The organism is Bradyrhizobium macuxiense, from assembly GCF_007993935.1.
Lineage (GTDB): Bacteria > Pseudomonadota > Alphaproteobacteria > Rhizobiales > Xanthobacteraceae > Bradyrhizobium > Bradyrhizobium macuxiense_A.
The window spans coordinates 55,232-170,574 of the sequence record NZ_VITY01000018.1 but is presented as its reverse complement, the minus strand read 5'-3'; the positions used below and the strand labels follow the sequence as shown (position 1 = coordinate 170,574).

Sequence of the window (115,343 nt, the reverse complement as noted above, 5' to 3'; positions counted from 1 at the left end):
ATCAATCAGCCCAACTAAGGGGGCAGATGTTGGCAGAGCTCGATTGCTTAACGAGTGAGAACAAACTCCTCGCCTGGGCTCAAGTCGGACTACCTAAGAAGAACAGCCTCTTGGTGGCAGATGCCCGCATCATTGAAGCTGCCTACCTTGAGAAGTTGGCGGCCTTGCCGCAGGCGCTTCCTGACAAAAGCGATAGCTTGAAACCGGCTGCGTCCGTCGCGGACATCCCAAGCGACGCGACGGCTAAGCTTGCATTTCCCAAAGAGCCCGTGCGCAAACGCAGCAAGGCCCACCTGCTGTTTGTCCGCGAACAGCCTTGCCTCGTTTGCCAGCAAAGTCCGTGCGATGCCCACCATTTGAAGTTCGCCCAACCCAAGGCTCTCGGCCGCAAGGCCAGCGACGAGTACACCGTTCCGTTGTGCCGCGCCCATCACCATGAGTTGCATCGACACGGAAACGAAAGAGCCTGGTGGGCGAATCTGACGATCGAGCCATTACGATTGGCGCATGACTTGTGGATAGCTAGTCCGATCCACAGCCCCCTGTCCCCCGCTCCCTCGCGCCTAGGCTCGGAGGCTTCGCCACAATGAACGGCCCTTCCAAACCGCGGACTGACCGCAACAATCGTGCCGGTCGAGTTTGAAGGTTCGGCGCCATCTCCCCTCCCCTGTTGCTCCCCGTGGACGCCTTGACCACTAATACATGCTACGCTAGGCGATCTTCGGCGATTTGGCGCCGCGGCCTGCCATCGAATAGCTGCTCGCGATCGAAGTCACCGAACTCTGCTAGGTAATCCAGCGCTACTGCCTTTTTACGCCATCGCTTGCTAGTGCCCCATCAAAAAAGGCGATTGAGGACGCCTAGCGCCGGATCGATATCGCGAGCATCGCGCCTGAGTTCGTAGACGAGGCCGAGCACCACACACGCCAAAACGCACTAACTCGGTCCTTCTGACGCGACGGAAATCGAGGCGCATCTTGCGTCGTACGGTTTCGATCAGCGTTCCATCAACATGGACACTTACGTCCAGGCCCGCGCGGTTTCCGTCTTGTTCGAGGGCCTGCTCAATGCCGCACAGACAAGACGACTGTTGCTCATCAGGGATGATCAAGAGACATCGGCTCTAAGATTGAACTACGCTCCGACGCAATTTTTCGGAGAAACCTGAACCCATCCCAAGAAGACCAGGCGAAGAGCGCTCCGACCGCTCGCGGGCCAAGTTGTACAAATCAGTTCGAAGCTCACCTAGCGGACTATAACGGACAGCATACCGGTCCTAACGGCCACAATTGTACACCCGTAAAATCACGGCTTGCGCCCGCCCGAAAGCTAAGAAAAAATGAGGCATTTCAACCTCAGGGGGACAAATGCTCCCGTCATTTCTTACCGATAGTGCGGTTGGGCGCACGGCTGGCTACGCGGCCTTATACTTGGGAATTTACTATTGCACTCGCCTTTTGGAGAAAAGGTGGCCCATTGCAGATATTCCCCGCTCCGAGTTTCGTGATGATTGGCTGGCAGTCATTGTGAGCGTCGGGCTGGAAAATATGCTGGCTCCGGTGGCTGCAATATGCGCTGCCACGATTGTGGCCCATACCGGGTTTGGGTGGATCGAGTTACCGACCGAAGGTTATTGGTGGTACGCCTCCCTCGCATTCGTCGTGGTTGCGGTGGATCTCTACAAATACGCATTCCATCGACTGCAACACGCGATTCCGATCCTTTGGTCGATGCATTCGTTTCATCACAGCGCGAATGCCGTCACATTCATCACCGGCGGCCGACACTATTGGCTCGAGCGGGTGCTGTCTGACGCCTTTCTCCCAATCATCGTCATCTTGTTTCGGGTCCCGGCGGACATGGCACTAGCCGTGGGTGTTGTCATCTTCATCCCCGATACGTGTTCTCACCTAAACGTCCGCATGCCGTTCGGTCGGTTTGCGACATGGATCAACAACCCGCAATGGCACCGAATCCATCACTCGGCGCGGCTGGAGCATCGAGACAAGAACTTCGCCGCCGTTTTTCCGTTCTGGGACATTCTGTTCGGCACGGCGTGGGTGCCGCGAGCGGATGAGTATCCTGCTACGGGGCTTGTGCCCGCTGAGCGAGTGGACATCATCAATAGTGTGATCTGGCCAATCCGGCATCTCCGGCATCGCCCGGCTCAGAACGAATTAGCTGAGCCATCCCGGATGCCCGACGCCAAGCGCAGTTCTAACTAAGCGAGATCATCGAGCTGTTCTGGACCAGGTTCAGATAACGAATAAAGCGCTGCAATTGGCTGTGTTGCCGGAATCGTCGGTCGCGTCTCGCTCATTTCGGCCTTCTCGCGATCGCCGCCGCCGCCCTACCGGAAACCATCGCTCACAGCTTTGAGGCTGCGCCGCAACACGGGCTCAAGCTCCGGGGCGCCGACACTGTTTGCCGATAGATCGGCTTGCCGTTTGTCAGGCTCGTCACGACGGCCTTCCCGTCGCAGAGGGCATGATTAGAACGAAACCGCCGTTCCAGCGAGACGCCACCTCTGCTACGGCTGATTGTTCGGCGGCCGCTCGATGAACTTCCGGCTGCCGTTGAGAAGCTCGAGGTTGTTGGCGATGACCGGATTGCCCGGATCGAGCGCATACGCCTTCTCGAACTTGCGCCGCGCGCCATTCAAGTTACCGCGCAGCATGAGCGAATAGCCCTGGTCGTTGAGGATCTGGACGGTCTCGCCGCCGATCCGGATCGCCTGCGCATAGGCCTGATCGGCAAGATCGAAACGGCGGATCTTGTCATAGCTCGCCGCAAGCCCGACCCAGGCGGTCACGTCCTTCGGCGATTTCTCGACCGCGTCCTTGAAATAGCGCTGCGCTATACCGTAATTGCCGCGGTTGTAGTGCTCGAGGCCCATCCGCACCGGCTCATCGGAGGGATAGTATTTGACGTCGGTGGGCTCTTGCACGGGGTCGCCGCCCGGTGGATCCACGGGCGAGACGATCGCCGCCTCGCGCGTGGTGTAGTCACAGGCTCCAAGACCGGTCGCCAGGCAGCAACAGATCAACGCCGATACGAGGCGATGCAATCCTCGCCCCGTTCCCCAAGTCCAGCGCATCTCTTGCCCCATTCGAAATATCATCGCGAAACTACCTACGAAAGACAGACGGCACGACCGAAACACTGAGGCTCGTGCCAGAAGCGGGCCAGGCCCTTCAGCTACCTGCTACCTGACGCCCCCTACCCCGACGGCCACCGACCCTCCGGTCCCCGCTCCCAATCCAGTTGTGTTGACATCCTGAATGGTGTGCACGGGCGGCGGCTGGCCCATCGCCTTGGTCGGATCGCCCATGTCGGGAAGCTGATCCACCGGCCGGGCCGTGGTGCCGTAGCGTTTCACAGCCTCACCCGTCCGCCGCGCGTCGTAGGCGATCCGGCGGTCGCCGACATAGGCCGGCCACGGGTGGATCGTATGCGTGACCGCGTTGACGTCCTTGGCATTGCCGGCACTCATCGTGATGGTGTCGGAACGCTGCACGTAGCGGTCCATCTCGTCATGCCCGTAAACGCCGTAGCAGCCGCCGAGCAGGAAGGGGGCGAGCAGTGCCAGATATCGGATGGTCATCTCCCGCCTCCTCTAGTTCAGCGTCTTCACGACCGGCTGGTCGACAACCACCGCCGGCGGCGGAGCGCGCACGACCGCATCGGGCGCGATGATGTGGCCGTAGGGCCCCTTCACGTCGCCGCCGGAATTGACATAGTCGTTGTAGCGTTTGCGGACTTCCATCTGGCCGTTGAGGAAGAAATCGACGTCATTGGCCGGCAGGCGGGAGTCGAGCGGCGATGCCAGTTGCTGGCCGGGTGCGGCCGGAGCAACGAGGCGCGGCGTCACGATGATGACGAGGTCGGTTTCCTGCTGCTGGTACGACTTACTGCTGAACAGGGATCCAAGCACCGGCACCGAGCCGATCCAGGGCAGTTGCGAGACGTCCTGCTGGTTGCGGGTTTGCAGCAGGCCGGCGATGGCAAAGCTCTGGCCGTCGCGCAACTCGACCGTGGTGCGCGCGTCGCGCCGGGTCAGCGCCGGGATCGTGGTGCCGGCGATGGTCACCGCGTTGGAGAAATCGAGTTCGCTGACCGAGGGCTCGACGCGGAGGTTGATCACCCCGCGCGAAAGCACAGTCGGCACGAAAGCCAGCTCGACGCCGAACTTCTTGTAGTCGATGGTTACGGTCGGCAGTGAGCCCGCGACCTGCGTCGAGGCGACGGGCACCGGGAATTCGCCGCCGGCCAGAAAGCGCGCGGCATCACCCGACAGCGTGGTCAAATTCGGCTCCGCCAGCCGGCGGGCCAGTCCCTTGGTTTCCAGTGCGGTAATCAGCAGGTCCACGGAGCTGCCGTTGCTGGTCCTCAAGATACTGGTCAGCAGGCTTCCGAACGGAGGCGCTGCCACGCCGCCGGCGGTGGTGGCGAGCGTTCCGAGCGTTCCGAGCACGGGAAGGCTCCCGGTCGGAAAAGCACCGACGTTATTGGTACTCGTCGTGGTCGTGTCGGTGACTGATGGATTGGTCCCAGTAACAGTCACGTTTCGATTGCTGTTTATTGAATTCCCGCCGATCGCCACGCGCCCCGCGTTCGTAACTCCGCCAAGCCCTGAGTTCCCGACGTTGGTGCCATTGGCGTTCGCGGCATACAGGTTCACGCCGAGGTCGCGTCCCGCTGCCCGATTGACCTCGAGGAAGCGCACCTCGAGCATCACCTGCTGCGGCGCAGCAACGCTCATGGCGTTGACCACGATGCCGCCCTGCGGCACGCTGCCCTGGGCAATCGTCATCGCGCGCTCTGCGGAGACCGCATCGGCGGCCACTCCGCTCAGCACCACCTGGCCTTCGGACGCGGACACCTTGATGCCGCGGGTACCGGTACCATTCTGGATGTTCTGCTGCAGGTTGCCGATATCCAGTGTCACCTCGACATCCAGGATGCCGATCTGCTTCATCCCGCTGTCGAACAGGATGACGTTGGTGGTGCCGGTTTTCTTGCCCTGGACATAGATCAGATGGTCGCTAAGCGACTTGACGTCGGCGATATCAGGCGAACCAGCCACGATCGTCGAAAATGCCGTGTCGACCCTGAAGGTACGTGACTTGTTGACCGTCACCCTGACGCGCTGGACGTCGCTCATCTCGCTGACGAAGACGCCGGAGGAGGCGGATGGCGCACGCCGGTCCGCGGCAGCTGCGGGATCGATGCAGTGAAACAGGGCAATTGCAGCGCCAAACGCCATCGCGCTCAAGGCAACCAGCCCAAGTCCCGCATCAACTGAAACGCGACTTCCCATCATGCCATCCCCTTCGCCGCGTCTCCGCGACGACCCCCGTAAATCTACGACCTCGGCCCGATCACTCCCGTTCGTGCATCACGCCGTAGAGCTTACAGTTTGTCCGACTACAAATAGTTACTTGCGAATTCTCATTCCCCGGCACGCGGAGCGAAAGCAAAACGAGCTCGCTCTGGTTGCCCCACGCCAGGCCGCTAACGGCGGCCCGGAGATCATCCCCCGCCACGCACCCCGATTGCAAGGAAAGAGCCCTTCGGCACCGCGGTGACCCCTGAGAAAACTCGGCGATGTTGCCAGTGCGCACCACTTCCGTAGCCCGCCTGGGCTATTTGCGGCCTGCCCGACGGCAAGAGGACAGCGCGCTGGCTGCCGGCCCCGGACAGCCGGCGAACCCAGCCAACGAATCGACGCCCTCAAAACGGAATCTTGGTCGTCACGCTCGGCGCGTTAAGCTTGGCGCCCCAGATCGGCATCAGCATGGTGAAATTCGGTGAAGACGCCGTCACGACGATCGGGCTGCTCGCCGTCGCTGGGACGCTTAGTGTCGGCGTCAGACCGCCGGCATAGAGAAATGGAGCGACCATCTGTTTCGCCGAAGTCGACAGCGGATCGCCGCTGCAGCTGGACGGAGAATTCTTCTGGATCACTGCGTTCGAATAGCAGTTGATCATAATGGAACGGGCGCCAGCATTCGCGAGCGCCTGCAACGACTGCAAGGTGAGCGCATAACGTCCGAGATCGAAGATCGCGAAGATCAACGTGAAGAGCGGCACCGCGATCAGGCAAAACTCCAACGCCGCGACGCCGCGCTGATCGAGCCTCCTCATCACTGCACCAACTGGACGTACTGCGGCGGGCTCTTCACCTGCACTTGGCTCGGGCAACCAGAGCTGTCGAGCGTAGCATTGCCATTGAACGCGACCGACGCGGCGATCAACTGGCCGCAGCTTGTTCCATTGCCCATGTTGATGGTCGGATTACCCTGAAATGTCACGGCCGCGTTTGGCGCGTAAATGGTTCCTGTGAGATTGATGTTGGTATTACCGCCAAATTGCACAGGCGCCGCTGAAGCGTCGTACATGGACATGTACTGGAATAAGCTGGCAGAAGACTGAAGTGCCGCAGGAAGCGACGAAGGGGCAGTCGATGGCCCCGCAATGTTGATGACCGCGTTCCCCTGGTTGTTGATTGTCGCCCCTGGCAGCAGAATGAAGGTCGCCGTACCGGAAATCGTGGGGGTTCCTGTGATCTTCAAAGTACCTGAGATGAAGTATACGCAGAAGGATGTCGTGGGAGTGCAGGTAGAGGCTGCTCCGTTCAGAGATATGGCACCATTGGACGTGATGTGGAGGTTATCATTCGTGCATGGGGTGGAAGCCGTGTAAGCGACAAGCCCCAATCCTGTGCAGACTGGGAGGCCGCACTTGGTCGGGAGGGCCGGACTGGATCCACACAACGTGGTCAGGGCGCCATCGAGGGCGGCGTAGGGATTTTGAACCGGCAGCTGATAAAGGAAAGCCTTATTGCACCAAGTTGTAGTCCCCGTGCAACCGCCCGCAGCAGACAATGGGCCGGTGAGAGTCATGCCGCCGCCCGTGAAGTCTAAAGCGCTGTTGGTCGTACTGTCCGAAAACATGCCGCAATTCTGCGCATTGATGTTGGGGCTCCCTTGGAAACTCAGAGAGCCTGACAAGGCAAGAACGCACGGTGGATTTGCCGCCAACCTGTTAACTTTGGCGACGGCGATCGCGCCGATCGTGACGGTGGAAAGGCCGAGCACCTTCGCTAGATAGGCCGGCTGCGTCTGGCTGACAGTGGCTTTGACGTAGCTCCCGGCCGTCCCGCCATACGTCGTGAGAGAAGCGATCTGGACGTTCTGCGAGATGCCGCTCGGTAGGCTCGTCGAACATTTCGAGCCTGGATAGGACGTATCGCCGGAATTGCAAAACGTGTTCTGCGCGGCAAATTGCTTGCCGCTATAGTCGACCGTAGTCGCCGACGCGGTGCATGTGGCCCCGGAATCGATGCAGGCCTTCTGCAACCCGCCCGAATAGGCGGCCGCATCGGCAGCGTTCTGCGCGCGCTGCTGGGTGACGTACCAGGAGCCGGCCTCGCCGCCGAGCGCGAGCACGCCGATCAGCGGGATCAGCGCGACCACGGTCGCGAATGCGGCCGATCCTCTGCGGCAACGGAGCAGGTTACGCATGGGACCCTCCTATTGAAACCGTTCGGTATAAGGCAGCGTGAATGCGCAGGAATTGCTGTTGCCGCTGGTGCACAGCACCGATTTCAGCACCATCGGGTTCAAGGTAACGGTTGTGCTGTACGAATAGTACATTGGCGACACGGTGTTTCCGCCCGCGCACGCGGCAGTGCCGCAAATCACCTGAAAGCCTTGAATTGGGTAGCGGCTATCAGCCTTGGCGATTGCTGCCGATGCCCAGCTCGAGGTGCTCGTCACATCGGGCGGCGGTGAGTACTGGATGGACTGCCCGAACGCACGCAACGCGTCCCACGCTGATGCATATTGGTAGCCGGCGACAGCAAGATCGGCGAGCGGAACAAGAAGCGTCAAGATAAGGAAAGAGAAGACGAACAGCATCTCGAACGCGACGGCGCCGCGCTTATCCCGGATCAGGGAACGTTTGCATCTCACAGGGTTTTGCCGGCTGTGCATAGCCACTCACCAGACATAGGGGATCAGTCTCCAGCGCGACGCCTCGTAACTGGAATATTCGGGAAGCGTACGTCGAAGCACGTCTTCCTCGTAATGAATTCGCCAAACCTGTATGCCGACGTGCAGGACAAGCAACGCGACCGTCATCCAGCTTAGATGCTGCAGCACGACGCCCAGGAACACGATCTCTTCCGACAGATAGAGCGGATGCTTGATCCAGCGGTACGGTCCGCTCTGCACCACCGAACGCGCTTGCGGCACCAGGCTGAACGACCGCCCCAGATGCCGCACGGTGACCAGCATCATGATCAACCCGGCCAGCACAAAAAACGTCGACGCCAGATTCGGTAACGTCGCCTCGGTCTTGGGAAAAAACGTGATGGTCCACGGCCAATACGAGCCGACGAATGCCGCCACCCTCGGCAACACCCCCCCCGCCTGCGCCTTTGCAGGCGCCCGGGTCAGCACCATCAGTGCAAGCAACAGATAAAACACCACAACAAGCGAGCTCGAGAGCAGCGACGGCAAAGGCTCGTGAGCCGTCACGAGCTTGCTCATCACGATAAGTCCCAAAAGAAGGAACCAAGCGCTGCCCAGGAATCGGGTCAATCGATCGTAAGCCAGGCTCGTTGTCGGCGGGGTCATTGCATTAGCACTCATGGCTTACTTACCGATGCTGGAGAATGTACGCACGAGATGAAGGAACGGGCTCGCGCCCAGAATAACGAACATTGCGGGGAGCAAGAACAACACCATGGGGACGGTAAGCTTGGCGCCCAATTTGTGCGCCCGCTCTTCCAGCTTGGTGATGCGCTCCCGGCGCAAATCGACGGCGATGCTGCGCAGAGCCTGACTGAGCGGTGTGCCGTACTGCAGGCTTTGACTGACCATGGTGCCAAAGCGACGGAGCCCCTCCGACGTGGACGCAAGCTTTTCGAATGCTTCAGCGCGGGTCGGCAGGACTCGGAGATCATCGAGAAGGCCGCGCAGCGCCTGCGCAATCGCAGGATTGGTCTCCCGCATTTCAGCCCCCACGCGTTCGAGCGCGCTCTCCAGGCCCATGCCGGCTTCACTGCAAACGACGAGCAGGTCGATCATATCGGGCGTGCCCAACCGAATAGCTGCGTCGAACCGCCGCTTCAGCACCAGCAAGATCAGGCGCGGGATCATGATTCCGAACGCCAGACCGAGCAACGTGAAGATCATCACGTCATTGAACGGCCTTCCGAGAAGCTGGGCGATGGAAAACGCCGCGATCGGGAATGCAAACGAGCTGACCGTCTTAAAGCCGATCCAGATCGGCAGCATGCGATAATGATTGAAGCCCGCCGCCTGCAGCACCAAGCGCAGCTGATCGAGGTTCTCCTGGGCATAGAAGCGCCGGTAGCGCGAACCGACCGACGAGAGCCAGCCGATCAGGTCCTTCGACGAGCTTGATCGGTCGGGAATGCCCAGCACCGCGTTGGAGACACGGGTGTCCAGGGCACGGAGATGGATTTCGCGAATGATCAGCAAGAAGGTCGCCGTTGCGACTGCGACGGCAAGGGTGGCAAAGCCGAGAACACCCGTCATAGCGAAGTTTCCCTTCGGACCATCCAGCGGATCACGAAATGCCCCATCAGAACCGAACACACCACGTAAGCGAGCAGCACGCGACCTTGTGGGTCATAAAGAAGCATATCGATCGACTCCGGATTGATCAGGTACAGCAGCCCGCCGACGACGACCGGCGCGAAGGTGAGCGCGCGCGAGGAAAAGATCACCTCTCCTGCCAGCGCTTTCGCTCGAGCTGCAAGAGCAACTCGCTGACTCACAGTCTCAGCAAGCGTCTGCAGTGTCTCCGCAAGGCTGCCGCCGGTTTTCAGTTGAACCGCGAGCGTAACCGCAAACATCGCGTATTCCGGGACTCGCGTGCGCTGATAGACGGCTTCCACCGCCTCCTCCGGTGACCTTCCGAAGTTCAGCTCGCTGCAAACGACGGCAAACTGCGCGGCGGTCGGTTCCGGCATTTCGCGCGCGATCGTGCGGAATGCCTCGTTGACGGGCAGGCCGGATCGAACTGTGCTCGTCACCAACTGAATCGTGTCGGGCAGCTGACGGAAAAGCTGATTAGCGAAACGGCGCCGCTGCCATGCGAACAGGCCGCGGACGACCATGAAGGCCATAACTCCGGCTACGATTGATACATAGAGGCCAGGAAACTTCAGCACAGTATTGGCATAGAGAATTCCCACCGCCGCCATCCCCGCAGCAAGCAGCACATAGGGCGGCCGCACCAGGTAAACGACATCAGGGCTGTAATTGAAGAGGCCGTGGATCAAATCCCAGCGCGAGATCCTAGCCGCTCGACGGATAGAAGGCGGAGCCAAAGCATCAGATGTCGGCAACGCGATCTCGAGCTGGCGATCCATTCGCCGCTGCCGGCGGTCGAGCCACAGCGTATTGACCGTCGCGCACAGCAGAAGCACCAGGACGATCATCAAAGCTGTCGACATCAGATCTGCCTCATCGCCTCGGCCCAAGCCTTATCAAGCCCGTAATAGACGAGGCGGCTCTTGAATTTCGGGACCGCGTTGGTCGACCTGTACGTGCCCGATATCCGCCCGTGAATGTCCTCGTCCTTGTACTCGAACAGCGCAATGTCGTTGGTGGTGATCACTTCGCCTTCGAGGCCGATCACCTCGCTGACCTGGACGATGCGCCGTTGACCGTCGCGCATGCGCTCGACCTGCACGATGATGTCCAGCGCGGCGACGATCTGGGAGCGAATGGCGCGCGACGGCAGATTGACCTGCCCCATCTGCACCATGTTTTCCACGCGGGTCAGGGCATCGCGCGTGCTGTTGGCATGCACCGTGGAGATCGAGCCGTCATGACCGGTGTTCATCGCCTGCAGCATGTCGAATGCCTCGGCGCCGCGGACTTCGCCCACCACGATGCGGTCCGGCCGCATACGCAACGCGTTCCACAACAGATCGCGCTGATTGACCTGTCCCGTGCCTTCGAGGCTCGGCGGCCGCGTCTCCAGGCTGATCACATGCGGCTGCTGCAGCTGGAGCTCGGCCGCGTCCTCGATCGTGACGATGCGCTCGCTGTGGTCGATGAACTGGCTCAAGGCGTTCAGGAGGGTCGTCTTGCCCGAACCGGTGCCGCCGGAGACCAGAACGTTGAGCCGGCAGCGGGATGCGATCTCCAGCAACTGCCCGATGGCTGAATTCATAGTTCCGTTTTCGATCATCCCGGCGATATTGTAGCGCCGGCTCGGAAACTTTCGGATCGAGATACAGGGACTGTGGATTGCCAGCGGCGGCAGGATGATGTTGACGCGGCTGCCGTCAGGCAGACGACAGTCCACCATCGGGCTGGACTCGTCGACGCGGCGGCCGACCTGCGAGGCGATCTTCTGCGCGACGGAGGCGATGTGGTCATTGTCGCGAAACCGGACCGCGACCCGCTCCAGCTTGCCGGCCCGCTCGACATAGACGTTGCTCGGCCCGTTGATCATGATGTCGTTGATCGTCTCGTCCAGCAGCAGCGGACGAAGCGGCCCGTAGCCGGTCATGTCGTCGGCGATTTCCTCCGCCAGGAAGAGTTGCTCGCGGCCCGACAGCTCGAGCCGCTCCTGGTTGGCGATGCCGTGGATGATTTCCTCGATCTGCCGGCGGAGGACGTCGCGGGACACGGTCGTGGCCACCGACGGCTCGATCTGCTCGATGACCCGCTCGCGCAGCGACGCCGGCATCACCGGGTGTTGCGAAGGCCCGTCGTGCTTCGGCGCGGACGCAAACAGGCTGCCGGTCGCCACCGGCGCCACGCTGGGCTCCGCCGCCGGCAAAGGTGGCGGGACCGGCTGCACGCTTGCTGCCGGGGGCGGCGCGACAAGCACCGCACCGGGCATCCGCACCGGCATTTCGTCTGCGCGCCTGCCGAACTTTTTCATAGCCCAAGCCACCTCTTCCACCCGGCCTTCTTGTTGGCGCCGACGCCGGTGATCTCCCGTACGATCGGAGCCAGGTGACGCCGCAAACCGGATACGTGCTTGAGCGCGGGAACGCCGAGATTGACCGCCTGGGTCATTCCCTTGCCGAGATCGGGGATCACCATGTCGGGCTCGGCACCAAGCGCCTTGACGATCGTCGCCCTGGGCAGGCCGCCGGGCCGGCCGGAACGGTTGAGCAACGTGAAGACCCGGTCCTTGCCCGCGATGTTGGTGACGGCGTTGCGGAGCGCGTGGGCGTTGCGCAAGCCGGTCACCTCGGCTTCCAGCAGCACGAGCACGTGACGCGACATCTGGATCACCGGATAGATCGATGCCGGGAACGGCACCGGTACGTCGACCACGACGTAGTTGAACCGCTGGCGCAGCAAGCCCAGCACGTGCCGCACGCCCGCCTCGGTGATGTCGAGCTTGGCGTCGAGGTCCTCGTCGCCAGCAATCAGGCAAACCCGATCGTTCACCTCGATTGCCGTCCGCTCCAGAAACAGCGTGTCTGCCCGCATCGGATTTTCGAGCGCTATGCGCAAACCAGGTCCCGGACGGACACCCAGCATCACCGCGGTTTCGCCATTCTGCAAATGGAGATCGAGCAGCGCCACCTTGGCCTTGGTGGTCTCTGCCAGTTGTATCGCGAGGTTGATCGCAATGCTCGTCGCGCCTGCGCCGCCCTGCGCGCCACAGATCGACACCACATGCCCGCCGCGGTCATTATGAACGGGCGCGACGTCGCCAAGCAGCTTCGGACGCAGCTGGTCCAGTACCATATCGCGCGTGATCGGCGTCGGAAGGTACTCGGTAAGGCCGATCTCCATCAGTTCGCGATAGAAGGTGATTTCCCGGTTCTCGCCGATCAGGCACACCCGGACATCGGGCGGGCAGACGCTCGCCAGACGCTCCAGCTCAGTGAATGGATCATCGATGCCGCTGATGTCAGTCACCAGCGCGAAGAGGTCGGTGTCGGTCTCTAGCATACGCGTAGCATGGCGAATGGTGCCACGCCGGATCACCAGATTGCTGCCCTCGAGGCCTTTGCGTAGCGCCGCAGCGCTCAGCTCGTCGTTGACGAAGCAAACGATACGGTTGCGCGCAACAAGGGACGCCGTGTCTTCGGGTTGTTCCACAACTGCCATGTTCACACTCATCACCGCTTCTCCGCCGCTTTGCCAGTGTCACTGGCCGCCGCTGTCGTCTGAGCCTCGAGCGGGGACGGCCCGTCACAACCTGCACGGTAGTCGTCGTCCGCATCCTGCTTCCTGACCGAGTATTGCTTCATGCCGCTGGCGGAATAGATCGCCACCGTGGTGCTCTGGCCCGCAACCGCACTCTGGCGCGCCAGCTCGGGCGAGACGTCGCAACTCGATGTCACACCGGTGTCGGCCTTATCCCACTGCTCGGCCGCAGCCCGGACGACGAGGGAAAGCGTTCCAAGCTGCTTTGCGACGGCGACCTTCTTGACCTGATCCGGCTTAAGCTCGAGCGATACAGTTTGCGCTGTCTTGCCTGGGACAGCGTTGGTGATGGGACGACCGCCCTGCGCAATCTCCTGGTCGATCGCGATGACGCGCACATTGGATAGAACGGTTTCGCTGACGGCGCGCTTCACCGGGTCCGCCTTCTCGAACACCTGAGTCAAGACCACGTCGACGTTGTCGCCCGGCCTGATCAAGCCGGAGACGCCAGTCTCCTCGTCGACCTTGATGCTGATCGCGCGGCTGTCCGGCGCCAGAACGCTGGCGAGGAAGCCCCGATCCTTCGGACGCAGGATGTCATCCAGGGTGATGGCGCTGCCGGCGTCGACGAACTTGCGAACCAGAGACCCGGGAAGCCCGGCCTTGCTGTCGGGCGTTTCGAGGATCGCGCCTGCCGGGACACGGTTCGGCGCCGCCTGGCGCACGGAGAAATCCTCGTCCCGCGCCAGCGTCCCCTTCGACAACGGACGTGTCGCGACGAAGTAGCCGACGGTCGCGGACGCGGGCGCGGGCTGAGCAGCCGGCTTCTCCGCGATCGCCTGCGCAACGACCGGGTCCTTCGGCTGGTTCAGGCCGAAGGCAATGATCCCAAGTGCCGTTGCTGCAAGCAACAGCACCATGATGATGGAGACGCGCAATGCGGACGACATGTCAAAATCCTTTGCTCAAAATGATCCAGATACCGCCGCATGCGATGGCGACCCCGTAAGGCAGCGGCGCATGTCGTAAATGCCGCCAGCGCTCGACTGCATAGACCCGGCGCACAAGTGACGACCCGCCGGGCGCCAGACGCGGAGTTGGGAGGCGGCGCATGATCAGGTGCAACGCGGCCAGAACGCCGCCGGCCAATGCAGTCGCCGTCAGCAACTCGATCACACCGGTCAGCGGAAGACCGATCGCAAGGGCAACCAGCAACTTGACATCGCCGCCGCCGATCGCTCCCCGCTGATAGATCACGAAGAGCACCAGAAACAGAATTGCGGCGACGATCAGCGACTGGCCGATCTGCATCGGACTGGCCAATTGACTGACGATCCCAAGGAATGCCAGAGCCAGACAAATTTCGTTTCGGATCAGCCGTGTCGCGATATCGATCGTTGCGACATAGAACAACAATACGATTTCCAGACACGAGGTCGTGGACGCAATCCAATTCATGAAAAAATCGCCTCAGAAGAAGGCGGGGGACACGAAATAATGCCCCCCTCCGTAGAGCCGCCTCTAGACTTAGGCGGCAGGCGTAACCGCGGTGCTGACGGCGGTGCCGATGTTGGTGATGGCCGTATTCAGCACCGAAGTGATCCCGGCAGTGTTGGCCGCGCCGAACGCCGCAGAAACGGCGGCGACGATACAAGCCGCGACGATGACGTACTCGAACGACACAACGCCGCCCTGGTCCGTGCACAGTTGCTTCAACCGTTCCGTGATCTTGATGTAAGACTGCAGCATAGAAGACACTCCTCTCAAGCCTGCACACATCAATCCCGCTAGTTGACAGCTGTTGGCAGAACAACCTGCCAACAGCGCCCAACCTGGAATTACGCGGCCGGAGTGACTGCGGAGCTGACGGCGCTGCCGATGTTGGTGATCGCCGTCTTCAGCACGGACGAAATGCCGGAGGTATTGGCGGCACCAAACGCGGCGGAAACCGCGGCGACGATGCAGGCGGCGACGATCACGTACTCGAACGACACAACGCCGTCCTTGTCCGAGGCGAGACGCTTGAAGGCTTCGGTGGTCTGGATGTAGAGCTTCAGCATAGGAAAATATCCCTTTTACATGAAATTTGCGCAATGTGTTGGCAGGGCAAAATCCAAGGCCAACTAGGAATTTCTTATAATGCGTCGCGAGAAAGCTGTCACTTGGTAATCGTTTATTAACCCTACCGGCGTAGCGGCTGGCGCCCTCTTCGGGTATCCCGCTCCAAAGTCATGCGCACGAAACCTCTTAAATTATAGGCATTTCGGCATTTCGCGACATTTGAGCCTAACCGCTCCGTGCGAATACGGTGACGGCGTCCAAAGCGCGAAATCGAGCGGGAGACGGGTAAGCGACGTCAGGTGACCACGAGCAGCTGCGAATGAAGCTTCTGCATCTGGATGTTTCGCGCGAGGAGGGACATCGCTCTTGCTTGAACCTGCTCTGCCAATGCCTGCGCAGGGCGTTCTCCCGATCGGGCAGCCCGGAAACGGCAACAGCGGCCATACCAGTTCCTTGATGACGCAGGCCGTTCGCGCCACCGCTTGCGTGATCTGATCAGGATAGGCATTTCCCTTTGAACCAGAATCAGCAGACAGTGCGGTGCGGCTAACAGATCTCCCCTACGAGAGCCTAGCTCAAACGCGCCTTTGGCCATGAGGTGCGGATCCAGCAGGCCGCCTGGTTTCCGGCGCTCGCGGTGGCTCACCTCACGTGTTCGAGAGCTCGGAGCCGGCGCTACGCTGGTATTCGGATCACCAATTGCACAGGGAATACCTGGTTGGTCTGCACCAGCGCCAGCGGTGACAACGGTTGGCTCCGCTCAACTGACGCGGCGATAACCGAGGCCGAAAGAGCTCTGGCGCAGTCACAAGGCGTCCGCGCGCATAAGCGGTGATCCGTTCTGGCACGGGAGTTAACATTGATCCGCAAAAATACGAATTTGACTCCTTTAGCCCGAAACCGGCTGACGAGTTCGGCCTGCAGCCGTGGCGCGCGCAGCCTAGTAGGTTGCCGCCCGCTGCGCTGCGGTCGGACTACCGCCAAAGACCCAAATGACTTGAGGCCTTTCTTGGGGTGGAGTAGAATCCGCGCATTGGCTAAGTCCTTCTAAAAAACTGTGTAACCGCTTCGAATAGGCGTCTTTTACATGCGCCGCGCGATCGACACCGCTCCAAAGGATGGGACATTCGTCATTCTTGAGGATGACGTAAGCGCAAGCTTCGAATCTGCTCAGTGGTCGGCTGAGGGGCGTGGGTGGGTTCGGAAAAATGGCGAGCCAAGCGAGATCAGGCCGACGCATTTGCAAACAATGCATCTTCCAGAGGAAGGTGACGAATTTATTCTGCAAGATGAACTTATCCCGCCAAAGGTAACTGGATCGATCGCCTCCCCGGCATCGCCAGGGCCCCGCACCTTTTGCTTTCCCTCGGGCCTAGCCGAACGTGCGAGGGTGAGGGAATTAACTCGTCTGGTTGCGAACGCGGACCCTGTCGCTGGCGTCCGGGTTGAAGCGCAGGCCCCGCAGAGCAAACAGGCGCGCGGACCGACAGCGCGGCGCTGGTTTGCCATCTCCTCGATTGCCGCAGTGATGGTCGGGGCGCCGTTCATCGGCTGGTATTTCCACGCCGAGGTCGTCGCCTACGTGACGCGATACATTGGTGAGCAGGATAACGTCAGGCCTAGCACAGCACATGTGGAGGCCGTCAAGCAAGAGACGCTGGTCCCAAGCCAAGACAAGCAAAAGGCCGGTTCATCGGCGCGGGATCCGGCCCTTCATCAGCAGGCCGACCGGGCGATCTCACAGGCACCGCGGGATATTGCGCAAGGCAAGCAAGGTGTGGGGGCAATGCAGCCGGAAGCGCAACAATCTTCTGAAAAGGAGCGGCACCGCGCAGAGGCTCTAGCAAGTGAACTGGCGAAGGCGCAGCAGATCATTGAGATGCAGGTAGCGCAGGCGAACAGAGCGCGCGATCAGGCGACGCAGCTCAGTCAGGCCGCCGAGAGCGGGATGTTGGACCTGCGACAGTCTCTGCAGAAGGAACACGACAGGGCCGAGACGCTGACCGGCGAGCTTGCGAGAGCGCGACGCGACCTCGAGACCCAACTGGCACTGTCAAGCAAGGCAGGTAACGAGACTGTGCAGGCAAAGAAGGCAGCCGAGAGCGCCATGGCCGAGCTGCAACAGTCCTTGAAGACGGAGCACGACAGGGCCGAGGCGCTGACTGGCACGCTTGCGAGGGCTCGGCGAGACCTCGAGACCCAGCTGGCGCTGTCAAGCAAGGCCGGCGAAGCGATGCGGGTGAAGAAGGCCGCCAAGAGCGCGACGGCAGAGCTGCGACAGTCTCTGAAGAAGGAGCGCGACCGGGCCGATGCGCCGGCACCGGGCCGCGAATCCACGCTGACTGAAGCTGCGGAGGCGGCCGCGACAGAGCAGCCAGCGGTCGCTGAGGCGCAAGGCGGTCCCGAGGCGGCCAGGTTGCTGGCACGCGCCACCGCCCTGCTCGGCCAAGGAGATATTGGCGCAGCGCGGATCGTGCTCGAACTCGCTGCCGAGACGGGTAGCGCACAGGCGAGCTTCATGCTCGCGGAGACATATGATCCCCTCGTTCTTTCCGCGTGGAAGACCTACGGAACGCGCGGTGACGTGACGAAGGCGCGCGAGCTATATGCGAAGGCGCTTGCCGGCGGCGTCCAGCAGGCAAAGGATCGATCTGTCGCGTTGCATTAGGTGAATGATGTTCAACGTCACGAGAACTGAATTCCTCCTCCATGTCATCGCCCTACTGACCATTGCAGTGCTCATCGCTTGGGACAACCCGTGGATCATGGGACGAATATGAAAGTATTCTTGAGAGACCGGCACGCGATGCAATCCGCGGCCTTGCGGGATAAGCTCGCTTCGCAATAGAAATGCACACGGGTAAACCGGCTCGCGATCCGTTCAGCGGACCGGCGCATGCAAGTCACCAAAGCGTCGACTTTCGGAAAGAGCGAAGCTCTCCTTCCGAGCCAGTTTCGGCGATCGCGCTGTGTTTTTCAGCTTCGCGACGTCGATCCCGACAAAGCATCCACTATCTGCCACGGCTCATCGTCCTGTGAAAGGATCGGCACGGACCGCCCAGGTTCCCTTCGGACGCACAAGGTTAGCGAGCCACTTCGCGGAAAGAGGCCGGACACAGCCTTTCGCTCAATAACAGCTCCCCGAATCGCCTCCGAGCCGGCCACACCCCTCCGGGTTGGATTGTCGCCATTGCGTGACCGCCGCCGGCGGCTTGCTCGCGTCGGCCGGCGCCGGCGGCAGCCTGCTGTGCTCTTCGTCGAGCAGTTGCGCATGGAGCTTCTGGATCTGGACGTTTCGCTCGAGCAGGGACATTGTCCTTGCTTGCACCTGCTCGGCCAGCGCCTTGCGCAGCGCGTTCTCCCGATCGAGCAGTTCAGGAAACGGCAGCAGCGGCCGGACAAGATCGGTCGCCTTGATCACGCATGATGTCCGCGCCACCGCCTGTGCGATCTGATCCGGAAACGCGCTGCGGCATTCCGCGAGCGCGCCGTTGAGGTTGACGGTTTCCGCAACCTTGGCCGCTGCGGGCGCGGTTGCCGTGTCCGGCGTCGGCTCCGTTGCGCTCGCCGTCGCCGGATCCGCCTCCCCTTCGACAGCCTGGCGAGCCGCACCGCAACAGGACAGCAGAATGCAGAGCGAGAGAACGGCCAGGCGTCTGGCGCGCTTTCGCCACGTCTCGCCGCGCCGCTCCTCGACCGCAGCTCTCGCTTGCGCGTCGGTCACTGCAAGCCTGCCAGTGCGAGCCGCCTCCGCGCCGGTCGAGCCGCGCGCGCAGCGTGATGCCTGCGCCGCTGGCGCCTGCTGCTGTTGATGGTGCTCCAAACCGAGCGATCCGAAACTCGTATCGATAAAAAATCGTATCTGCAAAAAAGTGGTATCTCGAAATACCGCATCGGCGCGAAACAGCGTCGGTACATTGCAATCATTTTAGATGTAGTTTCGTTGGCGGCGCAATGATCACCTTGCGGGCGGCTGCTCGTCAGTGCGATTGCGCCGCACCATTGCCTGATGCCGGCACGCGCCCCGACGACGCAGGCATCGCCGGCGCGCGGATGGCAGCATTCTTGCGCGGCTACGACCGCTAGGGCCGCAAGGCGAGGTTCGGTCCGGTCGCTCGACCGGCGCCTTATCAATACGCGCACGATCAGGTTGGCCCCGCTATGAAAATCGGCCCGCGTCGCTCCGGCCCGCTATCGGATCAGCAACTGCCGGATGAGAGAAGCGCATCGGCGATGTTGAAACTTTCCGCTTCTTCCCTGCGGGTTCCATGTTCTAGGATTAGCCATTTCAATGAGGGCGCTCCCCCACCCGGCGCTCGAGGAATTTCAGAACCAAAGCGTACAGCAACTGATCCGGGGCTCATGGGGACTTGAGATGACCGATCGTATTGCACTCTTCATCGACGGTGCGAATCTGCACACCACCGTCAAGAGTCTCGGTTTCGAGGTCGACTTCCGGCGACTGCTCGCGGAGTTCGGTAAACATGGGCAAATCGTCCGTGCATATTTCTACACGGTGGTGAGGGACGACGACGAGTTCAGCAGCCTCCGGCCGCTGGTGGATTGGCTCGATTACAACGGGTATGCGGTCAGGAGAAAGGCCGCCAAACAGCACGACGACGGCGATGGACGGCGGCGCATGAAGCGCAGCATCGGTATCGAGCTCGCGGTCGACGCCTTGGAAATCGCGCACCGCATCGACCATGCGTTCCTGTTCTCGGGCGATGGCGACTTGCGCGCCGTTGTCGAAGCCGTCAGGCGGATGGGCGTGCGCGTCACCGTCGTGTCCAGCATTCGAACGAAGCCTCCGATGATCGCCGATGAGCTGCGCCGGCACGCTGACGTGTTCGTCGAGCTCGACAACCTCAGGCCATCGATCGAGCGTCCGGCGCATCCGATCGCGCCGGAGTGACGGCTCGTCTTCCGACGTCCCATCGCGATCACCTGGAAACGGGCGCGCAGCCTACCCGGCCATGTCCGTACATCACCGAGTTGCGCGGGCCGGGCCGAGCCACCAGTATGATTCCAACCAACGCAACTGCAGAGGGGAAAACCAATGTGGAGGTCGGTCGGCTGCGTCTTGTTGTTGCTGGCGACGACAAGCGCAGCGATAGCTCAGCCTTCAAGGTTCACCTGTGACACGCCGCGAGGCAAGCGGGTCGAGGCTGGGCCCTCGGGCAAGGCCGGCGACGTTCAGTGGATCGACGACGATCTGGATACGATCCGGCCATCGGTGGTGATCGATGGCGAAACCTTCTCGGTCACCTGGGGGACCTCTGTGGCGACGGAAGGCAAAGGAGCCAAGCTCACCACCTATGTCTTTGCGGCCGCCCACCGCACGGCTGCGTCGGTCTTTGCGACCCGCGTGGACGAGTCCACAGCCGAGATCTTCCGGTTCTATTTTGCCAGCAAGTCGCTCTACAAGCTGACCAGCCAATTGGCCGCCCCCTCGCCGGACGCCAAGGCGACGCCCTTGGTTGCAACCTACCTGGCGACCTGCCGTGAGCAGTAGGCGGCTGCTCGCCGCGCGTTAACACGACCTTAACTGACCTCTCCGGTTCCGATCGCCGGTGTTGCCGGCGGGCACCAGCTCCAACGGTCACGGAACACCAGTCAAAACATTGAATTTTAATAAAAATCTCAATTTCTTTGTCCGCCAGCGCACGATCCATCGAGCCCACTTAGAGCCGCTGTGTGGCGGAAATGTCATAGGTTGCGGAACCGTCCGCTGTTAGCCTTCGCCAGATTCTACGTAATATTATTTGTGAGTAGGGGCGGGGATAATGAGATCGGCATACACGGTAATTGCGTGCCTCTGCCTGGCGGCAACGTCAGCGCGTGCCGAGGTTTTTTCCATTAACGATGCGTTGCGCCAGGCAATGCAGACGAACCCCGGCGTGGGTGAAGCTTCCGCGAATCGGCGCGCGACGGAAAGCGAGCTGAGACAGACGCAGAGCACGCTGCTGCCGCAGGTGCGCATCGATGCCAGCTATGGACCGGAAAAATTCGATCAACCTCCGGGCGTTATCAATACCGTGCAGACACCGACGGTTGGCTCAGGACCCTGGCGCAATGGCAGCCAGGAATCGGTGGTTGTGCGTCAGCTGCTGTGGGACGGTTTCTCCTCGATCTATGACGTTTGGCGCCAGACCGCGCGCGTGAATGCTGCGGCCTCCCGCGTCAAGGAACGTACCGAGCTGCTGGCCCTCGACGCAGCCGAAGGCTACATGGACGTCGTGCGCTACATCCGGCTGGTGAGCCTCGCGCAACAGAACGTCGCCAACCACGAAAAGATCTTTGCGAACGTGAACTCCCGCTTCTCGGGCGGCCGCGCCGGCGAAGGCGACCTGGAGCAAGCTCGTGAGCGTGTCGAGAGCGCGCGCGCGGCACTTGCCGAATTCCAGCGCAGCCTCGATGACGCCAGGGCGAAGTATCGCAAGGTTGTCGGCCTCGAGCCGATCAATGTCCGCTTCCCTGCCCCGCTCGGCGGACTGCCGCACAGCCGCGACGAAGCGCTGGCGACCACGCTGCGGTTCAATTCGACGATTGCGGCGGCCCAGTCCGACGCCGACGCCGCCAAACATGCGTTCAAGGCGACCGACGGCACGTTCGGCCCCAAGTTCTATCTCGAAGGACGGGCGACCCACTATGACAACTCCTTCCCGTACGTGACCGCACCGGGAAATCCCGCCGTGACCCACGAGGATTACAGCGGCAAAGTGGTGATGTCTTGGGACATCTTCCGCGGCGGCCAGGACGCCTGGAACAGGTCGGAGAAGGCCGAGCGCTATACCGAAGCCACCATGCGCCACGCGCGCTTGCAGCGTGACGCCTATGAATCGATCGACAAGGCGTGGAATGCCCGTACGATTACGGCAACGCGCATCGCGGCGCTGACGCGTCAGCTGGAAGCCGACCGCAAGACCATCGCGGCCTTCCAGAAGGAATACGAGCTTGGTCAGCGCTCCCTGATCGACCTGCTCAACGCGCAGAACCAGTTCTTCAACGCATCGGTCTCGCTCACCTCCGCCCGCAGCGTCGTCGTTTTCGCCGACTACCAGCTGCTGGCCGCGATGGGCACCCTGATCGAATATCTGAAGGCTCCTCCGCCGGTCGACGCCGCGCCCACCGACATGCTGTCGATCGGCCTGCCGCGCTACTCCTTCCCCACCCTTCGCGTGAACCTGCCGCAAACCGGCTCCGAGCCGCTGCACGTCGCCGTTCCGGGCCCGACTGCCACGGTCCGCCCGGCCAAGGGCTACAAGGGGGGCTATGCGTCGGCCCAGCCGGCGAAGGATGTCGGGTTTGCCGACCGGTTCACCGGCTCGACCGCGACCGCTTCGGTGCCCGGCTCCGCCGAATGGATGCAGCAGCAGAAGAGCGCTGCGGACGGCCCGAACGTGATCTACGCGGATCCGTCGGTCACGGCGAATGCGAGTTCTTATGCCTCGACGAAGCCTCACTGGCTGCTGTCGGCCTTCCCGAGTTCCGCTCAATAGCGGCCGCCAACCAGAATCAGGACTTCCGGAAGGGCCCCAAATGGGGCCCTTTCGATTCCCGTATTAATACTTAAAGCAAGTTTCGCTGATTTTGTTCGCCGTTTGTTGTAGCCTGCCCGAAATCATCGAATGCGATTTCTGCATTTCCATTTTGGTTGTCGAGGTTTCAGTTGTTGTTTCGAACCCCCAGCGCGGCGGCTGACGCCGTTCGCACTTCGCCGGATGATGCAACTTCGAAGCCTGCCGCGCCCGCTCGGCCGCGCGCACTCGGCGACGATCCCCTTACCGCATCGCTGACTTTTCTCGCGGCACATCACGGCCGCGCCGTCAGCCGCGAAGCGCTGCTCGGCGGACTTCCGATCACGGACGGGCGGCTGTCCGTTTCGCTCTACGATCGCGCGGCAAGGCGCGCGGGTCTGGAGACCGAGGCGATCAAGCGCGATATTTCGAACATTCCCGCGCTGGTCTTGCCGGCCGTCCTGATCATGAAGAACGGCTCTGCGCTCATCCTGCTCGGCACGGACACAGCGAGCAAGACGGTCAAGATCGTCGATCCGGCCGCGCCGAATGCCCCGCGCGTCGCCGACATCGCTTCGCTTGCCTCGGACTATACCGGCTACGCGTTCCTGGTGAGAAGCGCCGCGCAGGCCGACGCACGCACCGTCGCCGCAGGGGACATTCCCAACAACCACTGGTTCTGGTCGGTGGTGAAGACGCACTGGCGCAGCTACGGACACATCGCGATCGCCGCCTTCCTGACCAACATCCTCGCGCTGGCGACGCCGCTGTTCACGATGAGCGTCTACGACCGCGTCATCCCCAACGGCGCGATCCCCTCCCTGATCGCGCTCTCGATCGGCATGGGGCTCGGCATCGTCTTCGATTTCATCTTCCGCATGGTCCGCAGTCGCATGATCGACGTGACCGGCAAGACCATCGACGTCGTGCTCGCCGCCAACATCTTCGAGCACGTGATGTCGGTGAAGATGGCGCAGCGGCCGACCTCGGTCGGCATCATCGCCAACCAGCTCCGCGACTTCGACTCGGTGCGCGAATTCTTCACGTCCGGAAGCGTGGTTTCGGCGACCGACCTGCTGTTCGCGATCCTGTTCGTCGGCGTGCTGTTCATGATCGCCGGGCCGCTGGCCTGGATCCCGCTGGTCATGCTCCCGCTGGTCATGCTGATCGGCTTCCTGCTGCAGCGCCCGCTCGATCGCGCGATGAAGCGCCTGCAGGCCGAATCCGCCGCCCGGCACGGCGTGCTCGTCGAGTCCCTGTCCAGCCTCGAAACCGTCCGCGCGACCGGCGCCGAGGCGCGGATGCAGACCCTGTGGGAACGCTCGGTCGCGGCGACCGCCCGATCCGGTGAAGACGTTCACTTCTGGTCGTCGATGTCGCTGACCAGCGCGAGCACCGCCCAGCAGATCACGAGCCTGCTCCTCGTCGTCGTCGGCATTTTCCTGATCCTCGACGGCAAGCTGAGCGTCGGCGCGCTGGTCGCCGCAAACATGCTCGCCGGCCGCATCCTGGCGCCGATCGCGGGCATCGCCTCCGTCATCACCAAGGGAACGCAGACGCTGTCATCCCTCAAGGCAATCGACCGCATCATGTCGATCGAGCGCGAACGCTCGCCGACCCGATCCTATGTCGCAAGACGGATCGACGACGGCAAGATCGCCTTCGAGAACGTGTCGTTTGCCTACCCCAACGCGCCGGGCAACGCGCTCGAGAAAGTCAGCTTCAGGATCGAGGGCGGAGAAAAGGTCGGCATCATCGGCCGGGTCGGATCCGGCAAGACCACGGTCGGCCGGTTGCTGCTCGGATTCTACGAGCCGAAGGAAGGCCGCATCCTGGTCGACGGCGTCGACTCCAGGCAATACGATCCCTCGGACCTGCGCGCCGGCATCGGCTTTGCGATGCAGGATACCGACCTGTTCTACGGCAAGCTGCGCGACAATATCGCCCTCGGCAAGCCGGAGGCGACCGACGAGGAAATCCTGCTTGCCGCGCGGCTCTCGGGCGTCGAGAGCTTCATCGCCGGCCACCCGATGGGCTATGACATGCCCATCTCGGAGGGCGGCCGCAGCCTGTCGGGCGGCCAGAAGCAGGCGATCGGACTGGCGCGCGTCCTGATCCGCAAGCCGCGCGTGCTCTTCCTCGACGAACCGACCGCGCATTTCGATATTCGCAGCGAGCAGGAATTCCTCGAGCGGCTCAAGGGGCTGCGCGACGACCGCATGACCATCATCATTTCGACCCATCGTCTGTCATTGCTGAACATGGTCGATCGCCTGCTGCTGTTCGACAACGGCCGCCTGGTGGCCGACGGCCCGCGCGACAAGGTGCTCGCCCTGCTCCAGGGCAAGCCTGCATCCGCGGCGCCTGCGCCCGAGAATACGATCCAGCCGAAATCTGCATAACGAGCGAATATTATGGCGTCTTCCGATTTTGCGTTTGCAAACGACATCCGGTCCGCGGCGCTGCTGCGCACGCCCCGCACTTCCCGCATGCTGTTGTGGACGTCCTGCGCGCTGCTGGCGACGTTTGTGGTCTGGGCGCATTTTGCCGTGCTGGACGAGGTCAAGCGCGGCAGCGGCCGCGTCGTGCCGTCGCGGCAGATGCAGGTGGTGCAATCGCTCGAAGGCGGCATCGTCGGCGACATCCTGGTGCGCGAAGGCGACATCGTTCAGCAGGGCCAGTCCCTGATGCGCATCGACGATACCAAGTTCGCCTCCGAGTTCGGCGAGATCCGCGAGCGCCGCGCGGCGATGGCGGCGCGGGTGGCCCGCCTCGACGCCGAGGCACGTGGACGAAGCGAGATCACTTTCCCGGACGATCTCGACAAGATGGTTCCCGCAGCGGTAGCGACCGAGTCCAGCGTGTTCAAGATGCGGGGTCAGAAGGTCGCGCAGGATATCGACGTGCTCAATCAGCAGGTCACCCGCCTCACCGGCTCGCTGAAGCTTCTGGAACGCGAGCAGACCCTGACCCGCAAGCTCTATGAGCAGAAGGTGGTGCCCGAGATCGAAATGCTGCGGCTTGACCGGCAGGCCACCGAGATGAAGGGCCAGCTCGCCGAGGCGCAGTCGAAGATCGCAAACATCACGGCGTCGTTCCGTTCGCAGGCCGATGAGGATCTCGCCAAATCGCGTGCCGACCTCGCCGTTCTCGACGAGAACATCAAATCAGCCCAGGACCGGGTGCGGCGTACCGATCTGAAGGCGCCGGTCCACGGCATCGTCAATAAATTGAACATCAGCACCATTGGTGCCGTCGTGCAGCCCGGCGCCAACCTCATGGATATCGTGCCGCTCGACGACACCCTGCTGGTCGAGGGCCGGATCCGTCCCCAGGATATCGCCTTCATCCGTCCGAACCAGGACGCGGTGGTGAAGATCAGCGCTTATGACTCCTCGGTCTACGGATCGCTCAAGGGCAAGGTCGAGCGCATCAGCGCCGACACGATCGTCGACGACAAGGCGGAGAGGACCGAGCGTCAGGAAACCTTCTATCGGGTGATGGTGCGCACCGATAAGAACCATCTCGGCACCGAGCAGCATCCGCTGCCGATCATTCCCGGCATGGTGACCACGGTCGAAGTCCTGACCGGCGAGAAATCCGTGCTGGACTACATCGTGAAGCCCGCCCGCCTGCTGCGTGACGAGGCGCTGCGCGAGCGCTGATCCGGCCCACGGACTCCGTGGTTAACCGACATGACTTCAAGTCGTTCAATTTCGAACGAACCAGCAAACCCTGGATTGACCGCCTTCTCGACAATCCAGGGTACGGCCCCCTCCACTTAACCCGGCTTAAGCGGCCAAGGCGCCAGTCTGCGTCCCGATAACAGCGGGGACGCAGATCGACGCACAGACGTTGACGGTCCCCGGCATTGGGGACGTCATATGAAGTCGCTGAAGTTTGCTTCGTCGGCCGTCATGGCCGTGACTGCATTTTCAATAAGTCTTTGCGTTGCGCCGTCCGCGTTTGCCGCGGACGAACTCTCTTTCGGCGCTCCCGCCGGCGAGCTTGCGCCGGCGTCGGATGCCGCCTCGAACCGCCCGCCTGCCACCTTCTTCACCATCACCGACGTCCTGGCCAAGCTCGACCGCCAGCGCGGCCGCGGTCCGAACGCCATTCGCACCGCCTTGCTGACGCCGCCGAATACGGCGACCGATGCGTTGCCGGCGGCCAAGCCGCTTCCGCCCGAAGGCACCGAGCCGTTCGGCCTGTTCACCTTTCGCGCGCCGGAGAACGGCCTGTGGCGCAAATGGCGCGGCCTCGAATCCGATCTCGCCAGGGAGCGGACCGTCCTCGAGCAGTGCCGCGAGAACGCGACCGGCTGCCCACCCAATGCCGCGCAGTTCCTTCGCCTGATCAATGCGGTCAAGGCCAAGACCGGACGCGACCGGCTCGATGAGGCCAACCGCGCCGTCAACCAGGCGATCCGCTATGTGAGCGACTTCGCCCAATACGGCGAGGCCGACCGCTGGACCGCGCCGCTCGCCACCTTCGCCACCGGCAAGGGCGATTGCGAGGATTACGCGATCGCAAAATACATCGCGCTCAGCGAAGCCGGCTTCCCGCCCGGGGAGCTGCGCCTGGTGCTGGGCCGCGATCGCGCCATCCGCCAGGATCATGCCGTGCTGGCGGCGCGGCTGGATGGCCATTGGCTGATCCTGGACAGCCGCCGCTCCGAGCTGATCGACGACGGCGACCTCGCCAACTTCACGCCGATGTTTGCGATCAACGAGCGCGGCGTGCAGCTGCTTGCGGCGCCCTACGCCAGGCGGCTGCCGCTTGGCGACGAGCTCGACGCCGCGCCGGCCGCCGCCAATGCCGCAGACTCCGAATGGACCGGCGTGGAACCGCTCGAGGCAGCGAGCCCTCTTCCAGGCTTCCTGCCTGTGCTGATGTAGCACTGCGCGAGCAAGGCCAGATCGAATAAAAAAATCCGCGGAGTCGCCTCCGCGGATTTTCGTTTTTGCCGCAAGCCTGGCCTAGTAAATATGAATGTTCGCGGCCGCCGGCACGCCGGTGCTCAGATGGGCGAGGTCCACCTTGTCGGAGCCGGTGCCATTTGCCGAGTACCAGAGCTCATGCGTCGTATTATTGAAGAAGAACTTGTTGGTGCTGGCGCTTTCGTTCCAGGCAGACGCGGCGTTCTGGTCTGCACCAGTCGCGGCCGATGACGTGAACTGGTTCGCCGGGAGCGGATTTGAAGTTCCTGCCGGGAGGCTTAGACCGGGCACGTCGAGAAGGACCAAGTCGCCGCTGTTGAAATCACTGATGGTAAAGTGGGCGGAGAGATTGAGGACGAACTTGTCGTTCCCACCATTACCAGTCAGCGTTTCAGCGCTTGCTCCGGCGACGATGACGTCATTTCCAGCAGTGCCCGTAAGGGTCGTTGCGCCATTGACGTTGACATCAAACGAGCCCGAAGTCGTGTCTCCGTCGCCGTCCTTTACACCCACGGTAAAGGGGACGTCAGTTTGACCATTGTTGACGAGCTCCGTAATTCCGGACAACAGGATCTTTGACTTGCCGGAAAGCTCATACAATTCCACGTAGTCGATATTTCCGTGTCCGTTGGCCGTAAGAGTGGTTCCATTGACCGACGAATCATAGACGCCGTGGGTCACCGTGCCGTCGAGGCTGTGCACGACATAGTCGATGATTGCCGTACCACCGATGGGGTTGACGGTGAATGTGATCTGATTTCCCGTTGCAACGGAAACAGCACCAGGCGCTGCGCCGTAAGTCCAATGATCGAGGTTGCTGTTATCGCCGACAGCCCCAAAATCAAACCGCATGAAATCGCCGGTATTGAAGTTGTTGCTGCTGACGCCTTCGCCCGACGCACTTGCGTTGACGAAATCCTGGGTCACCTGGAGAGACGTCAGCGTGTCGTGGGTCTCGTTGAGCCAGCTATTGACATTGAACAATCCGGTTGTGTGGTAGCCCGTCAAATTGGTTACGGGATTGCCGGTGGTGTCTGCCAATGTGGCATACACAACCGGTCCGGAACCACCCAGATTGGCCGGATTGACGGACAGCGACGTATACGCATCGAGGGTATGCAAGAGATCGAACGAGTAGGTCGATGTTGCCGAATTGAGGGTTACGGTAAAGACGTCCGCCCCATTGGCAACGCCATGCAGGACGCCGCTTGCATCGACATATTCCGAAACCGCAAATCCACCCGCCTGGATCGTCGTTGCTGTCGGATGTAGCGGATCCAGGGATACGCCCGTGAAGTACAGGGACGCAAGACCGTCCGCGCCCGTTATATATTGCAGATCTCCCGTGACGCTGAAGCCTGCCTGATTGGCAAGCACGCCGTGTTCTGCCGACGTCCAGGACGGACCGTCGTCGTGGAACGTGACATGCGTGCTGAGGTCGAGGTTCTGGCTGGCGCTGTCGCCGTCCTTGTCGGTGACCGTCGCTGTCAGCGTCACCAGACCACCGGTCAGGCTGATGCCTTCGCCGGTATCCGGGCTCGACGCGGTGTTCTCATGCACCGCGCGGTCCTGTGTCAGCGTCACGTTGCCCGTCGCCGGGTCGACCGCGAGCGTGAACACCAGCCACGCCGCCTGGTTGTCATGGCCGGCCACATAGCCGGACACCGTGTTGCCGGTCTGGTCGAGCACGACGCCAAGACCGGACGCGCTGTCGATCAGGTTGGTCGCGATACCGTTGTTCGCGATGCTCAGCGCATAGGCCGTGGTCGCGCCGTCGGCACCGGTCACCACCGTGAACGCGCCCGCGAAGCTCTCCTTGTCGAGCGTATGGCCCTGGGTCGGCGCCGCGTCCGGCGTCGAGCCGTTGATGCCGGCATTGGTCGCAGCCGAGAGGTACGCTTCGTAGGTGTTCAGCGACGCAACCGTCCCGCTCAGCTTGATCGACGGACCGTCGTCGTGGAACGTGATGTGGCTGCTCAGATCAAGGTTCTGGGCGGCGCTGTCGCCGTCCTTGTCGGTGACCGTCGCGGTCAGCGTCACCAGGCCACCAGTCAGGCTGATGCCTTCGCCGGTATCCGGGCTCGACGCCGTGTTCTCGTGCACCGCGCGATCCTGCGTCAGCGTCACACTGCCGGTCGCGGTGTTGACCGACAGCGTGAACACCAGCCAGGCGGCCTGATTTTCATGGCCGGCCACATAGCCGGAGATCGTGTTGCCGGTCTGATCGAGCACGACACCAAGACCGGAGGCGCTGTCGATCAGGTTGGTCGCGACCCCGTTGCCCGAGATGCCCAGCGTGTACGCCGTGATTGCGCCATCGGCGCCGGTCACCACCGTGAACGCGCCGGCGAAGCTCTCGGTGTCGAGAGCGTGCCCCTGCGTCGGCACCGCATCCGGCGTGGAGCCGTTGATGCCGGCATTGGTCGCAGCCGACAGATAGGCCTCAAAGGTGTTCAGGGAGTTGACGTTGCCGCTCAGCGAGATCGACGGGCCATCATCGTGGAACGTGACGTGCGTGCTCAGGTCGAGGTTCTGGGCGGCGCTGTCGCCGTCCTTGTCGGTCACCGTCGCCGTCAGCGTCACCAGGCCGCCGGTCAGGCTGATGCCTTCGCCGGTGTCCGGGCTGGAGGCGGTGAGCTCGTGGACCGCGCGGTCCTGTGTCAGCGTCACACTGCCGGTCGCCGTGTTGACCGTCAGCGTGAACACCAGCCACGCCGCCTGGCCCTCATGGCCGGCCACATAGCCGGACACCGTATTGCCGGTCTGGTCGAGCACCACGCCGAGACCGGAGGCGCTGTCGATCAGATTGGTCGCGACCCCGTTGCCCGAGATGCCCAGCGTGTACGCCGTGGTTGCGCCATCGGCGCCGGTCACCACCGAGAACGCACCGGCGAAGCTCTCGGTATCGAGCGCATGCCCTTGCGTCGGCACCGCATCCGGCGTCGAGCCGTTGATGCCGGCATTGGTCGCAGCCGACAGATAGGCTTCGAAGGTGTTCAGCGAGTTGACGTTGCCGCTCAGCGAAATCGACGGACCATCATCATGGAACGTGACGTGGGTGCTGAGGTCGAGGTTCTGCGCGGCGCTGTCACCGTCCTTATCGGTCACCGTCGCCGTCAGCGTCACCAGGCCGCCGGTCAGGCTGATGCCCTCGCCGGTGTCCGGGCTCGAGGCAGTGAGCTCGTGCACCGCGCGATCCTGCGTCAGCGTCACGTCACCGGTCGCGGTGTTGACCGCCAGCGTGAACACCAGCCACGCCGCGTCACCTTCATGGCCGGTCACATAGCCGGAGACCGTGTTGCCGCTCTGGTCGAGCACCACGGCAAGGCCGGAGGCGCTGTCGATCAGGTTGGTCGCGACCCCGTTGCCCGAGATGCTCAACGCATAGGCCGTGGTCGCATTGTCGGCGCCGGTCACCACCGTGAACGCGCCGGCAAAGCTCTCCTTGTCCAGCGCATGCCCCTGGGTCGGCACCGCATCCGGCGTCGAGCCGTTGACGCCGGCATTGGTCGAAGCCGACAGATAGGCTTCGAAGGTGTTCAGCGAGTTGACGTTGCCGCTCAGCGAGATCGACGGGCCGTCGTCGTGGAACGTGACGTGCGTGCTCAGATCAAGGTTCTGGCTGGCGCTGTCGCCGTCCTTGTCGGTGACCGTCGCGGTCAGCGTCACCAGACCGCCGGTCAGGCTGATGCCTTCGCCGGTGTCCGGGCTGGAGGCGGTGAGTTCGTGCACCGCACGATCCTGCGTCAAGGTCACGTCACCGGTCGCAGTGTTGACCGTCAAGGTGAACACCAGCCACGCCGCATCGTTGTCATGGCCGGTCACATAGCCGGACACCGTGTTGCCGCTCTGGTCGAGCACGACCGCGAGGCCGGAGGCACTGTCGATCAGGTTGGTCGGGGTGCCATTGGCCGCGATGCTCAGCGCATAGGCCGTGGTCGCATTATCGGCGCCGGTCACCACCGTGAACGCGCCGGCGAAGCTCTCCTTGTCGAGCGTATGACCCTGGGTCGGCACCGCGTCCGGCGTCGAACCGTTGACGCCCGCATTGGTCGAAGCCGACAGATAGGCTTCAAAGGTGTTCAGCGAACCGACGCGTCCGCTCAGCGAGATCGACGGACCGTCGTCGTGGAACGTGACATGCGAGCTGAGGTCGAGGTTCTGGGCGGCGCTGTCACCGTCCTTGTCAGTCACAGTCGCGGTCAGCGTCACCAGGCCGCCGGTCAGGCTGATGCCCTCGCCGGTATCCGGGCTCGACGCGGTGAGTTCGTGCACCGCACGATCCTGCGTCAAGGTCACGTCGCCGGTTGCGGTGTTGACTGCCAGCGTGAACACCAGCCACGCCGCGTCATTTTCATGACCGGTCACATAGCCGGAGATCGTGTTGCCGGTCTGATCCAGCACGACCGCGAGGCCGGATGCACTGTCGATCAGGTTGGTCGGGGTGCCATTGGCCGAGATGCTCAGCGCATAGGCCGTCGTCGCATTGTCGGCGCCGGTCACCACCGTGAACGCGCCGGCGAAGCTCTCCTTGTCGAGCGTATGCCCTTGCGTCGGCACCGCATCCGGCGTCGAGCCATTGATGCCGGCGTTGGTCGCAGCCGACAGATAGGCCTCAAAGGTGTTCAGGGAGTTGACGTTCCCGCTCAGCGAGATCGACGGACCGTCGTCGTGGAACGTGACGTGGCTGCTGAGATCGAGCTTCTGGGCGGCGCTGTCGCCGTCCTTGTCGGTCACCGTCGCGGTCAGCGTCACCAGGCCGCCGGTCAGGCTGATGCCCTCGCCGGTGTCCGGGCTCGAGGCGGTGAGCTCATGCACCGCGCGATCCTGCGTCAAGGTCACGTCACCGGTCGCGGTGTTCACCGCCAGCGTGAATACCAGCCAGGCGGCGTCGCCCTCATGACCGGTCACATAGCCGGAGATCGTGTTGCCGGTCTGGTCGAGCACGACGGCAAGACCAGAGGCGCTGTCGATCAGGTTGGTCGGGGTGCCATTGGCCGCGATGCTCAGCGCATAGGCCGTGGTCGCATTGTCGGCACCGGTCACAACCGTGAACGCGCCGGCAAAGCTCTCGGTATCGAGCGCATGGCCCTGGGTCGGCACTGCGTCCGGCGTCGAGCCATTGATGCCGGCATTGGTCGCAGCCGAGAGGTATGCCTCGTAGGTGTTCAGGGAGTTGACATTGCCGCTCAGCGAGATCGACGGGCCGTCGTCATGGAACGTGACGTGGCTGCTGAGGTCGAGATTCTGGGCGGCGCTGTCGCCGTCCTTGTCGGTCACCGTCGCGGTCAGCGTCACCAGGCCGCCGGTCAGGCTGATGCCTTCGCCGGTATCCGGGCTCGAGGCGGTGAGCTCATGCACCGCGCGGTCCTGCGTCAAGGTCACATCGCCGGTTGCGGTGTTGACGGACAGCGTGAACACCAGCCACGCCGCGTCATTTTCATGACCGGTCACATAGCCGGAGATCGTGTTGCCGGTCTGATCGAGCACGACGGCAAGGCCGGAGGCGCTGTCGATCAGATTGGTCGGGACCCCGTTGGCCGAGATGCTCAGCGCATAGGCCGTCGTCGCATTGTCGGCGCCGGTCACCACCGTGAACGCACCGGCGAAGCTCTCGGTGTCGAGCGCATGGCCCTGGGTCGGCACTGCGTCCGGCGTCGAACCGTTGATGCCGGCATTGGTCGCAGCCGACAGATAGGCCTCATAGGTGTTCAGGGAGTTGACATTCCCGCTCAGCGAGATCGACGGACCGTCGTCGTGGAACGTGACGTGGCTGCTGAGGTCGAGGTTCTGCGCGGCGCTGTCGCCGTCCTTGTCGGTGACCGTCGCGGTCAGCGTCACCAGGCCGCCGGTCAGGCTGATGCCCTCGCCGGTGTCCGGGCTCGAGGCGGTGAGCTCGTGCACCGCGCGGTCCTGCGTCAAGGTCACGTCGCCGGTCGCGGTGTTCACCGACAGTGTGAACACCAGCCAGGCGGCGTCATTTTCATGACCGGTCACATAGCCGGAGATCGTGTTGCCGGTCTGATCGAGCACGACGGCAAGGCCGGAGGCGCTGTCGATCAGATTGGTCGGGACCCCGTTGGCCGAGATGCTCAGCGCATAGGCCGTCGTCGCATTGTCGGCGCCGGTCACCACCGTGAACGCACCGGCGAAGCTCTCGGTGTCGAGCGCATGCCCTTGCGTCGGCACCGCATCCGGCGTCGAGCCGTTGATGCCGGCGTTGGTCGAGGCCGAGAGGTATGCCTCAAAGGTGTTCAGCGAACCAACTCGGCCGCTCAATCCAATTGACGGGCCGTCGTCATGGAACGTGACGTGGCTGCTGAGGTCGAGGTTCTGGGCGGCGCTGTCGCCATCCTTGTCGGTGACCGTCGCGGTCAGCGTCACCAGGCCGCCGGTCAGGCTGATGCCTTCGCCGGTGTCCGGGCTCGAGGCGGTGAGCTCATGCACCGCGCGGTCCTGGGTCAGCGTCACGTCGCCGGTTGCGGTGTTGACGGACAGCGTGAACACCAGCCACGCCGCGTCATTTTCATGACCGGTCACATAGCCGGAGATCGTGTTGCCGGTCTGATCGAGCACGACGGCAAGGCCGGAGGCGCTGTCGATCAGATTGGTCGGGACCCCGTTGGCCGAGATGCTCAGCGCATAGGCCGTCGTCGCATTGTCGGCGCCGGTGACCACCGTGAACGCACCGGCGAAGCTTTCGGTGTCGAGCGCATGGCCCTGGGTCGGCACTGCATCCGGCGTCGAGCCGTTGATGCCCGCGTTGGTCGCGGCCGACAGATAGGCCTCGAAGGTGTTCAGCGAGTTGACGTTGCCGCTCAGCGTCACCGACGGACCATCGTCGTGGAACGTGACATGCGAGCTGAGGTCGAGGTTCTGCGCGGCGCTGTCGCCGTCCTTGTCGGTGACCGTCGCGGTCAGCGTCACCAGGCCATTGGACAGGCTGATGCCTTCGGCCGTGTCCGGGCTGGAGGCGGTGAGCTCGTGGACCGCGCGATCCTGCGTCAGCGTCACGTCGCCGGTCGCGGTGTTCACCGCCAGCGTGAACACCAGCCAGGCGGCGTCGCCTTCATGGCCGGTCACATAGCCGGAGATCGTGTTGCCGGTCTGGTCCAGCACGACGCCAAGACCGGAGGCGCTGTCGATCAGGTTGGTTGCCGTGCCGTTGCCGGCAATGCTCAGCGTGTATGCCGTGGTCGCATTGTCGGCGCCCGTCACAACCGTGAATGCACCGGCGAAGCTCTCGGTATCGAGCGCATGGCCCTGGGTCGGCACCGCATCCGGCGTCGAGCCGTCGATGCCGGCATTGGTCGCAGCCGACAGATAGGCTTCAAAGGTGTTCAGCGAGTTGACGTTGCCGCTCAGCGTGATCGACGGACCATCGTCGTGGAATGTGACATGCGAGCTGAGGTCGAGGTTCTGGGCGGCGCTGTCACCGTCCTTGTCGGTGACCGTCGCGGTCAGCGTCACCAGGCCACCAGTCAGGCTGATGCCCTCGCCGGTGTCCGGGCTCGAGGCAGTGAGCTCGTGGACCGCGCGGTCCTGCGTCAAGGTCACGTCGCCGGTCGCGGTGTTCACCGCCAGCGTGAACACCAGCCACGCCGCGTCACCTTCATGACCGGTCACGTAGCCGGACACGGTGTTGCCGGTCTGATCCAGCACCACGCCGAGACCGGAGGCACTGTCGATCAGATTGGTCGCCGTGCCGTTGCCGGCAATGCTCAGCGTGTACGCCGTGGTCGCGCCGTCGGCGCCAGTCACCACCGTGAACGCGCCGGCGAAGCTCTCGGTATCAAGCGCATGGCCCTGGGTCGGCACCGCATCCGGCGTCGAGCCGTCAACGCCCGCGTTGGTCGCCGCCGACAGATAGGCCTCGAAGGTGTTCAGCGAATTGACGTTCCCGCTCAGCGTGATCGACGGACCATCGTCATGGAACGTCACATGCGAGCTGAGGTCGAGCTTCTGGCTCGCGCTGTCGCCGTCGTTGTCGGTCACGGTCGCGGTCAGCGTCACCAGGCCGCCGGTCAGGCTGACGCCTTCGCCGGTGTCCGGGCTGGATGCGGTGAGCTCGTGGACCGCGCGATCCTGCGTCAGCGTCACGTCACCCGTCGCGGTGTTGACCGCCAGTGTGAACACCAGCCAGGCGGCGTCACCTTCATGGCCGGTCACATAGCCGGAGACCGTGTTGCCGCTCTGGTCGAGCACGACGGCAAGGCCGGAGGCGCTGTCGATCAGATTGGTCGCGGTGCCGTTGGCCGCGATGCTCAGCGCATAGGCGGTGGTCGCATTGTCGGCGCCGGTCACCACCGTGAACGCGCCGGCAAAGCTCTCGGTGTCGAGCGCATGCCCCTGGGTCGGCACCGCATCCGGCGTCGAACCGTCGACGCCCGCGTTGGTCGCCGCCGACAGATACGCCTCAAAGGTGTTCAGCGAGCCAATTTTTCCGGTCAGCGCGATCGACGGGCCATCATCGTGGAAGGTGACATGCGAGCTGAGGTCGAGCTTCTGGGCGGCGCTGTCGCCGTCCTTGTCGGTGACCGTCGCCGTCAGCGTCACCAGACCTTCGTTCAGGCCGATGCCTTCGCCGGTATCCGGGCTCGACGCCGTGTTCTCGTGCACCGCGCGATCCTGCGTCAAGGTCACGTCGCCGGTCGCCGTGTTCACCGTCAGTGTGAACACCAGCCAGGCGGCGTCACCTTCATGCCCGGTCACATAACCAGAGATCGTGTTGCCGGTCTGGTCGAGCACAACGCCGAGACCAGAGTTGCTGTCGATCAGGTTGGTCGCCGTACCGTTGCCGGCAATGCTCAGCGTGTACGCCGTGGTCGCGTTGTCAGCGCCGGTCACAACCGTGAACGCACCGGCGAAGCTTTCGGTATCCAGCGCATGGCCCTGAGTCGGCACTGCGTCCGGCGTCGAGCCGTTGACACCCGCATTGGTCGCGGCCGACAGATAGGCCTCGAAGGTGTTCAGCGAACCAACCGTCCCGCTCAGCGAGATCGACGGACCATCGTCATGGAACGTGACATGGGTGCTCAGGTCGAGCTTCTGGCTCGCGCTGTCGCCGTCATTGTCGGTCACGGTCGCCGTCAGCGTCACCAGGCCGCCGGTCAGGCTGATGCCTTCACCGGTGTCCGGGCTCGAGGCGATGTTCTCGTGCACCGCGCGATCCTGCGTCAGCGTCACGTCGCCGGTTGCGGTGTTCACCGACAGCGTGAACACCAGCCAGGCCGCCTGGCCCTCATGGCCGGCGACATAGCCGGAAATCGTGTTGCCGCTCTGGTCGAGCACCACGCCGAGACCGGAGGCGCTGTCGATCAGATTGGTCGCGGTGCCGTTGGCTGCGATGCCCAGCGCATAGGCCGTGGTGGCGCCGTCGGCGCCGGTCACGATCGTGAACGCATGGGCAAAGCTCTCGGTGTCGAGCGCATGCCCCTGCGTCGGCGACGCATCCGGCGTCGAGCCGTTGATGCCGGCATTGGTCGCGGCCGACAGATAGGCCTCGAAAGTGTTCAGCGAGCTCGCCGTCCCGCTCAGCGAGATCGCCGGGCCGTCGTCGAGGAAGGTCAGATGCGGACCGACATCGGCGGTCGCGGTGCCCGTCTGGTTGAAGACGTCGGTCACCGTCGCCGTCAGCGTCACCATCCCGGCCGGCAGATGCACGCCTTCATTGATGTCACCGCCAACCTCGCCGGTGCCCTCGTGCATCGAGCGAAGATCGGTCAGCGTGATGTGGCCGGTGGCATCAACCGAGATCGTGAAGTCAGCGAGGCCATTCTGGCCGCCTTCCCGGCCGACGATCTGTCCGTTCTCCTGGAACAGGAACACGTGATTGCCGGTCTGCGAATCGATCAGGCCGGAGTCAACGCCTTGCGCGCTGATCGACAGCGCGAACGCCACCGACTTCTCGCCACCGGGCGCCGTGATGGTGAACGGCATCAGCCCGGTCGCCACGGTCGCACCTGCCGGTCCAAGCCCGGAGCCGGCGATGCCGTTGGTCGCAACAGTCAGGAAGCTCTCATCCACCGCGAGGTCCGGCGCGACGCCGAGCGAGATGGTGGGTTTGGCAGGTGTCGAGCCCTGCGGAAGCGTGGTACCGGTCGGGCCCGTGTCATTAGAACCCGGCAGTCCCTCCGGTCCAGCCAGCACGTTGGTGGGCACGGGATCCAGCGGATCAACCGCGAACGGACTGAAATTCGCGCCGCTCGCCTGCGCGTTGCCGTTCGAGTTGCCGCCGTTGTCGGCCGCCGGCAACACGGAGCCATCCGTGCCGATCGGAAACAGGCTTGCAAATTCCTGCACCGAGACGTCGCGACCAGGCGCCATCTCGATGGTGATGCCGTCCGCACGGGAGTCGAAGAACGGCTCAACCGTGACGGTCGACTGGTTGTCGAACAGGATGATCAGCTTTTCGCCGATATGAACCAGCGTGATCTTTTCGTTGGCGATCGACGAAAAGTCGACCTTCGCCTTCTGGTCGTATCCGAGATTGACGACCACTGCCTGATCGGTCAGCGGCTTGGTCAGCTTGTAAACTCGTACGGGAGCTGAATTGGTGGAAGAATTGCCGGTGCCGGTAGCCTGAGCGACCTGAAACGAACCCTGCATTATCAACTCCGCAAAATGCGATTAGAGGAAAAGTTGTAGAAAAATTTAGTTTTAGGCTATTGTTAACCCTCCCCCCGGTCAAGGAATGTATTTGGTTAATCAATGCTTTCCGTGGAAGTGTGGTAAAGATCGGACAGGTCGGGGCTGCAAGAACAACGGCTTAGCCCGTTTAACTTGGTCGAAAGGCAGTATTTGCCCGGCCCTGCTCGTCCTGATCGGCGATTTGGAGCGGTCGATGCGTGTGATTCTTCAGGCGTGTGCCGCCGTTTTGATTTGCGGCTCTTTCGGTGCGGCGGCCGCGCAAGCCCCACAACAACCAGTCCCCTCCGAGACCACGGTCGAACGCCAGTATCGGGCGCTCGCCAACCGGGACACCCAAATCGGCATTTACCTCAACGTATTGCCTGATTGCACGTCGGGGCCGCTGCCGACCATCCGGCTGGTCAGTCCACCTACTGCCGGCAAGGTTGTGGTGAAGTCAGCGAAGGCCAAAGCGACCAATTACAAGGCCTGCCTGGCGCTCGAGGTGCCCGCCTATGTCGCCTTCTACAAGGCGCCGCCCGAATTCCTCGGCGACGATGTCTTGACCATCGAGGTCAAGTACCAGGGCGGCCGCACCGAGATTCAGAAGATCACCGTCAAGGTCAGCGGGCCCGGCGGCCAGCAGAAGATCTGACGGCGCCGCAGGCGATCTTGGCCCCGCCGATTTAACGGGTGCATCGGCACAAAGCCGCGCCGGGCCTGAACGCCGCCCTAGAGCGGCTCGCCCTCGGCCGTCTCCTGCTCCAGATCATGCGAGGCCTCGGTCGGTGCGGCGGCCGGCTGGCCAAGCTGTGCCCGCTCCTCGTGACAATCGCTGATCCGGCGAGCGACCACCCGGTCCGTCCGCGGCGCCTGGCCATGGACTTCATTGACCTCGGTATAGGCCTCGTCGCTCAGCACCGTGATGACGGTGCTGACCGGCCCCATGTAGTCGCAGCGGTTGGAGAAGACGTACCTGTTATTCACCTTCTCCGGCCTTGAGGAATGGCAGTTTCCGATCGACGGCGACGAGAACGTCGCCTTCATCGCCTGGGTCGGGTCGACACAGCGCAGCATCTCGCGCTCAAGCAGCTTTTGCCGGACATTCGTGGGCGACACGAGCTCCAGCGTCCGCACGAACCGCCACATCCCTTTCCGGAAGGTCGGCCCGCTGAAGCTCTCCTCGGCCACGGCGCCGTGGGAAGCGAGCAAGGACACGGAAAGCGCGATCACGGCGCCAAGCGCGCAGGCGAAGACCCTCGACTGCCCGAAGCCCTCACGCGAAGTCATTTGATGAATCCTTATCGGCTGCACGATGCGCATCGCGTGACTTCACTTGAAGCACGCCAAACCTCACTTCATTCCAGAACACTTCGCGTTAAGGTCGAGTAAATACTGGCCCTTTTTGGTTGAGGTTCTCGGCTGTCGGATCGAAGCCCCACGAAAGAGCCTGGTCCGGGCCCGCCGCGAATCGCGGCCCATTCCTCAGCGCCCCAGGAGCTGATCCTGGCAAGCTCGCCGACTAGCCTTTCTGGCTGATCGCCAACCTAGTGCTGCAAACGCGCCGGAGCTGACTTTTCGGAGTTGGCGGCACCCCCGTCGTCGCAGTCGCCGATCCTGGTCGCGACGACCGTGTCGGTCCTCGGATTCTCTCCGGTGCTGACCTCGTTGAGCTCGGTATAGGCCTCGTCGCTGCGTACCGTGATGACGGTGCTGACCGTGCCCATGTAATCGCACCGATGCCCGAAGGTGTAGCGATTGCCGACCTTTTCCGGCTTGTCCGAGACGCAGCTTCCGATCGGTTCTGGCGAGAAGGTGGCCTTCATGGCGAAGGTCGGGTCGACGCAGCGCGTCGTCTCCGCGTTGACCACCCGATACTTGAAATTCTTGTTCGCAGTCCTGACGACGTCGAGCGTTCGGATGAAGCGCCACAGGCCCTTGCGAAAGCTGGGACCAGAGAAGGAATGAGTGTCCTGAGCGGGCTGAGCCGCCGTGTCCCGGCCGCTCGCCGGTTGAGGAAATGGTGCCTGTGCATGCGCCGTCAGCGACGACGCGGAGACAATCATCAAGGTCAGCAGCGAACCTGCAATGGCACCACGGAAGTTCATTCCCACCCCCGACGTTCGTCCGAACCCGTTCGCGTTGCGATCCGGTCAGGCTCTCGAAGCAGTCCCACGAAACGACTCAAGCACCCCTCACCACTTGCAGGCCAATTGTGGCCAGTAAAGGCACGTTGTCGCAGCAGGACTGCCGTCAACCTAATTCCGTTCCACTGCAGCAAACTTGCAACACCCGGCGCTCGAACCCTGTGTCTACCTCTGCCGCAGGTTTGACCTTGGAGCCTTTTTTTGCTCATTTAGCGCGAGTTATTTTTCCTCAATTACTTAGCCTATCGCTGCACGAGGGGGCACTGATGCGTATTCGAATTGGCTACATGGTCGCCGGCATTTTGGCTTTGGGTGCAGCACTCTCGGGCACTTCCGGGACGGCGGCGGCCGCGGATCTCGGCCTGGTCACGAAGGCACCGGTCGGCACCTGCACCGAGATCGTGTTCACCTGCGAGAACGGCCATCAGTATCCGCTGTGCCCGCGCGCCGTGTCGGTCGAGGGCGAGGTGGTCACGGCCTCCCTGCTCACCGGCCGTGGCGGCATCCATGTGCGGCACGTTCCGATGGGCGTCGGCTATCGCTACGCGGGCCGCGGCATCTGGCTGGACGGCTTCCGGGAAAACGCGCTGCTCAACTTCGGCAAGCACCATCAGGTGGCCTGCACCATCGCGCACTCATGAGTGCGCGCTCTGCGTCGATCCAATCGGCGTGACGCAGAGCAGCTAAGCCGCTGGGCTGCTCCTCACCCCTTGGTGCGGAGCACGACGCGCGACGATCGCGAGAACATATACGCCTTCGGATGGACATAGACCGGGCAGTAATCCTGCCACTGGTACAGCTGCCAATTCCATTTCCAGCAGCCCGATTCAATCTGCGGCTCCTGCACGTAGTCCAGCCGGTACGGCGGATCGCCAAACGGATAGATCTCGCCGGATCGCGCGGCCGTCGACGACAGGACGACGATGGAAGCGGCCGCCGCAATGATCACAGAAAATGACTTGTTCATAACGCCCCTCGATCGAATGACGTGACGGCGCGAGAGTGCCAAATCCACCTGGCCTGATCAAGGTGCCGGCGGCCACACTCCGACACCAATCGACCGCTCCAGAGCGTTTTCGAGCGAAGTGGATCCCGGTTCGCGTCAAGAAAACGCGTCAGAAAAAATCTAGAGCCGCGTTCCGTTTTAATCGGAACGCGGCTCTAGACCGCGCGATTCTGCGTCGGCGAGCGGCCACCGCCGTCCGCGACCAGCACCGCCCCCGTCACGAACGACGCTTCGTCGGAGGCCAGGAACAGGCAGCATGCCGCGATCTCGGCAGGCTCAGCCATCCGTCCCAAAGCGATCCGCCGTTCGACGCCGCGAAACTCGGTCTCGGCGGTGGTGCCGTTCTGGTCCGCGAGCAGCTGCATTTCATAGGCGCTCATCGGCGTCCGCACCCAGCCGGGCGCGACGGCATTGACTCTGACGCCATCGGCGCCGTGGGCGTAGGCCAGCGAACGCGTATAGGCGACGACGGCCGCCTTGCTGGCGGCGTAGCTTGCGCTGTCCGGGCTGGCGTTGAACGCGGCCACCGAGGCGATGTTGACGATCGCGCCGCCGCGCTGCCGCAGCAGCGGCAACGATGCCCGGCAGACCCGCATGGTCCCCGTCAAGTTCACATCGAGCGTTTTGGCCCAGACCTCGTCGGAGACGCTGGCGGGCTGATCCGGCACGATCAGGCCGGCGGCGTTGACGACGATGTCGAGCCACGCGCCGCACGCAGCGACGGCTTTGGCAATGTCGTCCGGACACGTGACGTCGCCATGGACCGCCTGCCCGCCGCACTCCGCAGCGGCGACCTGAAGCTCGGCATCACCCAAGCCAAACAGCACGACCCGCGCGCCGCTCAACGCCAGCAGCACAGCGGTGGCCTGGCCGATCCCGGTGGCTGCGCCGGTCACCAGCGCGGTCTTTCCGTCCAGCCGCGGCATCAGAGCATGATCCGGAAAAGTGGAAACCGGTTTTCCGAAGAGATCATGCCCATTTAGACTCCCCACTGCCGTTCGACGGCGAACCCGGTCTCCGGCAAGGTCGAGCCGCCGTCGACGACGATGGTCTGCCCGGTGACGTATCTGGCCTCAGCGGACGCGAGATAGAGCATCGCGCAGGCGATGTCGTCGGCGCTCCCCATGTGTCCCATCGGAATGAAGCGTTCGAGCCTCGCCTTGTTCTCCGGCGCGCTCATGGTGCCGCGGCCCGGCTTCTCGATGAAGCCGGCCTCGACGCCGTTGACCGTGATGCCGTCGCGAGCGAGCTCGAAGGCGGCACCGCGGATGAACGCGTTCGCGCCGGCCTTGGCCGCCGAGTAATGCGCACCGCCGCCCATCGCAACGCGCGCGGACACCGAGGACGTCACGAGGATGCGTCCGAACTTGTTGGCGCGCATATGCGGAATCGCCGCCTGTGCAAGCCAGATACTGGCGTTCAGGTTCAGCGCCAACGTCTCGTCGAGCTTGGCTTCGTCGAGTTCTTCCAGTGGGGCCCACGGACAACCGCCGGCATTGTGCACGACGATATCGAGCCGGCCGCATCTGGCGGCGATATCGTCAACCATTGCACGCAAGCTGCCACGATCGAGCTTGTCGAACGGGACGCAATGTGCCGTCCATCCATCCGCCGCCAATTCGCGCGCCAGCGCCTCGGCCACATCAGGCGTGCGGTTGGCGATCACCACGGTCGCGCCGGCCTGCGCGAGCCGCCTCACGATCGCGGCGCCGATCCCCCTGCCGCCGCCGGTGACGATCGCGACCCTGCCGTCAAGATTGAACGGAGGCGCCGGCATCAGATTGCTCCCGCTCCGCGCAGCAGATCGATGAACTGCGCGAACACCGCGGTGTGCTTGTCGACGTCCCGCGCCGAGGTCGCCGGACACATCAGCAGCATGGTATGGAATGGCGTCACCAGAATGCCCTCGTTCATGTAGAACGCGTGCAGCAAGATCTCGAGATCGGGTTGACGGCCTGCAATCACGTCGGCGCCGCTGCGCGGCGCCTGCGGCATGAACATGATCTCGGCGCGCGCGCCGATCTGCGTGACGTGCCAGGGCAGACCGGCCGCCGCGATCAGCCGGCGCGCCTCCTGCGCGAGCGAGGTCGCGGTGCCGATCATCCGCTGGTAATTCGCTGAGGTCAGGACTTGCTCCAGCACCGCGCGCATGGTGGCGACCGTCAGCGCGTTGCCGGCGAGCGTGCCGCCGAAGCCAAGATGCGCGGACTGCCGCTCGCGCGGATTGACGTGCGGGACGAGCTTCCACAGCCGCTCGGCGATCTCCTCGCTGAGGCCGAATACGCCCGCCGGAATGCCGCCCGCGATCGCCTTGCCCGCGACGAAGATGTCAGGCTCGAGCCCGTGGCTCGCCGTGTAGCCGCCCGGTCCGCAGGACAGCGTGTGGGTCTCGTCGATGATCAGCACGGTGCCGGCGCGCCGGGTCAGGTCGCGCAGAGCCTTGTGAAAACCGGGATCGACCGGGATCATGCCGAAATTCGTCATCAGCGGCTCGGTCAGCACGCAGGCGACGTCGCCCTGCGCCAGCGCCGCTTCAAGTGCCGCGACATCGTTGAATTCGACCACCCGGCTCACGGCGTCATGGTCGATGCCGTTGGGATGGATCATGTTGCGCAGGCCGACCCGGCCGTCGCGGATCTCGACATGCGCCTCCTCGACGCCGCCATGATAGCAGCCGGAGAACACCAGCACCTTGCGCCGGCCGGTGATCATGCGCGAGATGCGGATCGCTGCGCGGTTGGCATCGGTCGCCGACGTCGTCAGTGTCCAGTATTTCGGACCAAAGCGGCGCGACAGCTCGGCGCCGACCCAGATGCTGTCCTCGGTCGGCAGCATCATGGTCGCGCCGCGCTTGAGCTGTGCCAGCGCGGCTTCCGTCACCGCCTCGGGCGCGTGCCCGCACATTCCGCCGGTATCGCCGAGGCAGAAATCGATATAGTCGCGCCCGTCGATATCCCGGATATGCGCGCCCTGCGCTTCCTCGGCATAGATCGGAAAACCGCCGGCCCAGCGCCGCATCCAGTGCGACGGACCGCCATAGAGATAGTGCTGCCGGCCTTCCTGCCACGCCGCAGCCGATCGCGGATGCAGGGTACGAAAGCGTTCCTGCTCGGCATCGAGCAATCGGTTCAGCACGCCGGTGCGTGCGGCAGCCAAAGATGTCATAGCGCGATCCAGGCGGTCTTGAGGTCGGTATAGGCGTCGAGGGCGTGGAGCGACCTGTCGCGTCCGAAGCCTGATTGCTTGAAGCCGCCGAGCGGCACCGTGATGTCGGCGCCGCCATAGGCGTTGACGTGCACAACGCCGGCCTTGATGGCGCGCACCATGCGGTGCGCTGTCGACAGGCTTCCGGTCCACACCGCCGATGCAAGTCCGTACGGCGTTGCATTCGCGAGCGCAGTCGCATCGTCCTCGCCGTCGAACCGCGTGACTGCCAGCACCGGGCCGAACACCTCCTCGCGCCAGACCTCCATCGACGGCGTCACCTCGGCGAGGATCGCAGGCGCCATGAAGTTGCCGCCGCTCCCGGCGCGAAGCTGCTCGCCGCCGATCAGCCGCTTCGCACCCTGCGCTTCCGCGCGGGCAACCGCGTCCAGGTTCTTGCGCAGCTGCACTTGGCTCGAAATCGCGCCGACATCGGAAGTCAGGTCGAGGGGATCACCAACCCTGAGCTTGGCGGTGGCATCGAGCAGTTCGGCCATGAAGCGATCATAGACCTGCGACTGCACCAGCAGCCGCGAGCCGGCGACGCAGACCTGGCCCGAGTTGCGGAAGATGCCGTTCGCAGAGACCTTGGCCGCATGCTTGATGTCGGGCACATCGGCGAACACGATGTTGGGCGACTTGCCGCCGAGCTCGAGATGAACCCGCTTCAGGTTCGACCGCGCCGAGCATTCCAGCAGGCGGCGACCGACCGCGCCCGAGCCGGTGAAGGCGAGCACATCGACATCCATATGCAGCGCGAGCGCCTCGCCGGCCGATGCGCCTCGGCCGGTGACGACGTTGAGCACGCCGTCCGGCAGCCCCGCCTCGCTCGCAAGCTCGGCAAGCCGCAGCAGCGTGAGCGACGCCAGCTCCGGCGGCTTGACCACGACCGAGTTGCCGGCGGCAAGCGCAGGAGCGATCTTCCAGGCGCCGATCATCAGCGGGAAATTCCACGGAACGATGACGCCGACGACGCCGAGCGGCTCGCGATGCACCAGCCCGAGCACATCACCCGAGGTCGGCGCGATCTCGCCATACACCTTGTCGATCGCCTCGGCGTAATAGCGGACAGTGCCCGCCGCCGACAGCGGCTCGGCCTTGTAGGCCATACCGATCTCGGTGCCGTTGTCGCGTACGCCGAGCACCGCGATCTCGAGCGCGTGCTGCTCGATGAGATCGGCGAACCGCAGCAGCACCTTCTTGCGGAGCGCGGGCGCCGCGCGCGACCAGCTGCCCTGCTCGAAGGCCTGCCGCGCCTGTTTCACCGCACGGTCGACATCGGCCGCATCGCCATCTGCGATGGTCGTCAGCACCTGGCCGTCGATCGGCGATACCACATCAAGCCGCGCTTCACTGACCGCCCGCGCAGGCCGGCCGCCGATGAAGAGCTGCTGGGCCGGAATTGCGGCGGATCGGTACAGATCGATCTGGGCTTGCTGCATGCGGGATCATTGTGACGGTGACGAAAGCTAATCCCGAGTAAGGATCGCTGGCATGGCGCAATCCTCGCCAAATCAATGCCTTGGCAGCAATCAACCGATAGGTGGATGTCACGGCGGCTACTCCCCTCATAGCGTGATCGCACGATGGCCGAACGCTCTGCACGCTCGGTGCAAACCAGTCGCCCACGATCATTCACGCCTGCCGGCGAGCACTGACAAGGTCATGCCTGAGATTACGCAGCCCCGCATTCTCCTGATCGGAACGGGAGACACCAAGGCCGACGAACTGCTGTTCATGAGCGAGTGCATCGCGCGCGCCGGCGGCACAACCATCATGATGGACATCAGCGTGCTCGGCGATCCGCCGTACCAGGTGGCGCATGACAAGCACGCGGTGGCGGCTGCCGCGCAAACCACGATCGCGGCGATTGCATCGAGCGGCGACGAGAACTCCGCGATGTCGCTGATGGCGATTGGCGCCGCAAATCTGGCGCGCGAGCTCGCGGCGCGCGAAGCCATCGACGGCGTGATCGCGATCGGCGGCACGATGGGCACCGACCTCGCGCTCGACGTCGCGCAGGCGCTGCCGCTCGGCCTGCCGAAGCTGATCGTCTCGACCGTCGCATTCTCGCATCTGATCCCGCCCGAGCGCGTCGCCGCCGACCTGATGATGATCCTGTGGGCCGGCGGCCTCTACGGCCTCAACGGCACCTGCACCGCGGTGCTGTCGCAAGCCTGCGGCGCGATCGTCGGCGCGGCACGGAGCGCGATCAAGCCTCGCAAGGACCGGCCGGTGGTTGCGATCACCTCGCTCGGCAAGAGCTGCCTGCGCTACATGGTCGAGCTGAAGCCTCAGCTCGAGCGGCGCGGCTACGAGGTGGTCGTCTTCCACACCACCGGCATGGGCGGCCGCGCGATGGAGTCGATCGCCGCGCAAGGCGGCTTCGCCGCCGTGCTCGATCTCAGCCTGCAGGAAGTCGCCAATCAGCTCACCGGCTCGGTGGTCAATTCCGGCGCCGATCGGCTGGAGAATGCAGGCAAAGCAGGCATTCCGCAGATCGTCGCTCCCGGCGCGATCGACATGGTGGACTTCCCGGCGTGGCTTGGGATTCCCAGCGAATTGTCGGATCGTCCGTTCCACGCGCACAACCGGCTGCTCGCGTCGGCGACGTCGGGGGCAGCCGATCGCCGCAGGATCGCAGGCGCGATTGCCGAGAAACTGGCCCGCGCCAGTGCGCCGGTCGCCTTCGTACTGCCCGGCGGCGGCATCCAGCAATGGGACCGCGAGGGTGAAGCGCTGCACGACCCCGACGCCCTCACAGCCTTCGTCGACGCGATGCGATCGGCGATCCAGCCGCCGGTCGAACTGCACGAGATCAAGGACCACATCAACAGCACGACGTTCAATGAAACCGTGCTCGGCATCTTCGACCGCTGGGTCGCCGCCGGCATCATCCGTCCCGGCCGCGCGACGGTCGCCGCATGACGAGACCGCTCGCCAAGGCGCTGGTGCTCGACTTCGGCGGCGTGATCTCGAAGACCCTGTTCGAGACCCATGATTTGACCGAGCGCGCGCTCGGGCTCGCACCGTGCACGCTGAAATGGCTCGGACCGTTCGCGACCGACAGCGATCCACTGTGGGCGGCGATGCAGCGCGGCGAGATTTCCGAACGCGACTACTGGCTGACCCGCAGCCGCGAGGTCGGGCGCATGGTCGGCGAGGACTGGCGCGACATGGAAACCTTCGTGAAACGCGCGCGCGGCGCCGATCCCGAAACCGTGATCCGCCCCGAGGCGGCGCGCGCGATCACCCTCGCCGCCGACGCCGGATTCCGGCTCGCCATCCTCTCGAACGAGCTCGACCTGTTCTATGGCGCGGATTTCCGCAGCCGGCTGTCCATCCTCAAGCGCTTCGATACCATCGTCGATGCGACCCATACCGGGATCCTGAAACCCGACCCGCGCGCCTATCAAAGCGTGCTGGACGAACTGGCGCTGGAGGCAGACAATTGCGTCTTCGTCGACGACCAGCGCCGCAACATCACGGGCGCCGCCGCATGCAACATGCGCACGGTGCTGTTTGACGTGCGCAACCCGGCCGCGTCTTACAGCGAGGCGCTGCGGCATTTCGGGCTGCAATTCGAGTAACGCGTTTTCGAGCGAAGTGGATACCGGTTCGCGTGAAGAAAGCGCGCCAAAACCAGAAGCTGGAACCCCGTTCCGATTCCATCGGAACGGAAAAGGCTCCAGCCGGACAGAGAGCGATCATGCGCGACAGAAACTTCCTGGTTGAGAACAACGCCAAGCCGATCTGGCACCCGATGGCCCACCCCGCCGAGATGCGGGCGCAGCCGCCGCGGATCGTGATGAAGGGCGAAGGCGTTCATGTCACCGACATCGACGGCAAGACCGTGATCGATGCGGTCGGCGGCCTGTGGAACGTCAACCTCGGCTACAGCTGCGATCCGATCAAGCAGGCGATCGCAGACCAGCTCAGTGCGCTGCCGTATTATTCGGGGTTCCGCGGCACCTCATCCGGTCCCTCGATCGAGCTCGCCTACGAGCTCACCGAATGGTTCAAGCCGGAGGGCATGGTGCGCGCCTTCTTCACCTCGGGCGGATCGGACTCGGTCGAGACCGCGCTGCGGCTGGCGCGGCAATACTGGAAGATCAAGGGCCAGGCCGACCGCACCAAATTCCTGGCGCTGAAGAAGGGCTATCACGGCACCCATTTCGGCGGCGCCTCCGTCAACGGCAACGCCAATTTCCGCCGCAACTATGAGCCGATGCTGCCCGGCGTGTTCCATATCCCGGCGCCGTCGACCTATCGTAATCCCTTCAACGAGACCGATCCCGCAAAGCTCGCACAGCTCTGCGCGGCTGCGATGGAGGAAGAGATCGCCTTCCAGGGCGGCGACACCATCGCCGCCTTCATCATGGAGCCGGTGCTGGGCGCCGGCGGCGTGATCGTGCCGCCGGACAGCTTCATGACACTCGTGCGCGAAATCTGCGACCGCCACGGCATCCTGATGATCGCGGACGAGGTCGTCACCGGCTTCGGGCGCACCGGCGCGTGGTCGGGCTCGCGGCTGTGGGGCGTGAAGCCCGACATGATGACGATGGCCAAGGCGATCACCTCGGGCTATTTCCCACTCGGCGCGACGCTGATCGGCGAGCAGGTCGCGGAAGCCTTCGAGGCTGATGCGACGACGTTCGGCTCGATCGGCCATGGCTACACCTATTCGGGCCATCCGGTCGGCTGCGCCGCGGGCATTGCGGCGCTCGCCGAGACCCGCCGCCTCAAGCTCGACGAGAATGCCGCCGCACGCGGCAAAGACCTTGCGCAGGCGCTGGCTGCGCTCAAGGCCAAGCATCTGCTGGTCGGCGACGTCAGGGGCAAAGGTTTGATGGCCGCGCTCGAGCTGGTGGCCGATCGCGACAGCAAGAAGCCCGCCGACAAGAAGACCATGGCGAAGGTCGCAGATAGCGCCTACGAGGCCGGCGTGATGCTGCGCGTCTCCGGCAACAACCTCATCCTGTCCCCGCCCCTCATCCTCACCTCACTGGATGTGAAGGCGATCGCCGAAGGGATCGACGCCGGCCTCTCGGCGGCCGGCTGATACGCGCTGAAGCGACGATGCAATCCATGCCTCCCACAAGCGGCCCGATGGATTGCTTCGCGTCGCTCGCTATGACGGGGATAGGGCTACGCAAAGATCATCGCGCGCTGACGCACGCGATGGCGCGCTCAAATGGCGCGCCGTCCGCCTTATCGTGATCAAGGCAATCGGCCAGCGATGCCGCAGACATCCTTTGATCGGTGCAGAATATCCGCATGAAGTCCTCAGCAAGTGCGACCTTGCGCGGCGCGGATTGGCGCTCCCAATCGCTGCTGCTCAGATACAGCAAGGATGCATCGTCAGCGCTGCTGTCGGGCGAAATGGCCGCGGCGGGCGCCGCCGCCAACAGCGCCAGCAGCGCGCCGGCCATCGCGCCCAGGCGATGCGCGCGACCACTCATTTGCTCTCCCTGGCATTCACCATCGGCGGCACGTCGAGCGCGGGATTGCGATCGAAGAAGTTGAACGGCCGCAGCCGGAAGCCATGCCACAGGCCGGGCATGACAGGCCAATCCTCGGCGCGCGGCACGTGGCGGAAGCCGACCGTGTACCACAGCACGAGGTCGCGGTCCTCGATCGGCCGCTTCGCCGCGGTCCATTTCGGCAGGCCGTCGACGTCGGGGTTTTCGTTCGGATACATGCCCGCGGCGTAGCGCTCATCCCTGGCGTAGGCCGAGGTCCAGAGCGTGTAGGCGCTGAAGCCTGCGCGTAGCTGAATCGGATCGTCCTTGGCGAGCAGCGAGACGTCGGAATGGCCCGGCATGATCTGATAGCTCGTCCGATAGCCCTGCTTGTTGGTCTTGCCCGTACTCTCGATCCTGAACTGCGCGGCGCTCAGCGGCGTGGTGACCGGGCCTTCGGTGGCGACCGGCTTGGTGTCGACCTGCCACAGGCTCTTGCGCTGGCCCTGCTCTAGCTGCCGGACGCTGAAGCGATCCTCGACCAGCCGGTTCGAGGTACCGTCGACGTCCATATCGATCCGGAACGTCATGTAGTGATCGTGATTGACCGCGAGCAGCCGCTCGTCGACCAGCGTCCCATAGGCCGTATCCTGCGCGGCGGTCGGGTCGCTCAACGTCTTGCTCGCCACGCCCTTGGTCGCGTCAATGCCGTAGGCGCCGAGCCGGACGTCGATATTGCCGGCACGGTCGAACACATAGTCCACGAGGTAGTCGTAATTGCCGACCACCGGGGCCATCCGCACCACCAGCTCGTTGTTCGGCCGCACCTCGGCGGTGTTGTTGATCAGCTCGCTGTGGCGCCAGATCGGATCGCCGGTCGGACGCTCGAAGATGCAGACCGCGCCCTTGGCGACGACCGGATTGCCCTTGGTGTCCGAGATCGTCAGGTCGAGGAAATGCGCCCCTTCAGGACAGTCGATGCCACGCTGCAATTCGCTGGAGAGCACGCCAAAACCGTATTCGCCGATATCCATATAGGCGCGGAACGACCAGGTCGGCGCCGGATCCATATAGGGCACGAACATCTCGCTCGCAGAGATCTGATAGGCGATGTCGCGGAACGTGCCGTGGTCGTCGTAGCGGATCAGCGACAGCACCGCGCCGACGCGCGGCTCGAGGCGGACATGGAACGACCAATTGTCCCAGCGGACCTGGCCGCCCTCCACTTTCACGTTGCTGCCCTCGGGCGCCGTGATCTCGATCGGCTTCGGCGGCTTGCGGTATTTTCCGGAGTCGGCATAGGCGTGCGAGGGCGACTGCGGCGGTGGCGGCACCACGCCGAGATCGGTCACCGACAGCACCGTCTTGCTCTTGAGATCGACCTGGGCCACCAAATTCTCGATCGGCTTGCCCCAGAGATTGTTGGCAGCGCCCGTGGTGTCAACACAGGGCACGTTGAGCAGGCGGCGGCCTTTCATGGCCGGGTCGCTCACCGGCCCGACCGTCAGCGGTAGGCACATGACGTTGCGGAAATCGGTGATGCCGCGCTTGGCCATCGCGGCGATCCAGCGCGGGTCCTGCTTCGGCAGGTCGCCTGCAGACATCAATTCGTCGATGGTCAGCGCGGCTTCATGATCGCTGACCTCGTCCCAGCCGACCAGGCTGCGCGCGGCGAGATCGATGTGGGCTTCGTAGAGATGCCCGCCGCTCAGCAGCGTCGCGTTCGCCCGGCGTGCGAAGGGCTGTCCGGACTTCCACGCCCGCACCTCGTCCTTGGGATCCTCCTCGACAGTCATCGAGACGACGCGCGCGGCATCGTCGAGCTTGCCGGCGCCACGGAGGATTTCGGAGACCGAACGGATCTCGTCGGTGGTCAACCCATCCATCGGGTGCGTCGCGGCCGCCTGCGGCCACATCCTGCGCTCGGCCTGCGCCGGCAACGGCGCCGCCATCGTCGCCGCAACCAGGCCCGCCACCGCCCATCCGTATCCCCGAAATATCAGAGCCATCACGCCCTCCACTCAAAGCCAGAACTATCAGAATACAAGCAATGGTGACGGCGTGAAGGCCTGCTTCATCCGGTAACCCGTTCCGACGCGTCCGGCAGGATGATCTCCGTGGCCGGACGCGGTGCGGCACGGTGGACATCGAGCAGCCGCACGCCGAGGCGATCGCGCAGCGCCGGCCAGATGCCGCGCGGCGCCACGATCATCACAACGACGGCAATGATGCCGAGCCCGACCAGATACCAGCCGCCGGACAGGCCGAGCGGCCCGGTCATCAATTCGCGCAGACCGAAGAAGATGATGACGCCGAGGATCGGGCCTTCCAGCGTCCCGATGCCGCCGATGATCACGATGAACATCATGTAGACCGACCAGTTGACATCGAATGCCGCGAGCGGCGCGATGAACAGATTGCCCATGAAGCTGAGCGCACCGGCCAGCCCGCATCCCGCCGCCGAGAGCACGAAGGCGATGAAGCGATTATGCCGGACGTCGACGCCGACGCTCATCGCGGCAAGATCGTTGTCGCGCACGCTCATCAGCCCGAGCCCGAAGCTCGATGTCATCATCTTGTACAGCGCCGCGATGGTGACGAGCGTCAGGCCGCCGGCGAGCCAGAACATCGTCGGCTCGAACCAGTCGAAATCGATCAGCTTGCTTGTCGCCAGCGGCATGCCCGAGGTGCCGCCGACCTCCTGCGACTTCATCGTGAACGCGCCGATGATCTCGGCAAACACCCACATCGCGATCGAGAAATAGGCGTCGCGCAAACGAAACAGCGGAAACGCGATGATCGCGGCGACTGCGCCGGCCACCAGCGGCGCGACCGGCAGCACCCAGATCGGCGTGACCTCGAGCCAGCCCGAGGTCAGGAACAGCGCATAGGCGCCGAAGGCGATGAAGACCTGGTGACCGAGCGACACCAGCCCGGCGTAGCCCGCCAGCAGGTTCCACATCTGCGCCATGGTCAGCAGCAGCAGGCATTCGGTCGCGAGCCGCAGGAAACCCTCGTTCAGCACGAAGGGTGCACCGGCGATCACCGCGATGAGTACGATCGCGCAGGCCATCAGAAATGTCCGCGTCGGCATCGGCGTCACACCCTGCTCGACACGAGACCCGACGGGCGGATCAACAGCATGATGAAGAACAAGAGGTGCGCATAGAGCAGTCCCGCATTCGGATCGATCTTGAGCCCGATCAATTGCGCCATGCCGAGCGCGATGCCGCCGAGCAGCGCGCCCCAGAACGAGCCGAGCCCGCCGAGCACCACAACCTCGAACGCGATCAGGAGCCGCTCGGCGCCCGAGAACGGCGTGAAGCTCGACCGCACCGCGAGCAGCACGCCGCCGATCGCGCCGAGCGCCAGCGACAGGCCCATCACGTAATTATAGACCCGGTCCGGCTTGACCCCGGACAGCCGGACGATGTCGCGGCGGTCGGCGGTGGCGCGCACGATCCGGCCGAACTCGGTGCGGCGCAGCACGAGCTGCAGCGCCATGAACAGCAATGCGGCGAGCACCAGCGTCAGCAGCGGCATGATGCCGATGTTGAGGCCCGCGATCTCTAGGCTGGCGCGCGACAGCTCGCCGACCTGGAGGCTGCGCACGTCGGCGCCGAAGATCTCGACCATGACGTTGCGCAGGACCACCGAGACGCCGAAGGTCAGGAGCAGCGGCGACAGCGGATCAGGCGACGTCACGACGCGGTTGACGATGACGGCCTGGTAGAGCCAACCGACCGCAAAGGACAGCGCGATCACCGGGATCAGCATCAGCAGCGGCGACACCTGCGGAAACAGGTTGGACAGCAGCACGGCGCAGAACGCGCTCAGCACCATGAATTCGCCATGCGCGATGTTGACGACGCGCATCACGCCAAACACCAGCGCGAGCCCGATGCCGAGCAGCGCGTAGAGCCCGCCCAGCAGGGCTCCGTTGATCAATGTCTCAACCCAGATCATGTTCGTTGCCAATCCTGGCTAGTTACCGAAATAGGCATGCGTCAGCTGCTCCGGCTGCAACCCTTGCGCCGGGCCGGTCAGCGACACCCGCCCCTTCAACAGGCAATAAATCCGTTCCGAGGTCGCGAGCGCGCGCTTGACGTCCTGCTCGACCAGCACGACGGCGGTGCCCTCGCGGCGGATGTCGGCAAAGGAGCGGTAGATCTGCTCGACCACGACGGGCGCGAGCCCGAGCGAAATCTCGTCGCACAGCAAGAGCCGTGGGTTCGACATCAGCGCGCGACCGATCGCCGCCATCTGCTGCTGGCCGCCGGAGAGTTGGCCGGGAAACATCCGCCGCCGCTCTTCCAGGATCGGGAACAGGTCGAATACCCGCCGCAAGGTCCAGCTGCCCTTGCGCCGGTTGACGCTGCCCATCAGCAGGTTTTCCTCAATGGTCAGCGAGTCGAACAGCAGCCGGCCCTCAGGCACCATGATGAGGCCGAGCCGCGACACCTGTTCGGCCGGCATCTGCAAGATGTCGATGCCGTCGAAAAGCACCGCCCCGCGCCGCCCCTCGTTCAGCCCGACCAGCGCCTTCAGGAATGTGGATTTGCCGGCGCCGTTGGCGCCGACCAGCGCCACCGCCTCGCCGTCCGCGACGGTGAAGTTCATGTCGAACACGGCCTGGAGATCGCCGTAGAAGATCTGCAGGCCGTTCACATCAAGCAACGCCATCGGCCTTCAATCCCATATAGATCTCGCGCACCACGGCGCTGTCCATCACGTCGGCCGGCGGCCCCTCCAGCACCTTGCGGCCGAAATCGAGCACCAGGATACGATCCGACACCGCGCGCAACGCGTGCGGAATGTGCTCGATCCAGATCATGGCGTGATCGGCCTTGACCGATTTGATGATCGCGACGAGGCGCTCGACCTCGGGCTCGGTGAGCCCAGCGGCGATCTCGTCGAGCAGGATCAGCTTCGGCTTCGAGGCCAGCGCCTTGGCGAATTCCAGCCGCTTGCGGTCGATCAGCGGCAACGCGCCGGCGAGCTTGTCCGCCTTGGCGTCGAGCCCGGTCCGCTGCAACACCTCCATGGTCCAGGTCGACGCCGCCTCGCCGTACAGGCCCGCACCGTAGGACGCCGCCACCAGCGCGTTCTCGTAGACCGACAGATGCGGAAACGGCTGCGGGATCTGGAACGCCCGTCCAAGCCCCATCCGCGCCCGGCGGTGCGGCGGCAGTCCCGTGATCTCCTTGTCGTCGAGCATGATCGACCCGCCATCGGCCGTGAGCAGGCCGACGATCAAGTTCAGCAGCGAGCTCTTGCCGGCGCCGTTCGGGCCGATCACGCCGAGGCATTCGCCGCGCGCCAGCTCGAAGCTGACCTTGTCGGCGACCACGATCTCGCCGAAGCGCTTGGAGAGCCCGCTGACGCGCAGAAGCGGTGCCATCTCAGGCCAGCTTGGAGAGCAGCTGGAGATCGGCCTGCTTCGGAATGAACGGCGCCGTGCCGTTGTGCACGATCAGGAGCTCGTATTTCGACTTGCCGCCCTTGCTCTTGCGCCATTGCCCGCCGGACAGCGAGGTCACCGCGACGTTCTTGATCGGCGTTCCCTTGAATTTCACCGGCCCGACCACAGTCTCCATGTCGAGACCCGCGATGGCATCGCGCAGCGAGTTCTTGTCCTTTGGATCGCTGTTCTGCAACGCGGCGAGCGCAACCTCCCACAAGGCATGGGCGTAACCGATCGGCTGAGTCCATTGCTTGCCCGTCGTCTTCTCCCATTCCGCGGCGAGTTCGGCGGCGGTCTGGCCGGTCAGCGACGACTTGAACGGATAGGCCGGCGTCCACCACACTTCGGTGGACATGCCGTCGCCCCGATCGCCGAGCGCGTTCACCGCACTTGGAAACAGGAACGCCGCCGCGACGGTGCAGATCTGCGGCTTGAAACCGGCCTGCGCCGCCTGGTTCCACAGCGTCACCCAGTGATTGCCGTAGGTGAAACCGGAGACAATGTCGACGCCGTTGTTCTTGAACGACGACACCTGATTGGTGAAGTCGTCGGTCGCAATCTGGAATTTTCCGGCAGAGAATTCCTGATAGCCCGCCTGCGTAATGCCGCCGGGCAACCCGACCTTCGGGTCGGAGAACGCCTGGCCGGCTGGATTGTCGATATAGAGCGTGCCGACCTTCTTGTTGGTCTCGACCGACTGCCACATGCCGAGGAAGTTCTTCACGACATCATCGGCGCCCCAGAAGAAGTGATAGCTGTAAGGGAAGCCCTTGTCGGGAGTGGACTTGCGCGGAAACATCCAGCCCTGCCACGGCACCATGGTCGAGATCGAGGGAATGCCGCGGGCATCGGCGAGCTCCTGCACCGGCGCCTGCGCGTCGCCGTCCTCGATCAGGATCAGGTCGCATTTCTCCCGCAGCACCAGCTCGCTCGCCACCACCGACGAGCGGTTCGGATCGGACTGATTGTCCTTGAAGACAAACTCGACCTGCCAGGTCTTGCCGCCGATTTTCAGGCCATCCTTGAGGCGAGCCTTGATGCGTTCATGAATCCAGGTGTCGGGTTCGGCAAACGGCGCGCGGACGCCGGAGAGGCAACCGACCCAGCCGATCTTGATGGTGTTGCCGGCGGCGCGTGCGATATTGACCAGCGGCACGTTCATCGCCGATGCGAGACCGGTTGCGCCAGCGGCTTTCAGCAGCGTGCGTCGGTTGAGCCGGCCGATGGACGAGTTGGTCTTCGAATTCTCCGTCATGTCCCTCTCCCCTGAAACAATTGTCTGAACCAAATTCCGCCTAGGCCGCGGATCGCTGGATCGCCGCACGGCTCACCGCGGCAAATTTGCACAAGGTGTTCTCGACGATCTGGCGCGGGATGCCGCGCACGATGAAGACGAGCCGCGAGCGGCGGTCCGCCGACGGCCAGCCGGCAAGCGTGATCGGTGGATGGAACACGTGCTGCACGCCGTGCACCACGATGGGCGTATCGGGCTGCTCGGCGACATGCACAATCGCCTTGAAGCGCAGCAGGTCTTCGCCCCTCAGCGCCGCGACATAGTCGAGCCAGCGCGCAAACGCGTCGCGCTGGATCGGCTCGTCGATGATCAGGCTGTAGGACGATACATCAGTGTCGTGCGCGTGGTGACTGTGGTGGTCGCACGCCTCGCCATGGCAATCGTGTTCCGCATGGTCGTGCGGCGCATTTGCCGCCTGCGCTGCCCGATCGAACCAGCGCACGACATCGGCCGATCGGGCCGACGGATCGAACAGCCCGGCATCGAGAACCTTGGTCGGATCGACCATTCCATTCCCGACGCGATGACGAGCTGCGACCGGATTGATCGCCGCAAGCTGGGCATCGAGCCGGGACAATTCATCATCGGCGGCCAGATCGATCTTGGTCACCAGCAGCCGGTCCGCTACCGCGACCTGCCTGACGGCTTCGTCATGCGCCGCAAGCGTGTGCGCGCCATTGACGGCATCGACGGTCGCAACCACGCCGTCGATCCGGTATCGACCGACGACATCTGGGGCGGTCATCAGTGTGTGCAGCACCGGCACGGGATCGGCGAGCCCGGTGGTCTCGACCAGCACGCGATGAAACGGCGGGATCGTGCCGGCGGCGCGGCGAGCCGCGAGATCGGCCAGCGTCTCGATCAGATCCTCGCGCACCGAGCAGCAGATGCAGCCATTGTCGAGCAGCGCCAGACGGTCCTCGCTGCTCTCGACCAAAAGATGATCCAGCGCCACCTCGCCGAACTCGTTGATGATGGCGACGACGCCATTGAGCTCCTTCTGGCGCAGCAGATGGTTCAGCACCGTGGTCTTGCCGCTGCCGAGGAAGCCGGTCAGCACCGTGACCGGGATCTGGTCCGCTGCCGCCATCACTTGCCCCGCTCGTAGACCTTGCGGCCCTCGAAGAAGGTCATCTCGACCCGCGTATCGGCCAGTTGATCCGGCGGGATGTCGAAGATCATCTGGTCGAGCACGATCAAATCGGCCGATTTGCCGACCTCGATCGAGCCGATCGACTGGCCAAGCCCGGCCGCACGCGCTGCGTCGATGGTGTAAATGTCGACCACGGTCGCAAGATCGAGCGCCTGCTCGGCCCACAGCGACTTGCCGGGAAAATCGCCGGTCGGATTTTGCCGCGTCACCATGCCTTCGATGCCCTGCCAGGGATCGGGGATCGGGATGACAGGCCAATCGGAGCCGCCAGCCATCAGCGCGCCGGCCGCCTTCAAATCCCGGTTCGGCCAGAAGCGCTGCGCGCGCTCCTCGCCCATCGCGGCCTTGTGCGCCTCGAGGAAGATGGTCGGATACCAGATGATCGGCGACAGGTCGGCGGCGACGCCGAGCTCGGCGAAGCGCCTGATGTCGTCGGGCGCGATGTAGCTCGCATGCGCGATCTGGTGGATCAAATGGGTCGGACCGTTGAAGCTGCGCACCACGTCGATGGCGTCGAGCGCCTGCGTCACCGCGGCATCTCCCGCGCAATGGATCTTGGCGGCAAGGCCGAGCTTCTCGCAGCGCCCGAGCCAGCGGATCAGGTCCGGCACGGTCAGCATGGTCGCGCCACGGAAGCAGCAGCCGCGTACGGGATCGGCCACGTAAGGCTCGTGGAAGGCCGCGGTCTTGGCGCCCGGCACGCCGTCGAGGAACACCTTCACATAATCAGGCTTCACATGCGCGCCGCGATACTGCTCGCGCAACGCAAACAGCTCCTCGCCGGCCTTGCCGAACATGAAGCCGGGCTCGACCACCGGCATCGCGCAGACCGCCCAGGCGGTGAGCTCGCCGCGGTCGTCGAGCCCTTTCAGCGCCGCCATGATCGGCTGCATGCTGGCGGCGTCGATGAAGGCCGTGACGCCATAGGTATTGAGCACCGAGATCGAGCGCGCGACCGCCGCACGGTCCATCTCGGCCGTATAGTGACCGGAGGCGGCGAGCGCCCGCTCGACCAGGCCGGAGGCGGCCTCGATCATGATCCCGGTCAGCGTCCCGGTCTTGAGGTCGCGGCCGATCTCGCCATCGGTCGGATCAGGGGTGTCGGCCTGTACGCCGGCGAGCCGCAGCGCCGCCGAGCTTGCCCAGCGATTGTGATAGGTGTCGTCGCGCAGCACGACGGGATGCCCGAGACATGCGGCATCCAGCAGCGCGCAGGACTCCGCGGTGTTCATCTCGTTCAGCAGATTGTTGCCGAACTGCCCGCCGACGATCCAGGCCCCGGGCGCAGCCGCCGACGCCGCCTTGTGCAGGGTCTCGGCGATCCGTGGAATGCTGTCGGCGTTGGAGAAGCGCAGCTCGTAGAGATCGGCCTGCCCGCCCATCATGATGTGGTTGTGGATGTCGACGATCCCCGGCATCGCCATCCGCCCGCCGAGATCGACGGTTGCAGTCCCCTCGCCGATCAGCGACGCGACGTCGCGCTCTTCGCCGACCGCGATGAACCGGCCGGCCTTGACCGCCGCGCATGCCGCCCAGGGCTGCCCTGGGTTCGACGTGTAGATCCGGCCGTTGCGGAAGACCGTGTCGGCAAATGTCCTGTTCATGCGGATCAACTTCTCGATTGGGAAAGCCAGGAGCGCCCACCGTGCGGTGCACAGCGGCCGAACCGCGCACGACACCAGCGTGACGCCAAACGTTCGGCATGTCGGCATTTGGAACAATCCACCGTCCGGTGGATGCTCCGCCGCCTCCCGCAATGCGGCTAAGCGGCAGCAGTTTAGAACCCCAGCGCCAGACCGTCCTTGCGGTGGTCGGAGGCGCCGAACAGAACGCCCCTGGCATGGTCGATGCGGATCGCCTGACAGCCGCCGATCGGCTCTTCGGAGAAGCGGGCCTCGTGACCGCGAGCGCGCAGCTCGTCGCGGATATCAGGCGATACCGTCGTCTCCAGCGACAACGCGCCATCGAAGGCAAACGAGCGCGGTGCCTCGGCCGCGGCCTGGATGTCCATCTTCAAGTCGAAGATGTTCGAGATCAGATTGGCATGGCCCGCGGCCTGGTAGTGCCCGCCCATCACCCCGAACGACATCACGGTCCTGCCGTCCTTGCGCACGAGGCCCGGGATGATGGTGTGCATCGGCCGTTTGCGCGGTCCGAGCGAGTTGAGGTGTCCGGGCTTGGCGCGAAAGCTCCAGCCGCGGTTGTGCAGCAGGATGCCGGATTTCGGCGCATAGATGCCGCTGCCGAATGGATAGAACAGCGAGTTGATCAGCGAGACCGCGTTGAGGTCGCGGTCGACCACCGTGACATAGACGGTGTCGCGGTGCTCGATATCGTCCCAGGTCGCGGGCGCGGACGCGCTGTTCATGTCGATCTTGCTGCGGATCCTTCCGATGTAATCTTCGGCAAGGAATGCAGCCGGATCGACCTTGCTGGTCGCGGGATCGCAGAAGAAAGCGTCGCGCGCGCGATAGGCGGCCTTGGTCGCTTCGGCGAGCAGATGGATGCGATCGGCCTGCGCGAGCGAACCGACATCGTAGCCGGCAAGCGTGCGCAGGATCATCAGCGCGGCCAGGCCCTGCCCGTTCGGCGGACACTCGACCACGTCGTGATCATGGTAGCGCGCCGAGATCGGCTGCACATAATCCGAGCTGTGTGCGGCGAAATCGTCGGTGCTGTGGGCGCCGCCCAGCCCCCGCAAGATGCCCGTCATCTCGTTGGCGGCCTCGCCCGCGTAGAACGCCTCGCGCCCGTGCTGCGCGATCCGGCGCAGGGTGCGGCCGAGCGCAGGTTGGGCGCGGATATCGCCAACCTCAGGCACCTTGCCGCCGGGAAGGAACTGGGCCGCCGCGTTGGCGTCGATCTCGATCCGCGCCTGGAAGCGGCGCCAGTCCTCGGCAACGCGCGGCGTGACGCAAAACCCCTGCTCAGCAGCTAGGATCGCCGGCCGGAAGATCTCCTCCAGCGATTTGCTGCCGTGATCGGCGACCAGCCGGCACCACGCGTCGATCGCGCCGGGCACGGTCACCGCCTCGGGTGCGGTCGGCGGAATGTCGCGCGTGCCGGTTGCGGCATATTTCTCGGCATTGGTAGCGGCCGGCGTGCGGCCCGAGCCGTTCAGCGCGATCGGCTCCCCGGCCTTTGGCGAATATAGCGCAAAGCAGTCGCCGCCGATCCCGGTCATCTGCGGCTCGACCACACCCTGCACCGCGACCGCCGTCACCGCGGCATCGACGGCATTGCCGCCGGCCTTCAGCATCTCGACCGCGGCAAGCGTCGCCTGCGGATGCGAGGTCGCGGCCATGCCGCGCTCCGCAACCGCCACCGAGCGGCCGATGGCCATGAAATCACGCATGTCGCTTCCTCTGATGTTGCGAGCGGCAGCCGCTCGCCAACATTGTCGAATACGACACCGGTCCTTCGGGGAACTTTCGGCCGGCAGCACGATAAGCGGCAATCCACCGTAAGGTGGATCAAGCGGACAAATCATGTCGCGAGAATATGGACGTATGACTCAGAGGCCGCCCCGCTCACTCGGTGTCGTCCTGGCGAAAGCCAGGACCCATTACCCCAAATGGCAATTGCTGTGCGACGCTGAAGCCACAACCCCGCTCACAATCAACGGCGGTGGTTATGGGTCCTGGCTTTCGCCAGGACGACGCCTGAAAGGCAGCTAGCGCAACACCCGCGCCCTAATGCGGACGCGACATCATCGCCACCACCGCCGACCGCGTCTCGACGCCGAGCTTCTCGAAGATGTGGATCAGATGCGTCTTCACTGTCGCGAGCCCGATGTTCAGGCACTCGCCGATCTCGCGGTTGGTGCGGCCGCAGCACAACAGCTCGACCACCTCCATCTCGCGCGAGGTCAGGCCGTAGCGCGCCGGCTCGTCGGGATTCGGCGACAGGCGGCTGGTCAGGTTGAACTCGAGATAGTCGTGGATCTTCTCGGCGATGTGCATGCTGCCTTCGGGGATCGCGCAGCCCGGCGCCCAGAGCACGCTCATGCCGGCGACGATCCGGTCGTTGCGGCGGAAGAAGAACTCGATCATGTCGGCGACGCCGCATTGGCCGGCGAAGGCGCGATAGGTCGCCGCCTCCTGGGACGCGCATTGGGCGAGCGCCGTGCTCAGCCGGGCAATCGACCGGTTGCTCGCGGAGCGCGGATGCAGCGGATCGAGCCGATTCATGCCGGCAAGATACTGGTCGTGGAAACTCGGCGGAACGTTGCTGGAGAGCACGAAGCGGCTGAGGGTCAGATTGCCGTCGACCTCGTAGAACGCGGTCGCGGAACCCTCGAGAATCCCGCGCGCGAACTGAATGGCCTGCGTGGTTGCCGGATCCGGTCGGCCCAGAAGCGCGATCATGACCTACCTCCCGATGTTTCCCGATGGCGAACGTCTACGCGTCGCATGGCTGGCACGCTGGGGCAGACGCAGGGCGTAGTCAAGCAATTTGCGGGCCAAGCGCACATCCTGGAAACGGTTACGACGGAGTAACCTCAGGCCCCTCTCCACCATCCGGTTGATTGCGGACGGCGCGACCCATGCGGAACTTTCGCACCTCCCCATGTCATCATTGGATCAAGAATGAATTCGCGTCGCATCATGGCCGCCTTCCCGTCGGCGGCCGACGAACAAGTCACGCTCGCCAACTGGCGTCAGCATCCCTATAACGAGTGGGCATTCCGCAATGTCCGCGAACTGCTGCCGACCGCAAACATCGCACGCGCCCCGACGCCGGCGCCGCTATCCTTTGCGCCGCGCTATCTCGACGACGTCAGCTTCGCCGATCCGCGCGGCGAGACGGTCGGCGTCGGCCAGGCGCTGCGCGCCAGCCACACCGACGGCATCGTGGTGTCGCATCGCGGCCAGGTCGCGTTCGAATGGTATGCCCATGGTATGGCACCGGATACGCCACACCTGATCTTCTCCGTCAGCAAGTCGGTCGCCGGAACGCTTGGTGGCATCCTGGCCGATCACGGCAAGCTCGATCCCGACGCGCCGGTGACGCGCTACATCCCGGAAATGGAGGGGTCGGTCTATGGCGGCAGCTGCACGGTGCGGCATCTGCTCGACATGAGCGTCGGCATCCGCTTCGACGAAGACTACATGGCGCGCGACGGCGACATCATGAACTACCGCCGCTCGACCGGCTGGGAGCCGCCGGATCCGGCGATTCCGCCGAGCAATCTGCGTGACTATCTGCGCACGCTGCGGCCGAACGGCGCGCCGCATGGCGAGACCTTCCACTATGTCTCGACCAACACCGACGTGCTCGGCTGGGTCTATGAGCGCGCCTGCGGCATGTCCTATGCGAAGATCCTCTCGCAATATCTGTGGCAGCCGATGGGCGCCGAGCACGACGCCTACATCACCGTCGATTCGCGCGGCGCGGCGCGCGTCGCCGGCGGCGTCTGCGCGACGCTGCGCGACCTCGCCCGCTTCGGCGAGATGATGCGCAATCACGGCATCAGCAATGGGCGGCAGGTGGTGCCCGGCTGGTGGGTCGACGACATCAGGCAGAACGGCAATGCCGAGGCCTGGTCGCGCGGGGACCTGACCAAGGTGTTTCCAAACGGCAATTACCGCAACAAGTGGTACACGCTCGACCGCGGCGAAACGCCGTTCGCGGCCGTCGGCATCCACGGCCAGTGGATCTACATCGATCCGGCCAATGAGACCGTGATCGCCCGCGTGTCCTCGCAGCCGCTGCCGATGGATCTCGATCTCGACCACATGTGGATGCGCGGCTACCGCGCGATCGCAGCCAGGCTTGCCGGCAAGGCCTGACCGATCGACGGTGACCTCATTCGACAGGAGGCCGCCGCGTATGCCAGTCCGTCACCGACTGGAACGCGGCGCCGGCGTGGACCAGCACGTCCTCGGACAGATGCGGGCCGACCAGCTGCATGCTGAGCGGCATCTGGTCCGAGGCCATGCCCATCGGCAGCGTGATGGTCGGGCTGCCCGAGAAGTCGAACACCGCGGTGAAGCGCAGGATGCTCAAGAGCACGTTGGGGTCGGCGCCGTACTCGCTCATCTTGGTCAGGGTCGGGATCGGCACCGGCATGGTCGGGATCAGCAGCAGGTCGATATCCTCGAACATCGCAGCAAGGCTGCCGCTGAACTTCAGCCGCTCGTGATGGATCGCGGCAATGTCGACGCCGCTCGTCGCCCTGCCCTGCTCGATCAGCTGGGCGAGGTCCGGCCCGTATTCCGACTTCCGCGACGGGTAAGTGTCCAGATGCGCCTCCGCCGTCTCCACCGAACACATCGCAATCCACTGGCTGACGAGCTTCTGATAAGGCGGGACATGCACCTCGCGGATGTCGGCACCGAGATCGGCGAGCGTGCGCTCCGCTTGCACCAGGGCGGTCACGACCTGCCGGTCGATACCCTCCTGGGTATACCTGCGATCAACGCCGATCCGCAGGCCCCTGATGCCCTCTCCTGCCTCGGCCAGATAGTTCGGCACCGGCGCCCGCAGCGCGGTCGGATCGTTGGCGTCAGCGCCGGCGATGACGCCGAGCATCGCCGCGGCGTCGGCAGCGCTGCGGCACATCGGCCCGACGTGATCGAGCGAGTCCGCCAGCGGGAAGATGCCGTGCCGGCTGACGCGGCCCCAGGTCGGCTTGATCCCGGTCAAGCCGCAGGTCGCCGACGGAAACCTGATCGAGCCGCCGGTGTCGCTGCCGATCGAGCCGTAGCAGAGGCCGGCCGACGTCGCGACGCCCGATCCGCTCGACGAGGAGCCGACCCAATAGTTCACGTTCCACGGATTGAGCGGGGCCTCGACGGCCGGATGGTGGCTGGTGTAAGCGCCCTCCGTCATCTTGAGCTTGCCGAGCGTCACCGCGCCGGCGACTTCGAGCCGGTCCACGATCGTGGCGTTGAAAGACGGCACGAACTTGGCGTGGATCGTGGTGCCGCCCGTGGTCGGCGCAAACGTCGTATAGCAGAGGTCCTTCAACCCGATCGGAACGCCGTGCAGCGGGCCGCGCCAGATGCCCCTGGCGATCTCCGCATCGTGCTGTTTCGCCTGCGCCATGGCGCGCTCCGCAAGGACGTGCGCGTAGCCGTGAAACTGCCCATCCAGTTTCGCGACCCGGCCAAGGATCGCCTCCGTGATCTCCGAAGACTTCACCTCGCCGCGGCGGATGAGCCCGGAGATCTCGGTGATCGACTTGTAGTGCAATGGATCCGCTGACATCTGACGTCCTGCTGTTTTCGGAAAATGCCTGCCCGGACCGCCGCTCCGGGCGGCGGTTCATCACTGTGCTGACGGCGTGTCGCGCCTAGAACTGCACGCCGCGCGTCAACGCGCCGTCCACGACGAGGTTGGTCCCCGTGATGAAGCTCGCCGCCTTGCTCGCAAGGAACACCGCGGCATTCGCCATCTCCTGCGGCGTGCCCATGCGGCCGGTCGGGTTGAGCGCCAGCGCCGACTTGTACAGTTCGGGATTGCCGTCCTTGATCATGTTCCAGACGCCGCCCTCGAAATAAGTATTGCCCGGCGACACCGAATTGGCCCGGATGCCCTTGGCGGCGAGCTGGTAGGCGAGCCCCTGCGTGTAGTGGATGATCGCGGCCTTGAACGTCCCGTAAGGACCGCTGGCAAAATCGACCTCGCGGCCCGAAACGCTGGAGATGGTGACGATCGCTGCCGCCGCGCTCTTCTCGAGATGCGGCATCGCGGCGTTGACCAGCCGCACCGTTCCCATCATGTCGGTGGAGAATTCCTTCTCCCAGCTCTCCTCGTCCTGCCCGATCGAAAGCGCGCTGACATTGGCGACCACGACATCGATGCCGCCAAGCTTGGACGCCATGTCGGCGACCCAGGCCTTCAGTGCCGGTCCGTTCGCGACGTCGACCGCACTGCCGAACGCCGCAACGCCCTTGGCCTTGATCGCGGCGACCGCGGCATCGACATCCGCCTGGTTGCGCGCGCAGATGCCGACATTGGCGCCTTCGGCGGCAAACGTGTCGGCGATCGCCCTGCCGATGCCCTTGGTGCTGCCGGTGACGAGAACCCTTGCTCCCTTGAGTCCCAGATCCATGTCCATTCCCTCCGTTATTATCGATTATGGAAACCGCACTTCACCACATGGCGCAGCCGATCAGAGCAACAGCTGCGCGCGAACATTGTCTTCGTTGACCTCCTCACCGGCCAGCGATCGCGTGATCTTGCCCTTCTCCATGATGTAGCAGCGCTGGGCGACGGCAAGAATCGTGTCGAGGTTCTGCTCGACGATGACGATCGTCGTCCCGAGTTCGGAGCGGAACGACTGCAGTGCTTCGCAGATATGCTGCACGATCGAGGGTTGGATGCCTTCGGACGGCTCGTCGAGGATCATCAAGGAAGGGTTGCCGATCAGCGCGCGGCCGATCGCAAGCTGCTGCTGCTCACCGCCCGACATGGTGCCGGCGAGCTGCCGCCGGCGCTCCTTCAGGCGCGGAAAATACGCGTAGACCAGTTCCGGGAGCTTCTTTCCGTCGGGGCCGCCGATCAGCTCGCCGACCTGAAGATTCTCCTCGACGGTCATTTGCGGGAAGACGTCGCGGCCCTGCGGGATGTAGCCGAAGCCGGCGCGCGCCCGCGCGTCGGCCTCGAGCTGCGTGACGTCCTGATCCATGAAGGTGATGGTGCCGCGCCAACTCTGCAGCAGGCCGATCAGGCAGCGCATCAGCGTCGACTTGCCGACGCCGTTGCGGCCGATCACGCCGACGATCTCGCCGCGCGAGACCTGCATGCTGACGCCCTGCAGGATCGGCGTCGCGCCGTAGCCCGCCCAAAGTCCCGAGACGTCCAGAATGCGATCAGTGGGCATGGGTCTTACCCAGATAGATTTCGGCGACCTTCTCGTCCTCCAGGATAGCCTGGAGGCTGCCGCGCGCGAAGATCTTGCCGAGATGCAGCACTGTGACCCGCTGCGCGACCTGCCGGACGAACGCCATGTCGTGCTCGACGACCAAAACGGTCATGCCCCCGGCGTTGAACGACTTGATCAGCTCGCCGGTTTTGTGGGTCTCCTCCGGCGACATGCCGGCGGTCGGCTCGTCCAGCAACAGCAGCTGCGGCTGCAACGCCAGCGCCATCCCGATCTCCAGCCATTGCTGCTGGCCATGCGACAGGGCACCGGCGAGCTTGCTGCTGTCCTCGGCCAAATTCAGCAACGTAAGCAGCCGCTCCTCCTCAGCTTCGCGTTCGGCGCCCGAAAGGCGTTCCTGCAGCGCGACCTGGATGTTCTGCCGCACCGGCAGTTCCTTGAACACGCTCGGCGCCTGCATCTTGATGCTCATGCCACGCTGCACCCGCGCGTAAGGACGCTCGGCGGTGATGTCGACGGAGTCGAAGAAGATGCTGCCCGTGGTCGGCGGATAGAGGCCGACGATCAGCTTGAACAGCGTGCTCTTGCCGGCGCCGTTCGGCCCGATCAGGCAGTGGACCTCGCCGGCATTGACCGTCAGGTCAACGCCAGAGACCGCGGTCAATCCACCGAAACGCTTGGAGACGCCCTTCACATCGACCAGTGCCATGAATCAAGTCTCATCCGATTGCAGACGGGCCGTATCGGCAAGCGCAGGAGCCTCGTCGCGCCGCCGGCGCCTGCTCCACCAGTCGACCACGAGCTTGCCCATACCAAGCACAAACCCCTGCGGCGCCAGCATCACGGTGGCGAGCAGCAACACCCCCATCAGCACCAGCGCGGCCTGCTGGCTGTAGACGGTGATGGTCTGGAAGCCGAACAGCAGCAGGAACGAGCCGACCAGGGTCGCGGTCAGATCGTTACGCCCGGAGAACGCGACCCACACGATCGGCATCGCCGCCGCCGGCAGGCCGATGCTGGACGGCGTAATGAACTGCCCCCAGGACGTGTACAGCGCGCCGCTGAGGCCCGCGAGGCCACTGCCGATCACGAATGTCAGGAGCTGGTATTTGCGGACGTCGTAACCGAGCATCTCGGCGCGCTGCGGATTCTCTCGCGTCGCCACGATCACGTTGCCGACGCTCGAGTTCACCAGCATGCGCAACGCGATGTAGACGACCACGATCAGCGCGATCATCAGATAATAGAGTGCCGATCCCTCGATATCGAAGCTGCCGACGGTGAGCGGGTCCATCCCCTTCATGCCGTTGAAGCCGTTCAACCGCGCCGCACCGATATGCCATTCGGGTCCGGCCGTCTGCCCAAGGAAGAAGGCAAGGACGAGCGTCGTCGACAGCGTCACGATGCCGAAGAAGATGCCGCTGATGCCGCCCCAGATCATGAAATAGCCGAGGATTCCGGCCGCAATCATCGCGACGACAACCGAGAGGACAAGCGCCGCGATCGTCGTCGTTCCGCCGCCCATGTTGATGGCGAGCACGCCATAGCCGTAGCCGGCGATACCGAAGAAGAAGGTCTGGCCGAACGACAGCATGCCGCCATAGCCCCACATCAGGCAGAGCCCAAGCGCCATGAAGATCCAGATCAGGAAGTAGGCAAAGTTGCCGACATCGTAGGAGTCGGCGAACAGCGGATAGATCAGCGCACACGCCAGCACGGCAAGGAAGCAGGACCAGAAGATCCTTCCACGTCCGAGCGTCTGCGGACCGTCGAGCAGCTTCAACATCACAAATTCCCGTCTAGCGCCCACGACGCACCAGCACGCTGGATAATCCTTCAGGCAGCACCCGTATGATCAGGATGACGGCAAACAGCATGCCGATCTGGCCGATGATCTGGCCGTAGCTTGCATTCAGCGCCATCCGGATCATCGCCAGGAACACCGCGGCCGGCGCGGTTCCGAGCAGCACATTGGCGCCGCCGATCACGACGGTGACAAAGCTCTCGACCACGAAGGTCGCGCCCATGGTCGGGATCAGCGTCATGGTCGGCGCGTAGAGTGCGCCGCAGAGCCCCGCGAGCGCCGTGCCGATTCCGAAGCTGATGGAGTAGATGCGCCCGGTACGCGCGCCGAGCGCCTTCGCCATCGCGGCGTTCTGCATCGTCGCCCGCGCGATCACGCCGAAGCGCGTCTTCATGAAGATGATGTAGAGACCGGCCAGCACCGCCACCGCTGCGCCGAACAGCACCAGGCGGTAGGTCGAGAACGTATAGCCGCCGATCGCGAAGCTTCCTTCCGGCGTGCCAATGCCGCGCACCGCGGAGCCGACGATCAGCAACATCGACTGCGTCACGATCAGGCTGAGCCCCCAGGTGGCGAGCAGCGAATCGAGCGGACGCTTGTAGAAGCGGCGCACGATCAAAAGCTCGACGATCATGCCGATAATCCCCGCCGTCAACGCCGCCAGGATCTGGGCGATCGGCAGCGGCACGCCGAGATTCACGAGCCCGACGGTGACATAGGCGCCGCACATGATGAACTCACCATGCGCCATGTTGATGACGCCCATCATGCCGAACACGATGGCAAGGCCCGCCGCAGACAGGATCAGGAACGCGAAGACGTCGGCGAACTGATAGAATACCGAGAAGAGTTCAGCCGACATTCCGGTCTCCGTGATCACGGCGCCGCATCAAAGCGGCGCCGGTTCGCTTGGAAGTCATGACGCACAACACGAGCAAGATTTGTGCCCGCGCATCACGATTTGCTGGGAAGATGACTCGGCGTGTACTGGTCCTTGTCGTTCTTCTTGGTGAGATCGCAGCCGATCTCGCCGAGCCAGTACGGCTGGATCGTCCCGTAGTCCTTCTCGACGGTCACCTCATGCTTGGGCCCGACCGAGATCAGGCGCATGCGGTGCGACGTGTGCTGGCTCTTCGGATCGATGCAGACCTTGCCCTCGGGCGCGTCGATGCAGGCATCGCCTGACGCGATCACCTTGCGCATGTCCTCGAGCTTGGTCGACTTCGCCTTCTCGACCAGCGCCTTGTACATATAGAGCGCGTTATAGGCGTTGTAGCCCATGTCGTTGATGTAGAGCTCGTCCGGGAACTTGGCGTGCCAGCGCTTCTTGAAGTCGTTGGCTTCGGGCGTATCGATCTCCTCGAACCAGTTCGCGGTCGCGTGCATGTTGTTGAGCGCTGGCGGCTTGAACCGCTTGTGCTCGAAGCCGAGCATGATCTTGATCGAGGACCCCATCGGCAGATTGAGATTGGCCGCGGCGGCCTGCTCGAAGAACGAGTCCTGTGCGGCGCCGACATTGATCGTCAGCAGCCAGTCCGGCTTCGCCTTCTGGATGTTCTGGATGGTCTGCGCGAATTGCGAGACGCCGAGCGGGATGAATTCCTCGCCCACGACCTCGCCGCCGAGGTCCTTCATGATCTTCCGATTCCACTCCGCCGAGATCTGCCCGAAATTGTAGTCGGCGGCGATGACGTAGACCTTCTTGCCGAACTTCTGGACCATCCAGGGGATCAGGGTCGAGAACTGCTGCTCCGGCACTGCGCCCATGCTGACCATGCTGGCATCGCAGACGCCGCCTTCATACTGGTTCGTATAGAAATACGGCGTGGTGGTGCGATCGACGATCGGACGCAACGCCTCGCGCGAGGCCGAGGTGATGCCGCCGATCAGCACATCGACCTTGTCGCGATTAAGCAGCCGCCGGCCGAACTCCTGATAGCGGGCGTTGTCGCCCTGCGGATCAAGATGGATCAGCTCGATCTGGCGTCCGAGGATGCCGCCGCTCTTGTTGATCTCCTCGACCGCGAGCTGCGAGCCGTGCAGCTTCGGCATGCCCATGAAGGCAAGGTCGCCGGAGACGTCCTCCAGCAGGCCGACCTTCAGCGGCGGTTCTGCCGCCTGCGCGCTATCTATTGCCGCGATTCCAAGCATTGCACCAAGCAAAGCCATTCCAACTATTCGCCCCGAATTCATCGCGATGTTCCCTGTCGTTGAATGATGGTTGGAAGTTCACGCCTTGAGGTAATTCTTCAGGATCGACGCCCCCATCGTGTATTTGGGGTCGACCATGTTGCCGAGCCGCATCCGGCCGGCCTGGCTGAGCAGCATGTAGGCGTCGATCTCATCGAAGCCGTAATCGGCACTCATCCAGCGCACCAGTTCGCGATAGGCGATCCGCGCCGCGTCCTCGAGCGGACGTGCGCTGCCGATCGTCATGATGAAGTCGCGCGTCTCGAGCCGCGGCCAGGCGAAGCTCCAGTTCTTGATCAGATCGATCTGCAGCGTCACGGTGGCGCGCTGTTCGAGCGCGACGCCCGAGAGCTCACCATCGCCCTGCGTGGCGTGGCAGTCGCCGACATAGAGCAACCCGCCTTCGGCATGCACCGGCAGGTAGATGATCGCACCAGGTGCGACGTCGGGCAGGTCCATGTTGCCGCCGTGATAATCAGGCTGCAGCGAGGAGATCGCCTCGATCTCGGGCGACACGCCGATCGTGCCGATGAACGGCTCATAGGGCAGCGTGATCTTGTCGTTCCAGCGGACGCCGTTGCGGTCGACATGCAGCTTCTTGACGCGCTCCGGCAGCGGCGGATTGAGCAGCGCCGTCGATGCGGTCCCGACCAGGCCGCCGAACTCCGGAATGATGCAGGTGGTCCCGGCCGGCTGCGCGCCGCGGGTCTCAACGTCGCGGATATAGACGGCAAGACAATCGCCCTTTTTGGCGCCCTTCACCGCGATCGGCCCGCATTGCGGGTTCAGGTAAGGGAAGTTCAGCTTCGCCGTGGGGCTGTCGCTCTCGCTGGTGAGCACTCCGCCGAAGGCATCCTCGGTCTCGACGACGACCACCCCGCCGGGATCGATCGACAGCGTCGGCTTGGCATAGGGTCCGTAGACGTAGTGGAAGCCACCCTGCTGCTCGATCGTCAGATTATGGGTCGTGCCCGTCGCGCCCTTGGCGACTGCACGCTTGGCCATGATGGAACTCTTCAACCAATCTTCGGACATGCGAGCGGCTCCTCAATTCAGATCGCGGGATGGCGCTTGTGCCAGTCGGTGACGCGCTGGAAGGCATCGCCTGCACGGACGAGACTTGCTTCATCGAAGTGACGGCCGACAAACTGGAAGGCGACCGGGCCGCCGTTCGGCGCGAAGCCGCCGGGAAGCGTCACGGTCGGGCTGCCTGTCATGTCGAACGGACAGGTGAAACGCAGCAACCCGGTGATCAGCGACGGGTCCTCGCCAAGCGCCGCCATCTTGGCCAATGTCGGCGCAGCGAACGCCTGGGCCGGAACGGCAATCAGATCGACCGTCTCGAACAGCAGCCGCACCGCGCCGCGAAACGCTTCGCGCCGCAGCACGATCTTCTGATAGTCCATGCCGGATTGCGCCCGGCCGAGATCGAGCAGGCCCGCAAGTGCCGGACCGTATTCGTCCTTGCGCGCGGGATAGGTCTCCTCGTGCGCAACGGCCACCTCGATGCCGCACAGCGGGAACCAATCTTCGATGACGGCCTTGGGATCGGGGAATGTGATGTCCTTGATCTTGGCACCGAGATCGGCGGCGACGCGCAGACCTTCACTGAGCATCTTGCCGGCGGCCTCGTCGGTGCCCTCGCTGGTCCAGCGCCGATCAACCCCGATCGACACGCCGCGCAGATCTCCGGTCAGGCCTGCGAGATAATCCGGCACGGGCAGCGGCACCGAGGTGGCATCCTTGGGATCCTGCCCTGCGATCACGGCGAGCATCGCGCCGCAATCCGCTGCGTTGCGCGCCATCGGACCGATATGATCAAGCGTGGCTGCGAGTTCGAACGCGCCGTAACGGCTGACGCGTCCCCAGGTCGGCTTCAGGCCGGTGATGCCGTTGGCGGCCGAGGGAAAGCGGATCGACCCGCCGGTATCGGTTCCAAGCGAACCGAAGCACAGCCCCGCGGCGGTGGCGACGCCGGAACCGCTCGAGGACGCACCGGACCACAGATCGGCATTCCAAGGATTCTTCGGCGGATCGATCTTCGGATGATGGTCCGCATAGGCGCCCTCGGTCTGCTGCAGCTTGCCGAGGATAATGGCCCCGGCATCCTTCAGCCGCGCAACCACCGTGGCGTCCTCATTCGGACGGAAATCGCGATGAATGGTCATGCCGTGCGCGGCGGGCGCGCCCTTGGCCCAGCACAAATCCTTGACCGCGATCGGCACGCCGTGCAGCGGCCCCTTGATCTTGCCGGATGCAATCTCCTTCTCGGCTGCCGCCGCTTCGGCAAGCGCTGCCTCGCCCATCACATGAGCGTAGCTCTTGAGCTTGCCGTCGAGTTGCTCGATCCGCCCGAGCATCGCCTTGGTCACCTCGACCGGCGAGAGCTTCCTGGCCTGGATTTGCTGCCCGACCTCAATCAGTCCGAGATAGTGAAGATCCGTCGTCGGCATCGTTTCGCATCCCCGCACTTGGCACCGCATGTGGCACGACGCAAGCGCAGGCACTGCCCATCACCGCGCATGCGCCTCCGGCTTGGCGGCACGGGCGTGTCGCCAATTGTTTGGCGGCAAAAGCAAAAAGCCACCCGCCCCTCCGAAACGAAGGTGACGAATGGCCCAAATGCCGCGGCTATGATCAATCGCAAGGGACCGTGATCGAACGGAGCACTCTGCGCGGCGATCGGGACGTCATCGGCCAGATCGACGCACGCAAGGTTCGACAGGAAGCCCTGTAGCAGAAAATTCTAAGGAGGTGTGCAGCGCGTTGTCAACGAGGCTGGCTGCACAAATTTCGCAAGGTGCATGCGCAGCAAATCGGCATGACCTCTTGCACCGACCTCTGCGAAGATGATTTCCTTCGCAAGGTGCACTGAAAGTCGTCGATGACAAAGCCGTCCATTCCCGTTGGCATTATCTGCTCGCAGCATGGGCCCTATCAGGCCATGGGACGCGAGATCCTCAAGAGCGCCATGATGGCGGTCGACGAGATCAACGAGCAGGACGAGTTCGACTTCTCGATCGCTGCGCACGTCCGCGATCCCCGCGGGATCATTTCGGAATACCATACGGTCTGCGACGACCTCATTCGCAATGTCGCGGTCGAGCACATCATCGGTTGCTACACGTCGGCCTCGCGCAAGCAGGTGCTGCCGATCGTCGAGCGCACCGACCGCCTGCTGTGGTATCCGGCGCGCTACGAGGGGTTCGAATGTTCCGACAACGTGATCTATGTCGGCGCCTCGCCCAATCACAACGTGCTGCCGCTGGTGCGCTACGTGCTCGATAATCTGTCGCGCGAGATCTTCTGTGTCGGCTCCAACTATGTCTGGACCTGGGAAACCAATCGCGTCACCCGCGAGCTGGTGACGGCGGCGCGCGGAAAGATTCTTGCGGAACGCCTGCTCGAGCTCGGTGAGAGCGCGGTCACGCACATCGTCGACGAGATCGTGCGGCGCCGGCCGCCGGTCGTCTTCAACACGCTGGTCGGCAGTTCGAGCTATGACTTCATCCGCGCCTTCCATGCGGCAACCCTTGCTGCGGGTCTCGACATCCCGATGCTGAGCTGCAGCCTGTGCGAGCCCGAGCTGAAGATCGCGGGCCCCGCATCGGCCGGATGCATCACGTCGTCGGCCTATTTCGAAAGCATTCGCCTGCCCGAGAACCAGGCCTTCGTCGCGCGCTGGAAGGCGCGTCACGGCGAGCACTCCAGCCCGTCGGTAGACGGGCAATCCGCCTATGTCGCGGTCTATCTGCTGGCCCGCGCCCTGCAGCGCGCCGGCACATCCGACATCGGCGAGGTGCGGCGCGCGGCGGCCGGCCACCGCTACAATTCGCCGCAAGGTCCGGTGTGGATCGACGGCAGCAACAACCACTGCGTCCTGACGCCGCGGCTCGCCGTCTCCAATGCCGAAGGACAGTTTGACATCTTCTGGGAAGCCGACGCTCCGGTTAAGCCGGATCCTTACCTGACGCAACTCGACATCGCCGCCAGCCCTGCACGGGATGGAACGTTGCCGAATGCGCCGCATTTGCGGGTCGTGAAATGAGCAAGCCGTCGTCGTTTTCGCTGCGCGGACGCAAGGCGCTCGTCGCCATCAAGGACGAGCGCGACGCCACCATCGTGAGGCGCCAGTTCGAGCGCCTCGGGATCGACATCGTCATATGGGATGGCGGCGGCACGATCGACTGCCGGCCGGACGTGGCGCTGATCGACGACGAGTTCCTGCCGCTCACCTCACCGGCGCAGCGCAGCTCGCTTGGACGCAGCCCGGTCATTGCTTTGCTGGGCACGGAAACGCCAAGCCGCCTGAAGCTGGTGCTCGACCTCGATCCGGCCTCGTTCCTGGTCAAGCCGCTGCGCTCGGCCGGCATCTATGCCGCGCTCGTGCTGGCCTTCGAACGACGCGAACGCACCAACGAGCTGAAGCAGCAGGTGGTGAAGCTCGAGCAGCGGCTTCGGTCGCGCCGCGTTGTGCTCGCCGCGGTGCTTCAGGTCATGCACACCCACGCACTGGCCGAGCCGGCCGCCTTCGCGCTGATCCGGCGCGCCGCCATGGAGCAGCGCAAGACCATCGAGGAGCTCTCGGCCGAGATCACGGCCAAGGGCTCCCTGCCCCGGGCGACCGGTTAGCCGGTGTCGCCCGACGCATGACGGGTCCGCGGAGCGATCGAGCACGATCGCCGTGGCGCCGCAGGTGCCGCGCTGCCAAAATATCGAAAACAACCCCATGCAAAGGCGCCGGCGGCTGCCGGCGTTCGATCGAGCAACTTGACACGTCGGGCAACTCAGGGGTACATTTCCAATATTCCGAAATCGCGCAAACCCCCTCGCCCGCGAGATGAAGCGGAGCCTGGTCGATTCAAAGTCAAGTCATCGCGCGTTAGCTCTTTGTTTGAGCATTATCTCCGCGCAAACGCGTTCCGCGTTTGTCGCGAGGGAAAACCGCTTCGCACTTTTCCGGATCATACTTCAGTTCACCACCTGACGCCGCTCCTCCGGCGTCAGCTTCTTCATCTGCTCCGCGCTCAACTGGCCATCGCCGATCAACTGGAAGGCGCTGTTCGGGTCGTATTGGCTCTGCTTGTCGCTGCCGCGCCGCTTCGGTTCATCGCCACCGTCGCCCCCGCCGTAGCCGAGCACTTCGACGATGATGACCGAGGGCTGATCGTTGGTCTGCGGCGGCGGCACTGCCGCCTGCTTCGCAGCGGCCCCCGCCGTGTTCGAGGCTTCGCTCAGGGCGCCCATGTTGGGCGCCTGAACCACCGGCACGCCGATCACGCCGCCCTGCGCCTGAATGTTGGCGGCATTGACGATATGCAGCGCCGCGATGTTGACGAAGCTCGACGCGCGGATGCCGGCCTCGCCCGCATCGACGGTGCCGAGCGGCGCGATCAGATCGACCGTGCCGCGCGGCACCTCCGGGATCGGTTGCAGCGTTGCGATGCCGGCGCCGCTCGACGGCACCACCGGCGATATCGTGATGTTGCCGTAGTTGTCGTAGGCCCGCTTTGGCGGCGTATAGAGCACCGTGGTCTTGGCGCCGCGGCCGGCGTTGATATCGCCCTCCGCCGACCAGATCACGATGTTGCCGCCGAACGTCGTCATGATGCGCGACAGGCCCATCAGCACACTGTTTTGCGAATAGATCTGGATGTTGCCCGCGCCTTGCGTGATCAGACCCGCATCGGCACCCGGCAGCAGCCCCTCGGTCCCGATCGTGACGCCGCCGCCCGGGGTCAGGAACTGGATGTCGCCGCCGAAATCGGTGTGCACGAAGCCGCTCTGGATCTTGTAGTTCGCCGCGCCCGGCGTGCCGGAGGCCGCGGTGAACATCGTGATGTCGCCACGATAGGCCCCATCATGCGGAAACAGTGCTGCGATCGCCTCGCGTCCGCGCAAATAAGAGCCCGGACGCGGGCCGTTCGTATCGTTGTACTCACGCCCGCCCGCGCTCAACTCGGCGTAGTAGACCTGCCGCAGGAAGACGCGCTGCTGTGCATCGGCCAGCGTGAAGAAGTAACTGAGCGCATCGGCCTTGGCGCCGCTATAGCCGAAGCGCTCCTTCAGCCAATCGTAGAGCTCATCGGCGTAGGTCTTCGCCACCTTGCCGTGCTGGTCGGCGAGCGGGCCGGCGCCTGCGAGATTGTTCGGATCGAGATAGAGCCTGGCAAAACCGGTCCAGTCGACTTGGCCAACACCGATCTCGCCCGCGCCGATGCCGGCCTGCATGACCACGTTGGCGCCGGGCCGCTTGTCGCCGGCGGCGAGCGCCCCGATGCTTTCGACCGTCGCGGTTGAGCCCTGATAAATGTTCCTGGCCGCCGTGATTTCGAGCGTACCGGGGCCGGCAATCGTCCAGCCTCCGTTCACTCCGGAATCGAGTCCCGGCCAGCCCGCATAGATGATGCTGCCGCCGGCCGCGATGGTGGACACATCATTGGGATCGTTGTGGAAGATCAGGCCCTTTGTATCGACGATGTCGCCCCCCGCAAGCATCCGCAGCGGTCCTGCCGCCTGATAAAAAACATCGCTGGAGGCAACGCCGTCAGTGGTCTTCCGCACCGTAATGGTCTGCCCATAGGTGATCCCAGTGATATCGCCGTTCACCGCATAGATGCGTGCCGGGTCGCCCTGGTTCGGCGCCGGATTGCCCTTCACCGTATTTGCACCAAAGGCAAAGGGGTACCCGCCCGTTGCGTAGGAGTAGACGCCAAGCCCACTAATCATGTCATTCACTTGAAGATAATTGCCCCAATAATTGGAGGCCGTGATGAGCTGTCCCCCCGGTTCGTCGATCGAGATCGCCCAAGCAGGGTGGAATGGTGTTGCGAGAGCCGATGTCGGCGCCATCGACGCGCCGATGGCGTTCGTGTTACTGAAGATCGATCCTTCCGCCAGCATCTCGAACGCGCCGTTCTCTGACGGCAGCAGCATTCCACCCAACGAATTGTAGATGTTGCCGTTCGCGGCGATCGCCCGCACGGTCGAAGGCAGGAACTTGAAGCCGAATGGCGCACTGCCCGGCGCGAGCGAACCGCCCGCGGCGAACATGTTGACGGCGGTTTCCCCCGTCCACAGCGTGAACCAGCTGGCGCCCTGGCCGCTCGTGCTGCCGTTGTCGGCGGCCGTCACGCCGGTGACACCGACCCGGCCAGGATCGAGGATGGCTCCGACAGCCAGATCGCCGCGTGCGCGGATGTTGATCACGCTGTCGCCTGGCGCGAAATCCCCACCGGCGACCGTGATCATCGAGTAGGACGTCAACGGATTGATCGGCCGCGGATCCGCTCCGCTATCATTGCGGACATTGCTCGCGACCATGCTGCCGAAATCACCCGTGGCGACATCCATCGCGCCGCGCAGATTGACGAATTGATTGCCGCCGGTGCCGATATCGCCGGCCCTCACCGACAGCGTGCCGCCGCCGGTCTGCACCAGGCTGCCATCCGCCATCACACGGCCGCTGCCGCCGACAGCGACGATCACACCACGGCCCACGTCACCGATCGTGCCGCCGGCCTGCAACGTGACATTGCCGCCGCCGAGCGTACCGAGGCCGGAGAAGGCGGAGAGGTTGAAGGACATTCCACCACCGCCGAGAGTTGGACTGAACGCATAGCTGCCGAAGTTGATGCCCCAGGCGGTCCGCTGACCGATCTCCGAACCGCCCTGGCGCCACAGCCAACTTCCGATTTCGGTCCCTCGATTCGCCAGCGCGCCTTTGACATCGGCTTGCGCGACGAGCAAGAAATCGCCGCCATGCTCGGGGTAGTACATGCGCTCCGCGCCGAGCGTCGATTCGTAGTTCGTGTTCGCCGATCCCAGCACCGTGCCGTCGGCCAATTTGCCTCGGCCGAGGTTGTAAGGATCATTCGCTGCCGTCCCGGTCTCTCTGATCGCGGTGCCGGCCGTGTAGACGCCGAACGGCGTCATCTGATCGTAGTTGCCGCCGGCGAGAATCTCGAGATCGCCTGTGCCGGTGCGCACGACGCTGACGCCTGGTGTCGTCGGCTTGTTGATCGTGACGATGAACGGATCGTTCAGCACCACGTTGCCTGAACCGGCAAGCGCGTCGGCCGTTCGCAGCATCCGGCTGTCGGCGCTCGCAAGATCCGCGCCGCCCACCAGTCGCATCGACCAGGATTGCGTACCCGCCGCGAGCATGGGGGCGGTCGGCCAGACCTGGCGATCGCCCGGTCCGATCAGATTGACGTTCGTCATGCCGGCCGGCAGCACCGTACCCTTGGGCAGCAGCGTATCGGCGCTAAACGTGTATCCCCCAAACAGGACAAGACTGGTCCCCGCCGGCAGATTTACAGGCTGAAGCGCCAGGTTGTTGAAGTTATTGATGAAGATCGGCCCTGTAAAATAGACGCCCTTCTCGAGCACGGTGCCGGCCGGAAATACCGTGTTGCGCAGAATCGTATCACCCGGATTGTAGATCTTGTCCGGCGTGATGATATGCCCGCCGTTCAGCTTCCTAGTCTGAACGGGTGGCCCTCTCACCGTGAAGTCTTCCGCCAACGTGATTGCGATGGGAAGCGGATTTGCGGCGCTCGGGCTCTGCGTGATGCTTCCGTTGTCGAGTTCCAGCACCATGTTGATTGTGCCGTTGCTCGGAATGGTCGAGCCATTGCCGAGAACCACTCCACCCGTCTTGACCATGTAATCGGCCGACAGGGTGCCGGAGGCGATCACCGTCACCGCATCCGGGGACGCCGGCGGCGGAGCGAAACCATCCGTGATGCTGCCGTTGATCTTGAGATCGCTGGCAGCACGGACCACGAGCACCCCCGGTTCGCCGGAGCCACGAACGGCCGGATCGGCATTGGGCCCATAGCGATAGCCGGAGAAATCGAGATCGCCCTTCGTCGACAGATCACCGCTTGAGGTGATGGCAACGCCGGGCCGCAGATGGAAGGCGGAGCCATAGGCCGCGAGCCCTGCAAGGCGGTTCCGCAAGTCGCCGTTCTGGAGCGCCGAGTTGATGAACACCGTGCTGTCGTTATGCAGGCTGTCGAGATAGACCTGATCGATGACGCTGCCGCCCGGGAGATCGTAGGTGCGAAACCCGTTCACCGCGATGCTGCCAGCGCCGCGAATATCGAGCGTGCCGCGGGCGTCGATTGCGATATCATTGGCGCCCGCACCGTCGCCGCCGGTGCCGCCGCGGCGCGGCGCATTGAGCTCGATCTTGCCCCGCGATACGCCGTCCGGCGAGCTCATGTCGATCGTCGCGCCCGCGGCCAGCGTCATGGTGCCGTGCGTGGTGGTGAGCTCGACATGCGCGATGTTGTTGGCCTCGATCGCCGCACCATAGCTGTCGGTCTGCAGCACATTGCCGTGGACATCGAGCACGGCATTCGCGGCAAGCCTGAGATCGCCGAGCGCGGACAGGCGGATGGTGCCGGGCTTCGCCCCGCTGGCGTCGATCTTGCCGGCCAGTGTGAGACTGCCTTGATCGACCGAGACCGTCACATACCGCGCCTTGACGCCATCACCGATGACGAGGCTCCCTTGGCGGAGATCAAAGCTGCGGGCTCCGAAGAAATCGGCATCATTGAGCTTGGCATTCAACGCAGCGAAATCGCCGAAATTCTGTGCCGCTACCGTGAACTGGCCGCTATCGAAAGCGCCCGTCGACGATCCCTTGAGCGTACCGCCGAACGCAACCTGGCCATGCGCGGCCTCGATCGCCTTCGCCGCGATCGAGCCCGCCGTGTTGTAGGCGGCCGAGACATCGATCACCGAACCCGCATTCTGGATGATGTTGCCGTTGGTGGAGCTCAGGATGAGGTCGCCGCCCCAGCTGAACTTGGTGACGTCGAAGAAGGCGATGCCGCGGCCGGAGAGGTCAACGGTTGCGTTTGCACCGAGCACGACGTCGTGCGTCGCATTCAGCGTCAGCTTGCCGGACGGCAAGGCGAATGCGGTGTCGACAAACACGCTGTCGCCGGTGAACGAGAGCGTGCCGCCGAGATCGGTCACGCCATGCGTATCGGCGGGAGCGGCCCCTCCCGGCGCGACCAGACGCAAGGCTGCGCCTGCGCTCACATCGAGCTTGGACCCGTTGCTCGCCGTGACCATCGGGGTCGCAATGGTGAGCGCGCCGCCCTGCAAGGCGCCGTTGCTGTCCCTGCTGAGACCCACCTTCAAGGCGCCGTCACTGTTCGCCGTGACGCGCTTGGTCGCCGCCAGGGCGACATCGGAGAAACCAAGCACGAAACGGTTCAACGTTGCGCCATCGGTCGGCTTGCTATGCGCAGCGTCGTAGCCGAACAGAATCTCGTTGGCTGTGATGGCGAGATGCCCGGATCCCGTGCCGGGCCCGCCGGGCAAGACACTGGCCGGCGGCTGGCTGCCATAGGGGCTTGAGACGGAGCCGTTTCCACTGCGGATGCCATTCCAGATCAGAGTATCCGCGGTGATGCTCGCCGTGTCGCTTGCCGAGCCGAGACCATAGATGCCCGGCGTATTGAGAACGAATTTGAGCGAATCGGAGGAAGACGCGCCTTGGCGCGTGGTGTCCAGACTGGCACTGCCGATCAGATTGAAGGAGCCGCTCGCCGTGATGATGAGCTGTTCGAGCGCGGGGCTGCCCGCGCTCGTCGACGGCCGCAATAGCTTGTCGAGCACGCTCTGGGTAAGATTCCATCCCGACGGCAGCTGGCCGGCAGCCTGCGCCGCCGCCAGAGCGGCCTCGGTGCCGACATTGACGCGCTCCTGTGTCACGTTCAGATAGCGCGCGCCGAAATTGACGTCACCCATCGTGAGCCCGCCCGGCGCGGCCAGCACAACACTGCCGTCGGTGAGCAGCGAGGCACCGCTGGCGACGTTGATGCTTCCGGATCCAACGGCGTCCAGAAATTGGAACCAGCCATTCGCGACCGCGAGCACGGCCGGCCTGTCAGCGGTTACACCGGGCGACGTGGGGTCCACGTTGCTATACGTGTAGCCGAGCGTGGAATCGACCGCATTGCTGCTCAATCCGCGCGTATCGATGGTTGCGCCGCCAGCCATGTTGACCGACTTGCCGACCAGGAAAACCTGTCCGGCGCGGATGCTGGCGCCATCGAGGAGATTGACGGCCACTCTTCCGTCAAAAAAGATTTGCGCGCCCGCGCCCGGATCGCCGTCCGGTGCGGAAAACACGCTGACGCCACCCAGCAAGAGCGTGGATGCCCTGAAGGCATTGATGTCGTCGCTGGAGATCGACGTATGACCGGCTATCGGCGTTGCGCCCGGCGCCGTAATGTCGAGTGCGGCAGTACTCGCCATGAGAGCCGACGGCCTGACGACCAGGGTGCCGTCAACACCACCTTTGGCGCCGTCGAACAAGGCCGTCCCGGCGAACGACAATGATTTCGTATTATCCTGCTGAGGGAACAGACCTATATCAAGGACCTTGCCGTCCTCCGGCAGACGAGGCCGGAACCCGCCGAAGGTGGCGGCTTGCGCGCGCTCGAAATCAGCGTAGCCGGTTTCGTTGTATTGCGAGTAGAGCCGCGTGGTCTGGCCCGACGTGAGGATCACCCGCGTCGGCAGCGTGTCCTGGATTGCGGTGTTGGCAACTCCGAGATAGCCCGACGTGACGACGGAGCCATTGCCCGCCCGCCCAGGCGCCATCACGGTCGTTCCGGTCGAGCCGAGCTCGACGCGATAGCCGCCCGGCAACAGCGCGTAGCTGGAAGGCAGCAATGTATAGGTGCCCGCAGGCAATCCCGGCACACCCGAGGGAAGCGTGATCTGCTGGCCGATCACCGGGTCGCCCGCGCCATTGGTTGCGATCGCCGGCGCATAGTCGGCTGCATAACCAGGCAGGATGGCATAGACCTTGTTGCCGGCAGCGCTGTAGCTGTTGACCGGATTGGCATTGACGAGCGCCGTCTTCAGCGCATCGACCGAGCCGCCACGGCCGGAAATGAAGCCCGCACCGGTGAGCGTGCCGCCGCCTGACAGGTCGAGCACGGACCCGGGCTCACCCACCACCGAGGCGGCATTGATCGAAATGCCGCTTGCAATCAGATATCTGCCCTGATGATCGTCGTAAGTCGCGCTGGCCAGGTTGCGCAACGTGCCGTCCGCGCCTTGATAGGCGATGCCATCCGAGGTGCCGCCAAACGGCATGATCAGGCCGGCCGCACTCGCGGAGGTGATGCTACCACTGCGGAACGTGATGCGCGCGTTGGATGCGGGGGAAACGAGCGGACCGCTGACGAGCCGGGTGTCGTTGAACGAGATGCGGCCAAGCGGTGCGCGAACAACGCCGCCCTGGTCAATGTCGGCGGCAATCAGCACCAAATCACCGAAGGCCGAGGCCGGGACCGGCGGCGTCTCGTCGTCATTGCGGCGAATGACGAGATGTGCATCGGGGTCATAGATGGAATATGTCCCGCTTGGACGGAGCCCAACCTTGATGAGCGCAAGGGCGCCGCTCAAGGGATAGATCTGGTCCGCGGTCAGTGCGAGATTCTCGACATCCAGACCGCCGCTGCCGAACCTGATATCGCCATTGCTCTGCAGCGCGACCTGACGAAAGCCGCGGGCATCGAATGGAATGCTGACGGGACGTCCAATGTCCACGGCCCCGCTGCCCTGTTGGCCAGTGGCTCCGAACTGGACTGGCCCATACACGTCGATCAGGTCGCCCGCGACGGTGAAGCTTCCGCCCGCCGCCGGATTCCGAACTCCGACATTGTTGATCCCGGGGGAATAGCCCACCGCCGTCTGCGAGTCCTCCGCGTTGTAGACGCCATCAAGACGGACATAGGGCGCAGACAAATTGATTGTGCTGTTTGGCGTGCCGGACGCTGCGGCGATGACACCGCTCGACAACCGAAGACTGCGAGACAGGCTGAGGTCCACATTGCCGTCGAAGACGAGAAGATCGCGCGTATACAGCGCCAGAGAGCCGAAGCCCCCCTTCGCGACCTGGTTGACGCTGATCACGGTCCGCCCGAATTGCAGCGCTGGATCGGCCTGACCGGGCGACAGATTGGCGCCGAGCCCGCTGCCCGTAGCGTTTTGCACCAGCGTGATATCGCGCGACCTCTGGAACTCCGGCGGCAGTTCGTTGCTGGCATAGGGCGAACTCGTGTTCGGCTGCCCCACGACATAGCCGCGCCAGGACATGGTCAGGTTCAGCGAACCGCCGGACGCGCCGCTGCCGCCGGCCGCAGCCCGCAAGGTGCCGTCGAGCGCCATGCCGAAACTGGAATAGAGCGAGATCGTCCCGCCGTCGCTTGCGGCGAGCGTCGGCACATAGGTCTTGCCATTCTGGACATCGACCACCGCCGAGGTACCAGACGCATCGATCAGCGCGCCCGGACGAACGATCACGAAGGCGTCGCTGACGACGGGATATTTTGGATCGAGCGCGCCGGTGCCGCCGATGCGTATCGTGCCGCCGTCCGGCACGGCAGCATAGGAAATCCCGTCGTCGTCGCGCCCGACCGCATCGCGCGCCGAGACGTCCAGCACCGCGTCGTCGCCGATCCAGAATGAACGCGTCAGGCCGAACTCGCCGTATCCGGAATTGTATCGGGTGTCGCCAGGGGCGTCCTGCAAGCTCGTGATCAGAATATTGCCGGCGGGCGCCGTGATCGCGCCGTCGATGACCGTCTGGCGATTGGCGTAGATCGAAACCGAGCGCCCCGGATCGACGTTGATGGATGCGCCCTTGGCCAGCGTGAAATCATGCAGGCTCCAGAACGTTACATCGGCGCCGACGCGCTGCGTGGCGCCATGCGTGAAGGAGTTGACCGAGAAGCGCGGCGGCGTCCAGAGCGTTGCGGCATCGGCAACGGGGCTGCCGCTCGGCGCGCCGAAGCTGCCCTGGGTGAAGCGATAGACCGGCACCTCGGCGTCGACGCGGGTGCCTTCACCGATCCGGATGCCGGTGTTGCTGCTGATGTTGTAGGCCGTGAAGCCGGACTTGAAGATCGCGGGATCGAGCACCAGCGCATCGGCCACGGCCTCGCCGATCGCGATCGCTTGACCCGCGTTCAGCGTCAGCGTGCCGCCGCCGGCAAAGCCATAGGCGCGGATCGTGCCATCGAGGATGAGCGGATTGGTGAAGAACTGGGTCCAGACCAGATGCGAATAGTCATTGGCCACGAGGCTGACATTGCCGCCCTTGCCGCCTTTCGTCTTGCCGGTCGCCAGGATGGCACCACCCGAGGACACATCGATCAGCGACCCGCTCGCAAGCGTGATGCCGCCGGTCGTCGACACGGTGAGATTGCCGCCATCGACATGCGCCTGACCGGAGACATCGGCTCCGGTCAGTCCGTTGCTCCACAACCCGCTGAGATCGACGGCGACGTTCTGGCCGATCGTGACCAGTGCCTTGCCGTCCGCGTCGCGAAGCGCCCACCATTGCTCGTTCTGGTTCTGGCCGAGCAGCGCATGCATCAGATTGGTCAGCGTCACGCTGCCGCCATGCGCCGTGACGTTGGCGCCGAGTTCGACATGCGGCGCCGCGAAGATCACTTGCGCGCCCGGGGCGAGCTCGAGCGGCGCCTCGACGTGGATTTCCTTGCTGCTCGCAACATTGAGCCCGCCCAGTTTGGCGGCATTGAGCGCATCCGAGTTGAACAACGCGGTCCCGATGCGATCGTCGGGCAAGACAGACGTGACGTTCAATGTCTCGGATATCTCAGGCGTCCGGCCGAAGACGACCCGCGCCGCGGATGCATCGGTGAGGCCCAGTCCCGAATAGCCGCCGAGCGCGAGCTTGCCCTGCAGCGGGGCGACATTCTGCGACAGCTTGTAGCCATCGGTCGTGCCGTCAGGCCGAGCCGTCGTCTGGCGTGAGCTGGTGACGACATCAGCGACGATATCGGCTTCGAAGACCGCCGTCGGCGTCGACAGGATGAGAGAGCCGGCGTCGCGGCCGATGGTGTAGCCGTCCTCCCAACGGGTCGTCACGCGCCCCTTGCCGAACGGGCTGGTCCAGATTTCAGTCAGATTCGGCGCAACCTTGCCGCCGAGCTTGTGCTCGCGAATGAAGCCCGCGCCAATGCCGTAGAACTGCATGTCGGCGCGGGCCTGGTTGGCGCTGTAGAGGCGGCCGTCCGCACCCAGGAAGTTGGTGGTCCGGATGTAACCGCCCTGGTAGCTGACCGAACCGCCGGAGACGTCGAACACGGCTCCCTTCTGCGCCACGACTTCCGGCGCCGACAGCGTGACGCTGCCGCCGACCGCGGCCCATTCGCCGATCCGGTGCACGGTATTGGCGAGATAGCCGGAAACCTCGAGCAGGCCACCCGGCGTATAGTAGCGGTCGGTCGCATAGCCGCCGGTGCCCGCCGGCACCAGCACCAGGTCGCGGGCATCGATCCAGACATCCGCGTTCTTCAGACTGTCCTGATCGCGGTTGACCGGCGAGTCGCGCAGCTCGTTGCCCTGCACGTTGATCAGGAGGTTGTTGGTCGACATCGGCAGCAGCACGCCGCGCACGCCCGAGACGTCGATAACCGATCCGCTCTCGGCGAAGACGCGGTGACCGGCGTTGACCGCCACCTGGCCGCCCTGCGCCTGCGTGGTCGAACCGGCCTTGAAATTGACCGTGCCGCCGCTGACGATCTCGATACGTCCCTGATCGAGCCGGTCGGAGAGCTGCGAAAGATTGTCGAACTGGGCGTTGGCGACCGGGGCGTGGGTGAAGGCCTTGGAATCGGCGACCAGTTGGTTGCGTTGGCTGTCGAGCGCGGTGTCACTGCTGCCGAGCTCGGGCAGGATCGCGGTCAGGCTGCCGCCGGCGAGCGTGATGCTCCCCGCAGCATCGGAGGCGGCGTTCAGCAAATGGATCGTGCCGCGGGTGTTGACCGAGGTGGTGGCGACAAGCGCCCCGTTCTGGTTGACGCTGCGGCCCGCGAGCGTGATGTCGCCTTGCTGGGCGAAGATCAGGCCGGAATTGCCGACGGCCGCGATCGCGTCGCGCACGATCGGCGATATCTCGTTGCCGCGCGTGGTCGAGGCCTGGTTGGCGTCCGTGCTGTAACCCGGCCGCAGCAGAAAGTCGTTGCCGGCCGCGAGTTGCACCTGGCCGCGCGGCGCGGTGATCGAGCCGGCATTGCTGACCTCGGTTCCCATCAGCAGGACGAAACCGCCGCCTTGCGTCACCGAGGACGGCGCGCTGGTCGAGATCAGCGCGCCGGGCTCGACCCTCACCGCACCACGGGCATCCGTGAAGCTCGGCACATATCGGCCGCCGGCCTGCTGCGCGTACATGCCGCTGGTGAGGAACTGGGTATCGGTGATGTTGGCGCTTGAGGCGATCAGCGAGCCGACATTCACCTGGCTCGCGCCGCCGAAGATGATGCCGTTCTGATTGATCACATAGACCGAGCCGTCGGCCTTGATATTGCCGAGGATCTGGCTCGGCGCGGTGCTGCCGACCACGCGATTGAGCGCCACCCAGTTCGTATTGCCCTGCTGGTCGAAGGTCAGCGTGGTGCGTGCGCCGACGTTGAAGGAATTCCAGTTGAGGATCGCCTGCGCCCTGGTCTGCGCGATGCCGACCTGGGTCTGGCCGGCGGCATCGACCGCCTGCGTCGGCGCATTCGCTCCCTGCCATCCCGGCGCCACCTGCAGGCCGCCGGGGGCAAGGCCGTTGGGGACGGCGACCTGCGGCAGCGTCACCGAACGCTGCGAGGTCTGCGCCGCGCTGCGCGCCGCGTTCTGCAAGCCCTGGATCGCCTGGATGGCGCGCGTGGCCCGTGCCATCGCATCCTGGCCCTGCTTGGCGGCCGCCGCAGCGTCCTGCGCTGCCGACTGCGACGCTGCCATCGCTGCGGCCGACGGCGACGACGTCCAGCTCGACCCGAACGGGCGCGCGACCACCGGCGTATTGGCCAGCAGCGCCACGACGCTGACGCTGCCGAACAATGCGGTGCGAACCGTCGCGCGGGATAGGGACCTGGAGAGGCGGGGAACCATGGGATCGCTTTCTTGCGCCGGGCGGCAACAGCCGAACATTTCGCGTCTCAGCGCCAGCACCGAGACCCTCGCGGCTGAGACGATCCCGAACGGGCCGACCCGCACGCCGGATCGGAATTTTTTTGCCGCCCTGCGTGAGGCCTCCTCAGCTCAGCAGCACAATGCCGCCGGGAAGCGTTTTCGCCTTGACGCCAAAGGCTTGCTCGAGCTGCACGAGAACCTCGTCGATCCGGTCGATATGGAAGCGGCCGTTGATCAAATGGGCGTTCAGCCCGGCATTGACGATGAAGATTCGGCCCGATCGGTACCTGTTCACCTCTTCCACCACCTTGGGCAGCGGCGTGTAGCGGAAGACGAGCAAACCCTCTTGCCAGGCCGATTCGACGGCCGGGTCGATCGCAACGATGTCGCTCATGCGCCGCTCGTCGTAGGCGATCTGCTGCCTCTCACGAACAGTGCGGGCATTTCCCTGATGCTCGACGCGGACCTCGCCGCCGAGACAGGTGACGCGCACCTCGGCTCCGAGATAGCGCACGTCGAACGAGGCTTGCGTTGCAACCGCTTGACCGCTCGACGCAATCACGGTCACCGGCCTCGACTGTTGCGGGGTCGTCGCAATCGACGCCTGGCCCGTGATCAACTCGATCCGGCTGCTGTCGCCATGGTCCGGGCGCAGCGCGATGCTGGTCCGCGTGTCCAGGTTGATCGACACGCTGTCGTTCAGCGCTAGCTTGCGCTGCTCTCCGGTCCCCGTCCGGTAGTCCGCAGCAAGCTCGGACCATGACGGCCAGAGCTCGAGCGGGGGACGCAACGTCACCGCTCCGACGGCCGCGGCGGCGGTCGCAAGTCCGCCGCCGAGCACCAGCCTGCGGGTCATCACGCGCCTGGCTTCGCCATCGAGCAGCACGCCAAGCGATGCAGGGTCATAGCGGAGGTTATGGCCGGCGCTGCCGACCGTCTCCCAAAGCTGGCTGGCCTTCGCAAACGCAGTCGCATGGGCTGCGCTCTGCTCGCGCCACACCTGGAACGCATCGGCGTCCTCGACCGTCGCGTCGCCGGACGTCAAGCGCCTGACCCAGGCATGTGCCTCCCGCTCCATTGCGCCGAGCCCCATCGTCGATTTACCGCCTTTGCTCGTCATGCAGGCTTGCCTCGCAGCGCCCCTCGTCTCCGCAGCCGGGTCGTCCGCTTGTCCGTTTGACGTTCGCCATAGCCATCAACCGCACAACTATTTTCCGAGCTTCAGCGCGCAATGTTCCTGGGCGAGGCGGAGTTCCTTCTCGACCAGGCGCAGCGAGACCCCGAGCCGGCGGGCAATTTCCCGCTGCGGCATGCCCTGGAGCCGTGCGGCCAGCAGGATGATCCGGCGCCGCGGCGTCAGTTCCGCGATCGCCTTCTCCAGCGCCTCGATCTCGAAGCGGGCCTCCGCGATCTGACCCGGCCCCGGCGCATCGTCGACAATATGGAGCAGATCCTGAACCTCGTTGTGCGCCAGGCGCCGCTTCTCGGCCCGCTGCCGGTCCATTGCGACGTTGAAGGCCATCCGGAACAGATACGCGGCCGGGCTTTGCACCGCCCCCGCCACTTCGGCCCGGTCGAGACGCACATAGGTGTCCTGCAACGCATCGCTGGCAAGCTCCGCCGAGCCCAGACGACGGCTCAGCCGCAGCTTGAGATCATCGTAGCGGGCAGCCAGGAAGCTGCGGAGCATGGTCCGGTTTGCGTCGCTCATCCCGGCACGCTCAGTTCGCCTCGCCGCCATAGCGGATTGCGTCAATCCCAACGCAGTCCTGCGTCTGTTCCGGCGAACGCGGCGCAACGACCATCGTGAGGGGTTGCGAGATGCCTTGCGGCGGCGCCTCCTTGATTCTCAATCCACGAAGCGTCGTCTCGATCGCGCTATCGATGCGGTCATCGCCGGTCTTGCTCAAAATCTTGGTCTGTTGCACGGATCCTGTTGGAGCGATCCAGAACTGCACGGCGATCCGATACCGCCCCGGCCGCAACAGGCTGTCCCTGCAGAAGGCGTCCCGGACGCGCTCCTGCACTTGCGCATAGTAGCGGGCCCGAATGATCGGATCGCCCTTCCTCGCATCGACGTCAGGCGTCGTCGGCTGGCCGGCGGCTGGAGACGAGGGCACCACCACCAGCGCGTTCTCCGACGTCAGACGGCCGACCAGGCCGGTGCCATCGAGCAGGATCTGCAAGGCTTCGGACGGCGCGAATACGCCCTTCACCTCGCTCGAGCGCCGGCCGGTCGCAAGCCGCGCGTCATAGAGCACCTCACGCCGCGCCGTGGCGCCGTAGCTTTCCAGCGCGGATGTCAGGGCTTGAGACGGAATATCGAAGGTGATGCGCGCCGCCGAAGCGTTCGGGCTCTCTTGTCCCATCGCGAGATCGGCGCCGGCGCCAAGCATGCAGAGGCAGATCAAAACGCACAATCGACAAGCGTCTGAGGGGCGCCCTGCCCGGCCCCTCGAAAGATATCCAATGCTCATCGTGTCCGCGTCGATTGTTCCCAGGCGGGCCGCTGTGTCCAATCTGCAACGTTAGCGTCGAAGTGTGACAGCGGTGCGTAGGCGTGTGGACGACGATCCGGGCCGGCTCCGTGACGGCAGGACCCTCTATTTATTTCTTCAGTTCCGCGTAGAGCTGCATCACCCGGTGCGGCAACACCTCGATGCGCGGTACGCGGAGCGCGTAGCGCTCGCCGAAAATGCGATCGAGCTGGGGAAATCTGTGTTCTCCGACACCGAAGGCAAAAATATCGGTGCCGCGCCGCCGCAATTGCTGCGCGGCCCGGCGCGCGTCCTCCACCAGGTATTGCGGATCGGGCACATCGACGTCGGACGGTTCGCCATCGGTGAGCACCAGCAGCACCTTGCGGAACGCACGTCGTTCCGCAAGGTAGCCCCCGGCATGGCGCAAGGCCGCGCCAAGCCGGGTGGAATGGCTGCTGCCGAGCCCCGCGAGGCGCGAACGCACCACGGCGTCCATCGGCTCCTCAAAGCCCTTGATGCGCAGATAACGCACGCGCTCGCGGCCGTCGGAGCTGAAGCCATGCACCGCGATCGCGTCATTGGCGGCCTCGACCGCCGCCGCCATGATCGCGGCCGCCTTGCGCTCGACGTCGAGAACCGTCCGGCCGCGACGGTCGCGATCAGCGGTCGATTGCGACAGGTCCAACAACAGCAGAATGGCAAGATCGCGCGGCCCCGGCGCATCGCGTTGATAGACTCTCGGCTCGCCGACGCTGCCGGCGCGCCGCTCGATCGTCAGCGCGATCGCCGCGTCGATATCGAGCGCGTCGCCGTCGCGCTGGCCCTTGTGCCTGATACGGCGGCCGATCGACGCGTCGCGAGTCAACCGCGTGATCCAGCGGGTCGTCTCGGTGTCCGTCGGCAGCTCGAACGGCTGCGCGGAGACCGCGGCATCAGCCTCCAGGATCGTCGTCCAGTCCGCCCGCTCGGTCCGCGCGGCGTAGTCCCATTCCGGATAGGTGGCGACCGGAAATCCGTCCAGCAGCGTGACCGCGCTGGCCTTCGCGCGCAGCGTCTCGTCGGGCCTTGCGTTGTCGTCGGTGGACTGTCCATCGGCGTCCTCGCGACGCTCCATGCGCACGGAATCGACCGCAAGTTCGATCGTCTCGGTCGGACTGTCCGGCTGATCGCCAAAATCCCACAGCGCCAGATTATCGTCGCGGTAAGCGGGCTCGACGACGTAGCTCTTGGCGTTGAACTGCAGCCGCATCTGGCCGATGTCGTTGCCGAGCAGCCCGCCGATCTCGCGGCTGATGGCGGGATCCGTCCAGCGGCCGGCGGCAGCGGCAAACAATTGTTGTCCCTTGTTCACCCACGCATCCGGATCCCGATAGTCCGGATCGATCAGCGCGCGCGCCAGTCGCATCATCAGTCCGGCCGCGGTTGCCTGGCCGGATGGCGTCGCGCTGTGAAACGGCAGCCACAACCGGCGCAGCCCAGGCATCTCGCGCAGCGCCAGCGTCTCGACCCTGGCATCCTCGATCAGCGAGACCAGCGCGATCTGCAATGCCTTCAGTCGCCCCACGGGAAAGCGGACGGCGGAATGCACGAGGTGGGCTCCGGCATGCGCGACCGCCGCGAGATAGATGGTGTCCGCCGCCTCGCCCGCAAAGCCGGGAAAGGTCTCGGGGAGACCGATGAAGCCGGCAGCGAGCGAGGTGCGCCGCGGCACCGGCGTCGGCGCAACGGCAAGCTTGCGGAAGCGAGGCTTTCTGTTCCACAGCGCGATCGTTGTTGCAGCGAGGCGCTTCTCCAGCCGTGCAAAGTCATCGCCGGTTCGCCCCACCGCGAACAGCCGTACCGAAAGCGGATCGTCGAGCGCGAAATAGGCACGCCGGCGCGATGCGCGACCGCCGCTTGCGCGCAAGCCTGCGGAGACCCAGGCGGAGAAGTCATCAGCCCCGGCATGCGCCAGCAGCGGCTCCAGCCGGCCGATCGCAAGGCCGACCGATTCCGGACCCGCATCTGCGAGTTGGCGGAGCGCAGCGAGAACGGCGGTGAGTTCTCCAGGACCGGCAAGCCGCGGCAGCACCTTGGACAATTCGGTCAGCAACCCATGGGCGGCACGGCTTCCGGCGCCGCGGCCGATATCGCCGGCGGCGCGCCCGACCGCGATCAGATCATCGATCGATCGCTGCGCCGGCCATTGCTCCGATAACCGCAGAAAGCCCAAAACGACGGCATGGCCAAGATTGGCCCCGAACAGGTCGTGGACCGCCTCGTCCCAGGCCGCGAGGTGATCAATCGCCCCTGCGCGCTGCAATGCGGCCCGCGCCGCCTGCACGGCCGAGCCGATCTCATCGTGGCCGCGCAGCAGTGCCGCAAGCCGGCGTCCGGATCGGAAGCTATCGAGCGAACTGATTTGCGCGACCGCCACCTGCGAGCGTCCATTCACGCAGAGGCCGAGATCACGTCGCGCAACGTGTTCCTGGTGTCCGCATCATCGGTCAACGGGACCACGATCGTGGTCTCGCAGGCCTTTTCAAGGCTGATGCCGCAGCCGATCAGGCGGCCGGCATTGACCAGCATCCGGGTCGACGCGCCTTCATCGAGCCCCTGGCCCTTCAAATTGCGGCTGTGCTGGGCGATCTTCACCAGGAGGTCGGCAAGGTTCGGTTCGATGCCGGCCTCGCGCGACACCACCTCGGTTTCCGCAGAGCGGTCGGGATAGCCGAAATCCAGCGCCGCGAAGCGCTGCTTGGTCGACTCCTTGAGGTCCTTGATCGCGCTCTGGTAGCCCGGATTGTAGGAAATCACGAGCTGGAAGTCGGAATGGGCGTGGATCAGCTCGCCCCGCTTTTCCAGCGGCAGCACCCGGCGGTCGTCGGTCAAGGGATGGATCACGACCGTGGTGTCCTGCCGCGCCTCGACGATCTCGTCGAGGTAGCAGATCGCGCCGAGACGCACGGCCGTCGTCAGCGGCCCGTCGCTCCACACCGTCCCCTCCGCATCGAGCAGCCAGCGTCCGACCAGATCCGCCGCCGTCATGTCCTCGTGACAGGCGACCGTGATGAGCGGACGGCCGAGCCGCCAGGCCATGTATTCGATGAAGCGGGTCTTGCCGCAGCCGGTGGGGCCTTTCAGCATCACCGGCATGCGGTTCGCATAGGCCGCACCGAACAGTTCGACCTCATCCTTGAGCGGCCGGTAATACGGCTCCTGGCGGATGCGGTACTGGTCGAGCAGCAAAGCGGGATTGGACAAGCTCACGCCTCCCATGATCGCGCAGGCAGCCGTTCGCAATCGTTCGAACTCACGATGCGAGCAATTCCTTGAGCTTGGTATCGATGAAGGCGACATCGACGGGGTTGGTCCCCGGCCCGCCCGCGAAGTGACCCCAGATCGACGGCACCGGCACGAACTTGGCGTTCGGCATGTTCGCGACCTCGTTCTCGCTGTCTTCAGGCGGGAAGTAGAGATCGGTCTGCCCCGGCATGACATAGGTCTTGGCCTTGATCGCCTGCAGCGCAGCCTTGAAGTCGCCGTTGTAGATCTCGTTGGCGCTGATGTCGCCGTTCTGCCAGGTCCACAGCATGGTGAGCAGATTGTTGGGATCCTTCGGCAGGAAGAAGCCTTCCCAGAACGCCACCAGGAAATCCTCCAGCGACGAATAGCCCATCGTCTTGATGTCGAGCTGCTCACGATAGAACGCCTGCGAAAAGCCCCAGCCGGCATAGACCCGCGCGGCGGCGCGCAGGCCGCGGGCCGGCTTGTCGGTGTACCAGCCCTCCTTCCAGGCGGCATCCGCCGTCAGCGCAGCCTTGACGCCCTCGAGGAACACATAATTGTGCCGCGAGCATTTGGCCGAGCCGCAGAACGGCGCCAAGAGATCCATCATGTCGGGATAGAGCGCACCCCAATGGAACGTCTGCAACGCGCCCATCGACCAGCCGACCACCAGGCGGATGTGCTTGATGCCGAACTTCTCGGTCACCAGCCGGTGCTGGGCGCGCACATTGTCATAAGCCGTCACCTGTGGGAACCGCGGCCCGTTATACGGCTCCGGCGTGTTGCTCGGCGATGACGACAGGCCGTTGCCGAGCATGTTGGGGATGATGATGAAGTACTTCGCCGGATCGAGCGCCATGCCCGGACCGATCAGCCACTCATTGTCGTAGTGCTGGCCGGAGTACCAGGTCGGATAGACGATCACATTGTCCTTGGCCGCGTTGAGCTGGCCGAACGTCTTGTAGGCGAGCTTGCAGTCGCGGATGGTCGCGCCGCACTGCAAGGTCAGATTGCCGAGATCATAGATCTGATAGTCGACGCTCATTTGATGTACCCTTCTTGCTTGATTGAGCTGATCGCTTAGGCGGGGCGCGCCACCTTTTCGGTCGAAGATTCCACCCGCGCGATCGCCCCGTACACGACGCCGGCGACCAGCGCGGCTGAGATCGCAGTGGACAGCCCCGGCATCAGGTTTTCAACTGCAAAGGCGCACAGCGACCCGATGCCCCAGGCGATGAACGGCTTCGCACGCCAGTCCGTGTCCGCGCGCGCCTCGGTGCGCAGCAGATACTGATCGACCAGGATGATCGCCCCGATCGGCGGCACCAGAATGCCGAGCAGCGACAGCCACTGGATGAAGAACGCCCAGACATTGCCCGCGGCGACGACAATGCCGATGGCGCCGAGAATCACGGCCATCAGCCGCATGTTGGTGCCAAGGATCCGCGACCAGCCGGTCGCCGCGTTGTAAAGGCAGTGCGAGCACACCGATCCGAGATTGGTGTAGAGGAAGATGAATGCGAGAATGCTGAGCCAGGTCAGCTGCTTGCCGTTCATGAAGCCGAACATGTTGTCGACACCGAACGGATTGGCGTTCGGCACGGCGAGCGCAGCCGTCATCACGCCGCCGACCAGCATCGCCACCAGGTTGGCGAACGGAAACGCGCTGAACGTGGCGAACAGCGATGCCCGCGGGCTCGGCGCCCAGCGGTTGAAATCCGCCGTCACCGTCCCGGCGTCGATGAACAGCGCCAGCACCACCGTGAGGCCGACGCCCATCGACATGCTGGCCACGCCATTGTTGCCGGCATAGCTGAAGATCGCCGCCGACGTCGTGGTCGACGCAGCATCGGCGGCGACCCAGAGGCCGAGCACGACAAACAGCGGCACCGACGCCAGCCCGATATAGTGCAATCCCTTCACCCCGACGAAGGTGATCCCGATATAGAGCACGCCGGCGACGATGGTCATCGCCACATAGTTGAGGCCGTAAGTCGAGGAGATCAGTGCGCCGGTGATGCCGGTCTGCACCGCGTACCAGCCGAGCAGCAGGGTCGATAGCAGGCCCGACGCCAGCACATAGCCCTTCTTGCCGAATACGATGCTCGCGATCAGCGCGAAGTTCATGCCGCGCCGCGTGCCGATCAGGCCGAGCGCGCCGACATAGGCGAACATGATCAGATTGCCGATGATCATCGCCACCAGCGCATTCTTGAACCCCATGCCCAGCACCAGCAGCGATCCCGTCATCGCGCCGGTGATGATCATCGGAAAGCCCAGCCACACCATGGTGACCGAGAAGGCGCTGCGCCGGGCAGTCATTGGCACCGGCTCGTGCTCGAATTCATGACCGAGAAGGTCGTCGATCTGCCCCTCGGCCTGATGAACCAGTCCGTTATTCGCTTGGCTGCTCATGGTAACCCCCGTTTCCCCTTGCAACAGTTTTCAGAACCGCGCCGGCGCAAATGATCGCGCCGGCACGGCTCCACTTCTCCGATCAACGATGTGCGACTTTCTGGTTCGGAATGCCCTCGATCGGACATTCGTCGGTCCCGACCGTCGGACGGGTCATGGCCTCGACCATCTCCCGCGTGCCTTCGGGGTCCGTGATCCAGTTCTTGTAGAAGGTGTACGGGCAGACCGCGTGGCCGCGGTCACCGTCTCCGGAGTTGATGAGGCCGGTGTAGCCGCGGTGCATCAGCTTGAAGAGATGGTTCTGCGACTGCATGTTGCGGCGGGCGTCGCGGATCAGCGACACCGAAAGCTGCGCGTACTGGATGCCGTTCTCCTCAGTGCCGCACTCGCCGAGCGTCCGCCCGTCGAAGCCGATCAGCGCCGAATGGCCGAAATAGGAATAGACGCCGTCGAAGCCGGACGCGTTGGCGACCGCGACGTAGCAGTTGTTGGCCCAGGCCATCGACTTCGAGATCTGGATCTGCTGCTCCTTGGCCGGATACATGTAGCCCTGGCAGCGCACGATCAGCTCAGCCCCGCGCATCGCGCAATCACGCCAGATCTCCGGGTAGTTGCCGTCGTCGCAGATGATCAGGCTGATCTTCAGGCCCTTCGGCCCTTCCGAGACGTAGGTGCAGTCGCCCGGATACCACCCCTCGATCGGCACCCACGGCATGATCTTGCGATACTTCTGGACGATCTCACCCTTGTCGTTCATCAGGATCAGGGTGTTGTACGGCGCCTTGTTGGGGTGCTCCTCGTGGCGCTCGCCGGTCAGCGAGAATACGCCCCAGACCTTGGCCTTGCGGCAAGCGTCGGCGAAGATGCGGGTCTCCTCACCCGGCACCGACGACGCCGTCTCGTACATCTCCTTGGAGTCGTACATGATGCCGTGGGTCGAGTATTCCGGGAAGATCACGAGATCCATGCCCGGCAGGCCGAGCTTCATGCCCTCGACCATCTTGGCGATGTTGCGCGCGTTATCCAGCACCTCGGCCTTGGTGTGCAGACGCGGCATCTTGTAATTGACCACGGCAACGCCGACCGTGTCCTTGCTGCTCGATATATCTCCATGCAACATGTCTCGACTCCCTTTCCTGATAATTCCCGCTACACGGCCATGTGCAGCTGGATGAGATCATCGGTGAGCTCACCGATCGCGCCCTTGGCGACGACGCGTCCCTTTTCGAGCAGCGCGAAGCGGTGAGACGCACGCCGCGCGAACGCGACATTCTGTTCGACCAGCACGACCGTGATGCCGCGCTCGCGGTTGAGCCGCGTGATCACGTCCTCGATCTGCTCGACGATGTTCGGCTGAATGCCCTCGGTCGGCTCGTCCAGCAGGATGACCTTGGGCTGGGCGAGCAGCGCACGCGCGATCGCGAGCTGCTGCTGCTGGCCCCCGGAGAGATTGCCGCCGTAGCGATTGAGAAAATCCTTGAGCACCGGAAACAGCTCGAACACCCACTCCTCGATGCCGCCAGCCGATTTCGCCGCGAAGGTTCCGAGCGTCAGATTCTCGCGCACGGTGAACTTGGGCAGGATGCCGCGGCCCTGCGGCACATAGGCGATGCCGGCCTTGGCGCGCTGATAGGTCCGCAGCGGCGAGATGTCGGCGCCGTCGAGCGACAGGCGTCCGGTGACCCGGTCCATCAGGCCGAGAATGCTGCGCATCAGCGTGGTCTTGCCGACCCCGTTGCGACCGAGCACCGAGAGGAATTCGCCGTTGCCAACCATCAGGTTGATGCCCTGCAGGGCGCGGCTGTTGCCGTAGAACGCGTCGATGTCGGTCAGCTCAAGCATGGCTGATGCCTCCCGATCCGAGATAGGCGCGGCGCACTTCCGGATGCGCCTCCACTTCCGCCGCGGTGCCCTCAGCCAGCATCTGGCCCATGTGCATGACGGAGATGATGTCGCCGATCGCCTTGACGAAGCCCATGTCGTGCTCGACCACGATCAGCGTGTGCTTGCCCTTCAGCCGCGCGAACAGCTCGGCGGTCTTGCGGGTTTCCTGGGCCGTCATGCCCGCGGTCGGCTCGTCCATCAGGATCAGCTCGGCGTCCTGCGCGACCAGCATGCCGATCTCGAGCCACTGGGTCTGGCCGTGCGACAGATAGGCGGCCGGGCGGTCGAGCTGCTCGGTGAGCCCGACCAGCTCGGCAAGACGTTCGATGTCTTCGCGCCCGGAGTTGCCGATATTCCAGCGCAAATTGCCGAGCACCGAGGTGCGGCGTGCGCGTGCCACGTCGAGATTCTCGCTGACCGAAAGCTCCCGGAACACGCTCGGCACCTGAAACTTGCGGCCGACGCCGGCGCGGGCGATCTCGTATTCCTCGAGATCCTGCAGCGCGGTGCCGTCAAAGCTGACGGTGCCGGCGCTCGGCTTGACCTTGCCGCAGATGATGTCGAGCGCCGTGGTCTTGCCGGCGCCGTTGGGTCCGATCAGGCAGCGCAGCTCACCCTTGCGCACGCTCATGTTGAGCGCGTTGAGCGCCTTGAAGCCGTTGAAGCTGACCGAGACGTCACGGAGATCGAGGTGCGGGCTCATGTGCTGCCCTCCGTCTGGCCGACGCCTTGGGCAACGCCGCGGCCAGCGGCCTGGCGGCGCTGCACGATCCAGCGCCATACGACCTGCGCGAGGCCGGCGAGCCCCTTCGGCAGGAACAGCACGACGAGCACGAACAGCGCGCCCATCACCAGCGTCCAGGTTTCCAGGAACGCCGCGGATTCCGACAGCGCGCCCTGCATGCCCGCCACCAGCACCGCGCCGAGGAACGCGCCGACGAGGCTCTGCCGGCCGCCGACGGCGCACCACACCACCACCGAAAGTGAAAGCTGCACGCCGAGGAAGGTCGGCGAGGCAAACTCCATCACGACCGTGTAGAGCATGCCGGCAAGGCCCGCGATCGCGGCCGAGAGCGCGAACACGAAGATCTGGTAGAGCGCGACGTCGTAGCCGAAATAGCGCACCCGGCTCTCATGGTCGCGGATCGCCTGCACGATCAGGCCGGCCTTGGTCCTGGTGAAGGCAAAGGCCACCAGCAGGCTGAGCAGCACGCAACTCGCCACGAGGTAATAGGTTGCGCGGCCATAGGCATCGAACGCGACGCCGAAGATCTCGAGCTGGGCGAGATCGGTGATGCCGTTGAAGCCGCCGGTGTAGCTCTGCTGGTCGATGATCACGAGATTGATCACCACCATGGTGGCGAGCGTGATGATCGAGACATAGACGCCGGTGACGCGTCCGCGGAACATGAACCAGCCGAGTGCCGCCGCAACCAGTGCCGGCACGATCAGGCCCGCGGCGATCGCGAAGGTGAGCGAGCGGAACGGCTCCCAGAACCACGGCAGATGCTGGACGTTGTTCCAGACCATGAAGTCCGGCAGCCCGCTGGCCCCCGTGTGCACCGGAACGGTCTTGAGCTTCAGCGCCATCGCCATGGCGTAGGAGCCGAGCCCGAAACTCATCGCCTGGCCGAGATTGAGGATGCCGCCGAATCCCCAGGACAGCCCGAGCGATATTGTAAGGATGCCGAGCACCAGATAGCGCGCGACCTTGTTGAGCAGGAAGTCGTTGTTGAGCAGCACCGGCAGCGCGAACACGATCGCGCAGACGATCAGCAGAGGTGCGAGCTGCGCGATCAGGCGCTGCAATCCGCTGGAGTGAGGAGCATTCGACGGCATAGATGAGCGATCTGTCTCAGGCCCGCACGCGTGCGGTGAAAAGCCCTTCGGGGCGGAAACGGATGAGGACGACGATGGCGAGCAGCACGATCGCCTTGGCGACCGTGTCGTTCTGCAGGAAGGCTATGCCGCCGGAGAGCTCGCCGAGGATGAAGGCGCTCGCCACGGTGCCGGCGAGGCTCTGCACGCCGCCGAGCACCACCACCATGAAGGCATCGACCACGTAACCGGTGCCCATATCGGGCGACACGCTCTTGAGCGGCGACACCAGCGCGCCGGCAAGACCCGCGAGGCCCGCACCGTAAGCGAATGTCAACGCGTAGACCCGCTTGGCGTTGATGCCGAACGAGGCGGCGACCGAGCGGTCCTGGATGATGGCACGCAGCTTCATCCCGACCGTGGTGCGGTTCATCAGCAACCAGGTCGCCCCGAACAACGCGATCGACGCGACGAACAGGAACACCCGATATGACGACACCGAGATGCCGAACACGTCCATGCTGTCGGACAGCGCCGGCGGCAGCTGCACGTAGCGCAGCTCGCTGCCGACCGATAGCCGCACCGCCTGCTGCAGCATGATGCCGACGCCCCAGGTCGCAAGGATCGTATCCAGCGGCCGGTTGTTGAGCAGGCTGAGGACGTAGCGCTCGATGACCCAGCCGAATGCGGCAACCACCAGGAAGATCGGAACCAGGCTCGCCAGCAGGCCGAGCCCGAGATAGGTGTGGAACACCCAGGCGGCGTAAGCGCCGAGCATCACGAACTCGCCATGGGCGAGATTGATGATGCCCATCGAGCCGTAGATGATCGACAGGCCGAGCGCGACCAGCAGCAGGATCGACCCGATGCTGAGGCCCGTGACGATTTGTTCGATGAATTGGTCCACGTCGGGATCCGCTCTTCACAGTGGTTTCGTGCGCCCTGCCCCTCGCATCCATTCATGCGCGAGGCCGCATTCGTTTCGGGACGCTGGCCGCCGGCGCCGCACGCCGACGGCCCGCGTCAGCCCCGCCGTCAGCTCTTCTCGACCAGGCCCTTCTCGGTGCAGGACTGCCCGGGATAGGCCGCATAAGGCACCGGCTTCAGCCACTCCTTGGCCTCGACGAGAATCTCGAACTGGCCGTTTGATTTGGCCTGCGCGATCTTCGGCCACAGCCAGGTGTGCAGATTCTCCGGCTCGATCTCGACCTTGCCCTGCGGCGCAATCATGCTCTGGCCCTTGACCGCGTCGCGGATGTTCGGCGGCGTGAGATCGCTGGTCGCGAGCTTCTCGACCGCCTGCTTGAACAGATAGGTCTGGAAGTAGCAGGCCTCCGACACGAAATGCGTCACCTTGTCGGCGCCCCAGCGCTTCTTGTAGGCCTCGACGAATTTCTCGTTCTCAGGCGACTTGTGCACCATGAAGTACGGCGCCGAGGTGAAGTGACCGGCGGCAGCCTCACCGCCCATCGCCGCGACCTCGTTCTCTGATGTCGTCAGGCTCGCCATCGGCATCTTCTCGGGATCGAGGCCAGCGGCCTTGTACTGACGATGCAGCGCGACCACGGAATCGCCGACCACGGTGGAGAAGATCACGTTCGGCTGCGTCGAGCGGATCTTGTTGATGACGGACGAGAATTCGGAATGGCCGAGCGGCACATATTCTTCCGCCACGACCTCGCCGCCGAGCTTCTCGAGCAGCTTCTTGCAGTAGTTGTTCTCTTCCTTCGGATAGATGTAGTTGGAGCCGATCAGATAGAATTTCTTGCCGAATTTCTTGACCAGCCAGGGCACGAACTCGTCCTGCTGCTGGTTCGGCACCGCGCCGGTGTAGATGACGTTCTTCGAACACTCGCGGCCTTCATAGAGCGTCGGGTACCAATAGAGATTGTTCTGCCGCTCGAACACCGGGAGCACCGCCTTGCGGCTCGCCGAGGTGTAGGAGCCGAACACGCTGACGCATTTGTCGCCGACGACGAGCTTGCGCGCCTTCTCCGAGAAGGTCGCCGGATCGGACGCAGGATCCTCGACGATCGGCACGATCTTGCTGCCCTTGATGCCGCCGGCGGCGTTGATTTCCTCGATCGCGAGCAGCGTCGCCTTGTTGAGCGATTCCTCGATGATCGCGGTCGTTCCGGTCAGCGAGAACAGCACGCCGACCTTGATCTCGCCGCCCGCGGCGTAAGCGAGGTCGGCGTTCTTGATCCAGATGTGCGGCAGTCCGGCGCCGGCAAATGCGCCAAGCGCCGCGGTATTCCTCAGCAAAGTCCGCCGTGAAATGCTCATCCCTTGCTCCCTTCAGGACTGAAAAAACAAAAAGCCCTCCCGATGCGCGCTTACGCGAGCATTGGGAGGGCTTTGTTGCCGGTTGTGTCGAAGGCGGCGCTGTCGCCGCCGGCCCCGCTATTGGGGCTTACTGTTGATGATCGTAGCCAAGCAGTTCGAACGAGTCAACAATCGCCGCGGCGACTGCGCTTGCCGACACGCGACGATCCATCGCCTGCCGTCTGATGAAGCCGTAGGCTTCGGTTTCCGGCATCTGCCGCGTCGCCATCAGGATGGCCTTGGCGCGCTCCACCGTGCGCATCGAGCGCAGATTGTCGTCGAGCTTCTCGATCTTGCTGCGCAGCCGCCGCTCGTAGCCAAACTGGCTGCGCGCCAGCACGAGGCTCGACAGCACCGCATTCTGCGTGAACGGCCGCGGCAGCACGGCGTTGGGCGTCGCGTGACACAACGCGTCGGCGTGAACGGCTTCCGTCGCCGGCAGGATCACGACCAGCGCCGAACGCGCATCGCCGGGAATCCACGGCAGGCGCCGCGCCAGATCGGGAGAATATTCGCAGTACACCACGTCGGCATCGGCCGGCACGCTTTCCGGCATCGGCCAGACCTGACGCACCCGCATCCGGAAGCGCTGCAACTCGCGCAGCAGCATGCCGACCTGATCGTCGACCGGTGCGACCACGACCGCCGAGAGATCGGCAAGCTCCTGAACCATGGTCTTGCGTCCGCCGACGTCTCGGCTCAGCTGCGGCTTACGCGACTGCTCGTTCATTGGACGCTTCCTGTTTGCGTTGCACGACCATATCCGATCAGGAACGGATCCGCATGCACCGGCTCTTTTGATTGGCTGACGACATCGAACTGCCCCTGGCGGTTGGCGCGCCCGATGCGTGTCCAGAGATCAGTATGCCCCGACATCGGGTTGACGGTAACAGCACCTTGCGGTGCATCGAAGCTGGTGCCGAACACCATGGAGCGGAGCACTTCGGTGTCGAGCGAATTGACCTGCTCGAGCGCCTTCGCAAACAGATGCAGCTGGAAATAGGACGCCTCGGCGCACATGTTGGTCGAGATGTCGGCGCCGAACCGCTTCTTGAAGCGCTGCACAAACGCGTTGTTCGCGCTGCCCTCCACGCCCTGGAAATAGGATGCCGCGGTCACGTGCCCTTCGCCGACGTCGAAGCCCATGGCGGCGATTTCGGCTTCCGTCGTGGTCAGGCTGGCGATCGGGACCTGCTTCGGATCGAGCCCGACATTGGCATAGGCCTGATAGAGAAACACCGTTCCCTCGCCGACGACGGTCGAGAAGATCACGTCGGGCCTGACACGCTTGATGTCCTGGATGATCGGGACGAAGTCCTGCCAGCGCGCGTAGACATTGACGTAGCGTTCGCCAACGACCGAGCCGCCGTTGCTCTTCAGCAGCTCCCGCATCACCCGGTTGGACTCGCGCGGATAGATGTAGTCCGAACCCACGAAATAGAATCGTGTTCCGAACGTATCCATCAGATAGCGGCACAGCGCGAGGCTGTTCTGGTTCGGCGAGGCGCCGGTGTAGATGACGTTCGGCGACGCCTCGAACCCCTCATAGAGCGTCGGATACCAAAGCAGGCCGTTCAGCCGCTCGACGACCGGCAGCACCGCCTTGCGGCTCGACGAGGTGTAGCAGCCGAATATAGTGCTGACCTGATCCTCGACCATCAACCGTTTGGCGTAGTGGCCATAAGCGGCCGAATCCGAGCCGGGGTCGTAGGCGACGGGAACCAGCTCGCGGCCGCAGACCCCGCCCGCCTCGTTCACCTCCTCGATCGCAAGCTGCGTGCCCTGATACTGAGTTTCCTCGATCACCGACATGAAGCCGGTTCGCGAAAACAGGACTCCTATCCGCCACGGAGCGGAGGTCGCTTGGGTAGGATTCGACATGATCAGGCCCTCGACAGAATTGGAGGGACGAGAGGGATTATTGTTCTTGTTGCTCTCGAACAGCATTGCCGGGAGCGGAAGATTGCATGTCATCTGCCGCGAGACAAGGACCCTCGCAGCTCATCCTGTCAGCGACGCTGACGCGAAAGCAGGCAGACCGGATGTCACCCGCGACGGATCACAGGTGCAGCGGATCGTGGATCAGCTATCTCCGGTAGCCGCACGATCGATTGCCCGTACCAGGCGCAGGGATGGATAGTAACTCCGGGGAAACCTACGGCCGGCGCCATTGCAGCAAGGAGTAAGGCGGATCCTGCTCCGGGTGATGCTCGAAGACCCCTTCGACATCGGCGCCGATGGCAACCGCCTGTTCGGGATCGCCGAGCAGATTGCCGACCATGCGAATGCCGCCGGCATGCGGCAGTTCGACAAGCACCGCGATGTAGGGTCCATGGCCCTTGAGCGCCGCATGCGACGGATGCCACGCACGTTCCCAGCTGTAGATTCGCCCGCGCGGCTCGACCTCGGTCCAGGCCGGGTCGAAGGCGTGGCAGCGATGGCAGAGCCATTCGGGTCCGAATTGCCAATTGTTGCAGCGACCGCAGCGTTGCACCAAGAGCTTGCCCTGACGCAATCCCTCCCAGTAAGGCGCAGACAGGCCGTCAGGTTCTGCAACCGGGATCGGCAGACCTGCCGGGAGATAGCGCGTGCTCGGGTTGCTCACAGGGTGGCCTCCGAACCCAGAATGAGATTGCTCGCGGGAGAGACCATCGGACCACCGATCACCAATGCGACGTCGCTGCGCCGAGCCTGGCTGGTCGACATGCCGCGCACCTGGCGAACCGCCTCGAGGACGAGCTCGAAACCGTGCATGTAGCAATCGGCGAGGTTGCCGCCGCTGGTGTTGAGCGGCAGCGGCCCGGACGGCGCGATCAGGTTCTCGAAGGTCAGGAAGTCGTTGGCCTCCTCGGGCTTGAAGAAGCCGTGCTCCGCCAGCGCCATCACGACACCGCCGGTGAAATTCTCGTACGCCTGGACCACGCCGACATCTGATGGCCCCACCCCGGCCATGCGATAGAGATCGGGCGCGACGGTGTCGAAACTCGCGGTGGCGTAGAGCGGCGCGTTGTGCGCCGTCGCCGCCGCGCGATGTCCGGACCCGAAGGCGGCACCGAGCAGATAGGCCGGCTTGTGCCGGAATTCCTTGGCGCGCTCCGCCGAGACCAGCACCAAGGCCGCTGCGCCGTCATTTTCCATGCAGCAATCGTAGAGATGGAACGGCTCCACGATCCAGCGCGAGGCATCATATTTCTCGACGTCCAGCGGCTTGCCGTGCATCACGGCACGCGGGTTGGCCTGGGCATGGTGATAGGAGGCGAGCGCAATCGCCCGCAACGCCTCCTGCCGCACGCCGTGCTCGTGCATGTAGCGCTGCACCCGCATGGCAAAGCGCTGCGGCGGCGCCAGCACACCATAAGGCATCAAATAGGATCGTTCGCCTGAAACGGTGTGAATGCCGCCCGCCTGCCCGAACCGGCCATACTGGCCCTGCGCCAGCGAGCGGAACACCACGACGCAATCGGCGAGGCCCGCGACGATTGCGGCCGCCGCATTGCCAACCGCGGCACAGCAACCGCCGCCGCCTCCGCCCCATTGCATGGTCGCCGAACGCAATCGATGCGTCCCCAACGCCGCGGCCAGCCGCGAGGCCTCGCTGCGATCGTCGCTGTAGGACGAAAACCCATCGATCTCGCGGGGATCGAGCCCGGCGTCCTCGCACGCCGCCAGAATGGCCTTCAGCGCCAGCTTGAATTCCGGGTCGGGCGACGCGCCATGGCGATAGTATTCGGTTTCACCAATTCCGATGACCGCCACACAGCCTCGCAGTGTCCGCTCGTTCCGCGCGCCCCCCGTCATGGCTTGCCATCCTGTCGCGAGGCCTGGCTGCCGAACGCCCCGCCCTTGGCAAGCCGCGCGATCTCCGCCTCATCGTAGCTGAGCAACTCGCGGAGGACATTTTCGGTGTGCTGCCCAACGGCCGGTGCCGCAACAGGATCGACGATCGGCGTCCGCGAATAGCGGATCGGCAGGTTCACGTTCGGCACCCAGCCCACCGTCTCGTGCGGGATCCTTGTGACGATCCCGCGTTCCCTTGCCTCCGGGGAGCGGATCGCCTCGCCGACGGTCCGTACCTGGCCGCAGGGCACGCCGGCTGCCCGCATCCGCGACTGCCAGTGCGACCAGGGGTGCCGGGCAAAGGCATCGCCGAGAATTGCGAACAACTCCTCGCGCCGGCGGATTCGATCGGAGCCGGTCGCATAGATCTCGGCCGTCGCGAGATCCTCGCGCTCGAGAACCTGCGCCATCAGGCGTTGGAAGATCTTGTCATTGCCGCAGTTGATGTAGAACGAGCAATCGCTCGCCAGGAACACGCCCGACGGACACGTATCCGGGCTGGTGTTGCCGCTTCGCTTTGGATCCGCATTGTTGAAGAGCGACTGCATGGTCGCGTAGCCGGTCATCAGGACGGCGTTCTCGAACAGCGACACCTCGATGGCCTGGCCCTGCCCGCTACGCTCGCGCGCGAACAGCGCGCCGAGGATCGCATTGCCGGCCATCATCGCGGTGCTGATGTCCATCACCGGCGACAAGGCCCGCACGCCCTCCCGGTCGGCATAGCCGTTCATCGAGACAAAGCCGCTCTCGACCTGCGCGATCGGATCGAAGCCGAGCCGGTCGGAGAACACCCCGTCGCGGCCATAGGCCGACACCGAGCAATAGATGATCTCGGGCTTGATCTTGCGGCAGCTCTCGTAGTCGAGCCCGAGCCGCGCCATCACGCTGGTCGAAAAGTTCTCGACGAGAACGTCCGCCGTCGCGATCAGCTCACGCGCGACCTTCAGACCCTCGGGCGACTTCAGATCGAGGGCGACGCTGCGCTTGTTGCGGTTGGTCCAGAGGAACGGCGCACCGTGCCTGAGATCGGGATGCACCGGAGGATAGCGGCGCAAATCGTCGCCGCGGCCGGGCGCTTCGATCTTGATCACCTCGGCGCCCATGTCGGCCAGGATCATGGTCGCAAACGGTCCGGCGATGAAATGCGAGAAATCGATCACCCGGACCCCCTCCAGCGCCCTGGGCGCATCGACAGAGCGCGGCGTGTGCTCGGGGAAGTCGGCTTCAAGCTGATCCAGCATTGGGACGTCCGTCAGTTTGAGAAAGTGTTGATCCGCGGGTCGCGGCCGTGGTCGTCAATTGCTCTTCGGTGGCTCGACGAGCGAGCAACCGCCCTGGTCGAGCGGCCGGAACGCTTCCGGCCCTGTGAGCACGCCGACCTGCTCCAGCAGATCCCACTTGCTCTTCGACGCAGTCGGGCTCTTCACTTTCAGGATGTACATGTTGTGAATGGCGCGGCCGTCGGCGCGCACCACAACCGGCCCGAACAGGGCGTCGTCGATCGGCGTCTCCTTCAGCTTCTGGATCACGGCCGGCGCGTCATTGGTTCCCGCGGCCTGCGCCGCGTTCAGATAGGCCAGCACCGAGGAATAGACGCCGGCGTGAAAGGCGGTCGGCGACTGCCCATGCTGCCGCTCGCTGAATTTGGCCGACCAGGCACGGCTGGCGTCGTTGAGGTCCCAGTAGAACGGCTGGGTGATGATCAGCCCCTCCCCGACCGCAAGCCCGCTCGATTCGACATCATTGGTGGTGGTCAGCAGCGCCGCGAAAGTGCGGCCGCTCTGCTTCAGCCCGAACTCGGCGGATTGCTTGATCAGGCTGACGGTGTCGCCGCCGGCGGTCGCGAATGCGATCACATCGGCGCCGGAGCTGTCCGCCTGCAGGATGAACGAGGCATAATCCGCATTGTTGATCGGCACATTGACCGATCCGAGAACGGTGCCACCGCCGGCACCGATCACGGCCGTCCCGTCGCGCACCATCGACTTGCCGAGCGCATTGTCGGTGGCGATGAAGTACCATTTCTTGCCGCCATGGCGCACGAGATAGGCGCCGATGGTGTGCGACGCCGCCCAGGTGTCGAAGGTCCATTGAATCGTGTTGGGCGAGCAGTACTTCCCGGTCAGGTCCGAAGACGCCGCGCTCGATGCGATCAGCGCCGCCTTGGTGCCGCGCACGACCTCGTTGACGGCGAGCCCGACGGCCGAGTTCGGCACATCGGCGACCGCATCGACCTTCTCCTGATCGATCCAGCGGCGCGCGATCGCGGCGCCGACATCCGCCTTGTTCTGGTGATCGGCCGAGACGATCTCGACCTTGAAGTCGGGATGAAGCCGCATGAAATCCTCGGCGGCCATTTTTGCCGCCGTCACCGAACCTTCGCCGGCATTGTCCGAATAAGGGCCGGACGCGTCATTCAGCACGCCGATCTTCAGGGAACGCGCAGCGTCCGCCGATGCCGGCGAGGTGGCGCAAGCGGCCAGCAACGATAGCGCGAGGATGCGAGAAAGATAGTTCACTTGTTTCCACCCATCTTGTGTTGTTGCTTTCAGAGATCGAGCACGAGCGTGCGGGACTTCGCGCCCGAGCAGCAGATCATCACGCTCTTGTTCGCCGCCTGCTCCTCTTCGCTCAGAAACTGGTCGCGATGGTCGGGTATGCCGTCGAGCACGCGCGTCTCGCAGGTACCGCAGACCCCCTCGGTGCAGGCGTAGTTCGCGGCGATCCCGGCATCCAACAACGCATCAAGGATAGTCTTGCCGGCCTCGACCGCGATGGTGCGATTGCTTCGCGCGAGCCTGACGTCGAAGCCACCTTCAGTCGCCGGAGCTTCCCGCGCCTTGAAATATTCGACATGCACGTGATCGGCCGGGCGACCAGCCGTCGCCGCCTCGAATGCCGCGAGCATCGGCACCGGACCGCAGCAGTAGAGATGCGTGTGCGCCGGTGCGTTTCCGACGATGGTTGCAAGATCGAACACGCGTCCCGCGCGCTCGTCGTCGAAATCGAGATGTACCCTCGATCGATACGTGCCGAGCTCGTCGAGAAATGCGGCCGCGGCGCGCGTCCTCGCGGCGTAGAACAGCTCCCAGCGTCGTCCAAGCGCTTCCAGACGCCGGACCATCGACAGCAGGGGCGTGATGCCGATCCCGCCGGCGATCAAGACCGAATGCCCGGCCTCTTCGCAAAGCGCGAAGTTATTGCGCGGCACGGAGATCGTCATAACGTCCCCGACCCCGACCGTGTCATGAACGAAGCTGGAGCCGCCGCGGCTCTCAGCATCCTTGTTGACGGCGATGACATACCGATGTCGCTCGCATTGATCGTTCACCAGCGAGTAGCTGCGGATCATACCGTTCGACAGATATAGGTCGACATGGCTGCCGGCCGTGAACGGAGCCAACTCGCTGCCGGTCCGCGCGATCAGCTCGTAGGAGTGGACCTGCTCGGCCTCGTAGCCGATGCGCTTGACCAGGACCTCCTGGTTGGACGCGTTCACAGCTCGTATCCGAAATCGGCACCGAGCTTCGCCCGCATGAACGGCGCGCCGACATCGACCCAGGAATCCTCCGGCGGCAGCCGCAGCGACACTGCCCGCACCATGAACACGTCGGGGTCCGAGACCCCCTTGGGCTTGATCGCGTGATCACGATAAGCGCCGAGCGCCTCCAGGATGAAGCGCCGCGTCATCGCGATGCCGGTATCGCTGGAACAGAGTGTCTCCTTGGTGCGATCGAAGATCGGCGAGACGCCGCTCTGACAGGCGCCGTCCTGCACCCAGAGCCCCGGCAGGCCCGAGAACCAGGTGGTCCGCTGTGCCTCGTAGTCGAATTGAAAGCCGTTCTGCGGATTGTATTTGGTCCAGTAACCCGCATACGGCACCGTCGGCGGATGCTGCACCAGCGCGTGGCGGCTGGCATGCCCGCTCTCGCGGCCCTTGTGGCCTTCCGCAAAGACCAGCCGCGTCTTCTCCGGCAGCGGCTCCGACGGATGATAGGAGAACATGATGCAGAGCGTGTTCTCGTCGTCGATCGGCACCCAGGCATGCCCGCTCAGATCCGGGAATGGCGACAGCGGGGGCACCAGCGTATAGAACGGCAGCAGGAACTGGTTGACCCGCCAGTACAGCGTGTTGGCATCGTAGTTGCGCCGCGCGGCGATGCTCATGCCGAAATCCTGCTTGATGCATTCGAAGGTCGGCCGCAGGTCGCGCTTCTGGATCCAGGCGCTTGTCGTGCCCTGCGCATCCAGCCGGCCATGCAGCAGCGGCGCATGCGCCGAGTCGATCTCGCCCTCGACGGCCTGCAGCCAATTGCACTCCTGCACGCGAACCGAGATGTGCACCTGCTCGGCCGGCACCAGATTCCATTCGAGGTTCGGCAGCGGCGGCAGTTCGGCCTGGTCGGGACCCATATAGGTCCAGATCATTCCGTTGCGCTCCTTGCAGGGATAGGCCTTGATCCGCACCCGCTCCTTGAGGCGGCTGCGCACCGGCTCGGCCGGCATGTCCGTCACCGCGCCGGTGACGTCGAATTTCCAGCCGTGATAGACGCAGCGCAGCCCGCAATCCTCGTTTCGTGCAAAGATCAGCGGCGCGCCGCGATGCGGGCAGGCCTGATCGACCAGCCCGACGCGTCCCTCGGTGTCGCGGAACGCGACCAGGTCCTCGCCGAGCAGCCGGATGCGCTTCGGCTGTCCGTCCTTGGCAAGGTCCGCCGACGGCAGAAAGGGTATCCAATACAGCCGAAACAGATCGCCGAGCGGCGTGCCCTTGCCGACCCTCACCAGGCGTTCATTGTCTTCGCGCGAGAGCATGGGTTTGCCTCCTTCAATTGCGTGTGGTCGGGACCGCTACGCCGCCGAGAAGCGCGGCGACGCGGTCTGACAATCCGAGATCCCTTGCGGTCCAAAGCGGATCGGATGCGGTGAGCGGCTTGCGTGGAATCGGAGGCTGCTTGCCCTGCTCCACCAGGCCGACGATCAATTCGATGCGACGCCGCTCGAGCTCCCGCAATGCGTCCTCGACGACGGCGGCTTCCGCCGTGCATCCCGGCAGCTCCGGATAGGCCAGCCGAACCCGCCACTGCCCCGGCTCGGTTTCGACCGCCTCGGCCTCAAGCAGATAGGGAATCGACAGCAGCTCACGCAGGTCCAAGTTTCAACCTCCCTGAACGACGTCTTCGCATCGCTATTTGATACGTATACGTACTACATTGACAGGCGGCTGACAAGAGCCGTAAGCCATTGCATCGTGCTGGGAACAGACCGGGGCGCACTTCACCGCAGGGTTGAGGACGTCAGGCCAAGCTGATAACGGCTAACGCGAATTCGCAAAATCGGAGTCCAACGACGGCATGGCAGCCGACAAGGGTATGAAAACGAGCTCGGCAGCAGATGTTGCGCGCGACTGGCAACTCGAAGGCGGCGTCGGATTTCTGCTGCGGCTGCTTGAGGCCCGCTATGACGGGCTCTACCAAAGCATGACGCGCCAGAGCGACATCACGCCGCGACAATTCGGCGTGCTGATGGCGCTGTACCAGCTGGGTCCGCTCACCCCCTCCGTGCTGGCGGAGCGGATCAGTTGCGACCGCAACACGCTGAGCGAAATGCTGAAGCGCATGGTCGCGCGCAAACTGGTCTCAAAGAAGGACAATCCGGACGATCGCCGCTCGCTCCAGGTGCAGATCACTGCCAAAGGCGAAGACGCGCTTCTTGCCGTCATTCCCGCCGCGGCCGAGCTGCAGAACATCATGCTGGCTCCCCTGCGCAAGGAAGACCGCGCGCATTTCCTGAAATGCCTGCTCGCGATCGCGAAGGCTCCGCCGCCGGACGCTCCGTCCGATAGTTGAGATCGCGGCTAGGCCTGGGCTCTGCCGAACGTGCCCGCAGCCGCGAGCGCCGCGATTGCGTCCGGCGACAATCCGAGGATCCGCGACAGCACATCGTCCCGCTGCGCGCCGATCCCGGGGACATGACGTCCCATCGGCGTGTCGGCCCCGGACATTTGCCATGGCGCATTGACGCCGACGAAGTCACCGGCGCCATCCGAGACCGTCGCAAAGACACCACGCTCGCGCAAATGGGCATCGGTCAGCGCGGCGCCCGGCGTCCGGTATTCGGCGCAGGGAACACCGGCGCGATCTAGCGCCGCGATGCACTCGGCGACCGTGTGACGCTCGGTCCATTGCTCGATCACCTGCATCATGGCGGTCCAATTGGCGCCGCGCGCCGGAATGGTCGCAAAGCGCGGATCGTTCGCCAGCGCTTCCTGCCCGGTCACCTCGCAGAGCGCGGCAAAATTGCGCGGCGTCACCGGGGCGATCAGGATATCGCCGTCACGCGTGCGCACCGGCCCATAGGTCGGCCGCGGCGCGCGGATCGGGAATTGAGCTTCCTGAAGCTCATAGACCAGCAGGTTCAGCATGCAGTCCATCAACGCCACATCGACGCGCTGCCCCTTCCCGGTGCGTTCGCGCTGGACCATCGCGGTCTGAATCGCCGAATAGCCGAAGATGCCGCCGAGGATGTCGGCGACAAAGATCGCGCCTGCCGCAGGACGCTCCCGGTCACCGGCATAGCGCATCAGCGAGGTATCGAATCCACTCTCGGCATGCACGATCATCGCGTAGGCCGCGCGCTCGGCGGCGGGGCCCGACTGGCCATAGCCCGAGATCGAGCAATAGATCAGCCGCGGGTTGATCTCGCGCAGCGCGTCGTAACCGAGGCCGAGCCGCTCCATGACACCGGGGCGGAAATTCTCGACGACAATGTCCGCTTCCGCGACCATGCGATGCACGAGCTTGATGGCGTCGGCGTTCTTGAGGTCCAGCGCCACGCTGCGCTTGCCGGCATTGAGCTGGCCGAAATAAGTGCTGTGACCGTCGCGCAGCGGCGTCCGCAGCCGCATGTCGTCGCCCTCCGGCGGCTCGATCTTGATGACCTCGGCGCCGACGTCGGCCAGCAGCCGCGCGCAATACGGCCCCGCCACCATGATGGAAAAATCCAGCACCCGCACCCCGGCGAGCGGCGCCCTGTCGCCATCCTTCTGCATCCGATCTCTCCTATCTCGGCAGCCCGAGCGCGCGTTGCGCGATCAGGCTGCGCTGGATCTCGTTGGTCCCGATGCTGATGACCCACATCAGCGAATGCCGCAGGTTTTGCTCGAAGCGGCCGTTGTCGATCGCGCCCGGCATCTGTTCGGACAGCGCGGCGCGCATCCCGAGAATGTCGAGCGCGACCTCGCCGAAACGTTCCATCAGCTCGCCGGAAAACACCTTGCTGATCGCGCCATACTCCGGCGGCGTGACGCCATCGGCGGCGAGCTCGGCACAGTGCATCATCAGGAGACGGCCGATCTCGATCTCCGACGCCAGGGTCGCCATTTTGTCGCGGACGATGGGATCGTCGGCGAGAGTCCGATCGCCGTGCTTCGCCATCACGTGCGAACGCAGCTGCTCGAAGGCGTGCGCCACCTTGAGGACGATCCCGCCGCCGACCAGCCCGCGCTCGAAGGCGAGCGCACCCGTCAGCACCTTCCAGCCGCCATTGACCTCGCCGACCAGGTTCTCGGCGGGAATCTTGACATTGTCGTAGAAGATATTGGCGAACGTGCCGTCATACATCGTGGCGGACGGCCGTATCGTGATGCCCGGCGCATCCATCGGCACGATGAACATGCTGATGCCGGCATGCGGCGGCTTGGCGTCCTTGTCGGTGCGCGCGGCGAGGAACATGTATTTGCCCCACCAGGTGGTGGTCCAGATCTTCTGGCCGTTGATCACCCAGTGATCACCGTCCCGGATGGCGCTGGTGCGCAGCGCCGCGAGGTCCGAGCCCGCCTGCGGCTCGCTGTAGCCCATGCCGTGCATGGCTTCGCCGCGCAGGATCTCCGGAAGATATTCTTGTTGCTGCTCGGCCGTGCCGAACATCATCAGCGCATTGGCCTGGATCGCGGCGCCGATCCGCGGCGCCTCGCCCTGCTCCATCGTCTCCATGAAGGCGATCTGTTCCAGCGGAGAGCGCGCCTGGCCGCCGAATTGCGCCGGCCATCCGAGGCCGATCCATCCCGTTTCGCCGATATCGCGGGCGAAGCTGGCATCGAACTCGCGCTTGGCGAACGGCCTCTGGTCGAACGCCTGCTTCGCGTCCCCGGTCCAGTTCTGCTCGAGCCAGAGCCGGACCTGTTCACGAAACCCATTTCCGGCGGACCCGAGGTCGTATTGCGGCAGCCCGTCGCCGCCGGCATCCACGAGCCGTGCGGCCAACCTGCGCTTCGCATCCGATGCACCGCCGAGCGCGATCGTGTCGAGGTGCACGCGCTTGAAATGGACTGGCGCCTCGTGTTCCTCGGCATAGCCGATCGCCCCGAACGTATGCTGAGTCTCCAGCGAGACCTGCCGCAGCGCGTTGCCGGAAAACGCCGATGCGCAATCGGCGAAATAGCGCCAGTCGGCGTCGCCGCGGTCATATAGACTGGCGGTATGCGCGAGGATCAGCCTGACGCCTTCGAGTGCGATCAGGCAGTTGGCGAGCTTGTGTTGGATCGCCTGGAACTTGCCGATCGGCTGCCCGAACTGGTGCCGTTCCCTGGCGTAGTCCACCGCCAGCTCAAACGCACGCCGCGCCGCGCCATTGGCGCGCGCGATCAGCGCGACCTTGCCCGTGATGCGGAGATCGTCGAGGTCGACCGTCCCCAAGGGAATGCGTGTGAATGGCGCCGCGTTCAGCGTGACTTCGTAAAACCCCCAGGCCCCCATCGCGCGGGACGCGACACATGCGACACCGGGACCGCCGAGATCGATCAGCGCAAGATGCCCTTCGTCGAGCGCGACCAGAAGGTGCGTCGCGCTCCCCGCAGCCTCGACAAAGCGAAGCACGCCTGTTGCCGCGACGTCGGCGACCTCAACCGAGCCCATCCCGGCGTCGGGATCCAGAGCGCCGAACGAGAAGGCGACGATCGCCTTCCCGGAGTGCAACCGCTCAAGGAGATCCGCCACGATCTCGACCTTTGATCCGGCGATCGCAAGATTGGTGAGCGCGACGGACCACATCGGCGCCGGGCATCCGGCGCGGCCAAGCTCCTCCATGACGACGAGGATTTCGGCGAGCCCGCCTTCGCCACCATCGGCACCGAGAGCGGCGACGCCCTGCCCGACCAGCTTGCGCCAGATCGCCGACACCTGGTCCGCCGAGGACGACGCCGTTGCGCCACGCGGACGCCATTGCTCGTCGAGGAAACCGCGCAAGGAATCGCGCAGCATTCCCGTGACATCGTCGCTCGACAATTCGGTCGCCGCCATGAGCCCGGCCTATGCCTGGCCGAACCTGGGCTTGCGCTTCTCCTTGAACGACATGGTCGCTTCCTTATGGTCGGCGGTCTCGAACGTCACCTGCTCCAGCGCCATCGAGGCCTCCAGCAGCATGTTGACGCGCTCCTTGACGATCTGGTTGATCGACAGCTTGGTCCAGCGAATGGCCCAGGTCGGACC

At 64.2% G+C, this 115,343-nt stretch carries 88 protein-coding genes (2 of these 88 running past the window's edge); 18 read left to right on the top strand and 70 right to left on the bottom strand.

Annotated elements, in window-relative coordinates:
• Together FBZ93_RS35555 and FBZ93_RS35545 are read left to right on the top strand one after the other, a co-directional pair.
• Positions 1–590: the 3' portion of an ERF family protein gene (locus tag FBZ93_RS35555; protein ID WP_146992061.1), read on the top strand. 523 nt of this gene lie to the left of the window's left edge; the window shows 590 of its 1,113 coding nt (coding positions 524–1,113); its start codon lies off the left edge, out of view; the stop codon is at positions 588–590.
• Between the two features lie 840 nt (positions 591–1,430).
• Entirely contained in the window at positions 1,431–2,225 is a 795-nt protein-coding gene (locus FBZ93_RS35545) for a sterol desaturase family protein (RefSeq protein WP_246667783.1), read from the top strand.
• A gap of 305 nt (positions 2,226–2,530) precedes the next feature.
• On the opposite strand, the gene FBZ93_RS35540 is transcribed toward FBZ93_RS35545, so the two are convergent.
• The 15 genes from FBZ93_RS35540 to FBZ93_RS35470 all read right to left on the bottom strand — a co-directional run bounded on the left by FBZ93_RS35540 (position 2,531) and on the right by FBZ93_RS35470 (position 15,223).
• Positions 2,531–2,947 carry a tetratricopeptide repeat protein gene (locus FBZ93_RS35540; protein ID WP_167529362.1) on the bottom strand — a complete coding sequence of 139 codons (417 nt, stop codon included), beginning with the start codon at positions 2,945–2,947 and terminating at the stop codon, positions 2,531–2,533.
• A 258-nt stretch (positions 2,948–3,205) separates the two neighbouring features.
• On the bottom strand, positions 3,206–3,604 hold the full coding sequence (locus FBZ93_RS35535; RefSeq protein ID WP_146992058.1) for a hypothetical protein: 399 nt from the start codon (positions 3,602–3,604) through the stop codon (positions 3,206–3,208).
• 12 nt (positions 3,605–3,616) lie between these two features.
• A complete protein-coding gene (locus tag FBZ93_RS35530; protein ID WP_146992057.1) occupies positions 3,617–5,323 on the bottom strand; it encodes a type II and III secretion system protein family protein in 1,707 nt (568 codons plus the stop codon).
• A 410-nt stretch (positions 5,324–5,733) separates the two neighbouring features.
• Positions 5,734–6,204, bottom strand: a complete 471-nt coding sequence (locus FBZ93_RS35525) for a TadE/TadG family type IV pilus assembly protein (RefSeq protein WP_349643277.1) — start codon at positions 6,202–6,204, stop codon at positions 5,734–5,736.
• A complete protein-coding gene (locus FBZ93_RS35520) occupies positions 6,147–7,526 on the bottom strand; it encodes a pilus assembly protein TadG-related protein (RefSeq protein WP_146992056.1) in 1,380 nt (459 codons plus the stop codon). Before FBZ93_RS35520 ends, FBZ93_RS35525 begins: the two co-directional genes overlap by 58 nt.
• 9 nt (positions 7,527–7,535) lie before the next feature.
• Positions 7,536–7,922 (bottom strand): hypothetical protein, encoded by a 387-nt coding sequence (locus FBZ93_RS35515; protein WP_146992055.1) that lies wholly within the window; start codon positions 7,920–7,922, stop codon positions 7,536–7,538.
• A gap of 81 nt (positions 7,923–8,003) precedes the next feature.
• On the bottom strand, positions 8,004–8,555 hold the full coding sequence (locus tag FBZ93_RS35510; RefSeq protein WP_246667782.1) for a methyltransferase family protein: 552 nt from the start codon (positions 8,553–8,555) through the stop codon (positions 8,004–8,006).
• Between the two features lie 105 nt (positions 8,556–8,660).
• Entirely contained in the window at positions 8,661–9,569 is a 909-nt protein-coding gene (locus tag FBZ93_RS35505; protein WP_146992053.1) for a type II secretion system F family protein, read from the bottom strand.
• Positions 9,566–10,492 (bottom strand): type II secretion system F family protein, encoded by a 927-nt coding sequence (locus FBZ93_RS35500; protein ID WP_146992052.1) that lies wholly within the window; start codon positions 10,490–10,492, stop codon positions 9,566–9,568. The genes FBZ93_RS35505 and FBZ93_RS35500 overlap by 4 nt, the downstream gene beginning before the upstream one ends.
• Entirely contained in the window at positions 10,492–11,895 is a 1,404-nt protein-coding gene (locus FBZ93_RS35495) for an ATPase, T2SS/T4P/T4SS family (protein WP_433995469.1), read from the bottom strand. Before FBZ93_RS35495 ends, FBZ93_RS35500 begins: the two co-directional genes overlap by 1 nt.
• Before the next feature lie 38 nt (positions 11,896–11,933).
• Positions 11,934–13,136, bottom strand: coding sequence for an AAA family ATPase (locus FBZ93_RS35490; RefSeq protein ID WP_246667781.1), 1,203 nt, complete (start codon positions 13,134–13,136; stop codon positions 11,934–11,936).
• On the bottom strand, positions 13,136–14,101 hold the full coding sequence (cpaB, locus tag FBZ93_RS35485) for a Flp pilus assembly protein CpaB (RefSeq protein ID WP_246667780.1): 966 nt from the start codon (positions 14,099–14,101) through the stop codon (positions 13,136–13,138). The genes FBZ93_RS35490 and cpaB overlap by 1 nt, the downstream gene beginning before the upstream one ends.
• Positions 14,102–14,114: 13 nt before the next feature.
• A complete protein-coding gene (locus FBZ93_RS35480; protein ID WP_146992049.1) occupies positions 14,115–14,621 on the bottom strand; it encodes an A24 family peptidase in 507 nt (168 codons plus the stop codon).
• A gap of 69 nt (positions 14,622–14,690) precedes the next feature.
• A complete protein-coding gene (locus FBZ93_RS35475; RefSeq protein ID WP_146992048.1) occupies positions 14,691–14,912 on the bottom strand; it encodes a hypothetical protein in 222 nt (73 codons plus the stop codon).
• Between the two features lie 89 nt (positions 14,913–15,001).
• Complete coding sequence (locus FBZ93_RS35470) at positions 15,002–15,223, bottom strand: hypothetical protein (RefSeq protein WP_146992047.1); 222 nt, start codon at positions 15,221–15,223, stop codon at positions 15,002–15,004.
• A 1,088-nt stretch (positions 15,224–16,311) separates the two neighbouring features.
• Between FBZ93_RS35470 and FBZ93_RS35465 the strand changes: the two genes are divergently transcribed.
• Entirely contained in the window at positions 16,312–17,892 is a 1,581-nt protein-coding gene (locus tag FBZ93_RS35465) for a hypothetical protein (protein WP_146992046.1), read from the top strand.
• Positions 17,893–18,351: 459 nt separating this feature from the next.
• On the opposite strand, the gene FBZ93_RS35460 is transcribed toward FBZ93_RS35465, so the two are convergent.
• On the bottom strand, positions 18,352–18,948 hold the full coding sequence (locus FBZ93_RS35460) for a hypothetical protein (protein WP_146992045.1): 597 nt from the start codon (positions 18,946–18,948) through the stop codon (positions 18,352–18,354).
• Between the two features lie 651 nt (positions 18,949–19,599).
• Here FBZ93_RS35460 and FBZ93_RS35455 point away from each other — a divergent pair.
• The 6 genes from FBZ93_RS35455 to FBZ93_RS35430 all read left to right on the top strand — a co-directional run bounded on the left by FBZ93_RS35455 (position 19,600) and on the right by FBZ93_RS35430 (position 27,639).
• Positions 19,600–20,136 (top strand): NYN domain-containing protein, encoded by a 537-nt coding sequence (locus FBZ93_RS35455; RefSeq protein WP_074126523.1) that lies wholly within the window; start codon positions 19,600–19,602, stop codon positions 20,134–20,136.
• A gap of 144 nt (positions 20,137–20,280) precedes the next feature.
• On the top strand, positions 20,281–20,736 hold the full coding sequence (locus tag FBZ93_RS35450; RefSeq protein WP_146992044.1) for a hypothetical protein: 456 nt from the start codon (positions 20,281–20,283) through the stop codon (positions 20,734–20,736).
• Between the two features lie 271 nt (positions 20,737–21,007).
• Entirely contained in the window at positions 21,008–22,723 is a 1,716-nt protein-coding gene (locus tag FBZ93_RS35445) for a TolC family outer membrane protein (RefSeq protein WP_146992043.1), read from the top strand.
• Positions 22,724–22,896: 173 nt separating this feature from the next.
• Entirely contained in the window at positions 22,897–25,143 is a 2,247-nt protein-coding gene (locus FBZ93_RS35440; protein WP_146992071.1) for a type I secretion system permease/ATPase, read from the top strand.
• Between the two features lie 12 nt (positions 25,144–25,155).
• A complete protein-coding gene (locus FBZ93_RS35435) occupies positions 25,156–26,406 on the top strand; it encodes an HlyD family type I secretion periplasmic adaptor subunit (RefSeq protein WP_146992042.1) in 1,251 nt (416 codons plus the stop codon).
• A 219-nt stretch (positions 26,407–26,625) separates the two neighbouring features.
• Positions 26,626–27,639, top strand: coding sequence for a transglutaminase-like cysteine peptidase (locus tag FBZ93_RS35430; RefSeq protein WP_146992041.1), 1,014 nt, complete (start codon positions 26,626–26,628; stop codon positions 27,637–27,639).
• An 81-nt stretch (positions 27,640–27,720) separates the two neighbouring features.
• Here FBZ93_RS35430 and FBZ93_RS35425 read toward each other — a convergent pair whose 3' ends face one another.
• A complete protein-coding gene (locus FBZ93_RS35425) occupies positions 27,721–38,289 on the bottom strand; it encodes a DUF5801 repeats-in-toxin domain-containing protein (protein ID WP_146992040.1) in 10,569 nt (3,522 codons plus the stop codon).
• Positions 38,290–38,524: 235 nt separating this feature from the next.
• Here FBZ93_RS35425 and FBZ93_RS41520 point away from each other — a divergent pair, with 235 nt between their 5' ends.
• Entirely contained in the window at positions 38,525–38,965 is a 441-nt protein-coding gene (locus tag FBZ93_RS41520) for a hypothetical protein (protein WP_246667779.1), read from the top strand.
• Positions 38,966–39,042: 77 nt separating this feature from the next.
• Here the strand turns inward: FBZ93_RS41520 and FBZ93_RS35415 are convergent, their stop codons facing one another.
• Both FBZ93_RS35415 and FBZ93_RS35410 read right to left on the bottom strand, forming a co-directional pair.
• Entirely contained in the window at positions 39,043–39,633 is a 591-nt protein-coding gene (locus tag FBZ93_RS35415) for a DUF3617 domain-containing protein (protein WP_246667778.1), read from the bottom strand.
• Positions 39,634–39,857: 224 nt separating this feature from the next.
• A complete protein-coding gene (locus FBZ93_RS35410; RefSeq protein WP_167529361.1) occupies positions 39,858–40,424 on the bottom strand; it encodes a DUF3617 family protein in 567 nt (188 codons plus the stop codon).
• Positions 40,425–40,723: 299 nt separating this feature from the next.
• Here FBZ93_RS35410 and FBZ93_RS35405 point away from each other — a divergent pair, with 299 nt between their 5' ends.
• Positions 40,724–41,098 (top strand): hypothetical protein, encoded by a 375-nt coding sequence (locus FBZ93_RS35405; protein WP_146992038.1) that lies wholly within the window; start codon positions 40,724–40,726, stop codon positions 41,096–41,098.
• A gap of 62 nt (positions 41,099–41,160) precedes the next feature.
• On the opposite strand, the gene FBZ93_RS35400 is transcribed toward FBZ93_RS35405, so the two are convergent.
• The 5 genes from FBZ93_RS35400 to FBZ93_RS35380 all read right to left on the bottom strand — a co-directional run bounded on the left by FBZ93_RS35400 (position 41,161) and on the right by FBZ93_RS35380 (position 46,109).
• Positions 41,161–41,424 carry a hypothetical protein gene (locus FBZ93_RS35400; protein WP_146992037.1) on the bottom strand — a complete coding sequence of 88 codons (264 nt, stop codon included), beginning with the start codon at positions 41,422–41,424 and terminating at the stop codon, positions 41,161–41,163.
• A 194-nt stretch (positions 41,425–41,618) separates the two neighbouring features.
• On the bottom strand, positions 41,619–42,389 hold the full coding sequence (locus tag FBZ93_RS35395; protein ID WP_146992036.1) for an SDR family NAD(P)-dependent oxidoreductase: 771 nt from the start codon (positions 42,387–42,389) through the stop codon (positions 41,619–41,621).
• Positions 42,390–42,442: 53 nt separating this feature from the next.
• Complete coding sequence (locus FBZ93_RS35390; RefSeq protein ID WP_146992035.1) at positions 42,443–43,240, bottom strand: SDR family oxidoreductase; 798 nt, start codon at positions 43,238–43,240, stop codon at positions 42,443–42,445.
• Positions 43,240–44,628, bottom strand: coding sequence for a transaminase (locus FBZ93_RS35385; protein WP_146992034.1), 1,389 nt, complete (start codon positions 44,626–44,628; stop codon positions 43,240–43,242). The genes FBZ93_RS35390 and FBZ93_RS35385 overlap by 1 nt, the downstream gene beginning before the upstream one ends.
• The gene (locus tag FBZ93_RS35380) at positions 44,625–46,109 is read right to left on the bottom strand and encodes an aldehyde dehydrogenase (RefSeq protein ID WP_146992033.1); all 1,485 of its coding nucleotides are present in this window, start codon (positions 46,107–46,109) and stop codon (positions 44,625–44,627) included. Before FBZ93_RS35380 ends, FBZ93_RS35385 begins: the two co-directional genes overlap by 4 nt.
• 223 nt (positions 46,110–46,332) lie before the next feature.
• Between FBZ93_RS35380 and FBZ93_RS35375 the strand changes: the two genes are divergently transcribed.
• The 3 genes from FBZ93_RS35375 (at position 46,333) to FBZ93_RS35365 (ending at position 49,729) form a co-directional block, all read left to right on the top strand.
• Positions 46,333–47,595, top strand: coding sequence for a Tm-1-like ATP-binding domain-containing protein (locus FBZ93_RS35375; RefSeq protein ID WP_146992032.1), 1,263 nt, complete (start codon positions 46,333–46,335; stop codon positions 47,593–47,595).
• On the top strand, positions 47,592–48,257 hold the full coding sequence (locus FBZ93_RS35370) for an HAD family hydrolase (protein ID WP_146992031.1): 666 nt from the start codon (positions 47,592–47,594) through the stop codon (positions 48,255–48,257). The genes FBZ93_RS35375 and FBZ93_RS35370 overlap by 4 nt, the downstream gene beginning before the upstream one ends.
• Before the next feature lie 119 nt (positions 48,258–48,376).
• Positions 48,377–49,729, top strand: a complete 1,353-nt coding sequence (locus tag FBZ93_RS35365) for an aminotransferase class III-fold pyridoxal phosphate-dependent enzyme (protein ID WP_146992030.1) — start codon at positions 48,377–48,379, stop codon at positions 49,727–49,729.
• A 97-nt stretch (positions 49,730–49,826) separates the two neighbouring features.
• On the opposite strand, the gene FBZ93_RS35360 is transcribed toward FBZ93_RS35365, so the two are convergent.
• The 11 genes from FBZ93_RS35360 to FBZ93_RS35310 all read right to left on the bottom strand — a co-directional run bounded on the left by FBZ93_RS35360 (position 49,827) and on the right by FBZ93_RS35310 (position 62,407).
• On the bottom strand, positions 49,827–50,129 hold the full coding sequence (locus FBZ93_RS35360) for a hypothetical protein (RefSeq protein ID WP_146992029.1): 303 nt from the start codon (positions 50,127–50,129) through the stop codon (positions 49,827–49,829).
• Positions 50,126–52,138 (bottom strand): tyramine oxidase, encoded by a 2,013-nt coding sequence (locus tag FBZ93_RS35355; protein WP_146992028.1) that lies wholly within the window; start codon positions 52,136–52,138, stop codon positions 50,126–50,128. Before FBZ93_RS35355 ends, FBZ93_RS35360 begins: the two co-directional genes overlap by 4 nt.
• Before the next feature lie 65 nt (positions 52,139–52,203).
• Positions 52,204–53,223 carry a branched-chain amino acid ABC transporter permease gene (locus FBZ93_RS35350; RefSeq protein ID WP_246667777.1) on the bottom strand — a complete coding sequence of 340 codons (1,020 nt, stop codon included), beginning with the start codon at positions 53,221–53,223 and terminating at the stop codon, positions 52,204–52,206.
• Between the two features lie 5 nt (positions 53,224–53,228).
• On the bottom strand, positions 53,229–54,095 hold the full coding sequence (locus FBZ93_RS35345) for a branched-chain amino acid ABC transporter permease (protein WP_146992026.1): 867 nt from the start codon (positions 54,093–54,095) through the stop codon (positions 53,229–53,231).
• Positions 54,096–54,113: 18 nt separating this feature from the next.
• Entirely contained in the window at positions 54,114–54,812 is a 699-nt protein-coding gene (locus tag FBZ93_RS35340; protein ID WP_146992025.1) for an ABC transporter ATP-binding protein, read from the bottom strand.
• Positions 54,799–55,530 (bottom strand): ABC transporter ATP-binding protein, encoded by a 732-nt coding sequence (locus tag FBZ93_RS35335; protein WP_146992024.1) that lies wholly within the window; start codon positions 55,528–55,530, stop codon positions 54,799–54,801. Before FBZ93_RS35335 ends, FBZ93_RS35340 begins: the two co-directional genes overlap by 14 nt.
• 1 nt (position 55,531) lies before the next feature.
• Positions 55,532–56,848: an ABC transporter substrate-binding protein gene (locus FBZ93_RS35330; protein ID WP_246667776.1), complete on the bottom strand. Its 1,317-nt coding sequence runs from the start codon at positions 56,846–56,848 to the stop codon at positions 55,532–55,534.
• Positions 56,849–56,888: 40 nt separating this feature from the next.
• Entirely contained in the window at positions 56,889–57,977 is a 1,089-nt protein-coding gene (locus tag FBZ93_RS35325; protein ID WP_146992023.1) for a CobW family GTP-binding protein, read from the bottom strand.
• The gene (locus tag FBZ93_RS35320) at positions 57,977–59,644 is read right to left on the bottom strand and encodes an amidohydrolase (protein WP_146992022.1); all 1,668 of its coding nucleotides are present in this window, start codon (positions 59,642–59,644) and stop codon (positions 57,977–57,979) included. Before FBZ93_RS35320 ends, FBZ93_RS35325 begins: the two co-directional genes overlap by 1 nt.
• A gap of 173 nt (positions 59,645–59,817) precedes the next feature.
• On the bottom strand, positions 59,818–61,395 hold the full coding sequence (locus tag FBZ93_RS35315; RefSeq protein ID WP_146992021.1) for a gamma-glutamyltransferase family protein: 1,578 nt from the start codon (positions 61,393–61,395) through the stop codon (positions 59,818–59,820).
• Positions 61,396–61,732: 337 nt separating this feature from the next.
• On the bottom strand, positions 61,733–62,407 hold the full coding sequence (locus FBZ93_RS35310) for a helix-turn-helix transcriptional regulator (protein WP_146992020.1): 675 nt from the start codon (positions 62,405–62,407) through the stop codon (positions 61,733–61,735).
• 222 nt (positions 62,408–62,629) lie between these two features.
• Here FBZ93_RS35310 and FBZ93_RS35305 point away from each other — a divergent pair, with 222 nt between their 5' ends.
• On the top strand, positions 62,630–63,832 hold the full coding sequence (locus tag FBZ93_RS35305) for a serine hydrolase domain-containing protein (RefSeq protein ID WP_146992019.1): 1,203 nt from the start codon (positions 62,630–62,632) through the stop codon (positions 63,830–63,832).
• A 16-nt stretch (positions 63,833–63,848) separates the two neighbouring features.
• Here the strand turns inward: FBZ93_RS35305 and FBZ93_RS35300 are convergent, their stop codons facing one another.
• The 9 genes from FBZ93_RS35300 to FBZ93_RS35260 form a co-directional block, all read right to left on the bottom strand.
• Positions 63,849–65,252: an amidase gene (locus tag FBZ93_RS35300; protein ID WP_146992018.1), complete on the bottom strand. Its 1,404-nt coding sequence runs from the start codon at positions 65,250–65,252 to the stop codon at positions 63,849–63,851.
• 85 nt (positions 65,253–65,337) lie between these two features.
• Positions 65,338–66,099: an SDR family NAD(P)-dependent oxidoreductase gene (locus FBZ93_RS35295; protein WP_146992017.1), complete on the bottom strand. Its 762-nt coding sequence runs from the start codon at positions 66,097–66,099 to the stop codon at positions 65,338–65,340.
• A 60-nt stretch (positions 66,100–66,159) separates the two neighbouring features.
• A complete protein-coding gene (locus FBZ93_RS35290) occupies positions 66,160–66,870 on the bottom strand; it encodes an ABC transporter ATP-binding protein (protein WP_146992016.1) in 711 nt (236 codons plus the stop codon).
• Positions 66,860–67,579 carry an ABC transporter ATP-binding protein gene (locus tag FBZ93_RS35285; RefSeq protein WP_146992015.1) on the bottom strand — a complete coding sequence of 240 codons (720 nt, stop codon included), beginning with the start codon at positions 67,577–67,579 and terminating at the stop codon, positions 66,860–66,862. Before FBZ93_RS35285 ends, FBZ93_RS35290 begins: the two co-directional genes overlap by 11 nt.
• 3 nt (positions 67,580–67,582) lie before the next feature.
• Entirely contained in the window at positions 67,583–68,656 is a 1,074-nt protein-coding gene (locus tag FBZ93_RS35280; RefSeq protein ID WP_146992014.1) for a branched-chain amino acid ABC transporter permease, read from the bottom strand.
• Between the two features lie 13 nt (positions 68,657–68,669).
• Positions 68,670–69,536, bottom strand: coding sequence for an ABC transporter permease subunit (locus FBZ93_RS35275; RefSeq protein WP_146992013.1), 867 nt, complete (start codon positions 69,534–69,536; stop codon positions 68,670–68,672).
• 92 nt (positions 69,537–69,628) lie between these two features.
• Positions 69,629–70,843: an urea ABC transporter substrate-binding protein gene (locus FBZ93_RS35270; RefSeq protein WP_246667775.1), complete on the bottom strand. Its 1,215-nt coding sequence runs from the start codon at positions 70,841–70,843 to the stop codon at positions 69,629–69,631.
• Positions 70,844–70,903: 60 nt separating this feature from the next.
• Positions 70,904–71,899, bottom strand: coding sequence for an acetamidase/formamidase family protein (locus FBZ93_RS35265; protein WP_146992011.1), 996 nt, complete (start codon positions 71,897–71,899; stop codon positions 70,904–70,906).
• A gap of 17 nt (positions 71,900–71,916) precedes the next feature.
• Positions 71,917–73,317 (bottom strand): amidase, encoded by a 1,401-nt coding sequence (locus FBZ93_RS35260; protein ID WP_146992010.1) that lies wholly within the window; start codon positions 73,315–73,317, stop codon positions 71,917–71,919.
• Positions 73,318–73,748: 431 nt separating this feature from the next.
• On the opposite strand from FBZ93_RS35260, the gene FBZ93_RS35255 reads away from it, so the two are divergent.
• Together FBZ93_RS35255 and FBZ93_RS35250 are read left to right on the top strand one after the other, a co-directional pair.
• On the top strand, positions 73,749–74,912 hold the full coding sequence (locus FBZ93_RS35255) for a transporter substrate-binding domain-containing protein (protein WP_146992009.1): 1,164 nt from the start codon (positions 73,749–73,751) through the stop codon (positions 74,910–74,912).
• Positions 74,909–75,496, top strand: a complete 588-nt coding sequence (locus tag FBZ93_RS35250) for an ANTAR domain-containing response regulator (protein ID WP_146992008.1) — start codon at positions 74,909–74,911, stop codon at positions 75,494–75,496. Before FBZ93_RS35255 ends, FBZ93_RS35250 begins: the two co-directional genes overlap by 4 nt.
• A 339-nt stretch (positions 75,497–75,835) precedes the next feature.
• On the opposite strand, the gene FBZ93_RS35245 is transcribed toward FBZ93_RS35250, so the two are convergent.
• The 23 genes from FBZ93_RS35245 to FBZ93_RS35135 form a co-directional block, all read right to left on the bottom strand.
• Entirely contained in the window at positions 75,836–87,808 is an 11,973-nt protein-coding gene (locus FBZ93_RS35245; protein WP_167529360.1) for a filamentous haemagglutinin family protein, read from the bottom strand.
• A gap of 145 nt (positions 87,809–87,953) precedes the next feature.
• Positions 87,954–88,949 (bottom strand): FecR family protein, encoded by a 996-nt coding sequence (locus tag FBZ93_RS35240; RefSeq protein WP_146992006.1) that lies wholly within the window; start codon positions 88,947–88,949, stop codon positions 87,954–87,956.
• A gap of 87 nt (positions 88,950–89,036) precedes the next feature.
• Positions 89,037–89,540 carry an RNA polymerase sigma factor gene (locus tag FBZ93_RS35235; RefSeq protein WP_146992005.1) on the bottom strand — a complete coding sequence of 168 codons (504 nt, stop codon included), beginning with the start codon at positions 89,538–89,540 and terminating at the stop codon, positions 89,037–89,039.
• 10 nt (positions 89,541–89,550) lie between these two features.
• Positions 89,551–90,225, bottom strand: coding sequence for a secretin and TonB N-terminal domain-containing protein (locus FBZ93_RS35230; RefSeq protein ID WP_167529359.1), 675 nt, complete (start codon positions 90,223–90,225; stop codon positions 89,551–89,553).
• A gap of 211 nt (positions 90,226–90,436) precedes the next feature.
• Positions 90,437–92,725: a nitric oxide reductase activation protein NorD gene (locus FBZ93_RS35225; RefSeq protein ID WP_146992003.1), complete on the bottom strand. Its 2,289-nt coding sequence runs from the start codon at positions 92,723–92,725 to the stop codon at positions 90,437–90,439.
• A 14-nt stretch (positions 92,726–92,739) separates the two neighbouring features.
• On the bottom strand, positions 92,740–93,567 hold the full coding sequence (locus FBZ93_RS35220) for a CbbQ/NirQ/NorQ/GpvN family protein (RefSeq protein WP_050421909.1): 828 nt from the start codon (positions 93,565–93,567) through the stop codon (positions 92,740–92,742).
• Positions 93,568–93,601: 34 nt separating this feature from the next.
• The gene (locus tag FBZ93_RS35215; RefSeq protein WP_146992002.1) at positions 93,602–94,621 is read right to left on the bottom strand and encodes an alpha/beta fold hydrolase; all 1,020 of its coding nucleotides are present in this window, start codon (positions 94,619–94,621) and stop codon (positions 93,602–93,604) included.
• A 35-nt stretch (positions 94,622–94,656) separates the two neighbouring features.
• A complete protein-coding gene (locus FBZ93_RS35210; protein WP_146992001.1) occupies positions 94,657–95,991 on the bottom strand; it encodes a purine-cytosine permease family protein in 1,335 nt (444 codons plus the stop codon).
• A gap of 82 nt (positions 95,992–96,073) precedes the next feature.
• Entirely contained in the window at positions 96,074–97,111 is a 1,038-nt protein-coding gene (locus tag FBZ93_RS35205; RefSeq protein ID WP_016845713.1) for an aliphatic amidase, read from the bottom strand.
• Positions 97,112–97,140: 29 nt separating this feature from the next.
• A complete protein-coding gene (gene urtE / locus FBZ93_RS35200) occupies positions 97,141–97,833 on the bottom strand; it encodes an urea ABC transporter ATP-binding subunit UrtE (protein ID WP_146992000.1) in 693 nt (230 codons plus the stop codon).
• Positions 97,826–98,578 carry an urea ABC transporter ATP-binding protein UrtD gene (gene urtD / locus FBZ93_RS35195; RefSeq protein WP_146991999.1) on the bottom strand — a complete coding sequence of 251 codons (753 nt, stop codon included), beginning with the start codon at positions 98,576–98,578 and terminating at the stop codon, positions 97,826–97,828. The genes urtE and urtD overlap by 8 nt, the downstream gene beginning before the upstream one ends.
• Positions 98,575–99,714, bottom strand: a complete 1,140-nt coding sequence (gene urtC / locus FBZ93_RS35190; protein ID WP_146991998.1) for an urea ABC transporter permease subunit UrtC — start codon at positions 99,712–99,714, stop codon at positions 98,575–98,577. The genes urtD and urtC overlap by 4 nt, the downstream gene beginning before the upstream one ends.
• Before the next feature lie 16 nt (positions 99,715–99,730).
• Positions 99,731–100,600: an urea ABC transporter permease subunit UrtB gene (urtB, locus tag FBZ93_RS35185; RefSeq protein WP_146991997.1), complete on the bottom strand. Its 870-nt coding sequence runs from the start codon at positions 100,598–100,600 to the stop codon at positions 99,731–99,733.
• Between the two features lie 128 nt (positions 100,601–100,728).
• Entirely contained in the window at positions 100,729–101,979 is a 1,251-nt protein-coding gene (locus FBZ93_RS35180; protein ID WP_050421904.1) for a transporter substrate-binding domain-containing protein, read from the bottom strand.
• A 127-nt stretch (positions 101,980–102,106) separates the two neighbouring features.
• The gene (locus FBZ93_RS35175; protein ID WP_146991996.1) at positions 102,107–102,748 is read right to left on the bottom strand and encodes an ANTAR domain-containing response regulator; all 642 of its coding nucleotides are present in this window, start codon (positions 102,746–102,748) and stop codon (positions 102,107–102,109) included.
• Positions 102,745–103,899 (bottom strand): transporter substrate-binding domain-containing protein, encoded by a 1,155-nt coding sequence (locus tag FBZ93_RS35170; RefSeq protein WP_198961004.1) that lies wholly within the window; start codon positions 103,897–103,899, stop codon positions 102,745–102,747. The genes FBZ93_RS35175 and FBZ93_RS35170 overlap by 4 nt, the downstream gene beginning before the upstream one ends.
• A 274-nt stretch (positions 103,900–104,173) precedes the next feature.
• Positions 104,174–104,623, bottom strand: a complete 450-nt coding sequence (locus FBZ93_RS35165; protein WP_146991995.1) for a Zn-ribbon domain-containing OB-fold protein — start codon at positions 104,621–104,623, stop codon at positions 104,174–104,176.
• Complete coding sequence (locus FBZ93_RS35160; RefSeq protein WP_246667774.1) at positions 104,620–105,774, bottom strand: thiolase C-terminal domain-containing protein; 1,155 nt, start codon at positions 105,772–105,774, stop codon at positions 104,620–104,622. Before FBZ93_RS35160 ends, FBZ93_RS35165 begins: the two co-directional genes overlap by 4 nt.
• Positions 105,775–105,812: 38 nt before the next feature.
• Positions 105,813–107,096, bottom strand: coding sequence for a CaiB/BaiF CoA transferase family protein (locus tag FBZ93_RS35155; protein ID WP_146991993.1), 1,284 nt, complete (start codon positions 107,094–107,096; stop codon positions 105,813–105,815).
• Between the two features lie 54 nt (positions 107,097–107,150).
• Entirely contained in the window at positions 107,151–108,374 is a 1,224-nt protein-coding gene (locus FBZ93_RS35150) for an ABC transporter substrate-binding protein (protein ID WP_146991992.1), read from the bottom strand.
• A gap of 29 nt (positions 108,375–108,403) precedes the next feature.
• Positions 108,404–109,354: a PDR/VanB family oxidoreductase gene (locus tag FBZ93_RS35145; protein ID WP_146991991.1), complete on the bottom strand. Its 951-nt coding sequence runs from the start codon at positions 109,352–109,354 to the stop codon at positions 108,404–108,406.
• Positions 109,351–110,670, bottom strand: coding sequence for a Rieske 2Fe-2S domain-containing protein (locus FBZ93_RS35140; protein WP_146991990.1), 1,320 nt, complete (start codon positions 110,668–110,670; stop codon positions 109,351–109,353). The genes FBZ93_RS35145 and FBZ93_RS35140 overlap by 4 nt, the downstream gene beginning before the upstream one ends.
• Positions 110,671–110,683: 13 nt before the next feature.
• Positions 110,684–111,010 (bottom strand): hypothetical protein, encoded by a 327-nt coding sequence (locus tag FBZ93_RS35135; RefSeq protein WP_146991989.1) that lies wholly within the window; start codon positions 111,008–111,010, stop codon positions 110,684–110,686.
• A 199-nt stretch (positions 111,011–111,209) separates the two neighbouring features.
• On the opposite strand from FBZ93_RS35135, the gene FBZ93_RS35130 reads away from it, so the two are divergent.
• Positions 111,210–111,704, top strand: coding sequence for a MarR family winged helix-turn-helix transcriptional regulator (locus FBZ93_RS35130; protein WP_146991988.1), 495 nt, complete (start codon positions 111,210–111,212; stop codon positions 111,702–111,704).
• Between the two features lie 8 nt (positions 111,705–111,712).
• Here FBZ93_RS35130 and FBZ93_RS35125 read toward each other — a convergent pair whose 3' ends face one another.
• The 3 genes in view from FBZ93_RS35125 to FBZ93_RS35115 are tightly spaced (at most 10 nt apart) and all read right to left on the bottom strand, a layout consistent with a single transcriptional unit that may run on beyond the window.
• The gene (locus FBZ93_RS35125; RefSeq protein ID WP_146991987.1) at positions 111,713–112,906 is read right to left on the bottom strand and encodes a CaiB/BaiF CoA transferase family protein; all 1,194 of its coding nucleotides are present in this window, start codon (positions 112,904–112,906) and stop codon (positions 111,713–111,715) included.
• Between the two features lie 10 nt (positions 112,907–112,916).
• A complete protein-coding gene (locus FBZ93_RS35120; protein ID WP_146991986.1) occupies positions 112,917–115,154 on the bottom strand; it encodes an acyl-CoA dehydrogenase in 2,238 nt (745 codons plus the stop codon).
• A gap of 9 nt (positions 115,155–115,163) precedes the next feature.
• On the bottom strand, positions 115,164–115,343 hold the 3' portion of the coding sequence (locus FBZ93_RS35115) for an enoyl-CoA hydratase/isomerase family protein (protein ID WP_244482432.1). 630 nt of this gene lie beyond the right edge of the window; 180 of the gene's 810 nt are visible here — the last part of the coding sequence; its start codon lies off the right edge, out of view — the gene reads right to left on this strand; the stop codon is at positions 115,164–115,166.

Excerpts from the sequence above, each read along its gene's own strand:
- FBZ93_RS35535 (WP_146992058.1), bottom strand. The coding sequence starts at position 3,604 with ATGACCATCCGATATCTGGCACTGCTCGCCCCCTTCCTGCTCGGCGGC.
- FBZ93_RS35530 (WP_146992057.1), bottom strand. The coding sequence starts at position 5,323 with ATGATGGGAAGTCGCGTTTCAGTTGATGCGGGACTTGGGCTGGTTGCC.
- FBZ93_RS35520 (WP_146992056.1), bottom strand. The coding sequence starts at position 7,526 with ATGCGTAACCTGCTCCGTTGCCGCAGAGGATCGGCCGCATTCGCGACC.
- FBZ93_RS35515 (WP_146992055.1), bottom strand. The coding sequence starts at position 7,922 with ATGCTGTTCGTCTTCTCTTTCCTTATCTTGACGCTTCTTGTTCCGCTC.
- FBZ93_RS35510 (WP_246667782.1), bottom strand. The coding sequence starts at position 8,555 with ATGAGCAAGCTCGTGACGGCTCACGAGCCTTTGCCGTCGCTGCTCTCG.
- FBZ93_RS35505 (WP_146992053.1), bottom strand. The coding sequence starts at position 9,569 with ATGACGGGTGTTCTCGGCTTTGCCACCCTTGCCGTCGCAGTCGCAACG.
- FBZ93_RS35500 (WP_146992052.1), bottom strand. The coding sequence starts at position 10,492 with ATGTCGACAGCTTTGATGATCGTCCTGGTGCTTCTGCTGTGCGCGACG.
- FBZ93_RS35495 (WP_433995469.1), bottom strand. The coding sequence starts at position 11,895 with ATGCCCGGTGCGGTGCTTGTCGCGCCGCCCCCGGCAGCAAGCGTGCAG.
- FBZ93_RS35490 (WP_246667781.1), bottom strand. The coding sequence starts at position 13,136 with ATGAGTGTGAACATGGCAGTTGTGGAACAACCCGAAGACACGGCGTCC.
- FBZ93_RS35480 (WP_146992049.1), bottom strand. The coding sequence starts at position 14,621 with ATGAATTGGATTGCGTCCACGACCTCGTGTCTGGAAATCGTATTGTTG.
- FBZ93_RS35475 (WP_146992048.1), bottom strand. The coding sequence starts at position 14,912 with ATGCTGCAGTCTTACATCAAGATCACGGAACGGTTGAAGCAACTGTGC.
- FBZ93_RS35470 (WP_146992047.1), bottom strand. The coding sequence starts at position 15,223 with ATGCTGAAGCTCTACATCCAGACCACCGAAGCCTTCAAGCGTCTCGCC.
- FBZ93_RS35465 (WP_146992046.1), top strand. The coding sequence starts at position 16,312 with ATGCGCCGCGCGATCGACACCGCTCCAAAGGATGGGACATTCGTCATT.
- FBZ93_RS35455 (WP_074126523.1), top strand. The coding sequence starts at position 19,600 with ATGACCGATCGTATTGCACTCTTCATCGACGGTGCGAATCTGCACACC.
- FBZ93_RS35450 (WP_146992044.1), top strand. The coding sequence starts at position 20,281 with ATGTGGAGGTCGGTCGGCTGCGTCTTGTTGTTGCTGGCGACGACAAGC.
- FBZ93_RS35445 (WP_146992043.1), top strand. The coding sequence starts at position 21,008 with ATGAGATCGGCATACACGGTAATTGCGTGCCTCTGCCTGGCGGCAACG.
- FBZ93_RS35435 (WP_146992042.1), top strand. The coding sequence starts at position 25,156 with ATGGCGTCTTCCGATTTTGCGTTTGCAAACGACATCCGGTCCGCGGCG.
- FBZ93_RS35430 (WP_146992041.1), top strand. The coding sequence starts at position 26,626 with ATGAAGTCGCTGAAGTTTGCTTCGTCGGCCGTCATGGCCGTGACTGCA.
- FBZ93_RS35425 (WP_146992040.1), bottom strand. The coding sequence starts at position 38,289 with ATGCAGGGTTCGTTTCAGGTCGCTCAGGCTACCGGCACCGGCAATTCT.
- FBZ93_RS41520 (WP_246667779.1), top strand. The coding sequence starts at position 38,525 with ATGCGTGTGATTCTTCAGGCGTGTGCCGCCGTTTTGATTTGCGGCTCT.
- FBZ93_RS35415 (WP_246667778.1), bottom strand. The coding sequence starts at position 39,633 with ATGCGCATCGTGCAGCCGATAAGGATTCATCAAATGACTTCGCGTGAG.
- FBZ93_RS35405 (WP_146992038.1), top strand. The coding sequence starts at position 40,724 with ATGCGTATTCGAATTGGCTACATGGTCGCCGGCATTTTGGCTTTGGGT.
- FBZ93_RS35400 (WP_146992037.1), bottom strand. The coding sequence starts at position 41,424 with ATGAACAAGTCATTTTCTGTGATCATTGCGGCGGCCGCTTCCATCGTC.
- FBZ93_RS35395 (WP_146992036.1), bottom strand. The coding sequence starts at position 42,389 with ATGCCGCGGCTGGACGGAAAGACCGCGCTGGTGACCGGCGCAGCCACC.
- FBZ93_RS35390 (WP_146992035.1), bottom strand. The coding sequence starts at position 43,240 with ATGCCGGCGCCTCCGTTCAATCTTGACGGCAGGGTCGCGATCGTCACC.
- FBZ93_RS35385 (WP_146992034.1), bottom strand. The coding sequence starts at position 44,628 with ATGACATCTTTGGCTGCCGCACGCACCGGCGTGCTGAACCGATTGCTC.
- FBZ93_RS35380 (WP_146992033.1), bottom strand. The coding sequence starts at position 46,109 with ATGCAGCAAGCCCAGATCGATCTGTACCGATCCGCCGCAATTCCGGCC.
- FBZ93_RS35375 (WP_146992032.1), top strand. The coding sequence starts at position 46,333 with ATGCCTGAGATTACGCAGCCCCGCATTCTCCTGATCGGAACGGGAGAC.
- FBZ93_RS35370 (WP_146992031.1), top strand. The coding sequence starts at position 47,592 with ATGACGAGACCGCTCGCCAAGGCGCTGGTGCTCGACTTCGGCGGCGTG.
- FBZ93_RS35365 (WP_146992030.1), top strand. The coding sequence starts at position 48,377 with ATGCGCGACAGAAACTTCCTGGTTGAGAACAACGCCAAGCCGATCTGG.
- FBZ93_RS35360 (WP_146992029.1), bottom strand. The coding sequence starts at position 50,129 with ATGAGTGGTCGCGCGCATCGCCTGGGCGCGATGGCCGGCGCGCTGCTG.
- FBZ93_RS35355 (WP_146992028.1), bottom strand. The coding sequence starts at position 52,138 with ATGGCTCTGATATTTCGGGGATACGGATGGGCGGTGGCGGGCCTGGTT.
- FBZ93_RS35350 (WP_246667777.1), bottom strand. The coding sequence starts at position 53,223 with ATGCCGACGCGGACATTTCTGATGGCCTGCGCGATCGTACTCATCGCG.
- FBZ93_RS35345 (WP_146992026.1), bottom strand. The coding sequence starts at position 54,095 with ATGATCTGGGTTGAGACATTGATCAACGGAGCCCTGCTGGGCGGGCTC.
- FBZ93_RS35340 (WP_146992025.1), bottom strand. The coding sequence starts at position 54,812 with ATGGCGTTGCTTGATGTGAACGGCCTGCAGATCTTCTACGGCGATCTC.
- FBZ93_RS35335 (WP_146992024.1), bottom strand. The coding sequence starts at position 55,530 with ATGGCACCGCTTCTGCGCGTCAGCGGGCTCTCCAAGCGCTTCGGCGAG.
- FBZ93_RS35330 (WP_246667776.1), bottom strand. The coding sequence starts at position 56,848 with ATGACGGAGAATTCGAAGACCAACTCGTCCATCGGCCGGCTCAACCGA.
- FBZ93_RS35325 (WP_146992023.1), bottom strand. The coding sequence starts at position 57,977 with ATGGCGGCAGCGGACCAGATCCCGGTCACGGTGCTGACCGGCTTCCTC.
- FBZ93_RS35320 (WP_146992022.1), bottom strand. The coding sequence starts at position 59,644 with ATGAACAGGACATTTGCCGACACGGTCTTCCGCAACGGCCGGATCTAC.
- FBZ93_RS35315 (WP_146992021.1), bottom strand. The coding sequence starts at position 61,395 with ATGCGTGATTTCATGGCCATCGGCCGCTCGGTGGCGGTTGCGGAGCGC.
- FBZ93_RS35310 (WP_146992020.1), bottom strand. The coding sequence starts at position 62,407 with ATGATCGCGCTTCTGGGCCGACCGGATCCGGCAACCACGCAGGCCATT.
- FBZ93_RS35305 (WP_146992019.1), top strand. The coding sequence starts at position 62,630 with ATGAATTCGCGTCGCATCATGGCCGCCTTCCCGTCGGCGGCCGACGAA.
- FBZ93_RS35300 (WP_146992018.1), bottom strand. The coding sequence starts at position 65,252 with ATGTCAGCGGATCCATTGCACTACAAGTCGATCACCGAGATCTCCGGG.
- FBZ93_RS35295 (WP_146992017.1), bottom strand. The coding sequence starts at position 66,099 with ATGGATCTGGGACTCAAGGGAGCAAGGGTTCTCGTCACCGGCAGCACC.
- FBZ93_RS35290 (WP_146992016.1), bottom strand. The coding sequence starts at position 66,870 with ATGCCCACTGATCGCATTCTGGACGTCTCGGGACTTTGGGCGGGCTAC.
- FBZ93_RS35285 (WP_146992015.1), bottom strand. The coding sequence starts at position 67,579 with ATGGCACTGGTCGATGTGAAGGGCGTCTCCAAGCGTTTCGGTGGATTG.
- FBZ93_RS35280 (WP_146992014.1), bottom strand. The coding sequence starts at position 68,656 with ATGTTGAAGCTGCTCGACGGTCCGCAGACGCTCGGACGTGGAAGGATC.
- FBZ93_RS35275 (WP_146992013.1), bottom strand. The coding sequence starts at position 69,536 with ATGTCGGCTGAACTCTTCTCGGTATTCTATCAGTTCGCCGACGTCTTC.
- FBZ93_RS35270 (WP_246667775.1), bottom strand. The coding sequence starts at position 70,843 with ATGGCTTTGCTTGGTGCAATGCTTGGAATCGCGGCAATAGATAGCGCG.
- FBZ93_RS35265 (WP_146992011.1), bottom strand. The coding sequence starts at position 71,899 with ATGTCCGAAGATTGGTTGAAGAGTTCCATCATGGCCAAGCGTGCAGTC.
- FBZ93_RS35260 (WP_146992010.1), bottom strand. The coding sequence starts at position 73,317 with ATGCCGACGACGGATCTTCACTATCTCGGACTGATTGAGGTCGGGCAG.
- FBZ93_RS35255 (WP_146992009.1), top strand. The coding sequence starts at position 73,749 with ATGACAAAGCCGTCCATTCCCGTTGGCATTATCTGCTCGCAGCATGGG.
- FBZ93_RS35250 (WP_146992008.1), top strand. The coding sequence starts at position 74,909 with ATGAGCAAGCCGTCGTCGTTTTCGCTGCGCGGACGCAAGGCGCTCGTC.
- FBZ93_RS35245 (WP_167529360.1), bottom strand. The coding sequence starts at position 87,808 with ATGGTTCCCCGCCTCTCCAGGTCCCTATCCCGCGCGACGGTTCGCACC.
- FBZ93_RS35240 (WP_146992006.1), bottom strand. The coding sequence starts at position 88,949 with ATGACGAGCAAAGGCGGTAAATCGACGATGGGGCTCGGCGCAATGGAG.
- FBZ93_RS35235 (WP_146992005.1), bottom strand. The coding sequence starts at position 89,540 with ATGAGCGACGCAAACCGGACCATGCTCCGCAGCTTCCTGGCTGCCCGC.
- FBZ93_RS35230 (WP_167529359.1), bottom strand. The coding sequence starts at position 90,225 with ATGCTTGGCGCCGGCGCCGATCTCGCGATGGGACAAGAGAGCCCGAAC.
- FBZ93_RS35220 (WP_050421909.1), bottom strand. The coding sequence starts at position 93,567 with ATGGGAGGCGTGAGCTTGTCCAATCCCGCTTTGCTGCTCGACCAGTAC.
- FBZ93_RS35215 (WP_146992002.1), bottom strand. The coding sequence starts at position 94,621 with ATGAGCGTCGACTATCAGATCTATGATCTCGGCAATCTGACCTTGCAG.
- FBZ93_RS35210 (WP_146992001.1), bottom strand. The coding sequence starts at position 95,991 with ATGAGCAGCCAAGCGAATAACGGACTGGTTCATCAGGCCGAGGGGCAG.
- FBZ93_RS35205 (WP_016845713.1), bottom strand. The coding sequence starts at position 97,111 with ATGTTGCATGGAGATATATCGAGCAGCAAGGACACGGTCGGCGTTGCC.
- urtE (WP_146992000.1), bottom strand. The coding sequence starts at position 97,833 with ATGCTTGAGCTGACCGACATCGACGCGTTCTACGGCAACAGCCGCGCC.
- urtD (WP_146991999.1), bottom strand. The coding sequence starts at position 98,578 with ATGAGCCCGCACCTCGATCTCCGTGACGTCTCGGTCAGCTTCAACGGC.
- urtC (WP_146991998.1), bottom strand. The coding sequence starts at position 99,714 with ATGCCGTCGAATGCTCCTCACTCCAGCGGATTGCAGCGCCTGATCGCG.
- FBZ93_RS35180 (WP_050421904.1), bottom strand. The coding sequence starts at position 101,979 with ATGAGCATTTCACGGCGGACTTTGCTGAGGAATACCGCGGCGCTTGGC.
- FBZ93_RS35175 (WP_146991996.1), bottom strand. The coding sequence starts at position 102,748 with ATGAACGAGCAGTCGCGTAAGCCGCAGCTGAGCCGAGACGTCGGCGGA.
- FBZ93_RS35170 (WP_198961004.1), bottom strand. The coding sequence starts at position 103,899 with ATGTCGAATCCTACCCAAGCGACCTCCGCTCCGTGGCGGATAGGAGTC.
- FBZ93_RS35155 (WP_146991993.1), bottom strand. The coding sequence starts at position 107,096 with ATGCTGGATCAGCTTGAAGCCGACTTCCCCGAGCACACGCCGCGCTCT.
- FBZ93_RS35140 (WP_146991990.1), bottom strand. The coding sequence starts at position 110,670 with ATGCTCTCGCGCGAAGACAATGAACGCCTGGTGAGGGTCGGCAAGGGC.
- FBZ93_RS35130 (WP_146991988.1), top strand. The coding sequence starts at position 111,210 with ATGGCAGCCGACAAGGGTATGAAAACGAGCTCGGCAGCAGATGTTGCG.
- FBZ93_RS35125 (WP_146991987.1), bottom strand. The coding sequence starts at position 112,906 with ATGCAGAAGGATGGCGACAGGGCGCCGCTCGCCGGGGTGCGGGTGCTG.
- FBZ93_RS35120 (WP_146991986.1), bottom strand. The coding sequence starts at position 115,154 with ATGGCGGCGACCGAATTGTCGAGCGACGATGTCACGGGAATGCTGCGC.